General features: G+C 40.1%; 100 protein-coding genes, 2 tRNA genes and 1 CRISPR repeat array (1 of these 103 running past the window's edge). Of the genes, 44 read left to right on the top strand and 58 right to left on the bottom strand.

Going from position 1 to position 115,343, the window contains the following annotated elements:
- A protein-coding gene (locus tag GR929_RS10690; RefSeq protein WP_159519601.1) for a hybrid sensor histidine kinase/response regulator transcription factor crosses the window boundary here: on the top strand, window positions 1-193 show its 3' portion. 4,040 nt of this gene lie to the left of the window's left edge; 193 of the gene's 4,233 nt are visible here — the last part of the coding sequence; the start codon falls outside the window, past its left edge; the stop codon is at window positions 191-193.
- Between the two features lie 43 nt (window positions 194-236).
- Here the strand turns inward: GR929_RS10690 and GR929_RS10685 are convergent, their stop codons facing one another.
- Entirely contained in the window at window positions 237-743 is a 507-nt protein-coding gene (locus GR929_RS10685) for a response regulator (protein ID WP_159519599.1), read from the bottom strand.
- Window positions 744-1,153: 410 nt separating this feature from the next.
- On the opposite strand from GR929_RS10685, the gene GR929_RS10680 reads away from it, so the two are divergent.
- The 4 genes from GR929_RS10680 to GR929_RS10665 all read left to right on the top strand — a co-directional run bounded on the left by GR929_RS10680 (window position 1,154) and on the right by GR929_RS10665 (window position 4,171).
- Complete coding sequence (locus GR929_RS10680) at window positions 1,154-1,918, top strand: type III pantothenate kinase (RefSeq protein ID WP_159519597.1); 765 nt, start codon at window positions 1,154-1,156, stop codon at window positions 1,916-1,918.
- 89 nt (window positions 1,919-2,007) lie between these two features.
- Window positions 2,008-2,478: a Spy/CpxP family protein refolding chaperone gene (locus GR929_RS10675; RefSeq protein WP_159519595.1), complete on the top strand. Its 471-nt coding sequence runs from the start codon at window positions 2,008-2,010 to the stop codon at window positions 2,476-2,478.
- A 244-nt stretch (window positions 2,479-2,722) separates the two neighbouring features.
- Window positions 2,723-3,442, top strand: a complete 720-nt coding sequence (locus tag GR929_RS10670) for a head GIN domain-containing protein (RefSeq protein ID WP_159519593.1) — start codon at window positions 2,723-2,725, stop codon at window positions 3,440-3,442.
- Between the two features lie 15 nt (window positions 3,443-3,457).
- Window positions 3,458-4,171: a head GIN domain-containing protein gene (locus GR929_RS10665; RefSeq protein ID WP_159519591.1), complete on the top strand. Its 714-nt coding sequence runs from the start codon at window positions 3,458-3,460 to the stop codon at window positions 4,169-4,171.
- Between the two features lie 78 nt (window positions 4,172-4,249).
- Here the strand turns inward: GR929_RS10665 and GR929_RS10660 are convergent, their stop codons facing one another.
- From GR929_RS10660 to GR929_RS10650, 3 genes are read right to left on the bottom strand one after another with little or no spacing between them, the layout of a single operon-like run.
- A complete protein-coding gene (locus tag GR929_RS10660; protein ID WP_159519589.1) occupies window positions 4,250-5,005 on the bottom strand; it encodes a succinate dehydrogenase/fumarate reductase iron-sulfur subunit in 756 nt (251 codons plus the stop codon).
- A gap of 23 nt (window positions 5,006-5,028) precedes the next feature.
- Entirely contained in the window at window positions 5,029-6,966 is a 1,938-nt protein-coding gene (locus tag GR929_RS10655) for a fumarate reductase/succinate dehydrogenase flavoprotein subunit (protein ID WP_159519587.1), read from the bottom strand.
- Between the two features lie 20 nt (window positions 6,967-6,986).
- Window positions 6,987-7,661, bottom strand: a complete 675-nt coding sequence (locus tag GR929_RS10650; RefSeq protein ID WP_159519585.1) for a succinate dehydrogenase cytochrome b subunit — start codon at window positions 7,659-7,661, stop codon at window positions 6,987-6,989.
- Window positions 7,662-7,981: 320 nt separating this feature from the next.
- On the opposite strand from GR929_RS10650, the gene GR929_RS10645 reads away from it, so the two are divergent.
- A tRNA-Arg gene (locus GR929_RS10645) sits at window positions 7,982-8,053 on the top strand.
- 1,216 nt (window positions 8,054-9,269) lie between these two features.
- Here GR929_RS10645 and GR929_RS10640 read toward each other — a convergent pair.
- Complete coding sequence (locus tag GR929_RS10640; RefSeq protein ID WP_159519583.1) at window positions 9,270-9,698, bottom strand: hypothetical protein; 429 nt, start codon at window positions 9,696-9,698, stop codon at window positions 9,270-9,272.
- Window positions 9,699-10,188: 490 nt separating this feature from the next.
- The gene (locus tag GR929_RS10635; RefSeq protein ID WP_159519581.1) at window positions 10,189-11,214 is read right to left on the bottom strand and encodes a LacI family DNA-binding transcriptional regulator; all 1,026 of its coding nucleotides are present in this window, start codon (window positions 11,212-11,214) and stop codon (window positions 10,189-10,191) included.
- Between the two features lie 324 nt (window positions 11,215-11,538).
- On the opposite strand from GR929_RS10635, the gene GR929_RS10630 reads away from it, so the two are divergent.
- The 12 genes from GR929_RS10630 (at window position 11,539) to GR929_RS10575 (ending at window position 29,177) form a co-directional block, all read left to right on the top strand.
- On the top strand, window positions 11,539-12,693 hold the full coding sequence (locus tag GR929_RS10630; protein WP_159519580.1) for an IPT/TIG domain-containing protein: 1,155 nt from the start codon (window positions 11,539-11,541) through the stop codon (window positions 12,691-12,693).
- Window positions 12,694-12,718: 25 nt separating this feature from the next.
- Window positions 12,719-15,652, top strand: a complete 2,934-nt coding sequence (locus GR929_RS10625) for a SusC/RagA family TonB-linked outer membrane protein (protein ID WP_159519578.1) — start codon at window positions 12,719-12,721, stop codon at window positions 15,650-15,652.
- Between the two features lie 23 nt (window positions 15,653-15,675).
- Window positions 15,676-17,121, top strand: a complete 1,446-nt coding sequence (locus GR929_RS10620) for a RagB/SusD family nutrient uptake outer membrane protein (protein WP_159519576.1) — start codon at window positions 15,676-15,678, stop codon at window positions 17,119-17,121.
- Between the two features lie 87 nt (window positions 17,122-17,208).
- Entirely contained in the window at window positions 17,209-18,816 is a 1,608-nt protein-coding gene (locus GR929_RS10615) for a DUF4832 domain-containing protein (RefSeq protein ID WP_159519574.1), read from the top strand.
- Window positions 18,817-18,871: 55 nt separating this feature from the next.
- Entirely contained in the window at window positions 18,872-20,467 is a 1,596-nt protein-coding gene (locus GR929_RS10610; protein ID WP_201300969.1) for a DUF4832 domain-containing protein, read from the top strand.
- 5 nt (window positions 20,468-20,472) lie between these two features.
- A complete protein-coding gene (locus GR929_RS10605; RefSeq protein ID WP_159519572.1) occupies window positions 20,473-21,495 on the top strand; it encodes a nucleoside hydrolase in 1,023 nt (340 codons plus the stop codon).
- 9 nt (window positions 21,496-21,504) lie between these two features.
- A complete protein-coding gene (locus tag GR929_RS10600) occupies window positions 21,505-22,728 on the top strand; it encodes a nucleoside hydrolase (RefSeq protein WP_394366234.1) in 1,224 nt (407 codons plus the stop codon).
- A 25-nt stretch (window positions 22,729-22,753) separates the two neighbouring features.
- Window positions 22,754-24,376: a sulfatase family protein gene (locus GR929_RS10595; protein ID WP_159519568.1), complete on the top strand. Its 1,623-nt coding sequence runs from the start codon at window positions 22,754-22,756 to the stop codon at window positions 24,374-24,376.
- Window positions 24,377-24,382: 6 nt separating this feature from the next.
- Window positions 24,383-25,228 (top strand): alpha/beta hydrolase, encoded by an 846-nt coding sequence (locus GR929_RS10590; protein ID WP_159519566.1) that lies wholly within the window; start codon window positions 24,383-24,385, stop codon window positions 25,226-25,228.
- Window positions 25,229-25,264: 36 nt separating this feature from the next.
- Window positions 25,265-27,208 carry a glycoside hydrolase family 97 protein gene (locus GR929_RS10585; protein WP_159519564.1) on the top strand — a complete coding sequence of 648 codons (1,944 nt, stop codon included), beginning with the start codon at window positions 25,265-25,267 and terminating at the stop codon, window positions 27,206-27,208.
- A gap of 27 nt (window positions 27,209-27,235) precedes the next feature.
- The gene (gene rbsK / locus GR929_RS10580; RefSeq protein WP_159519562.1) at window positions 27,236-28,159 is read left to right on the top strand and encodes a ribokinase; all 924 of its coding nucleotides are present in this window, start codon (window positions 27,236-27,238) and stop codon (window positions 28,157-28,159) included.
- A 19-nt stretch (window positions 28,160-28,178) separates the two neighbouring features.
- A complete protein-coding gene (locus GR929_RS10575) occupies window positions 28,179-29,177 on the top strand; it encodes a GRP family sugar transporter (protein ID WP_159519560.1) in 999 nt (332 codons plus the stop codon).
- Between the two features lie 45 nt (window positions 29,178-29,222).
- Window positions 29,223-31,995: a CRISPR direct-repeat array (repeat unit 30 nt; unit sequence CTTTCAATTCCAATATGGTGCGATTGGTAG).
- A gap of 225 nt (window positions 31,996-32,220) precedes the next feature.
- Here the strand turns inward: GR929_RS10575 and cas2 are convergent.
- From cas2 to GR929_RS10515, 12 genes are all read right to left on the bottom strand, one after another.
- Complete coding sequence (cas2, locus tag GR929_RS10570) at window positions 32,221-32,484, bottom strand: CRISPR-associated endonuclease Cas2 (RefSeq protein WP_159519558.1); 264 nt, start codon at window positions 32,482-32,484, stop codon at window positions 32,221-32,223.
- Complete coding sequence (gene cas1b / locus GR929_RS10565; RefSeq protein ID WP_159519556.1) at window positions 32,484-33,488, bottom strand: type I-B CRISPR-associated endonuclease Cas1b; 1,005 nt, start codon at window positions 33,486-33,488, stop codon at window positions 32,484-32,486. The genes cas2 and cas1b overlap by 1 nt, the downstream gene beginning before the upstream one ends.
- The gene (gene cas4, locus GR929_RS10560) at window positions 33,485-33,997 is read right to left on the bottom strand and encodes a CRISPR-associated protein Cas4 (protein WP_159519554.1); all 513 of its coding nucleotides are present in this window, start codon (window positions 33,995-33,997) and stop codon (window positions 33,485-33,487) included. The genes cas1b and cas4 overlap by 4 nt, the downstream gene beginning before the upstream one ends.
- A 65-nt stretch (window positions 33,998-34,062) precedes the next feature.
- Window positions 34,063-35,118: a CRISPR-associated protein Cas7 gene (locus GR929_RS10555; RefSeq protein WP_159519552.1), complete on the bottom strand. Its 1,056-nt coding sequence runs from the start codon at window positions 35,116-35,118 to the stop codon at window positions 34,063-34,065.
- A 20-nt stretch (window positions 35,119-35,138) separates the two neighbouring features.
- On the bottom strand, window positions 35,139-36,701 hold the full coding sequence (locus GR929_RS10550) for a hypothetical protein (protein ID WP_201300968.1): 1,563 nt from the start codon (window positions 36,699-36,701) through the stop codon (window positions 35,139-35,141).
- Between the two features lie 10 nt (window positions 36,702-36,711).
- Window positions 36,712-38,877 (bottom strand): CRISPR-associated helicase Cas3', encoded by a 2,166-nt coding sequence (gene cas3, locus GR929_RS10545; protein ID WP_159519550.1) that lies wholly within the window; start codon window positions 38,875-38,877, stop codon window positions 36,712-36,714.
- On the bottom strand, window positions 38,877-39,473 hold the full coding sequence (locus GR929_RS10540) for a hypothetical protein (RefSeq protein ID WP_159519548.1): 597 nt from the start codon (window positions 39,471-39,473) through the stop codon (window positions 38,877-38,879). Before GR929_RS10540 ends, cas3 begins: the two co-directional genes overlap by 1 nt.
- A 32-nt stretch (window positions 39,474-39,505) precedes the next feature.
- Complete coding sequence (cas6, locus tag GR929_RS10535; RefSeq protein WP_159519546.1) at window positions 39,506-40,102, bottom strand: CRISPR-associated endoribonuclease Cas6; 597 nt, start codon at window positions 40,100-40,102, stop codon at window positions 39,506-39,508.
- A gap of 149 nt (window positions 40,103-40,251) precedes the next feature.
- Window positions 40,252-41,136, bottom strand: a complete 885-nt coding sequence (locus tag GR929_RS10530) for a helix-turn-helix transcriptional regulator (protein WP_159519544.1) — start codon at window positions 41,134-41,136, stop codon at window positions 40,252-40,254.
- 948 nt (window positions 41,137-42,084) lie between these two features.
- Entirely contained in the window at window positions 42,085-43,386 is a 1,302-nt protein-coding gene (locus GR929_RS10525; protein ID WP_159519542.1) for a primase-helicase family protein, read from the bottom strand.
- Between the two features lie 228 nt (window positions 43,387-43,614).
- Window positions 43,615-43,935: a hypothetical protein gene (locus GR929_RS10520; RefSeq protein WP_159519540.1), complete on the bottom strand. Its 321-nt coding sequence runs from the start codon at window positions 43,933-43,935 to the stop codon at window positions 43,615-43,617.
- 458 nt (window positions 43,936-44,393) lie between these two features.
- Window positions 44,394-45,602 carry a site-specific integrase gene (locus GR929_RS10515; RefSeq protein WP_159519538.1) on the bottom strand — a complete coding sequence of 403 codons (1,209 nt, stop codon included), beginning with the start codon at window positions 45,600-45,602 and terminating at the stop codon, window positions 44,394-44,396.
- Window positions 45,603-46,234: 632 nt separating this feature from the next.
- Here GR929_RS10515 and GR929_RS10510 point away from each other — a divergent pair.
- Window positions 46,235-47,578: a serine hydrolase domain-containing protein gene (locus GR929_RS10510; protein WP_159519536.1), complete on the top strand. Its 1,344-nt coding sequence runs from the start codon at window positions 46,235-46,237 to the stop codon at window positions 47,576-47,578.
- Between the two features lie 55 nt (window positions 47,579-47,633).
- Here the strand turns inward: GR929_RS10510 and GR929_RS10505 are convergent, their stop codons facing one another.
- The 14 genes from GR929_RS10505 to GR929_RS21765 all read right to left on the bottom strand — a co-directional run bounded on the left by GR929_RS10505 (window position 47,634) and on the right by GR929_RS21765 (window position 58,757).
- A complete protein-coding gene (locus GR929_RS10505) occupies window positions 47,634-47,828 on the bottom strand; it encodes a hypothetical protein (protein ID WP_159519534.1) in 195 nt (64 codons plus the stop codon).
- A gap of 213 nt (window positions 47,829-48,041) precedes the next feature.
- Window positions 48,042-48,827, bottom strand: a complete 786-nt coding sequence (gene trpA, locus GR929_RS10500; RefSeq protein WP_235934266.1) for a tryptophan synthase subunit alpha — start codon at window positions 48,825-48,827, stop codon at window positions 48,042-48,044.
- 18 nt (window positions 48,828-48,845) lie between these two features.
- Entirely contained in the window at window positions 48,846-50,027 is a 1,182-nt protein-coding gene (gene trpB, locus GR929_RS10495; protein ID WP_159519532.1) for a tryptophan synthase subunit beta, read from the bottom strand.
- 12 nt (window positions 50,028-50,039) lie between these two features.
- Window positions 50,040-50,675, bottom strand: a complete 636-nt coding sequence (locus GR929_RS10490; RefSeq protein ID WP_159519530.1) for a phosphoribosylanthranilate isomerase — start codon at window positions 50,673-50,675, stop codon at window positions 50,040-50,042.
- Between the two features lies 1 nt (window position 50,676).
- Window positions 50,677-51,459, bottom strand: coding sequence for an indole-3-glycerol phosphate synthase TrpC (gene trpC, locus GR929_RS10485; protein WP_159519512.1), 783 nt, complete (start codon window positions 51,457-51,459; stop codon window positions 50,677-50,679).
- A 19-nt stretch (window positions 51,460-51,478) separates the two neighbouring features.
- Window positions 51,479-52,468, bottom strand: coding sequence for an anthranilate phosphoribosyltransferase (trpD, locus tag GR929_RS10480; RefSeq protein WP_159519510.1), 990 nt, complete (start codon window positions 52,466-52,468; stop codon window positions 51,479-51,481).
- Between the two features lie 35 nt (window positions 52,469-52,503).
- Window positions 52,504-53,073, bottom strand: coding sequence for an anthranilate synthase component II (locus tag GR929_RS10475; RefSeq protein WP_159519509.1), 570 nt, complete (start codon window positions 53,071-53,073; stop codon window positions 52,504-52,506).
- Between the two features lie 2 nt (window positions 53,074-53,075).
- Window positions 53,076-54,482, bottom strand: a complete 1,407-nt coding sequence (locus GR929_RS10470; protein WP_159519507.1) for an anthranilate synthase component I family protein — start codon at window positions 54,480-54,482, stop codon at window positions 53,076-53,078.
- Between the two features lie 403 nt (window positions 54,483-54,885).
- A complete protein-coding gene (locus GR929_RS10465; RefSeq protein ID WP_159519505.1) occupies window positions 54,886-55,698 on the bottom strand; it encodes a mechanosensitive ion channel family protein in 813 nt (270 codons plus the stop codon).
- Between the two features lie 378 nt (window positions 55,699-56,076).
- Window positions 56,077-57,189: an Sb-PDE family phosphodiesterase gene (locus tag GR929_RS10460; RefSeq protein WP_159519503.1), complete on the bottom strand. Its 1,113-nt coding sequence runs from the start codon at window positions 57,187-57,189 to the stop codon at window positions 56,077-56,079.
- A gap of 221 nt (window positions 57,190-57,410) precedes the next feature.
- Window positions 57,411-57,908 carry a Pycsar system effector family protein gene (locus GR929_RS10455; RefSeq protein WP_159519501.1) on the bottom strand — a complete coding sequence of 166 codons (498 nt, stop codon included), beginning with the start codon at window positions 57,906-57,908 and terminating at the stop codon, window positions 57,411-57,413.
- 225 nt (window positions 57,909-58,133) lie between these two features.
- Window positions 58,134-58,217: transfer RNA gene (locus tag GR929_RS10450), tRNA-Leu, on the bottom strand.
- 111 nt (window positions 58,218-58,328) lie between these two features.
- Window positions 58,329-58,562, bottom strand: coding sequence for a hypothetical protein (locus tag GR929_RS21770; protein WP_201300967.1), 234 nt, complete (start codon window positions 58,560-58,562; stop codon window positions 58,329-58,331).
- 21 nt (window positions 58,563-58,583) lie between these two features.
- Window positions 58,584-58,757, bottom strand: a complete 174-nt coding sequence (locus GR929_RS21765) for a hypothetical protein (RefSeq protein ID WP_201300966.1) — start codon at window positions 58,755-58,757, stop codon at window positions 58,584-58,586.
- A 237-nt stretch (window positions 58,758-58,994) separates the two neighbouring features.
- Between GR929_RS21765 and GR929_RS10440 the strand changes: the two genes are divergently transcribed.
- The 5 genes from GR929_RS10440 to GR929_RS10420 are packed head-to-tail and all read left to right on the top strand — an operon-like array spanning window position 58,995 to window position 66,339.
- Window positions 58,995-59,579, top strand: a complete 585-nt coding sequence (locus tag GR929_RS10440) for an RNA polymerase sigma-70 factor (protein ID WP_159519499.1) — start codon at window positions 58,995-58,997, stop codon at window positions 59,577-59,579.
- A 33-nt stretch (window positions 59,580-59,612) separates the two neighbouring features.
- Entirely contained in the window at window positions 59,613-60,623 is a 1,011-nt protein-coding gene (locus GR929_RS10435; protein WP_159519497.1) for a FecR family protein, read from the top strand.
- Window positions 60,624-60,644: 21 nt separating this feature from the next.
- Window positions 60,645-62,213 (top strand): aspartyl protease family protein, encoded by a 1,569-nt coding sequence (locus GR929_RS10430; protein WP_159519495.1) that lies wholly within the window; start codon window positions 60,645-60,647, stop codon window positions 62,211-62,213.
- On the top strand, window positions 62,213-63,790 hold the full coding sequence (locus GR929_RS10425; RefSeq protein WP_159519493.1) for an STN and carboxypeptidase regulatory-like domain-containing protein: 1,578 nt from the start codon (window positions 62,213-62,215) through the stop codon (window positions 63,788-63,790). The genes GR929_RS10430 and GR929_RS10425 overlap by 1 nt, the downstream gene beginning before the upstream one ends.
- Window positions 63,787-66,339: a carboxypeptidase-like regulatory domain-containing protein gene (locus tag GR929_RS10420; RefSeq protein WP_159519491.1), complete on the top strand. Its 2,553-nt coding sequence runs from the start codon at window positions 63,787-63,789 to the stop codon at window positions 66,337-66,339. The genes GR929_RS10425 and GR929_RS10420 overlap by 4 nt, the downstream gene beginning before the upstream one ends.
- A 199-nt stretch (window positions 66,340-66,538) precedes the next feature.
- On the opposite strand, the gene GR929_RS10415 is transcribed toward GR929_RS10420, so the two are convergent.
- A complete protein-coding gene (locus GR929_RS10415; RefSeq protein WP_159519489.1) occupies window positions 66,539-67,564 on the bottom strand; it encodes a bile acid:sodium symporter family protein in 1,026 nt (341 codons plus the stop codon).
- Between the two features lie 140 nt (window positions 67,565-67,704).
- Between GR929_RS10415 and GR929_RS10410 the strand changes: the two genes are divergently transcribed.
- Window positions 67,705-68,892, top strand: a complete 1,188-nt coding sequence (locus GR929_RS10410; RefSeq protein ID WP_159519487.1) for an aldo/keto reductase — start codon at window positions 67,705-67,707, stop codon at window positions 68,890-68,892.
- Between the two features lie 46 nt (window positions 68,893-68,938).
- On the opposite strand, the gene GR929_RS10405 is transcribed toward GR929_RS10410, so the two are convergent.
- A complete protein-coding gene (locus GR929_RS10405; RefSeq protein WP_159519485.1) occupies window positions 68,939-70,108 on the bottom strand; it encodes a M14 family metallopeptidase in 1,170 nt (389 codons plus the stop codon).
- Between the two features lie 554 nt (window positions 70,109-70,662).
- On the opposite strand from GR929_RS10405, the gene GR929_RS10400 reads away from it, so the two are divergent.
- Both GR929_RS10400 and GR929_RS10395 read left to right on the top strand, forming a co-directional pair.
- Window positions 70,663-71,064: a hypothetical protein gene (locus tag GR929_RS10400; protein WP_159519484.1), complete on the top strand. Its 402-nt coding sequence runs from the start codon at window positions 70,663-70,665 to the stop codon at window positions 71,062-71,064.
- Between the two features lie 389 nt (window positions 71,065-71,453).
- Entirely contained in the window at window positions 71,454-72,164 is a 711-nt protein-coding gene (locus GR929_RS10395) for an SIMPL domain-containing protein (protein WP_159519482.1), read from the top strand.
- Window positions 72,165-72,215: 51 nt separating this feature from the next.
- On the opposite strand, the gene GR929_RS10390 is transcribed toward GR929_RS10395, so the two are convergent.
- The 6 genes from GR929_RS10390 to GR929_RS10365 form a co-directional block, all read right to left on the bottom strand.
- The gene (locus GR929_RS10390) at window positions 72,216-73,421 is read right to left on the bottom strand and encodes a porin family protein (protein ID WP_159519480.1); all 1,206 of its coding nucleotides are present in this window, start codon (window positions 73,419-73,421) and stop codon (window positions 72,216-72,218) included.
- Between the two features lie 2 nt (window positions 73,422-73,423).
- A complete protein-coding gene (locus tag GR929_RS10385; protein ID WP_159519478.1) occupies window positions 73,424-74,044 on the bottom strand; it encodes an RNA polymerase sigma factor in 621 nt (206 codons plus the stop codon).
- A gap of 135 nt (window positions 74,045-74,179) precedes the next feature.
- Window positions 74,180-75,154, bottom strand: coding sequence for a DUF5777 family beta-barrel protein (locus tag GR929_RS10380; RefSeq protein ID WP_159519476.1), 975 nt, complete (start codon window positions 75,152-75,154; stop codon window positions 74,180-74,182).
- A gap of 7 nt (window positions 75,155-75,161) precedes the next feature.
- A complete protein-coding gene (locus GR929_RS10375) occupies window positions 75,162-75,710 on the bottom strand; it encodes a YceI family protein (protein ID WP_159519474.1) in 549 nt (182 codons plus the stop codon).
- A gap of 6 nt (window positions 75,711-75,716) precedes the next feature.
- The gene (locus GR929_RS10370; protein ID WP_159519473.1) at window positions 75,717-76,094 is read right to left on the bottom strand and encodes a hypothetical protein; all 378 of its coding nucleotides are present in this window, start codon (window positions 76,092-76,094) and stop codon (window positions 75,717-75,719) included.
- Window positions 76,095-76,186: 92 nt separating this feature from the next.
- On the bottom strand, window positions 76,187-76,690 hold the full coding sequence (locus tag GR929_RS10365; RefSeq protein WP_159519471.1) for a CHRD domain-containing protein: 504 nt from the start codon (window positions 76,688-76,690) through the stop codon (window positions 76,187-76,189).
- Between the two features lie 441 nt (window positions 76,691-77,131).
- On the opposite strand from GR929_RS10365, the gene GR929_RS10360 reads away from it, so the two are divergent.
- From GR929_RS10360 to GR929_RS10310, 11 genes are all read left to right on the top strand, one after another.
- Complete coding sequence (locus GR929_RS10360; protein ID WP_159519469.1) at window positions 77,132-78,112, top strand: porin; 981 nt, start codon at window positions 77,132-77,134, stop codon at window positions 78,110-78,112.
- 18 nt (window positions 78,113-78,130) lie between these two features.
- Entirely contained in the window at window positions 78,131-79,192 is a 1,062-nt protein-coding gene (pstS, locus tag GR929_RS10355; protein WP_159519467.1) for a phosphate ABC transporter substrate-binding protein PstS, read from the top strand.
- A 24-nt stretch (window positions 79,193-79,216) separates the two neighbouring features.
- A complete protein-coding gene (pstC, locus tag GR929_RS10350; RefSeq protein WP_159519465.1) occupies window positions 79,217-80,068 on the top strand; it encodes a phosphate ABC transporter permease subunit PstC in 852 nt (283 codons plus the stop codon).
- Window positions 80,069-80,074: 6 nt separating this feature from the next.
- Window positions 80,075-80,956, top strand: coding sequence for a phosphate ABC transporter permease PstA (pstA, locus tag GR929_RS10345; protein WP_159519463.1), 882 nt, complete (start codon window positions 80,075-80,077; stop codon window positions 80,954-80,956).
- A gap of 3 nt (window positions 80,957-80,959) precedes the next feature.
- Window positions 80,960-81,739: a phosphate ABC transporter ATP-binding protein PstB gene (gene pstB, locus GR929_RS10340; protein ID WP_201300965.1), complete on the top strand. Its 780-nt coding sequence runs from the start codon at window positions 80,960-80,962 to the stop codon at window positions 81,737-81,739.
- Window positions 81,740-81,772: 33 nt separating this feature from the next.
- Complete coding sequence (locus tag GR929_RS10335; protein ID WP_159519462.1) at window positions 81,773-82,459, top strand: phosphate signaling complex PhoU family protein; 687 nt, start codon at window positions 81,773-81,775, stop codon at window positions 82,457-82,459.
- A gap of 3 nt (window positions 82,460-82,462) precedes the next feature.
- On the top strand, window positions 82,463-83,149 hold the full coding sequence (locus tag GR929_RS10330; protein ID WP_159519460.1) for a response regulator transcription factor: 687 nt from the start codon (window positions 82,463-82,465) through the stop codon (window positions 83,147-83,149).
- Between the two features lie 49 nt (window positions 83,150-83,198).
- The gene (locus tag GR929_RS10325; protein ID WP_159519458.1) at window positions 83,199-84,971 is read left to right on the top strand and encodes a sensor histidine kinase; all 1,773 of its coding nucleotides are present in this window, start codon (window positions 83,199-83,201) and stop codon (window positions 84,969-84,971) included.
- Between the two features lie 348 nt (window positions 84,972-85,319).
- A complete protein-coding gene (locus GR929_RS10320) occupies window positions 85,320-88,070 on the top strand; it encodes a TonB-dependent receptor (protein WP_159519456.1) in 2,751 nt (916 codons plus the stop codon).
- Between the two features lie 17 nt (window positions 88,071-88,087).
- Entirely contained in the window at window positions 88,088-90,034 is a 1,947-nt protein-coding gene (locus GR929_RS10315; protein ID WP_159519454.1) for a hypothetical protein, read from the top strand.
- 180 nt (window positions 90,035-90,214) lie between these two features.
- On the top strand, window positions 90,215-90,565 hold the full coding sequence (locus tag GR929_RS10310) for a carboxypeptidase-like regulatory domain-containing protein (protein WP_159519452.1): 351 nt from the start codon (window positions 90,215-90,217) through the stop codon (window positions 90,563-90,565).
- A gap of 229 nt (window positions 90,566-90,794) precedes the next feature.
- On the opposite strand, the gene GR929_RS10305 is transcribed toward GR929_RS10310, so the two are convergent.
- The 6 genes from GR929_RS10305 to GR929_RS10280 all read right to left on the bottom strand — a co-directional run bounded on the left by GR929_RS10305 (window position 90,795) and on the right by GR929_RS10280 (window position 97,683).
- The gene (locus GR929_RS10305) at window positions 90,795-91,259 is read right to left on the bottom strand and encodes a heme-binding domain-containing protein (protein ID WP_159519450.1); all 465 of its coding nucleotides are present in this window, start codon (window positions 91,257-91,259) and stop codon (window positions 90,795-90,797) included.
- 34 nt (window positions 91,260-91,293) lie between these two features.
- Window positions 91,294-91,686: a heme-binding domain-containing protein gene (locus GR929_RS10300; protein WP_159519448.1), complete on the bottom strand. Its 393-nt coding sequence runs from the start codon at window positions 91,684-91,686 to the stop codon at window positions 91,294-91,296.
- 148 nt (window positions 91,687-91,834) lie between these two features.
- A complete protein-coding gene (locus GR929_RS10295) occupies window positions 91,835-93,940 on the bottom strand; it encodes a M3 family metallopeptidase (protein WP_159519446.1) in 2,106 nt (701 codons plus the stop codon).
- A 92-nt stretch (window positions 93,941-94,032) separates the two neighbouring features.
- Window positions 94,033-94,629, bottom strand: a complete 597-nt coding sequence (locus tag GR929_RS10290) for a flavin reductase family protein (protein WP_159519444.1) — start codon at window positions 94,627-94,629, stop codon at window positions 94,033-94,035.
- Between the two features lie 179 nt (window positions 94,630-94,808).
- Window positions 94,809-96,698 carry an oligoendopeptidase F gene (gene pepF, locus GR929_RS10285; protein WP_159519442.1) on the bottom strand — a complete coding sequence of 630 codons (1,890 nt, stop codon included), beginning with the start codon at window positions 96,696-96,698 and terminating at the stop codon, window positions 94,809-94,811.
- A 205-nt stretch (window positions 96,699-96,903) separates the two neighbouring features.
- Window positions 96,904-97,683: a radical SAM protein gene (locus GR929_RS10280; RefSeq protein WP_159519440.1), complete on the bottom strand. Its 780-nt coding sequence runs from the start codon at window positions 97,681-97,683 to the stop codon at window positions 96,904-96,906.
- A gap of 544 nt (window positions 97,684-98,227) precedes the next feature.
- Between GR929_RS10280 and GR929_RS10275 the strand changes: the two genes are divergently transcribed.
- Both GR929_RS10275 and GR929_RS10270 read left to right on the top strand, forming a co-directional pair.
- The gene (locus tag GR929_RS10275; RefSeq protein ID WP_159519438.1) at window positions 98,228-99,334 is read left to right on the top strand and encodes a dolichyl-phosphate-mannose--protein mannosyltransferase; all 1,107 of its coding nucleotides are present in this window, start codon (window positions 98,228-98,230) and stop codon (window positions 99,332-99,334) included.
- Between the two features lie 324 nt (window positions 99,335-99,658).
- Window positions 99,659-100,087 (top strand): MORN repeat-containing protein, encoded by a 429-nt coding sequence (locus tag GR929_RS10270; RefSeq protein WP_159519436.1) that lies wholly within the window; start codon window positions 99,659-99,661, stop codon window positions 100,085-100,087.
- A 102-nt stretch (window positions 100,088-100,189) separates the two neighbouring features.
- Here GR929_RS10270 and metK read toward each other — a convergent pair whose 3' ends face one another.
- A complete protein-coding gene (gene metK / locus GR929_RS10265) occupies window positions 100,190-101,443 on the bottom strand; it encodes a methionine adenosyltransferase (protein ID WP_159519434.1) in 1,254 nt (417 codons plus the stop codon).
- Between the two features lie 478 nt (window positions 101,444-101,921).
- Between metK and GR929_RS10260 the strand changes: the two genes are divergently transcribed.
- Both GR929_RS10260 and GR929_RS10255 read left to right on the top strand, forming a co-directional pair.
- Window positions 101,922-102,599 (top strand): hypothetical protein, encoded by a 678-nt coding sequence (locus GR929_RS10260; RefSeq protein WP_159519433.1) that lies wholly within the window; start codon window positions 101,922-101,924, stop codon window positions 102,597-102,599.
- A 386-nt stretch (window positions 102,600-102,985) separates the two neighbouring features.
- The gene (locus GR929_RS10255) at window positions 102,986-103,516 is read left to right on the top strand and encodes a CIA30 family protein (protein ID WP_201300964.1); all 531 of its coding nucleotides are present in this window, start codon (window positions 102,986-102,988) and stop codon (window positions 103,514-103,516) included.
- A 63-nt stretch (window positions 103,517-103,579) separates the two neighbouring features.
- Here the strand turns inward: GR929_RS10255 and GR929_RS10250 are convergent, their stop codons facing one another.
- Together GR929_RS10250 and GR929_RS10245 are read right to left on the bottom strand one after the other, a co-directional pair.
- Window positions 103,580-105,031, bottom strand: a complete 1,452-nt coding sequence (locus GR929_RS10250) for a YncE family protein (RefSeq protein WP_159519431.1) — start codon at window positions 105,029-105,031, stop codon at window positions 103,580-103,582.
- 11 nt (window positions 105,032-105,042) lie between these two features.
- Entirely contained in the window at window positions 105,043-105,939 is an 897-nt protein-coding gene (locus tag GR929_RS10245; RefSeq protein ID WP_159519429.1) for a hypothetical protein, read from the bottom strand.
- Between the two features lie 423 nt (window positions 105,940-106,362).
- Between GR929_RS10245 and GR929_RS10240 the strand changes: the two genes are divergently transcribed.
- Complete coding sequence (locus GR929_RS10240; RefSeq protein ID WP_159519427.1) at window positions 106,363-108,549, top strand: DNA cytosine methyltransferase; 2,187 nt, start codon at window positions 106,363-106,365, stop codon at window positions 108,547-108,549.
- Here GR929_RS10240 and GR929_RS10235 read toward each other — a convergent pair.
- Both GR929_RS10235 and GR929_RS10230 read right to left on the bottom strand, forming a co-directional pair.
- The gene (locus GR929_RS10235) at window positions 108,542-109,483 is read right to left on the bottom strand and encodes a hypothetical protein (protein WP_159519425.1); all 942 of its coding nucleotides are present in this window, start codon (window positions 109,481-109,483) and stop codon (window positions 108,542-108,544) included. The genes GR929_RS10240 and GR929_RS10235 overlap by 8 nt on opposite strands.
- Window positions 109,476-110,138 (bottom strand): HhH-GPD family protein, encoded by a 663-nt coding sequence (locus tag GR929_RS10230; RefSeq protein WP_159519423.1) that lies wholly within the window; start codon window positions 110,136-110,138, stop codon window positions 109,476-109,478. The genes GR929_RS10235 and GR929_RS10230 overlap by 8 nt, the downstream gene beginning before the upstream one ends.
- A 425-nt stretch (window positions 110,139-110,563) precedes the next feature.
- Between GR929_RS10230 and GR929_RS10225 the strand changes: the two genes are divergently transcribed.
- Window positions 110,564-111,265 carry a hypothetical protein gene (locus tag GR929_RS10225; protein WP_159519421.1) on the top strand — a complete coding sequence of 234 codons (702 nt, stop codon included), beginning with the start codon at window positions 110,564-110,566 and terminating at the stop codon, window positions 111,263-111,265.
- A 30-nt stretch (window positions 111,266-111,295) separates the two neighbouring features.
- On the opposite strand, the gene GR929_RS10220 is transcribed toward GR929_RS10225, so the two are convergent.
- The 7 genes from GR929_RS10220 to GR929_RS21895 form a co-directional block, all read right to left on the bottom strand.
- Window positions 111,296-111,433, bottom strand: a complete 138-nt coding sequence (locus GR929_RS10220; protein WP_159519419.1) for a hypothetical protein — start codon at window positions 111,431-111,433, stop codon at window positions 111,296-111,298.
- Window positions 111,434-111,439: 6 nt separating this feature from the next.
- Complete coding sequence (locus GR929_RS10215) at window positions 111,440-111,670, bottom strand: hypothetical protein (protein ID WP_159519417.1); 231 nt, start codon at window positions 111,668-111,670, stop codon at window positions 111,440-111,442.
- 347 nt (window positions 111,671-112,017) lie between these two features.
- Complete coding sequence (locus tag GR929_RS10210) at window positions 112,018-112,227, bottom strand: hypothetical protein (protein ID WP_159519415.1); 210 nt, start codon at window positions 112,225-112,227, stop codon at window positions 112,018-112,020.
- A gap of 531 nt (window positions 112,228-112,758) precedes the next feature.
- Window positions 112,759-113,136, bottom strand: a complete 378-nt coding sequence (locus tag GR929_RS10205; RefSeq protein WP_159519413.1) for an endonuclease domain-containing protein — start codon at window positions 113,134-113,136, stop codon at window positions 112,759-112,761.
- A 334-nt stretch (window positions 113,137-113,470) separates the two neighbouring features.
- The gene (locus GR929_RS10200) at window positions 113,471-114,214 is read right to left on the bottom strand and encodes a hypothetical protein (protein ID WP_159519411.1); all 744 of its coding nucleotides are present in this window, start codon (window positions 114,212-114,214) and stop codon (window positions 113,471-113,473) included.
- A gap of 81 nt (window positions 114,215-114,295) precedes the next feature.
- Window positions 114,296-114,436 (bottom strand): hypothetical protein, encoded by a 141-nt coding sequence (locus GR929_RS10195; RefSeq protein ID WP_159519409.1) that lies wholly within the window; start codon window positions 114,434-114,436, stop codon window positions 114,296-114,298.
- Window positions 114,437-115,099: 663 nt separating this feature from the next.
- The coding region (locus tag GR929_RS21895; protein ID WP_235934264.1) for a hypothetical protein at window positions 115,100-115,343 on the bottom strand (244 nt) is incomplete at its 5' end.

Genomic DNA, 115,343 nt, shown 5'->3' with positions numbered 1-115,343 from the left:
GATTATCAGGCTTCGAAGAGCTGCTGATTTTATGGAGAACAGTGAGTTGACTGTTTCCGAAATTGCCTATGCATGCGGATTTAACAGTCCAAGATATTTTTCGAAATATTTTAAAGCCGAGTATAAGGAGCTGCCTTCGGAATACATCAACAACCATCGAAAAAAACAAAACAGCTTTCAAATGAAACTTTGAAAGCTGTTCAGCAAAATATTTTTAATAGCCGACGAGATACTGACTAGAAATTTAATCCAAATGTTTCAGGGTACAGTAACGCGATAGCAATGATTACAATGATAAAAAGTGAAAGGAAAACGAAAAACAATATTACACCGGTTTTATAGCGCTTATTTGTTTTTTCTAAGCTGCTAATCGACAGTATTTTATTCATTTTGCTCACCATCTTTTTTAGTGCCATCTGATCTTTTACGATATAATCGTAAGCACCATATTTCATGGTATTAATAGCAACATCAATACTGTCCTGCCCCGAAAGGAAAATAAACTCCACCTCAGGAGCAATTTTCTTTGCTTTCTTTAATACTTCAATCCCATTCATCCCATCTAATAAATAATCCTGAATGATGATCTTCGGTTGACGTTCCATCGCCTTCAAAGCTTCTTCACCGGATAAAAAGGCTTCTACGTTGGTAAACTTATTGGTTTTGAGATAACTTACAACGAGTTTGTTATAGACAGGATTATCTTCAACTACAAAAATTAACGGACCTTTATTATTTTGCATCTTTAAAGAATAATAAGTTAGTTATGCTCTTATGCAGAATTTTCATTCTTAATTTTGTTAAAATTAGTAAAAAATTAAACACAATACCTTGTATATACAAGAATAGGACATAAAAGTGTGAAAATTCGCGAATTAATTTTCGATACAATATAAACGTTCACTGTTGTCCGGGAAAAATAAAATCTTGGGTGATGCGAGAAACAAATGAAAATAGAACAGTTGATATTCCTCAAGATGGAGTCATGGGCTAAAGCTCGGATGCTCTAGTGCGATGACTAACCCCGGGATTAATCCCGGGGTTAGTGAGTGCCAGATATGGAGCGGGCTTTAGCCCATCATTTGAAATTTTAACCGGACACTAATGATAAACTTTATTTATTACAACTTCATCTCAAATAACAACGAAACAGATGCGTTTAGCAATCGATATTGGAAATACAAATATTGTTTTTGGAATCCGGAAACAAGAAAATTGGAAGAATATTTGGAGGATTCGGACAGATAAGTTAAAAACGGCAGACGAATACGAAGTCATATTTCGATCTCTGTTTGAAAGTGGAGGCGTTGAGCCTGAAAAAATAAGCAAAGTGATTATTAGCAGTGTTGTCCCTTCGTTAAACGACGATTTTAAAGAATTAATCAGCCGTTTACTAAGTGTTGTCCCTCTGTTTGTAGTGCCGGAAACTTATTCAAAGCTACCGATAAAGATCTTAAATCCGTATCAGATTGGAACCGATCTGGTTGCCAATGCAATGGCAGCATTTGTAAAGTACGACAAGCCCTGTATGGTTATCGATTTTGGAACTGCTCTTACTTTTTTGACACTTGCCGAAAACGGGGAAATATTGGGAGTTGCCATTGCTCCGGGAATGGGGACTGCGGTAACGGCTTTGGCAGGAAACACATCGCAGTTGCCTCATGTTCAGTTGTCAATGCCGCCGTCAGTATTGGGACTTAATACGGTAAACGCAATTCAGGCAGGTGTTGTGTATGGTTATCTGGGATTAGTCAGCCGCATTATTGAGCAAACCGAAGCCGAATTAAATAAAGAGCTCCACGTCATAGCGACAGGCGGTTTATCAGGTATTTTTCGTGAGGAGAAGACTAAAATAGATCATTTTGAGGCGAATTTAACGCTCGACGGATTGATTGCAATAGCTGAATACGTTGATTAATATACTGTTAAGAAATGTGAAGTGTGGGAGCTGGATTAAACGAATGTTATCGCTGATAGTCCAAAAGGAGAATTTAAAAATTTTAAGCGATGAAAAGTAAAATTACAGCATGGGTATTTATGTTTGCCGTATTATTGTCGTTGACAACGATGGCACAGGGGCAAAAGCAACGATTCGAACGTCAGCAAAAGTTAGAACAATATGCAGACAATGACCATCACAGATTTCCTGCAGCGAAACTATTAACTGAAGATCAAAAAGAAGTGATTAAATCAATTCGGATGGAGAGCATGAAAGAAGCAAAAACATTTCGTGATCAGCTGAGGGAACTGAAAGCACATCATCAAACACTAATGACTGCCGAAACCCCCGACATGAAGGCGATTTATAAAAGTTTGGATCAGCAGGGTGAATTGCGAACTGAATTGTCTAAAATTCGGGCAAAGTCACGTATCGAAATTCAGTCGTTACTTACTGAGGATCAAAAATTGGAAATGCAAAGCTTAAAAGAAAAACACCGACATCTCATGCGTGATCGACGTATGAAAGATAAGAGCTAACGAAATATTGCCGGTTTAAACCGGCATTTTTTTTGTCCTTTTACCGATAAATAACCTTGTTTCGGCGAATTTGTGGCAATAAAATTGCGTGATGATTTCTAAATTGTGTAACGAAAATTGAAAATTAGCGTCAATAACAACAAACACTTACAGATGAAACGATCATGATAAACTGTTCTCCTATCGAATCGTGATTATCAAGTGAGTTCCATGTAACACCTTAAAACCCTAAAACGATCACCATATGAAAAAGCGTTTGTCTATAGCAATTTCCTTTTCTGTACTCCTGACTATTTTTTCAGCTTGCATCTTTTTAGGTCCATCCATAAAGGGTAATGGCCATGTCACAACCGAATATCGTGAAGTAGGAGACTTCGATGAGATTAAAGTTTCCACCGGAATGAAGGTGGTCTTGGTTCAGTCGGATAAAAACCTGATCACGGTAGAAGCCGATGAGAATTTGCATGAAGTTATCAAAACTGAGATGAAGAGAGATGAGCTAAATATTTTCTCAGAAGAACGAATAAAAAAGGCCAAGAAATTACTAATTACAGTCGAATTTACCCGCATTGAAAAACTGACAAGCAGTTCAGGAGCAATGGTTAGCACGGGTGATCTGATTCACTTGAAAGATTTTAGCACAAAAGCCAGTTCTGGTAGCCAGCAAAATCTGGATGTTAATGCACAGGACCTGCAGGCGCGAGCATCTTCGGGCTCACACATAAAACTCAACGGGAAAGCTGAAAAAGTCGATTTAAAAGCGTCTTCGGGCGCTCATATTAAAGGGAGTGGTTTGGTCAGTGAAGATTGTTTCGCCGATGTTTCAAGTGGGGCGCATATCTATATTGACGTAACCAACGAATTTGAAGGGGAAGCCTCAAGCGGCGGTCATATTTATTATTCAGGTAGCCCTTCCACAGTTAGCATTAATGAATCTTCAGGTGGTAATATCAGAAAACAATAACTAAGAGCAACACTGATGAAAACAAAGAGGAAAAGGTTTTATTTTGCCAGCATTTTATTACTTGCAATGGTATTGCAAGCTCAGGCAACAAACGAAAGAGTTGGAAAACAGACTCGGCAAACCCCCAATTTTCATGGTATTTCGGTTGGTAGCGGAATCGATTTATTCTTAACGCAGGGAAACTCGGAAAAAGTTGTGATAGAGGCCGATCCTGACATTATTGATGATATCATAACCGAAGTGAAAGATGGTGTTCTGCATATTTACATGAAGAAGAAATTGAACTGGAGCTGGAATGAAGATCGCACGGCTCATGTCACTTTTGATGATCTGACCCGGCTTGATGTTTCATCGGGTGCTGATGTGGAATCAGAAAACAGCTTCAAGCTGGATGAACTGAAAATATCGGTGAGCAGTGGAGCCGATTTGGAGATTGAAGATATAACAGCAGAAACGATTTGGCTGGATACATCAAGTGGATCGGATGCTGAAATCACCGGACGGGTTATCAATTTTGATGCGTCCAGTTCCAGCGGTTCTGACCTTTCGTGTGGAGATTTAGTGGCCGAACATTGTCAAGTGAAAACTTCCAGTGGAGCAGATGCCGTTGTGCATGCAACCAAATCGATTAAAGCCAGTGCGAGTAGTGGTGGCGACATTCGGTATAAAGGAAATCCGGCCCAAAAAGATATTAATGAATCCAGTGGCGGCGATGTCCGTCGGGATTAATGTTGATTTTGTGAAAAAACAAAACGGCCGTTTCTATCCCAATAGAAACGGCCGCTCTTTTATCTTATACCCTCTGATTTATTCTGACAAGCGTGATCTTAAGAATTCACGGTTTAAACGAGAGATGTGTGCAATAGAAATACTTTTCGGGCATTCTACTTCACAAGCTCCAGTGTTGGTACATCCGCCAAATCCAAGTTCGTCCATTGTTGCAACCATTGCTTTCGCCCGGCGTTTCGCTTCAACTTTACCCTGCGGAAGCAAGGCCAGCTGACTAACTTTTGCCGACACAAACAACATTGCCGACGAGTTTTTACAAGCCGCAACGCAAGCTCCACAACCGATGCAAGAAGCAGCATCCATCGCTTCGTCGGCAGCAGGTTTTGCAATCGGAATGGCATTTGCATCAGGAACACCACCGGTGTTTACAGAAACATAACCGCCCGAAGCAATGATTTTGTCGAACGCCTGACGATCGACAATCAAATCTTTGATGATTGGAAATGCAGCCGCGCGCCATGGTTCGATGGTTATTGTTTCTCCATCTTTAAATTTACGCATGTGCAACTGGCAGGTTGTAATTTCCTCATCCGGTCCGTGTGGACGTCCGTTGATGAATAGTGAACACATTCCGCAGATTCCTTCACGACAATCGTGATCGAAAGCGATGGGTTCTTTATTTTCGTTAACCAACTGTTCGTTCAAGATATCCATCATTTCGAGGAATGAACTGTCAGTTGAAATATCTGAAACTTGATAGGTTTCGAAACGGCCTTTTTCTTTGGGACCGTTCTGACGCCAAATCTTAAGCGTGAGATTTATTGTTTTATCCATGATTGATCTCCTTTTTATAGCCGTTATTTGTAATTACGTTGAAGCATTTGAACATTCTCGTAAACCAATTCCTCTTTATTCAGTTTTGGTTCTTCTTTTTCACCTCTATATTCCCAGCAAGAAACATAGGCAAACTTATCATCCTGACGCAGTGCTTCGCCTTCTCCGGTTTGGTATTCTTCACGGAAGTGACCACCGCAGGATTCCTCACGGTTCAATCCATCACGTGCCATCAGATCAGCAATTTCAAGGAAATCAGCCAAACGGCTGGCTTTTTCCAATTCGACATTCATTCCTTCTTTATTTCCGGGAATGCGGACATTGGTCCAGAACTCTTTTTTAACTGCTTCAATCTTTTTGATAGCTTCTTTAAGACCTTTTTCATTACGGGCCATTCCAACAAAGTCCCACATGATTAAACCAAGTTCTTTGTGAATGCTATCTACTGAACGATTACCTTTAATGTTCAACAGTTTTTCAAATCGATCTTTTACCGATTTTTCAGCTTCAACAAATTCCTTTGCATTCGTATCCATGCGAGGAGTACGAATTTCATCAGCCAGGTAATTCTGAATGGTGTATGGTAACACAAAATAACCATCTGCCAATCCTTGCATCAAAGCCGAAGCTCCCAAGCGGTTGGCGCCGTGGTCGGAGAAGTTAGCCTCACCGGCAGCAAATAAGCCCGGAATATTGGTTTGCAATTCGTAATCAACCCAAATACCACCCATGGTGTAGTGGATTGCAGGGTAAATCATCATTGGAGTTTCGTATGGATTGTCGTCAACAATTTTCTCGTACATCTGGAACAAGTTACCGTAGCGTGCTTCAATCACATCTTTGCCTAAGCGCTCGATAGATGATTTGAAATCCAGGTAAACAGCCAGCCCGGTTCCAACACCGAAGCCTGCATCGCAACGTTCTTTTGCTGCGCGCGATGCAACATCACGAGGTACCAGGTTTCCGAAGGCAGGATAACGACGCTCCAAATAGTAATCGCGATCTTCTTCCTTAATATCGGTTGGTTTCAGTTTTCCTTCGCGAATAGCTTGAGCGTCCTCTTTTTTAGCGGGTACCCAAATACGTCCATCATTCCGAAGTGATTCGGACATCAAGGTTAGTTTACTTTGGAATTCGCCATGAACAGGAATACAAGTTGGGTGAATTTGTGCCATACATGGATTAGCAAACATGGCTCCTTTGTGGAATGCTTTTACAGCTGCCGATCCGTTTGATCCCATCGCGTTGGTTGACAGGAAAAATGTGTTTCCGTAACCGCCGGTAGCTAGCACGACAGCATGCCCAAAATGACGTTGCAATTCTCCGGTAACCAAGTCGCGGGTGATAATTCCGCGTGCTTTCCCGTCAACAATTACAATATCGACCAACTCGGTACGTGTATGCATCGTAACCGAACCTTTGTTTACCTGACGCATTAACGCCTGGTAAGCTCCCAATAATAGCTGCTGTCCGGTTTGTCCGCGTGCGTAAAATGTACGACTAACCTGTGCTCCTCCAAACGAACGGTTATCTAACAAACCGCCATATTCGCGGGCAAAAGGAACACCTTGTGCAACACACTGGTCGATAATACTATTACTAACTTCAGCTAAGCGGTGAACATTGGCCTCGCGGGCACGGTAGTCACCACCTTTTATGGTATCGTAAAACAAACGGTAAACCGAGTCACCGTCGTTAGGATAGTTTTTGGCAGCATTAATACCACCCTGTGCAGCAATAGAGTGCGCACGGCGTGGTGAATCCTGAATGGTAAAGTTTTTTACATTGAAACCCATTTCTCCAAGCGATGCTGCGGCAGCACCTCCAGCCAACCCCGTTCCTACAACAATAACATCGAGTTTTCGCTTGTTGGCAGGGTTCACCAGTTTTTGGTGATTCTTATAATTTGTCCATTTCTGAGCCAATGGCCCTTCTGGTATCTTTGAATTTAGTATGCTCATAATTCTATACTTCTTTTCGGTTAAAATTTAATCAGGAAATACAATGGGATGATTGCAAAACCGACAGTAACGACAATCGCGTAAATTTGTCCGATTACCTGTAATCTTTTCAACCATAATTTATTCGCAAATCCAATGGTTTGAAACGAAGACCAAAAACCATGTCCAAGATGCAGTCCCAACAGAATTGCGCCAACAACGTAAAGAATACAATACGTTACGCTTGTTTTAAATAGGCCTGCAACCAATGAATAGGAATCATGCATGATTTCTCCGTCAATATCGACTTCCAGTAGATTTTGGTATTCAAATTTAATAATGTAGAAGAAGTTATAAATGTGCATAACCAGGAATACAAAAATTAAACAGCCAAGAACAAGCATATTGCGAGATGCCCAGTTACTTGAATTTTTAGATTGGTTGTATCCGGTAGGGCGAGCTTTCATGTTTTGAAAACTAACAATGAGAGACCATAAAATATGTACGATAAAGCCCAACGCCAGTAACGGTTCCATTATACGGATAGCCGGGTTGGTAGCCATAAAATTTGCCCCCAGGTTAAAAAGCTCACCACTGTCGTCAAAAATCAAAAGTAAATTGATCCCCAAGTGAACGACAATGAACATCATCAGGAAAAGGCCCGAGATGCTCATGATAAACTTTTTCCCAATAGAAGAAGTCAGAAAATTGCTCATAGGATAATAGTTTTATTTAAAAATTTAATGTTTCTGATAAAGTCCCACAAAAGTAGATTTTAGTGGTTTTACCCGCAATAATTGGAAGGTCAAAAATAGCTAATTTAAAACGTTTCTAAGAAAGATTCGATAAATATGTGCTAAAGAGCAGTGAGTCAACAGGGTATGAATAGTTGCCTTGTAAATTTTCTGTTAACAAAACCAGATTGGTAATTCGGCCCGGAAAATGAGTTGGCATCGATTTCTTTGTTTTGAATCCTGTCGCTTTTTCCTATTTTTGCAAAGCCTTTTTGTAATGACGTGTTTTTTACGAAAATGATGGTTCCATAGTTCAACGGATAGAATAGCAGTTTCCTAAACTGTAGATCCGGGTTCGATTCCCGGTGGGACTACTAAGCCTACTGACAATCAGTAGGTTTTTTGCTTTTCATACCCGAAATCATACCCTGATGTTGAAATTCGGCTTTATTTTGAACCTTACAACCTGAAATAATCAATTAAAGATATCAATTACTTTAGATACAGAAAAGTATACCTTAAGTTTTCGGATGGTTTAATCGCAATTAACCACATAGAGCTGAAATGGAGCCGAGAGCATTGAGGCTGGGCTTGGAACATGTTCTGAAGCGTTCTTACTTTTGTGGGGCATATAATTTTGTGAAAATATTTGAAGGGTTTTGAAATATTCCGGCTTGATGGGTGGGGGGGTATTTTCCCCTTTGCAAAATTTCTTTATTTTGATGGTATACCTTAGACGTTCGTATAGAATATCCTAAAATACAATTTATAATTAGTGTGTCAAGATTTGGTAAAAATCGTGTTTTTTCAACCAATTTTCAGCTTTCTTGTGTTAAAAACTTCCAGATCAGTCGCAATTTGTCGACGTTTTAAAATAGCAAAATCAACATCGTATTATAAGTAGTGCATAATTTTAGGATGGGGTAATATTAGTATAAAAATGGGGTGTGTATGCAGTGAGCACACTCGCATGAAATAATTGGTTATCGTATTTAATAGGCTCATAAACACATAAAATTTAAATGATCGTGTAAGGTGTATAAATATAGGTGCTTATGAGAGTTTTTGAATGTTGGAAATTGGCGGATATTTGCAACTGATAAATATTGCGACACAGAGATAACATTGCTAATATTAAATGTTTTTTTTATACGTAGAAGTTAGGTGCGTTTTACAATCTTTAGACCTTTTCTGGAGTGAAAATATTACAAAATCAACATCGCATTATGTGTATGTGTGTTTTCTGTGATCGTCAAGAAAATTTAAATTCAGACTTTGAGAAAATGAAACTATAGAATTTCTTTAAATGGCCGGAATATCTTTTAAAATGTGAAGCATTGGAGAACTTATAATTCTGTTGAGCAATCACATACTGTAATTGTTGATTCTGTGAAATAATTGATTTCATAACTTGATATAAATAATTTCACAATTTCGTTAATTAATGATGTTCATGCACTTGTAATTCCAGTATGGTGCGATTGACACCATGCTAAAGCTAACAGTCTGATAATCAGCAAAACGGGAATTCCCGTTTTGCTGATTATCAGGGCTTTACAAGGTCCGGTGGCATTTTCTGTAGAGCAACTTTTAATCATAGATTTTAACAATCCTGAATAGGAAATATTTTACATTGCTCACCCCTTTAAACGCGGCTCTAAAAGCTTTTTGTTTAGCATTGAAAGATTTTGGGTATGAATTTCTACTTCGATTGTCAAAGAAGTCGATTATCTCCTTGTTATGAAGTTTCAAATTTAAATTCCAGTATGGTGCGATTGGAAGGGGGTCCCAGGTTCGAGTCCTGGTATTATCGAACCAAGCCATCAGCTCATCGTACCAGTTGGTGATAAGTGTAGTGTGTGCGGTAAAGAGTTCATCAAGTTGGCCAGGAGTCATTGCCAGCAATTCCCCGATACTGTAATCGCTGGCTTTTGCCAGTTTGATGTAAGTGTTGACTGTATTGCGCGAGATACTCAAAAGACCGCCAATCTGCCGGTTGCTTACCCCGTCGTTGTTCAAGGATAAAATCTGTTTTTAATCCATCGGATCAAGTCTATTTGCCATATCCAGAAAAAAATCTGCGATATAGCTGTTTTTACCTGATCTCCCAAAGTGGCATAAAAGGAACCGTTAGGGTAATCGGCCCGGCACTGCCTGACACAAAACGAACCGAAAGATATCCGGTTTTTAGCTACCCCGTGGCACAGTTTGAACCGAAATCACTGGCACAAACCACCCCGAAATCGGTGGCACAAAACGAACCAGAATAGCCATTAAAAGGAAATATAGAAGATAATGCTTTTAATAAGCGTATTTTTTATGACATTCAAAAGGGAAGTAGAAATTAAAGTAAATAATACAGATTGTAATGTAACAATCTGAAAGAATACTAAAAAAATCCTAAAAAAGCGAAAGAGGAAGACGAAAAAGGAAACTGTTCTTATATGTTGAATTTTATGTATGCCAATTATATCTTCCTTGGATTATGGATTTGGAACTGTGATTTGTATTAATATCTTGAATTTAGACGTTTTACAGATTCCTTTATATTTAAGTTGGGTTTTAAAAGGATTTTTGGTAAAGGCATCTTGTTCCTATTAATTTCAGAGAATAAGAATTTAGTAGCAATTTTGCTAATGTCTGTTACGGGTTGGGCGACGCAAGATAATGGAGTCGCAAGGTAGTCGAGGTAAGGATGGTCGTCAAAAGTAATTAACGAAATGTCATCTGGTATTTTTATTCTTTCTTCTTTTAATGCCTTCATTGCTCCCATTGCGATAGTATTGCTTAAAGTAAAAATCGCTGTTGGTTTGTTTTTTTGTTGTAATAGAAGCTTTGTTTCTATATAACCACAGTGAAAACTAAACTCATCTCCTGTAATTAAGATGTCTTTAATGCCTGATTCTGACAGTGCATCAAGATATCCCTTTATCCTCAACTTATTTGGGGTTGACTCTTTTACACCTTGGATGCATGCTATGATAGTATGTCCCTGTTCTATCAGATGTCTAGTAGCCAAGTAGGCTCCATGGTGGTTATCTGTTGAGACAAATGGAATGTCAAGATTGTCAAAATATCGGTCAATACAAACAATGGGCAAACCTTGATCATGCAATTCTTTTATATGTGCCCATTTGTTTCCACAGGGGACTATTATAATTCCTTCTATATTTCTAGATGAAAGTTGTTGGAGAATCAACTTCTCTGTTGCTACATCCTCGTCACTGTCTCCCACTATGGTAACGTATCCTTTGTCTCGTACTTCATTGTTAATATTGCTGGCGATATTTGCAAAAAAGGGATTATTTAAGGAAGGAACGATTAATGCAATAGTGTTACTTCTTCCTGTTCTAAGATTTGCTGCATTTTGGTTCGGGATATAATTAAGTTCTTTGGCTATCTTTTTTATTTTTTCTTGAGATTCTTTTCCTATGCGATATTGCTTTGCTTTCCCATTCAATACTCTGGAGACAGTAGTAGTTGATAACCCAGTTAGTTGGGCAATATCGTTAATCTTAATTCTATTATGTGTCATAATTTAATGCTTATACAAACGATTGTACAAATATAAATAATAATGTAATTATATATAGATTACTTTATTATGGTTTTAAGTAACATGAAATTAATTTATTTGCTATTTGTGATTTATATTATTGAAAATGAGATGAATGAAATATGTTTAGTTTTAAGTTGTTATCGAAATGTTTAGTTGCTTGTGTTATAAAGCATAGAACAAACGATTGTGCAATATGATATTCTTCTATAGTTTTGAATCGTGAAAAAAATATTTGCTTGAGTTTATTACCGAGTTTTTTTCAACTAGATGATTCAAACATCAAACCTAAATTTTATGAGAATGAATAAATTTTTATTGATTTTATTGGTGCTTCCTTTTTTTATTGGTTGTGAAAAAGAGGATGAAGTCACTATTGTAACTGGTGATGTTGTTGCCCCCATTCTGAAGGATGTTAGTATGCCTTCTCAGAGTAGTACAGTCCCCGGGGCAGAAGTTTATGTCAGTGGTGTCGGTTTTTCTGAGGAAGATGTGATTAGTTGTACATCTCTTGAAGGCGAAGCTAATTTTATAGCATCAGTTGTTTCAGCCGACGACTATGGGATAACAATTGAAATCCCAGATGAAGCGGGGGGGGAGTACGAAGTTTCTGTCACAAGGGCTAATTTAACAACAATCCTTGACGAGCACTTAAAAGTAGCTTTCGTTTTTAGTGTCGATAATCTTTCTGTTCCTGCTTCGGTTTTGGGAGGCGAAACAATTGCTATATCCGGTGATGGATTTGAAAGTGGAGACCAGCTTGTATTTAAAGCAGACCATTATCCCGACGGATTGTCATTTACGGTAAATACCACCTTAACATCCGATGGTCTTTCGGTAACTGTCCCTGCCGGATGTTATGGAGTGAATAATCTCTCTTTTATCCGTGGAAAAAGAATTTGTGTAGCTGGCAGTACTGCTGTGCCTGTTGATGTAGGCGACCAACTGGGAGGAGGGACAGTGTTTTATACATCCGATGATGGAGCACATGGTTTAATTGTAGCAACAGAAAATGTAGCAGAGAAACTTCCTTTTGGAGTAAGTGTAAAAATTGATCCGTATGCTTCTGGTACTACCCAAGATATTTATGCAGGAAAAACCAATACCGAGAACTTGGTGCAAGGAATAATATCTTATCGCAGTGATGGCAATGCGGCAGAAACGTCTGTTGCTGAATTGTGTGATAATTATTCATTTGATGTTGATGGATATGTATATGAAGATTGGTTCCTAGGTTCTCTTCAGGAAATGGTCGAATTATTTAACTATCGGGCTACTCTGGTTGATCCTATAGCTTTGGTCTCAAAAAATAATTACTGGACATCAACGGTGAACTCAACGACAGTATGGGCATGGGCTTATTACTATGTTAATTTCTACGAAATAACAAATCTTGTTACAGGCAGGGCTAATGCAACTAATTGGTCAATTGCAGCAAGGCCAATTCGTCAATTCTAATAAAATATTAATCTGAAAAAAAACTATGAAAAAATATATTTTCTTAATCGTATTGTTTTTAGGGATCGTTTTTGAAGGATTTGCCCAAAATACGGTTTCTGGTGTTGTAACGAATTATGAATCAGAGCCTTTGGTCGGAGTTACAGTAGTTATTGACGGTACGCTTACGGGTGTGACAACTGATGCAGATGGCCGCTATTCATTAGATGTAAATCAAAATGATGTTCTGGTATTTTCTTTTGTTGGTATGATTACACAAAAGGTTGTATATAAGGGGCAAAAGGAAATCAATGTTAATATGATATCTGATAATTATAACCTCGACGATGTTGTTGTGGTTGGCTATGGTACTTCGAAAAGAAGCGACCTAACTGGATCAGTCTCTTCAGTAAAAGTTAACGACCTTAAAAATACAAAAGTTGGTTTGTTGGGGAATGCGTTACAAGGCATGGCTTCGGGTGTACAGGTAACACAAACCAACTTAAAACCGGGAGGGAGTGTTTCAGTGGTTATCCGGGGGAAAGGTTCGGTAAATGCAGGGAATGGTCCTTTAGTTATTATTGATGGCGTGCCCGGCGGATTTGATCAAATTGCAACAGCTGACATTGAATCAATTGAAATTTTGAAAGATGCTTCGGCAGCATCTATTTATGGTAATAGGGGATCAAATGGTGTAATACTTATTACCAGTAAAAAAGGTGTGGCAGGAAAAACCAAGGTTTCGTTTACTGCGCAAGGCGGTGTTATGAATATGGTAAATAAAATGGACATGATGAGCGCCCAACAATATTATGACCTGATTAATTCAGAAGGAATTGAATATACGTGGAAACGTGATGAATTGCTCCAGCTTAGCCGTGGAGAAACCACCGATTGGCAGGCAGCTATTTCGGAACAAGGTAAATTCCAAAATTATAATGCCTCAGTTTCTGGGGGTAGCGAAAAGTCCAGTAATTATCTCGGCCTTGACTATTACGATATGGACGGGATTATAAAAAATTCAAATTATAATAGGATAACACTCCGTTTTAACAACGACAGCAAGCTTAACGATTGGGCTCATATGGGATTTCGTTTGAATGTTTTGGAGTCGAAAATCAAAAATATAAATGAAGAAACCCACGAGTTATACGGTACCATATTTAGTGCTGTTTCTGCACAGCCGACTGCACCAATTTATGGATCAGATGGAGAGTATTTTGATGGTTTCTTAAATACAAAGGCAAACCCGGTGGCTATGGTTGATTTGCTCGATAAATCAACAAAAGTAACTCATATTACCGGTTCGTTTTTTGTCGAATTTACACCTGTAAAACATTTAAGTATTAAAACCAATAATGCAGCAACACTGCATTTTGCAATAACTGATATATATGAAAATCCCCGGATGGGGCAGCATTATGCTACCGAAGGAGTTGCAAATATAACAAGTAGCAAATCCAGATATTGGCAATCGGAAAATACCATAACTTATGATAATAAATTTGGCGACCATAAGATAAAAGCCATGGTCGGTGTATCCGCTTCCAAATCAGAAGCAGAATCTTCATTTGCACAAGCCAAAGGAGTTGATTCGGTCACAAAATATTATAATCTGGGAGGAGGAAGCGAGTTCGGTCCAAATAGTTCTTCTGCTTCAGCATCGACACTCACTTCAACTTATATGCGTGCTAATTATAATTATAAGGATCGTTACCTGGCTACATTTACAATGCGTGCCGATGGTTCATCTAGATTTGCACCTGGGCATCGTTGGGGATATTTCCCTTCACTTGCTTTAGCATGGAGGATTACGGAAGAAGATTTTATGAAATCGGCTGATTATATTGATAATTTAAAGTTAAGAGTCAGCGCCGGAATGCTCGGTAACCAGAATATTGGTAATTACCTTTATCAGGCACTTGTATCTGAGGGAGGGCAGCATTTTAATTATGTTTTGAATGGTGTTTTATATACCGGTGCTGCATATTCTTCTATCGGAAATACAAATTTAACCTGGGAAAAATCTAAACAATTGGATATAGCTTTAGATTATGGATTTTTTGGAAATAGAGTAGCCGGTAGTATCGATTATTATTATAAGCAATCAACCGACCTTCTTTGGAACGTTACCTTGCCGTTGGAATCGGGATATCAATCGTCTTACACCAATGTTGGAGTGCTTGAAAACAAGGGGATTGAGTTTTCTTTAAATACAATCAATATAAATAAATATAATTTCCAGTGGACAAGTACATTAAACTTTACATATAACCGTAACGAAGTTATTGAACTCTATGATGGTAAAACTGATTACAATAAGCAAATATTTGTAGGGCACTCGTTAAATGAGTTTTATATGCTGGAATCAGATGGAATTTGGCAATTGGAAGAAGCGGCGGAAGCTGCTGTTTATGGAGCGTTGCCAGGTGACAGGAAAATTGTTGACAATTACGAAGATAATCAGATAAATAGTGATGATAGAGTCTTTTGCGGGCAAAGTAATCCGTCTTACTATGGCGGATTAACCAATACATTTAAATATAAAGATTTTGATTTGGTCGTTTTTGTAACTTATGCAGGAGGATATAAGGTTAGGAATTCGTTGCTTCGTTTTACAAACAGTTACAATACCAAAGGAAATTCAAGTGTGGATTATTATAATAACTATTGGCGTGCCGACCGTCCAAGTAATAAATATCCGGCTCCACGTATTGGTAGTTCTTATTTAAATGGCGATGGTACTGATGCCATTCTGGAAGATGGTACTTATGCCCGTATTAAAAATCTGGAATTGGGTTATACGCTACCAAAACGCTGGACAAAATTGTTAAAAGCAACCAGCCTACGAGCTTATTTTTCTGTTCAGAATGTCTATACTTTTACCAAGTACACAGGCTATGATATAGAAGCTTCAGCCCAATCAAATCCTTATCCAGGGTCAAGGGCTTTTATCGGTGGTATTTCAATTAATTTCTAAGAATACTTTTACAATTAATTATCATGAAAAAAATAATATATGTCTTAACAATTGTGATTCTTCTGTTTTCGAGTACTTCTTGTGAAGATTTTCTGACAGAGGTTTCAAAAAGCAGCATCACCGCAGAAAATTCTTTTATTACTGCCGAAGACTGGGATGCAGCTCTGATTTGTTCTTATGCAATGCTCCAAAAAGTAACAGGCCAGAAATTGACAATAGTATTGGGGGAATTTGGTACCGATGAAGTTCGCCCTTTTAATACAAGCTGGGCAGCCTATACAGAACTGATGTATTATACTTATACGGCAAGCCATTCATTCTTGTATAATCATTATGTGTATAGTTACGAAGGAGTTAAGTCTGCTAATACAGTTATTGATATGCCTTCCAATTCAAACATGAGCGATGAAGACAGGACTATGCTGATTGCACAAGCCCGTTTTCTGAGGGGATTATTTTATTTTGAATTGGTACGAATGTATGGCCGTATTCCGTTATGGACAACATCCACCGTTGATCCGGATGAGATTTCAAAACCTCGCTGCGAATCAATCGATGATGCTTATGAGTTAATAACCGGCGATTTAGAGTATGCCGCAGGCATTCTTCCTGAAACATGGTCGAATAGCAATGATAAAGGGAGGGCAACAAGTTATGCCGCTTATGCTTTCCTTGGGCGTGTTTATTTGCAATGGGGTAAGTCAGCCGAAGCCCTGGAAGCTTTAAATAATGTCATAGGGCATTTTAACCTGTACGATAATTATGCTGATATATATTCAGCAAGCCATAAAAACGAAGAATACGAAAATATCTTTGAAGTTCAGTGGAGTCATTCCGGCTATTGGGGGCTTGAAGGAAGTTTGCAAAGTTCTTATTGGGGAGCCCGGGGTACTGGTGGCCCTACTGCCGGTGGTTTTGGTTGGGGAGGGTTTGGCCCAACTCAATACCTTTATGGTCAGTACGAAGATGACGATAAGCGTAAAACAGAATTTTTTTGGACAGAATTTAACGGGGTTGTACAATCACCTCCTGCAATAAAAAAATATTATGACGAGAATTATCAGGATCAGATTGAAGACGATGACTTGAATTATGTTTACATGCGCTATGCCGATGTATTGTTGATGGCTTCAGAGGCTTTAAATAATATTGATGATTCATCGGGTAAAAAGTATGAGTACCTGAACCAGGTTCGAACACGGGCAGGCATTAGTAGCATTACCGAAAATGATGGCCTTTCAAAATCAGAATTTGCCGATGTGTTACTAAAAGAACGTTTGCTTGAACTTTGCTGCGAGCGCCACCGACGTTTCGACTTGATCCGCTTTGGGAAACTTAACGAACAGGTACAAGCGGCATATGCTGGCTACGGGATAACCGTTGGTGAAAATCAGGCAACTGTATATCCAATCCCTCAGGTAGCCATGGATGCGAACGATGCTATGAATGAGAATAATCCTGGATATTAGAGGGGTAAAGAACAAGGAAGGATTATATCCCTCCTTGTTGTGATTTTAGATATAAATTTAGCTGTAAACAAAATTATGCAATTGAACATGGGTGTACATAGGAATTATTGTGTTGTAATAATGCTTGCCATTTTTACATTTTGTAGCGATGCTGATCCGGAAATTCCGGATGACGATGATCAGGTTATAAGTGTTAAAAACGGGCTTGTTACTGTTAAACCAATAGAATATTATACAGCCATACGTAATCCTATGAAAGGGCTTCGGGAGTATTTTAATCCGGCATTACATTTAAAACGCGACGAGTACCCTTATCCATACGGAACCATAATTAAGGAATATATGCAATGGGATAACCTTGAAAATGTGGAAAGCGATGAAGTTGATAAGGTTATAGCTTATAGTAACCACAGGTGGGAAGGAGTTGAAGACATTAATATGAAAGTTATCCCGAGGCCATATATTGTTTGGCGCGAACCCTGGCTGGGTGGATTGACAACTGAACCGGAAAATCCGGATGATTTGAGAGGGTCACATTGGCCTGCCGATATTCCCGGTGAAACATATTCCGAAGATCCTGATACGCCTATTACAGGAGGATATTTCGATTCTTCTTTTCAGGAAAGAGTTAAAAAACTGGTGAAAAAATTAGGCGAAGCTTGGGATAACGACCCCAGGGTTGCATATATCGAAATGGGTATAATAGGATGTTGGGGCGAACACCATGACCCAAATATATCTACCTACTGGCCGCCCCATACGCAGGAATACCATGTGGCAAACCGTACATGGATACCCGGTATTGAAAAAACACTTGGCGACGCATTTACCGAAGCATTCAAAAACAAAAAAGTTATGGTTCGGTATGCGTATGATTTTACTGAATATGATTTTGGAGTTTTCTGGGATTCGTTTGCCTTGCCACAAGAAGAAAACAGAGGGTATAACGAAATGATGAAATTAGATGATAGGTGGAAAACACAGCCTATGGGAGGTGAAATTTCCTGGGCAAGAGGAGATCATGCTCAGTTTGATAGCTTTGAAGAACTAATTTCCGATAATGCAACACAAGCCCGGGTTATAAAACATATTCGTAATTTGCATATCAACCATATTGGCGGTGTTACCTGGGCTGATTTTAGTAACACGGAATTTCTTTCTAATGCAGCCATCATTCAGAAAAATCTGGGCTACCGTTTTGTTATTGAAAAATTTAGCTATCCTACAAGAATTAAACCGAACACTTCCTTTTCCTTATCACTCGATGTTGTGAATACCGGCTCATCGCCTTTTTACTATAATTGGCCACTTGAAGTCAGCCTTTTAGATCCGGAAACAAAAGAACAGGTTTGGTCAACAGTACTAAACAATGTAAATATTTCGGAGTGGATGCCGGGCGATGTATGGGATAGTTCGAAAAAGGCATACACAATTGACGCAGAAACAAATAATGTTGAAGCCAATGTTACGGTGGATGAAGATGTTCCTGATGGGAAATATATTATCTCCTTAGCAGTCCTCGACCCTGCGGGTATGCTCCCTTCCCTGCGTTTTGCTGCAATTAACTATTTTGAAGGGGGGAGGCACCCAATGGGATATATTGGTGTAAATGCAGAAATTGAAGAATTTGAGATACCTGTGACCGAATTTGATAACCTCGGAAGTGAAACTACTTTGCATTATGAATTGGATTAAAAAGCTACTAAAATTAAGTTGTGTAGAAAATAGTTTGCGAAGAAATATGTATTTAATGAATTATATATTGGCTTGTTTGCTTTTATTTTCCTCATGTGGCGATGGGGGTGTAGAAGATATTATCGATGATAATGAGAATTTTAAAATAATTGATGGCCGTGTTGTAATTAGCCCTATAGAATACTACAATGCTATTCGAAATCCGATGAAAGGATTCCGAGAATATTTTAATCCTGCCAAGGATAAAAAACGCAGTCAATATCCGTATCCATATGGAACCATGATAAAGGAATATATGCAATGGGACAATATGGAAGATGTTGCAAGTGACGGTGTTGAAAAGGTGATAGAATACAGTAACCATCGTTGGGAAGGGGTAGAAGATATAAATATGAAAGTTATTCCCCGTGCATACATTATATGGAAAGAACCATGGCTGGGAGGAATGACAACGAATCCTGAAGATCCGGATGATTTAAGAGGGTCACATTGGCCCAGCGATATCCCCGGGGAGGTTTATTCTGAAGATCCGGATACACCAATTACCGGTGGATATTTTGTGCCTACTTTTCAGGACAGGGTAAAGAAATTTGTAAAGAAATTGGGAGAAGCATGGAACAACGATCCCCGGGTAGCTTATGTGGAAATGGGGATTATTGGTTGCTGGGGCGAACAGCACGATCCGAATATTACGACTTACTGGCTGCCACATACTCAGGATTACCATGTAGCCAACCGTACCTGGATTCCCGGTATTGAAAAAACACTTGGCGACGCTTTTACCGAAGCTTTCCCTAATAAGAAAGTAATGGTTCGCTATGCTTATGATTTTAAAGATTACGAATTTGGTATTTTTTGGGATTCCTGGGCTATGCAACAGGAACAGGTTAGGGGTTATGCCGAAATGAAAAAACTCGGCGACAGATGGAAAATGCAACCCATTGGAGGAGAAATAACCTGGAACTGGGGAAACCTTTCAAAGTTCAATTCTTTGGAAGAAGTGGTTGCCGATGGAGACACGCGTGATTTAATAATCGACCAAATTCGCGATTTACATTGCAATCACCTGGGAGGAGTGACCTGGGCCGATTTTTCAGATGCCGAATTTATTTCAAATGCTATAACCATTCAAAAAGCAATGGGATACAGGTTTATTATAAACGAGTTTAATTATCCAACAAAAATTGAATCGAATTCACCCTTTAGTATTTCGTTTGAAATTAAGAATACAGGTTCTTCGCCCTTTTATTATAACTGGCCTGTGGAAATTAGCCTGCTCGATCCTGATAGCAGGGAAAAAGTTTGGTCAACACAATTAGATGATGTTGAAATATCGACCTGGATGCCGGGTAATGGCTGGGATTTTGATGAAAATGAATATACGATTGAAGCCGAAAATTATTTAATTGAAGAAGAATTAACTATAGATGAAGATATTCCGGATGGTAAATATATTATTTCAATTGCAATTCTCGATCCGGCAGGCATGCTTCCGTCTGTACGTTTTGCGGCCTACAATTATTTTAACGGTGGAAACCATCCCATGGGGTATATCGGGCTAAACCAGGATTTAGATGAATTTGAAATCCCCATTACAAATTTTGATGATTTGCAAAAAGATACTTCGCTTAAATACATTATCGAAAATTGAATTTTATGAAAAATATATTTTTATTGCTATTGCTTTGTCTTGGTTTATTTTCCTGTGTCGATAATAAAAAGGAAAAGAATCATCAAGCACCAAAAAATGAACCGGTTAAAATTATTTTCGATACCGACCTTGGCAACGACATCGATGATGTACTAGCCCTGCAAATGTTGTTAAATTACCATAAGCAGGGAAAGGTCGATTTATTAGGTGTAACCATCAGCAAAGCAAATCCTATGGCTGTTGAATATGTCGATGGGTTCTGTAACTTCAATAACATAGAAAACCTGCCATTGGGGTATGTTTTTAATGGTGTAAAACCCGACGAAGGGAAATATCTCAAACAAACACTCTCAAAAGTAGTTGGCGGGAAAAAAATACTTGAACCCAAACGCACGGTAGAAGATAATATTCCAGAGGCGTATAAATTAATAAGGAAATTATTGGCATCGCAACCCAATCAATCTGTTGTTTTGGTAGCGGTTGGCCCGGAAACAAATATTGGCAGGTTGCTACAGTCGGAAGGCGATGAATATAGCAGCTTAAATGGGATCGAACTCGTAAAACAAAAAGTTAAGTTGCTTTCAATTATGGGTGGGCATTATGGAGTCGAGCCATTTCCCGAATGGAATATTGTAAACGACCTGGAAGCCTCACAAGATGTTTTTTCTTTGTGTCCGGTTCCAATTATAGCCAGTGGCTGGGAAGTTGGCAAAGCTTTGCTTTATCCACACCAAAGCGTCGAAAACGATTTTTCTGACCCGGAGAAGAATCCATTGTGTGTTTCGTACAGGGCGTGGGAGCAGATGCCTTACGATAGGCCTACCTGGGATTTAACTTCGGTTTTGATTGCCGCAGAACCTCAAAAAGATTTTTTCGAATTATCGCCCTGGGGTACCATCCAAATCGATGATGAGGGGAATAGTATCTTTTCGGAAAATGAAAATGGGATGCACCGCTATTTAATACACAATGTTTCGAATACTCAGGACGTATTGGATGCCTTAGTAAATGCTGTAACCGGAAAATAAAAACCTTTTATGAAAACTTTACCGAAGGTTGGCCTGATATCTATAATAATTACTATCTGTTTTTTACAAACAACTATTGCACAAACGTTTGTAAAGAAGAATTCAACCCCGGTAATTGTAATTTCCGACTTATATGTTCCTGCTCAGGATGTCGGCGATAATATCGACCTTGTAAATGCTTATCTATTACCCGAGATCGATCTAAAAGCAGTATTGCTCGATTGCCACAATACATTTCGGAATAAAGTGGCTGTAAATGCCGGAGTAGGTTTACATCAGGATAAACGTGGTCCAAGAGAGCCGGGCTATTCAGCAGTTGAACAACTCAATTATATTTTCGATAAGAATGTGCCTTATGGCGTTGGCCCTTTTTCTGCTATGAAAAGTACGGATGATAAAATGGAATATATTTCCGCATACGAGAACAAGGGGCTCAATTTATTGAAAAGAATATTAGAAGAATCAGAGGAAGCAGTAACTGTTGTTTCATTTGGCTCACTGCGGATTCTTGCTGTGGCTAATAACAGGTTTCCTGATTTACTAAAAGAAAAAGTCAAAGAAGTTCATATTTCCGCCGGGACAAGTTTTAACCATCCTACATTTTTAGAATGGAATGTTGCTTTAGATACAAACGCATTTGTTTCAGTTCTAAAATCCGGGTTGCCATTATACTTGTACCCTTGTGCCGCTGGCGATGAAACAAGAGCAGGCAAGGCAAAGTTTAAGGCATTTATAAAAGATGGGAACAATACATTTTACAGAATCTCAAGTTTGAATTTTATTAACAACCTGCCCGATAAATTAAAGCAATACTATCATTATGCTTTATTGCGGGAGACAAAGCCAGGCTATCTGGCTATGCTCGACAGTACCTTCCAGTCTGATCCTTCCGTTTTTAATAAGCCCCACAGGACATGGGAAACTGCAATTTGGATGCAAGTTGCGGAACTTAAGTTGGTTAAACATGAAAACGAGGTTTTTGAAATAGTGCCTGAAAATGAAGTATTAAACAGCGATGAAATTTTTATGGAAAAGCTTCGCCCTTGTACTATCGAGGTAAAAGAGTCAGGTATTTTTTCGTATGAATTTGATAAAAGCGGAGATGCGCATATTTATGAAAGGGAAGATCCTGAACAGTATGAAATATGGATGAATAAAGCGTTACCTGATTTTTATCTAAATCTATCAGAAAAAAGGTTTCCAAAAGCGAAGGCTTTTCAGAAAAATAAATGAATTGAAAAACATAATGATCATAATAATGAAGCGCAATAATACATACCAAAACCTGAAATTAATTTTACTGGGCATTGCCTTAATTAGTGCGACTTTAGCTTGTAGTAAAAAAAATGAAGGCTCATTACAAAAAGAAAAGAAACCAAATTTTTTGTTCTGTATTGCGGACGATGCCTCGTGGCAGCATTTTGGAGCTTATGGCTGCAATTGGGTTGAAACTCCCGGATTCGACCGCGTAGCAAACAGTGGTATTTTATTTACGCGTGCTTATACTCCAAATGCTAAATGTGCCCCTTCACGGGCTTGTATTTTAACCGGGCGTAATAGTTGGCAATTAGAGGAAGCAGCCAACCATTCACCAAATTTCCCGGCAAAATTTAAAACCTATGTTGAAGCATTGGGAGCGCAGGGATATTGGGTTGGAAGTACAGGAAAAGGATGGGCTCCAGGCAATCCTGGTAAGGTTGACGGAAAAAGGCGTGAGTTGGCCGGAAAGAAATTCAATACTCATAAATTAGAAGCTCCTACAAATGGGATTTCTCCCAACGATTACGCCCAGAATTTTTCTCAGTTTCTTAAAGAACGTCCCGAAGGAGAACCCTTTTGCTTTTGGTATGGAGGGTTTGAACCACACCGTCCTTACGATTTTGAATCGGGTGAAGAATTAGGCGGAATGTCAAAGTCAGGCGTGGATAAAATTCCTGAATTCTGGCCCGATGTAGATACAATACGATCCGATATGCTCGATTATGCATTCGAGATTGAATACTTCGACAGCCATTTAAAAAGAATGCTTGAAAAACTTGATGAAATCGGGGAATTGGAAAATACAATTGTTTTTGTAACAGCCGACAATGGTATGCCTTTCCCTCGAATTAAAGGCCAGGTTTATGAATATTCCAACCACCTTCCCCTGGCTGTTATGTGGCCTAAAGGGATAAAAAATCCAGGCAGGCGGGTTGATGATTTTGTGAATTTTATCGATTTTGCACCAACCATCCTGGAATTGGCAGGAGTTAAAGAAGAACAATCGGGGATGCAGCCTATAACAGGTAAAAGCCTGAGTGAACTATTTTATTCAGAGAAAGAAGGCTCGGTTTCTACTAAGCGCGATTTTGTTTTAGTTGGAAAAGAACGGCATGATGTTGGCCGGCCCGATGACCAGGGTTATCCGGTTCGTGGAATAATAAAGGGCGATTATTTGTACCTGCGTAATTTTAAAACCGGTAGGTGGCCGGCAGGTAATCCTGAAACAGGTTATCTGAACTGCGACGGCAGCCCGACTAAAACATATATTCTGGACACACGGAGGAAAAAAGGCCAACTGGAATTTTGGGAAATGAATTTTGGGAAACGCCCTTCCGAAGAACTTTATAATATTACCAACGATCCTTTTTGTATGGATAACTTGGCTGAAAATGAAGAATTTCAGGAACTGAAATCAGGACTTGAAATCGAAATGAAGCAAAGGCTCACAGAACAGGGTGATCCTCGTATCCTGGGCAATGGCGATGTGTTTGATAATTACCCTTATGCAGGTGCTGTCCATAATTTTTATAACCGCTATATGAATGGTGAAAAAATCCCAGCTGATTGGGTAAATGATTCGGATTTTGACACTTACCTGTTAACTCCTCAAAATAAATAGTTTGTTATGTTGAGATTTAATTTTATAACCATTTTATTTTGTTTACCTGCTTTGTTGGGATTCAGCCAGAAATCGGAGCTTTTTATTTATAAAAAAGTAGATACGGTTAAATTGTATTTAGAAGTTAAATATCCCGATAATTTCAACAAGGCAAATCAATATCCGGCTATGGTATTCTTTTTTGGGGGAGGATGGAAAACCGGTGACAGAAGCCATTTTAAAAATCATGCTGAATATTTCGCAAAACGTGGCATCGTTTGTTTTCTTGCCGATTACAGAACCGAAAGCAAAAATAGTACAACTCCTTTCGAGGCACTGAAAGATGCCAAGTCGGCAATTCGCTATATCCGAAAAAATGCTTCTGAATTCAGCCTCAATCCTTCAAAAATAATTGCATCGGGAGGTTCGGCCGGAGGACAGCTAGCAGCTGCCACGGCCTTAATTAAAAAATATAATGATAAAAACGACGACTTATCGGTTGATTGTGAGCCGGATGCCCTTGTGCTTTATAGTCCGGTTATCGATAACGGTCCAGGGGGCTACGGATATGAACGAGTAGCTGATGATTATAAAGATTTTTCGCCCCTGCATAATATAAAACAGGGAGCACCTCCTACCATTATTTTCCTTGGCACAGAAGACCAGTTGATTCCTGTTGAAACAGCAAGATATTACCAAAAGGTAATGGGAAAAGTGGGGAGTACCTGTGTGCTGAAATTATATAATGGGGAAGGACACGGTTTTTTCAATTATAATAATCCAGAGAATTACAAAAGCACAGTTCGTGAAACCGATGATTTTTTGCAAGTGCTTGGCTACCTTGAAAAAAACGCTGAAATAAATGCCGAATAGTTTTGAAATATTATTAACGAATAAGAATATAATTGTATGAAAAGAAAGTATTTATATTTAATTGCCATCTTTGTTTTTATCATAGCAGGTTCTGCTTTTTCGCAGGAGAAATGTGTTAGTTCCCCGGATGGTAAAAATACAATCAGTATAACAACCCATAATGAAATCAGTTACGAAGTAAAAAGAAACGGGAAAGTAGTAGTTACAAAATCTCCCATTTTAATGAAAGTCGGAGAGAAGGAGTGGGGGAAGGATTCCCGTCCAAGGAAGGTTTCAACAGAAAGTATTCAAAAGGAAGTAAATTTAACTGTTCCCCGAAAATTAAAAGTAATCAATGAAGAATACAATAAGATTTTATTGGCTTACCGTGATTATATGGTCGAATTCAGGGCATATAACGATGGTGTTGCTTACCGGTTTATTGGTAAAAAAGACGAAGAAAAACCAATAATTTCCGAATCAGTAGTTTTCAATCTTCCGGATGATTACGAAACATATACATTGTTAACTGATAAATTACAAAATTGGTTTGAAGAGGAATATACAATTAAAAATATTTCATCCTTGCCTCAAGATAGCTTTTCAATTTCTCCGGTAATGGTTAATGCAGGAAACTGTAAATTACTGATTGCCGAGGCTAATCTGGTAAATTATCCGGGCTTTTACCTGCAACCATCCGGAAAATCGTTTAAAGGTATTTTTGCTTATTATCCGCATACCGAAGAAATCAGGAATAACGGGAATAAATTATATGCTATTGAGCGGGAAGAATATCTTGTTAAAACAAATACAAAAAGAACTTTCCCGTGGCGGGTAGTAGGTATATTCGAAAATGATGCCGATATGCTGAGTAGCGATTTAACCTACCTTCTTTCAGATGAAGAAGCCCCGGAGTATGATTTTTCGTGGGTAAAACCCGGAAAAGTATTATGGGACTGGTGGAACGGACGGAATATATACAATGTCGATTTTGTTTCGGGTATAAATACTGCTACCTATTTGTATATGATAGATTATGCTGCTAAACACGGATTGGAATATGTATTACTCGATGAAGGATGGTCTGCAAAAAATGATTTAATGGAGTTAAACCCGGATGTGGATATAGCATCAATTTGTAAACATGCCGCTGCTAAAAAAGTGGGGGTTATGCTTTGGGCAAAATGGATCAATGTTGACAGGCAGATGGATGTTGCATTCGACCAGTTTTCCAAATGGGGAGTGAAGGGTGTTAAAATTGATTTTATGGATCGCAACGATGCCAGGATGGTAAACTTTTTTTATGATGTAGCAGATAATGCTGCCAGGCATAAATTATTGCTTGATTTTCATGGCTCGTATATCTGCAAAGGACTTAGGCGAAAATATCCGAATGTAATGACACGAGAAGGAGTTGTTGGCCTGGAATATAATAGGATGAAAGATATAGCGACTGTTACACACGACCTGATTATTCCATATCTAAGAATGTGGGCAGGCCCTATGGATTATACACCTGGGGCAATGTTAAATGCCCACGATGATAATTATTTTCTTAGCCGGACTGAACCTATGAGCCATGGTACGCGCAGCCATCAGGTCGCCATGTATGTGGTATATGAAAGCCCCTTACAAATGGTTTCAGACAGCCCAACAAAATACGATGAAAATCCGGTGAGTTTTAATTTTATAAAAGAAATTCCAACTGTTTGGGATGAAACAATTCCCTTGGCCGGGGAAATTGGTAAATATATAGTTGTTGCAAGAAGGGCTGGAGATACCTGGTACATTGGAGCTATGAATGGAGCTGAGCCACGTGAACTACAAATTGATTTATCATTTTTAGAAGGAGGGGAAAAGCAATTAAGAGCCCATGCCGATGGGGTAAATTCTTTCAAGCAGGCAAAAGATTTCCGTATAATTTCTGAAAAAATCCAGGCAGGTCAGAAACTTAAAATAGAAATGTCAAAAGGCGGTGGTTATACTGCAATAATTAAATAAAGATATAGGCTACTTAATATATTTTTTATGGGTAAAATACTTGTAATAGGAAGTTCGAATTTAGATTTAATTGCAAAGATGGAACGTTTCCCCAAGGATGGCGAAACCATAAAGGGGCAGACTTTTTTGCAGGCAATGGGAGGGAAAGGTGCAAATCAGGCAGTTGCAGCAAATAAAACAGGCAGCAATGTGAAATTTGTAACCAGCCTTGGAAATGATATTTACGGAAAGAGTATCCTGAAAACATTTAATGACCAAGGGATTAATATGTCTTCTTCATTGTTGGTTGATAATGTTCCTACAGGAACGGCTATGATCTGGGTTGATAGCAAAGGCGAAAACAGCATTGTAATAATTCCCGGGGCAAATGACATGCTCACTTCAGACTATATTGTAGCCTTGGAAGATGAAATTGAAAAGTCCGATTTAATCATGCTGCAAATGGAAATACCTTATAATACAGTCCAAACAATATGCAAGATTGCCCACAAAAAAGGGTCAAAAGTCATGTTAAATGTGGCACCGGCAACTAAACTGGATAAATCTGTATTAGAGGCAGTTCACGTTCTCGTGGTAAACGAAACAGAAGCTGAAGTTGTGGCTTCTGCAAAAATAGCTGACATCGGAGAAGAAGCCGTTGCGGAAAAGCTTAACTCCCTGGGCGTAAAAAATGTTGTGCTTACAATGGGGGTTAAAGGCTGCTTGTTTAAAAATGAGGAAAAATATTTTCATATCCCCGCCTTTGAAGTTGAGTCGGTTGATACAACGGCCGCAGGCGATACGTTTTGCGGGGCACTTGCAGCTGGTATCAGCAATAATAAAAGTTGGGAGGATGCTTTGAGGTTTGCAACAGCCGCCGCCGCATTGTGTGTAACCAAGATGGGGGCACAGCCTGCAATACCTTCCGAAAAGGAAATTACTGAATTTATTAAAGAAAATATATCAGTATAAATCTAAAAAATTAACATCCATGTTTATAGTCAACAGCTATCCATTAGCCATTATTTTATGCTTCATTACCATGTTGTGCTGGGGCTCGTGGGGGAATACCCAGAAACTTGCCGGGAAAACTTGGCGCTATGAATTGTTTTATTGGGATTACGTAATCGGAGTCCTGTTGTTAGCCCTGATTTTTGCCTTTACTTTAGGAAGTACTGGCGAAGGAGGACGCAGTTTCCTTGTCGATATTAAACAAGCTGATTGGAGCAATATTGGCAGTGCATTCCTGGGAGGGATAATATTTAATGCCTCTAACATCCTTCTTTCAACAGCCATTGCCATTGCCGGGATGTCGGTAGCTTTTCCTGTTGGTGTTGGGCTTGCCCTTGTCCTTGGCGTTATTATCAACTACATTGGTTCGCAAAAAGGAGACCCCGTGTTTCTCTTTCTCGGAGTGGGATTGGTAACTGTTGCTATCATCCTAAATGCCCTGGCATATAAAAAAGCTTCTTCGAGCAAGCAAAAAGTAACTACAAAAGGGATATTAGTTGCTGTTCTTGCCGGGGTACTGATGTCGTTCTTTTACCGCTTTGTAGCTGCCTCTATGGATCTGGACAATTTTGTATCGCCGGCTGCCGGAAAGATGACACCTTATACGGCGGTTGTAGTTTTTTCAATTGGTGTGTTTGCCAGTAATTTTGTTTTCAATACCATTTTAATGAAAAAGCCGATAAATGGGGAGCCGGTAAAATACAAAGAATACTTCAAAGGAAAATTCTCCATTCATTTGGTGGGAATCCTGGGAGGTATAATATGGGGTATTGGCAATTCATTGAACCTGATTGCCGCAGGAAAGGCCGGAGCTGCTATCTCTTACGGGCTGGGTCAGGGTGCAACCCTTGTTGCTGCACTCTGGGGCGTTTTTATATGGAAAGAATTTAAACAGGTTAAGGGTGTTTCCGGATTATTGGCGGCTATGTTTGTATTGTTTGCTTTAGGGATTGCCTTTATTATTTATGCTGGTAGTTAATAGGTTTAATTATTTATGATCGTGAATCGGAATATCCCGACTCATATTTCAATTCCAGCATGGTGCGATTAAAAGGAAATTTCAGAAAGCAGAAAATAAAATAATAGCAAATTTCAATTCCAGTATGGTGCGATTAAAAGGCGGTACTACATTGACAAATGGATTAGTTTCAGTTATTTCAATTCCAGTATGGTGCGATTAAAAGGTTGTTTATAGATATCTCAGCGGCAGACTTCCATATTTCAATTCCAGTATGGTGCGATTAAAAGAAAATCAATATACGCCTGTGTGTCGTTCTCGCTATCATTTCAATTCCAGTATGGTGCGATTAAAAGCCGGGATCGACTATGCAGCAACCAGGAGGTACTAAATTTCAATTCCAGTATGGTGCGATTAAAAGAAATCAATCGCTTTTCCTTTCTTGTGAAATGAATTATTTCAATTCCAGTATGGTGCGATTGGAAGCATCATCCGGATGAAGCACCAACATTAAACGATTTTATTTCAATTCCAATATGGTGCGATTGGTAGTTGTGATGTTGATATTTCTGAAAATGATATCCTCCATTTCAATTCCAATATGGTGCGATTGGTAGCGCATAGCTGTCTTTATCAGCCGGATCGGAAACGATATTTCAATTCCAATATGGTGCGATTGGTAGTCAACGACTTAGCAAGTGAATTACAAATTAATAAAATTTCAATTCCAATATGGTGCGATTGGTAGGTATTTTTCTAGGTGCAGATGTTCCCGCTTATGGATTTCAATTCCAATATGGTGCGATTGGTAGTGCGCCCAACCGTACTGGCATACTCAAGCCGATTGTATTTCAATTCCAATATGGTGCGATTGGTAGTTTAAGCAGTTGGGGATAGATAATTCACATTATTGATTTCAATTCCAATATGGTGCGATTGGTAGTCTTTTGCTGCGGTATTGCCGGCATGATTTACCGTATTTCAATTCCAATATGGTGCGATTGGTAGTACAATATCTTCCATTGTAGCCCATATTGACCGCTATTTCAATTCCAATATGGTGCGATTGGTAGTGTAAATATTCCTAAAGTACGCAGAGGAGAATTAGTCATTTCAATTCCAATATGGTGCGATTGGTAGCGTGTTTTGATATAATGTCCACACTGACAATTCTCTTTCAATTCCAATATGGTGCGATTGGTAGAGAGTAGTGAGAAATTGCCTGCCAGCAGGCTTCCGACTTTCAATTCCAATATGGTGCGATTGGTAGCTTAGCCGTGAATGAAGCTTCAAACACTTCTTCTTTCTTTCAATTCCAATATGGTGCGATTGGTAGTGTTTACCGTTTTTGTTTCTCCGCTCATCCTTAATCTTTCAATTCCAATATGGTGCGATTGGTAGCAATTGTCGTTAATCACTCGGTTCTGGGAAATCTCTTTCAATTCCAATATGGTGCGATTGGTAGATCATACCTAACATAGACGTATAGCTTGCCATTACTTTCAATTCCAATATGGTGCGATTGGTAGCGGTAGCTCTTACGGTTCTGGTGCTTCAATTTACCTTTCAATTCCAATATGGTGCGATTGGTAGATTTTTGGACATTGTTAAAAAATATAGATCCCGACTTTCAATTCCAATATGGTGCGATTGGTAGCACGGTGGCGATCGTAAGGATCAACCACGTTGTTCTTTCAATTCCAATATGGTGCGATTGGTAGTTCAAGACAGGGAGGTAATTCAGCACTAAGAAATCACTTTCAATTCCAATATGGTGCGATTGGTAGCTTTACGATGCTAAAGGCATTTTAGAGGCTGTTGACTTTCAATTCCAATATGGTGCGATTGGTAGATCATCGTCCGAAGGTGTCAACTCTTGAGATACGTTCTTTCAATTCCAATATGGTGCGATTGGTAGCGTTAAGAAAGGATTACAATGTAATTGACAAGCTCGCTTTCAATTCCAATATGGTGCGATTGGTAGCTGACATGAGAAGGGTAATATAATCAAGCACTTCGCTTTCAATTCCAATATGGTGCGATTGGTAGCTTGTGGGTCGAAGCTTACGCCCGTTTGCCCTGCGACTTTCAATTCCAATATGGTGCGATTGGTAGACCAGTGCTGGAATCATTTCATCAAATGTACGCACCTTTCAATTCCAATATGGTGCGATTGGTAGCTTAACCATTTAGCCATTTCTTCCAACACTTCATCACTTTCAATTCCAATATGGTGCGATTGGTAGCGTATTTTTATCGAGCCTAAAGCATCCGGCTTACCATCTTTCAATTCCAATATGGTGCGATTGGTAGTTACCAGAAAGAATACTGGAATCAGAAACCCCCTTCTTTCAATTCCAATATGGTGCGATTGGTAGATCAAGGCGCTGTTGATGCTATTAGCTCTTTTGCCTCCTTTCAATTCCAATATGGTGCGATTGGTAGTTCTTTACGGCACACTGGTTGTAAAAGACGTTTCCGACTTTCAATTCCAATATGGTGCGATTGGTAGAATATGAATCAGCTTAACAAACCATCCGATAACACTTTCAATTCCAATATGGTGCGATTGGTAGAACATTTTGGGTGTAGACACCAAAATAAGCAATGCACCTTTCAATTCCAATATGGTGCGATTGGTAGCCCAAACCCGTAGATCACTTTCATATACCATTGTTCTTTCAATTCCAATATGGTGCGATTGGTAGTTAATTCGCTCAAAAATTAATTCTTGGTTTATTGCTTTCAATTCCAATATGGTGCGATTGGTAGCAGAGTATTTAACCCGGCGTTCAAGCTCGGAAATTCGCTTTCAATTCCAATATGGTGCGATTGGTAGCTGTTCGACGACTTAAAAAAATAAGTTCATCTTCAATAGATTAACTTTTACAAATATCTAATTTTTTAATAAGAATGTTGTCGATCCCCCAGAAGGTATTTTCCCCAGGGGATCGACAATTATATATAAATCGCTTATTTTCAATATGTCAAAGAACTTAACTCTCTTTATCATTGTCAAATTCTCTTAAAATAGAACAACGGGAAAGGGAATCGACAACAACGGTTAAAGAAAAGTATCCAGGTTTTGTCGCTCATGTCCAACGATTTCCTTGTCCAGCCACCTTTCCTGACGAGCCTTAAAAATAATCAGACTGTCGGTTTCCTCATCCATAAGCAGCATGGCTTCCTGTTTCAACTCCAAGAGTTTGACTTCCGAAATTTCACCTTCAAAAACCGAATTCTGTATCCAGTTCAAATATCTCCGGCAAAGTTTCAACATTTTACCCACACGTTTTTCCCCAATATCATAAACTGCTATTACATACATTACCACCACATTTTAAATGGTTTGTATTCTTCGATACCCAGTAGATGCTTCTGTATTTTGTAGCATTCCAATTTGATCAGGTGTTTGTAGCTCACCGAGCGGTTTAGCGAGCGGTGTTTAATGGATTCACCCAGGCGGTCTTCAAAGGCCTGGACAACTGCTTTTTTCCCATTTGGCTTCAGCGTCACCCGGTTTAGCCGCTCTTCAAAATGATAGGGTTGAACCATCTTTTTGTTCATCACTTTAAAAATAACCCGGTCGACCAGCAATGGCTTGAAAACCTCGGCCAAATCAAGCGACAAAGAAAACCGACGATCACCCGGCTCATGTAAAAAGCTGATGGTCGGGTTCAACTGGGTTTGATGGATGGCACGCAAACACTGGCTGTAGCACATCATATTACCAAATGAAATCAATGCATTCACTTCATTCTGCGGAGGACGGTAACTCCGACCGTTCATGCTAAAATCATTGATGATCAGTTCGAAGGCTTCATAATAGTTCTTACGGATATTCCCTTCAATGCCCATGAGCTCATCGATGGCAGTGGTCGACGAAATTTTACCGGTCAGCTTTTCAATTATTTCAATAATTGGTTCCAGGTCTTTTCCCCTGTTGTTATAGTATTTTAGGTTTTTCACCATATTGAAACTGGCACCATCCAAAATCCGTTGTGCCAAATCGATCCGTGCTTTTTTGTTTTGCTGGCATTTAACTTGCGCGATCAGCATTTTCCCCGAAATCAGAGCTTCGCGAGGCATAAACGAACCGGTGTAGTTTTCGTAATAATCGAAAAAGTGAATGGGGATTTGCTCATGCCCAAGAAAATTATAGGTCGCCGAATTGGCATCCAGGTTTCCAAAACAATACAGCTCACCCACATTTTCCACCGGAAGGAAACGGGGTCTCTGTTCGTTACCTTCCTCATCGTAAGGCGTAAATTTCAGGGTGTTGTCGCGGCGTTGCAACCGCCCCGGATTGAATAGGTAATACGTTTTTTTCATAGTTCAACCTCCCCGCTCCAGCAGAAATCAAAATAGCTGCAATTTTTACATTTCCATTTCTGAATTCGACTCGGGCACTGATCTCCATGAATCACCTTCTCAATCTTTTCGAGCATTTCCCCAATCGCTTCCCTGTCGGGGATGGTCAGCAATACTTGATCGGTTTTGTGCAGGCGCGGATACTCCAACAACCCTGTGGCGTCGGTTACACCATTCTGCTCTAGTACATAGAGGTAATATTTCACCTGCCATTCGTGCGCCTCCTCGTGCTTGTCCGATTTTTTGATTTCGTGAACCACCTTGTTTTTCGCGTCGAAATAGTCGATTTTGATCCCATCAATCGCAATCTCCTGGTATTTCTCGCTCCGGCGGGAATACGAAGTTTCGTGCAACAGCTTGCCTTCGTAAACCAAATCGGAGGTCGATTCCATATTAATGCCATTGGCAAACAACCACAGTTTACGGTGACAGATCAGGTAATAGTTGAAATGGGTGCCGGTGACTTGCATTTTACTAAAAAAATAAAACCTGACCACACAATTCCATGATCAGGTTTATTAATCAAAAATGAATTCTAATTAAGTTGATTTTCGTAATCGAATGCCAACATTTGATTAATCAGGGCTTGTTCTGCTTTGTCGAGGGCATCGGCAGATTCTGTTTTTGTACGTACGTATCCACCTGCCGATAATGTGACAAATGATTCAACACCTGGCATATTTTCTTCAATAATGGGTTCTGCTTTGTTCTCTTCTTCCTCTTTGAGTTTTGCCCGTATGCTGCCCGCTATTCTATTGGCATTATCAGAAATTGATACAGCCAGTGTTTCCATTAAACTGAATGTGCGTGATTGGTTTGAAGTAATTGTCCAATTAATAACAGCATGTGCTAAAGCAGGAATTAATTTTTCGCGGATAGTTTTTGGCGCAACTAAACAAGCACCAAAAACGGTTTGTGTTTCTTGCCAACCTGCTTCACGTAATTTGGCTTCAGTTTCATCAGTAATTTCAGGTTCCAGCTTATTCAATAACACACAAAAAATACGGCGCAAATCAATCGCCATGTCTTGAACAAAAAGGCCTGTTGCCCTGCGATTATCGGATATCCATTTTCGACTTAAACTTCTGTCTTTACCTAAAAGGAGTTCCGCGATTTGATCTTCGGTCAATTCATCTCCTTTTTCATTCCTGATAATTACAGCATTGTTAGGCCTGTCACTTCTGTCGAAGGATATATTTTCTGAATCGACTCCTGCTAATAGAGGATGTAGCCCTCTCATTGAAGATATGGAGAGGGGACTTCTTCTTTTTATTGTTCTGTCCTTGCCTCCCTTAGAAGCCTTCATCCAGCCACCTAAAAGCTGATCTGCATAAGTAGGATCGCAAGTTGCATAAACTTCACCTTCTTTCATCTCACCATCTTTATTAACATCAAATAAAAAGGTGGTAGGTGATGGGATTTCATTCAGTGCTTTTGACAAGGAATCAATAAATGATCGTTTTACCTGTTGTCCACTTGAATAGGGAATACGTCTTGAAAATTGTGGATCGTAATAAGTTTTTTGACCATCGGCCACACAAAAAACTGTATGTTCTGCTCTCTTTAATGTTCTAATATAAATTGTACTCATTATTTATAGATTTTATTGGTTTATAGATTTCTTTCGACATAAGCATAATCAAATTTCAACAGTACAACAAAGTAGCCAAAGTCTTCGGCTGACATCAGATGGACTCTGTCTCGCAATTCTTTAAACAGCTCAAGTGACGTTGCATCAACGTCCTTTATCACTGTGGTAAGGGCATCTAAAAAAGTTTTTTTAGATTTTGCAACCAGCAACTCCGACTGAATTAGATTCTTTCTATCCATTTTCGTTGCTTTCATTCTATACGCGTGAAGTGCATTGGCTACTTCGGCAGTATACTCTAACGATTCTTCTTTGTTTTTATTAATCATAGCTAATAACCAGGTTTTATAAGTTCTGTATGTAATTATATTATCGTAATCTTTTTTTTCTGCTTTTTCTTTTCGGGTTTGAAAATCTTCTTCCAATTCGCCATTCTTGATTACTAAAGACGGTTTTATCAATTTCAAATTGGCATCATTACCAAAGTACTTTCGCAAATCTTTAGGTTCCAGAGCTTGTAAGCCAATTGAACCCAACTCGCATGCTCTTTTGATATGGATTCCGAAAAGTGATTCGTAATCTTTGGCTTCACTTATGGCTGCCTGATCTCCAAATAGAATTCGATAATATTTAATAAGTGTTTTGGCTTCTGAAAAATGAAAGGGGTAAAATCCTAATGTTTTATTCGTTTGGCCAAGTGTATAAACATAACCGGTGAAGGTTTGATTTGGAAAATGATTTGAAATATTGAAAAAAAGTTCACTCCATTTTATTGTATTTACTTCAATCACTTTTTCATTAACTGAAAAAACGCCGGATGAATGGAGCTGTGCAAAGTCAAAATCAACTCGAAAATGTTTGTTAAAAGCATAACTGAGCCATTGACCATTCCATGTGTTGATTTGATTTCCTCTTAATCGGTTAAGGGTATTATCATTCAAATAAGCTCGATACGTTTCCCAGCCGTCATATAATTTCATGAGTATTTCCGGTTCGTCGAAAAAAATAGAATACCCTCCGGCAATGCCAATTCCTAATCCTCCACCAATCCACGAGAAATAAACATCCTCAATGTCAATGTTGAAATCAATATCGGTTACAGCCCCCGAGGTTGTCGCGTATTCTTTCAGCTCAGATGCCGGAAAACCAATGGCAATACTTGCTTCGATATTGTTGTTGCTTTTGGCCTCATCTATTTTATTCACAAACTCTTTTAAAATCTCCTGCCTTTTTTGAGCGTTGAGCTTTTGAATAATCTTGACTTGTTTTTTTGTTTTTGTTTTGAATCCACCAAAAGAAGGCTCTTTTTGTAATTGCAAACAAAAATCTTCAAGTTCTTCGTCATTAGTGAACTGTTTTGTGTTACCATTTTTATCTTTTAAAACGGTCATTAATCCAAGTGTTCCGTTATTCAAAGTAGTAATCCCTTGCACAAAGGGTGAATTTTGAGGCCAGAAGAAATATTTGGGATGATTGAAAAATTGATCAAAGTAAACATCTTCAAAGAATTCTTTTGCTTTGAAATTAGTTCCTTCTCTTTCGTTATATGCTTTTAAAAATGTACGCCCAATGGTTGATGCTATCATAGTTAGGTTTTTATAAAAATAAATATGTTGAATTGTAATTGCAGGCCTTTGCTAAGGTCACATCGAAGCCGGTTTCTGAATTGTATGATGTATCAGGTACAATGAAAGGTTTTGACCCCCAATCTAATTGACGCAAGTCTTTCACTACATAATAGCGTGTACTGATTTCCATTCTGGTACGCTCCTCGTAAGTACTTTCCATATAAGCTTCTTCATCGGCTTCGCAAATGCAGTTTACACTGTCAATCTCCAATAAATCGAGTAAGATAGCTTTTGGGTTGTGTGTTAATTTATCGATGCCCCACTTCCCACTTTCCTTAAATACCGAATGTTGTTCAATTTTCAGAAAATCGATTTCAGTAAATACCTGATCAATTTTGGCTTGTAATTCAGTTTCATCCAAAAGCTCACTATTGGGTAAGGCCTCATAACTACGTTGAATTATTTCAAGTGAATAGGGTAAAGCTTCCTTTTCATCTTCAGGCGGGGTCAACACATAAATTGGTTTATATTGACCAATGGTCTCCGATGATCTTTTTCTATTAACACGCCCAAAACGTTGTGCCATCGAATCGAGTGGTGCAGCTTCAGTAATCATACAATCGAAACTAATATCAATGCTCACTTCAACAACCTGCGTTGATATGACCAAACAAGCTTCTTTTGAGGTGTTAAAATTTCCGTTTTCTTTGCCCGTTTCATCTAACCCTAGCAACAATCGCTCTTTCTCATTTCGATCCGATTTTTTGAACCGACTATGGAGTAAAAGAATTGGAATTCCAGGGAATTGAGATTTGTATTGGGCATATTGTTCTTGCGCTGTTTTGACGCGGTTGCAAACCACTAAAACTTTTTTCTGATCAGTAAGTGCATTTTCAATGATTAAACCAGCCTTTTCCCAATTATCAATTTTGTGTATGATGTGTCGGTTAAAAAGTCTTAGTTCTTCATTCGTTAAAGCCACTTCAAAAACATTCTCTTTCCCTAAAATGGCAATTATTTTATCGTACAGTATGCCAGGCATCGTAGCCGTTCCTATGTGTATATTGCAATCAAGATAATTTAAAACTTCAATGATTTTCAACACGATCGAACGGGTTACATCAGTATAAGTGTGAATTTCATCCAGAATAACATCACAACCTTTAATATCCATAATCATGGCTTCATAACCATTGGTGCCAAAAGCTATGGCAGCAATTTGATGCGGGGTTAATACTTTTATGGATGCACCCACATGTCCCTGAATAATCTTTTCTTCTTTTTTATTTCCTTCCAATGCAATGCTTGATGCAGCATGCAACAATCGAATGTCAAGTTCAGGATTATCGTGTTTTAAATCTTTTTTTACCCGTTTGTACATGGCATTGATGGAAGCTTGGAATGGTAGGGTGTAAAAAACGCGTCCTTTACAGCGGCGAAAAAGGTAATCGGTTTTGCCCGCGCCGGTACAAGCCACCACCATGGTGTGCTTCTTATTTGAATTGGTGTCTTTTAACGAAAGAGGATACAGCGAATGTTGCCGATTAAAAAACTGCAGATTAGGAATGGCAAAAGTTTTATTCAGGTATTCATCGGTATTATCCGACAAGGCAGAAGCAAAATGATCGGCAGCCATTAAAAGTCCCCGCCATTGCGAAAAGCCACGTTCCCGAACTGTCTTTTCGCAAAATTCAACAACGAGATTGAAATTATCTTCAGCTTCCTCCTTACTGATGTCTCTGGTTTTAATTCCAAATGATTGTAGTATTGTTAAGGCATCATCTTTCCATGCCTCCCAATCTTTGATGTGCAGTTCAAAAGTATCGCCACGATTTTCTTCAAGGTCTAGAATTCCTTTATCTCTGGTATCGTGTAATACAGATTTGTGATGTGCAATAACCATTTCAATAAGCAGAGGATGCATCGCTTCATCAAATAATGAAAGAAAGAAACAAGAGGCTATTTCATGTCGAAAAGGGGTAGTTGGAATCTTTGTATCATCCAGACGTTTTTGAAATACAGTACTTGCTTTTCCAATGTCGTGTAAAATAGCACCAAGCCTTGCAGTTTCCGAATCGAGGTTTGAATAGTCCGCAATTTTTACAGCGACCTTACTGACAAAAAGCAAGTGTTCATAAAGGCTGGTCTCTTCAGGCGATCCTTTGGCTTTGATATGTGGACAAATTATTTCCATTAATAATTTGTTTTTACAGGATTACCAACAACTTTTAAATGGCCATACATTGCCTCTTTCTTTTTAAGTCGATTATAACCTACTAAAAATGACTTTTCATTTCGTTCAAAAATCAATTCAAAGCCTGTAAACAGCTCATCATTTGTTTCAAATTCAGTTTCCGAAACTTCCATTATTTCTTCATCAGGATAAAGCAGGTCTTCATTTCGGGCTAAACAGATGTGTTGTTTTGAAGCATTAATTGCATCGGCTTCATTTAAAAAGGCAAGGAAAAGAACGGGTTCAATTAATACCCCCCGCACCAAAATGGCATAAGGTCGCTCATAGGTTTTGTTATTTCTGGTTCCTTTTTCGTTCCACCCTCGGGGTTGAATTTGTTCTTGCTGTTGTGAAATCTGCTTGTAGCTCAACCTGTGCCTTGCAATCTTTTTAATTTCACCATCATCATCTTTCAATAATTCAGGGAAAAGCTTCCTTTCAATACCTGCAACTATCGAAGGTGTAAGAAATTGCTGACTATAGGTTTCGCTATCGCGTACCGCTGTCCAGGGTTTAATAAACCCGAAGGGACCTGAATATTTTACTATGTATAGCATATCTGTTTTGTCTTTTTAATCTTGACAAGTTTTTATTTAATTGCCCCAAACCCTATTCCGGTTGAATTCCCCAATCCAACATTCCAGGCAAACAGCTTCGTTTCGGGTTTGCCTTCAATAATTACCGGGCACCAATTTGCCCGATTTTGGATTCCATTATAAGTGATTTTTTTCGTCCCTGCCTTTGGGTATGTTGTTTCAAACCGGATATCAAAAGATTCATCGGCTATTCCGGCTTCCTCCATTTTTGTTAGAAGAGTTTCTTTCAAGCAGGTATTTGCACGGGGGTCATCAAATAGGATGTGATCTACTTTTTCTTCAACTCTCCTTTTAATGAAAATTGGACTGGCAGTGAAGAACAGGTCACGATCTGATAAATCAGGATCTTCCTGAAGGATAATTTCTGAAACGGTCATGCCATGAAACATGGTTGAATCAAGCTGAATCCCTGCAATCAACTTTTTGATCAGATTGGAATCATGAGAGCTGAAGAAAAAGGAGATACTTCTTTCAAAGCGTAATCCATTGGGAGTCGCTTTGCCTCCTTCCAATTGAGAAAAGGAATACAAGGATACCTTTCCATGTTCTTCATTCCACCCCAACCATTTATGAATAGTGCCTGTTAACAATGGCTGATGATCAAATGGAATGATTTTTTTTTTGTGTTTGAATTTTTAAATGTATTCTCATATCATTTTATATATTTTTGAATCTTGCATTGCTGCGATTTATATTCGTTGCTATTACTTTTCGAAGAGCAATTTCGAACATAAAACTGTCAACGAATGTCAGTTAAACTATTTTTTACTTTTTCTTTTAAAAAATCGGTGAATTCTTTCGGCTCAACAACCTGCACCTCGTTGCAGAGCCCCAGTGCAAAACGGCCAACCCCTTCGAAACTGCAAACTGGTGCGTCGAACAGGAACTGATTGTCGTTTACCGCTTCAATGTATTCTTCGGCCAATGGGTATTCTTCTTTCAGCAACTCACAGGCGCGGATAGAAAGCAGCATTTTCACCGGGATTTGCTGGTTTGAGCTGATCCTGAAAACGTCGATCGGGAGCATGTTGTGTTTGTCTCCGTTCTCCCAGGGCTCATCCAATACTTGTACCGAACCAATCCGCGTATTTTTAAACGTTTTGCATGTTTGGTCTTCTGTATCAAACGCCCAGGTAGCAATATAATTCGTAGTGAAGTTAAACGGCTCAACCACCCGGTCCTTCATCTCGTTGCTGTTGGCCGAAAAGTACCCATGAAGAACAACCTTATTTTTGTTTTTTATCGCACGCATAAGCTGATGAATGTTTTCCGAATTTTCGCGCTTGACAATGGTATTAGCCACCCGGTCAAAATCATAAAGAGCGTACAGCTTTTTGATCAAGTTCTGTTTAAGTAGGTTTTCGTCGCTGATGGAATGGATGGCTTTTTTAAGAACGACCGCTTCCTCTTTTGAGAAGTGTAATAATTCACTGATTTCTCTAAAGTAAGGAGAATCCTTATCCACATAATAATAACCATCTTTGGGCTTAGGAATAATAAAACCAGCTTCCCTGAAACTTTGAATATATCGAAAAGCTGTTCGCTCTGAAATTTCAAACCGATAGGCTAACTCTGAAAGCTGGTGCCGAATTCCACTGGAAAGGAAAATCATTATTTCCAGCATCCGTTGTAGTTTTTGTTGACCGTTCATTAGCGTTCTTAGGGTGTTTAACGTCTACACTTATTGGACAGATTTTACTATAAAGCTAAGTGTTCTTTTTTACAATTTAAAATTATTGATAACAATAATGCTCCGGTTTAGTCACATTTTTAAATGAACAATGGTAGTATTCAAATTTTCATTTTAAATGAGAGTGAGATGAAGCATCCCATAGGTGTCCCATTTGTTGAAATAAATTAATGGTTCATTGGAAAAGTAACAGGGACCGTTGTTGGATAAAATAACGGTGCAATTATTTTCATGCAAATCTGTCTTTCGCAAGGAAATTTCAATGCTCCTCTATGCAATCGCTGATTCCATATTTTACATTGCTCGCGGGATATCAGGTTACAAGCTGACTATTTTTCTTATTATTATTTTAGTCCATATTGATTGCCATTTTTTAATAATGACAAATATAGGAGTTGTATATTGATAAAACAAGTGTAAGTTGTTGATAATAAATCGTATGCTATGATTTAATCAGCAAATTAATAAAACGTAACGACCTGTTACGAACAACTTTACTTCATTAAGAATATTAAAATTGATGTACTGTTTTTTTTGAAAAGTTTATAACAATCACTTTGGTGAAAAGGAGTGAGAAACAGCTGATAGAGTAATTGGGTTTCAAAAATGGTCCAGTGGTCCAATCTATTTCAGCTTATTTATTTGGAATATTTAGAGTATCTGTATTCTATAATAAATATGTTCTATTATGCCTATATTGCTGGTAATTATACAATATAGAGAAGTTTAGAAGGTTCAATTGAAATGTTTAGTATAGACCTGTCTGAAAAAGGTAAGTTTACACAAATAAAGCTTTTAACATTAGATTGGACCATCGGACCAAGGCATAAAAAAAGGAAGGGAGTAACCCCTTCCTCAAAATTGTCAAACGAATTAGGATGTTTAATTTACGTCCATAATCTCAGGGAAGAATATAGTTCTAAGTGTGCCTAGTGGGCAATAATATCTAATTGCGTGAGTCTCTTGATTATGGAATAGGCAAAGATATCTCTCTTTCACAGTGCTGATTTGGAATCCCAGCTTAGAAAGTGTCATCTTTATTGTTTGGTCGGCACTTTTTGTGAAGCCCAAAAAATCTCTAATTCCGGAAATAGAAAATTCTACTACCGTGTTATTTGGGCAGTTCTGCCAGGATTTTTCAATTGATTCTTTAAAAAGTTCTTCAACTTTTAAAGTAACTTGGTCATTTTTGCTGCCAGATATAACCTTTTCCAGTGCTGGAGTTTTATAATCTTCATAGTCAAACCAAAATCGAGTTTTATTTTCCGACGAAAAAATATGATGTTTTGCCAAATAATCTAAGAATTGAGGCAATTCCGCTATCACTAGTTCTAAGTAATCCCTTTTTTCCTGGTTTGTTGTAAAAGGTTCGACCTCAATCATAAAATATCTGTTCTCCTCATCTTCTATTTTTGCGAAGTTAGTAATATTGTTAGTGGCCATTGCAAACTTGGAGTAATTTGGAACTTCGTATGATTGCATAAATTTTGTATTTATATTTCTGCTCTTACTGGTAGATTCATTCCTAATTTTCATCAATAATTTGTCCGGTATTTTGGCTTCATCTACCAAAACGAAGTTAGCTAATCCCCAATTATTATTAAATGCAGATTCTAACTCGAATACAGAAACCATTTTCGCATTGGACTGAAACATTAATTCTAAAAATTGGAGGAATGTTGTTTTGCCAGTACTTCTTTCCGACGACACTAATACCAAAATAGGTAGTCGCTGCTTGGGATGGCGCCAAGCAATAGCCAGATAATCAAGTAATAGCTCGATATAAGTAAACCTGGATTTTGGGAAGGGCTTTTTGTGTGGCGCAATGTGTAGGAGCAATTCGAGAATATTCGGCCAATTAGTGTGTTTCCCATCATTTAACTCATGCTTGCCAGCAGGATGAAAGGGAAGTTCATACAGGTTAAAATTTTTCAATCCATCGCCAAGATTAATTTCCCTCTTATAATTTTCAGGATTATTTTCTGGTACCAAGGCAAAGTTTGCAAATCTCGGGATATTCGATTTGGTCTCATCATTCATCTTGTAGTTTGTTTCTAATACAGATTCTTTCACTTTTGACAATGTAGGTCTGACAGATACTCCATCATCCTTGAGATGAGAAACAAGATAATCCCCGTTAACATTGTAAAATTCAGGCTTAAAGCAGATCGATTTTTTTGACATTATTTTTATTTTAGATTATTACTAGTTGTTTTAGGATTAAATTCTAAAGCAACAGTTATTAGAATATTCATATCTGAACTATTTAAAATCGGATATACACAAGTGGGAGAGTATATGAAATTTCGCGTTTCTAATAAATAATTTAAAATTCTTCAGACGATTGCTTCGTTCTCCCAAATTAATTTCGCAGCCGTCTTGTTCTTAGTTGTTCTTCATCGTTATTTGATTTTAATTTGATTCCCTGTGAAACTCAGCAACAGCGGCAAGTACGTCTTGCTTTTTGTAAAAAATTCGGCTTCCTACTCGATGGGGTTGGAGATAGCCTTTTTCTTCCCATCGAAGCATTGTCAACGTCGTTTTAACATTAAGCATCTCCATCGCTATTTTCCTTGGTATGAAATCATTTGATTGCTCTTGTTGCCGATCTTTTAAAATCGCATCTGCCGTTTCACGTGCCACATTTTGCACAACAGACACTAAATCAGCTGCCGTAATTTCGAGCTTTACAACTCCTTTTTGGCCCAAGTTTATTAATTGTTCTATGTTCATTGTATGTTATTAATTTTATTGTAACCATTATTTTATATTTTTTTTAATAATTAATAATTCAATTGTCTCATTCAAAGTCAAGCTTAACTTGTATGAAGAATGTTTCTATCACCATTTTTTTTTCAACTGCTATCGTACGCCATATTTAAGTCCTTAAATTGTTAATACTGTTTAGTCAAGTGTATAATTATCAATATTATAATTTCATGATCCAATCCTGGGTTTCACCAAAAAAAATAACAAAATGCGTTTAAGTTGCCAGTTGATTAACTGTTCAACTTTTTCAGGAAACACTAAGCTTCCCGATCCATTAAAAATTATGATTTAAAAATTCGAATACGCAGAATTAAATTCTTGAACAGTATTTATTCTGCGTTAAGGAAAGCACAAAACTAGCGACTATTTTACAAAATCCAAAATAAATTTATGCTTTTTTTTATTAGTGTAATTCTGTGATTCTAGGAATCTACAATGCTACTAGACCAATGCTTTAATAACATCTCTGCATGTTCTTCTTCTTTTACTTTTATGTAGCTGTAAAAAGCTTTCTCGGTTTTGTGACCTGTAATGGCCATGATGCTGATGGATGGAAAGCCAGATTTATAGAGGTTAGTTGCGAAGGATCTTCGTGCTGTATGGCTCCTGACCATCTGCCACTTCTCAAGGGTTTCTGCTGTTCGTTCCCCTCCTTTTGTGATATTTTTTGAGACTTTTCCTTTGAGCTCGGCCATCTTGCAAACCTCTTTGATATAAGAATTAAACTTTTGATTACTTATCATTTCAGGAAGTTTTCCGTTGTATTTATCCAATATCGTTTTAACAACAAGATGAAGGGGTATGATGACCCGTTTTTGAGTTTTTTGTTGTTCCAGATGGATAAACTCTCCACTTATATTTTCTTTGTTTACTTTAAAGAGGTCACTAAAACGACATCCAGTCCAGCAGCCGACTAAAAAGATGTCGCGAACACGCTCCAAATGCGGTTTATCTGAAAGATCAAGCTTGAAAATTGAAGCCAACTCTTCCTCATTCAAATAAATATTGAAGCTATCTTCTGTTTGTTTCTTAAAACTCTGATAAGCAATATTCTGATGTAAGTTTCTTTCATACGATGCATTGCAAAATACTTTTAAGTTCTTGATTCTTGAAGCGATAGTGTTCTTGGAGTACCCGAGTTTTGTCAAGTATCTCACAAAATCATAATAAAATTCCACATCTATCTTATTCCAATCAAGATCTGGGCGGAAATCCCTGATATTCTTTAATGCTGAATGGTATGGGCGTATGGCATGATATGTATTTGGGGACACATCGATCCAAGCCTCAATCCATTCAAACATCGACTGGTCGCTTTTCTGTATGTATTTTTGGGGATGTAGATATTGATCAACCACTAAAAGCAGCCATCCCTTTTTAATCGAATCTGACTGAGCTGCTTTTTCGAGCACATGATATTCTAACTTTTTAAGTCTTGAAGTTAATTGATCTTTGCCTTTGAAGTGTGTTCTCCTAAAACATTGTTTGTCTAAATCCCAATATCGAAGCCTTACGGATTCACCTGTGATTGTTGATTGATCAATTTTGCCTTCCTTAAATCGTATCCGTATGTTGACATCCTTATGAGGATCCTGAATTTTCGTCAGAACCTTAAAATATACTTTTGCCATATTTAAATATTAAGCGCCCCCGAAAATACTTCTAGGGTATGACTAATGAAAGTCATACCCTAAAAATGTGAATAACTTTATATTTATATATTATCTTCATTTCACTATACCTTGCGAAATCCCCGTTTAATAAGGTTTTTTGTGTATGGTAGTGTTTTTTTCTATTCATTTAGGATTACATAAATTATTCCCGGTGGGACTACTTGGTTTTTTATTTAAGGCGCTGTAATATAGGTGACTACGGCGCTTTTGTTTTTTTAGTGGTGTCAATAATTTCAAAGCGACTGCATTTAACGATTTCGACCTAGCCAATAAGATTAAATAACGTATTTATTGGACGGCACTTGATGATCTGTTCAAAATTATCTTCAACTCTTCCATGGTTTTTATACAAGTTCCTTCGCTTCCTCAATATCAGCTTCCGTAACTTGGATTAATTGGTAGTCATTTTTGCTTTTCGTAATATTGAAAACCTATTTTTGAATGGCTGATATTTTTGTAAATTGAGGGTCAATTCAATAGAAATTCGCTATTTGCCTGATTATGAAATGAGCATGAAATTAACATCAACCGATCTCGTTATTGCCATGCGAATTCCATAAGAAGCCTTTAAAAAACACAATTTTGATCGTATGAGAAAACGACTTCTTCTAACCATTCTGATTGCTGTTATAATTGGAGCTATTTATTATTTAAACTTGCTAATGCCTGTTGTTACTGGTTATACGGCAAAGAACCTGGCTTCAGGAGTTTTTGTCGCTGGAAGAAGTCAGGAAGCGATGGAAAATGAAGACCTGAATTTCTCAGTAGTCGCCCTCACAAATAACACAGTCGATTTTGAAAAGAGGGAAGTCGTCAGTCGTTTTTTATGGAGCGAATCCAAAGCGGTTTATATAGACGGTTATGGATGTACATTGGTGGAAGCGTATTCTGAAAAGGAAATTAAAGACAGGAATTCTCCGATCATCGAAAGTCGTCCGGCAAATCCGGATACCATAGCGTGGCCAGTGGGGAATTTAATTGCAGACTCCATTCCAATTGACCTTGACACGGTTAAACTGAAGCTGGCTTTAAGTCAGGCTATGGCAGACACCATTCCCTACAAAGGCACCTTTGCTTTGATGGTTATCTACAAAGGTCAGCCGGTAGCCGAAATCTATCGGGATGATTTCAACAGAAACAATCGCTTTTTGAGTTGGTCGATGGCCAAAAGCTTTACCAATGCCCTTGTGGGCTTGCGGGTTAAAGATGGAAAGATGGACATCCAGCAGCCCCTGAAGATTGATGATTGGCAGGATGATAAGCGGCAAGGGATTACTCTGAATAACTTGATGCACATGAACAGCGGATTGAAATGGAATGAAGGTTATGGAAATTTATCAGACGTGACCATCATGCTTCATAAAAAAGGGGATATGGGACTGTACGCACAGCAAAAGCCTTATGAATATCCAGCTGATTCGGTTTGGTTGTATTCTTCAGGAACGACTAATATAGTCTGTCGGGAATTACGCAAGACATTTGAATCTGATGAAGAGTACTTTGCTTTTCCACGCAAAGCTTTATTCAATAAAATTGGAATGACCAGTGCCGTATTTGAAGTGGATGCGTCCGGAACTTTTGTGGGATCTTCCTATTTGTATGCGACCATGCGCGATTATGCACGCTTTGCTCTGCTGTATTTGAACGATGGAAACTGGCAGGGTGAGCAATTGTTACCCGAAGGGTGGGTTGAGTATACAACTCAGGTTGCCAACGGTTCAAACGGTCGTTATGGTTCGTTTTTCTGGCTCAATCAATCTGCTGAATATCCTGATGCACCCAGAGATATGTTGATGTGCAAAGGACATGATGGCCAATTTATTTGCATAATCCCATCGAAAGAGCTGATTGTGATTCGAACCGGTTATTCTAAAAAAGGAGAGTTTGACCTGAATGGAGTTTTGGATGGAGTATTGAAAAGTATTGGAGAATAATCCAGCAAATTTGGAATGAAAAAAGGCCCCGAAAAAGGCCTTTTTATTTTTTTAGTTATGCTGCAATTATTGAAAAAACATCATTTAAAATATCGGGATACATTTCCCCAAAATTGTCATCACACCAAATACGCAGTTCATTGACGTCTTTGGTGTTCTCAGACCATTTCACACATTTGATTAATTCTTTCCGGAATAAATCCCGGCTAAAACTAACCTTTGGTAAAATTACTTGTGCATATTCAATCATAGTATTAAGAACGTTTAATTAATTTCCTTATTAAGATAACAAAACTAGCCCTTTTTTGGTATGTTGAAGAATAGAAATTAACACGATTTAACTTCCCTTAACCCCAACATGAAGGATAAAAAACTGACATTCAGCCAGTAAAAAACAACAGCGTTTTTACTTGTTATATAACATTTGTAAATGTGATCTCAGTACAAATAAACGACCCTCAGATTAAACTGGCTTTACAATACGATTAACAAATGCTGAAATCTTTTCTTCCAGTGTTTTGTCTTGCTCAAGTGCTTTTACAAATGCACTTCCTATGATTGCTCCCGAAGCATACTTACAGGCATTCTCAAAGGTCTCCTGATTTGAAATCCCAAAGCCGATCAGTCGGGGATTATTCAATTTCAACTGGTTCACCCGATTAAAATAGTCCTCATGAAAATCAGAAACTTTATCTTTTGCGCCGGTGGTTGATGAACTGGATACCATATAAATAAAGCCACCGGAAGCTTCATCAATCTCTTGTATCCGTGCATCGGATGTTTGAGGTGTAATCAATAAAATATTATGAAGACCATACTGTTCAAACAGTTCTTTGTATTCTTCCTGGTAAACAGAAACCGGTAAATCGGGTAAGATGAGTCCGTCGATACCAACTTCCTGGCATTTCTTGCAAAAAGCCTCAAGACCGAACTGGATAACGGGGTTTAAGTATCCCATAAGGATTAGTGGAATGTTGACTGTTTGCCGAATTGACTTTAATTGCTCGAAAAGCTGCTTGATGCTCATTCCATTTTTCAACGCAACAGTACTGCTATTCTGAATGACAGGCCCATCGGCAACGGGGTCGGAGAATGGCATGCCGATTTCAATCAGGTCAACACCATTTTTCTCCAGCGTTTTGATAATTTGAACCGTGTCATTCACTTGTGGATAACCGGCCGTAAAGTAAACAGAAAGGATGTTTTCTTTTTTATCTTGAAATAGTTGATTGATTCTATTCTTCATCATTAATAATTTTAGAGTCAGTTAATAGCCAAAATGATCCAGGTAAGTTTCCATGTCTTTATCACCTCTTCCTGAAAGATTGACGACCGTGACATCATCGGGTTTCATCTTGATTTTTTTGAGGGCTGCCAATGCATGCGCTGATTCTAAAGCAGGAATAATTCCTTCCAATTGGGTCAGTTCCAGAGCAGCTTCAAAAACTTCCTCATCTGTAGCCCACAGGTATTTGGCCCGGCCGGTTTTAAACAGGTGTGAATGCAATGGCCCGATTCCCGGGTAATCCAAGCCGGCAGAAATAGAATACGGTTCAATAATCTGTCCATCGTCAGTTTGCATCAGCATGGACTTAGCACTGTGCAGCACTCCCACTTTGCCGAGCGTTAACGTAGCGGCTGTTTCCTGAGTGTCAATTCCTTTGCCGGCAGCTTCAACACCAATTAATTCAACTTCTTCATTTTCCAGAAAATGATAGAAAGCACCTGCGGCATTACTTCCACCACCAACGCAAGCAATCACCCGTGTGGGGAACTCGCGGCCAATGTGCTCGTCCAATTGCATTTTAATTTCCTCGCTAACAACGGCCTGAAACTGAGTAACCATATCCGGGAACGGATGTGGGCCAACGACCGAGCCAATGATGTAATGGGTATCAACCGGATTGTTAATCCAGTCTCGCATGGCCTCGTTAGTCGCGTCTTTCAAGGTTTGATTTCCCGATATAGCAGGGACAACTTCGGCCCCCAGCATCTTCATTTTTTTTACGTTCGGAGCCTGTCGTTGCACGTCTAAAGTTCCCATATAAACGATACACTTCATTCCCATTAAAGCACAAACGGTAGCTGTTGCCACGCCGTGTTGTCCGGCTCCGGTTTCAGCAATAATCCGTTTTTTGCCCAACGCTTTCGCCAACAAAATTTGCCCAATGGTATTGTTGATTTTGTGCGATCCTGTGTGATTCAGATCTTCCCGTTTCAGGTAAATATTTGTCCCGTATTTTTCAGATAACCGTTGTGCCGGATACAGCGGAGATGGCCGCCCCACATAATGTTTTAGCAGGTGAATAAAATCCTGCCTGAAATTATAGGAGCCAATAATCTCCATATATTTTTGCTGAAGCTCTTCAATGTTCGGGTGCATCATTTCAGGAATGAATGCACCTCCAAATTCGCCGTAATAACCTTTTTTATTAACCTGATATTTCATGTGATTATAATTTTATTTTCTGATTTTTTGAATAAAATCCTGCACTTTGTTAATTGATTTCAAAGCCGGACTGACCTCAAATCCACTATTAATGTCTAACGCATAAAGTTGCTCATGGTTGAATTTTTGGAGTGCTTCCACATCATCCGGTTTTATACCACCACTTAAAAAGAAAGGAACCGAAAGCTGATAGCTTTGTAAGATGTCCCAGTCGAACTTCAAGCCCGTTCCTCCGGGTAGTTTTCCTTTGGTGTCGAATAAAAAATAATCGACTGCTCCGCTGTAAGTTTCCAATAAAGAAAAGTCAAACTCCTCATCTATCGAAAAAGCTTTGAGGACGGTTAGGCCGGTTGACCGAATCAGACTGCAATAATCGGGATCTTCGTTGCCATGCAATTGAGCCACTTCTAGTTTAAAATCACGGCAGGCTGTAATCACGTTATCCAAAGGTTCGTTCACAAATACTCCTACTTTTCGGGTTGACTTGGAAACGATTTCAAAAATCTCTGGGCCGGGATTCTTTCCCACGTACCGTTTTGATTTTGAATAGAAAATATAGCCCAAATAATCAGGCTCAGCACTTAAAATACCCTGGATATTCTCAGGATCCCGCATGCCACAGACTTTAATTTTAACCTGATTTTTCATTTTATATAGAAGCTATAAATTCTTTACACGCTTTTCCCGGATCTTCTGTTTTCATAAAATTCTCACCCATCAGGAAGCCATTAAATCCGGCTTTCCGCAAGTAATGAATATTATCAACTGATGACAATCCACTCTCTGAGATCCGAATCATATCTGTTGGTAATAATTTGCTTAGTCTGACTGAATTCTCAATATCCACTTCAAACGTTTTCAGGTTGCGGTTATTCACGCCAACCAAATCAATTAACGGGTTGAGCTTTTCAATTTCTTCCTCCGTGTGAACTTCAACCAGAATCTCCAAATCCAATTCCCTTGCTGTCTCCGAAAGGCGCAACATTTCATCTTTGCTCAGGCTGGCGGCGATCAGTAATATCAAATCGGCACCGTGTGCTTTAGCTTCGTATACCTGATATGGGTCAAGCATAAAGTCTTTGCGCAAAATTGGTGTTGCTGGGTTAGTCATTCTTGCTTTCGCCAGGTTTTCAAATGAGCCGCCAAAATAGTTGCGATCAGTTAATACCGACAAGCCAGAAACTCCGGCAGCAACGTAGCCTGCTGTCACCTCCGTTACTTCAGCTGTTTCATTTATCATTCCTTTTGATGGTGATTTTGTCTTGAATTCAGCGATAATTCCGGAGGCCCTTTTCTCTTTTAGAGCTGCTTTCAACGAATTGGTTTTTCGCTTGAAGTAGGGAGATAATTTTAACTCCTCCACGCTAATTCTGGACTTTGCTTCAGCTACCTCACGTCGCTTATTATTGTTTATTTCGTCTAATATGGTCATTTCGATTTTTCGTTTATTGTCAATTCGTCATCAGTTTGGTAAAAACCTCCAACGCTTTTTTGTTTTCCAGTGCTTCAGTTGCTTCGGCAACACAGTCAGTAAGTGACTTCTCGGGACACATGCACTTGATACCAAGTGCAGCATTAGCAATTCCAACATGTTTTTGTGCCGGTGTTCCTGTGCCTTCCAAAATACTTTTAAAAATTCGTGCGGCATCTTCCACCGATTCGCCGCCGGATAATTCCTCCTGGGCATAAGTGTCAAAACCAAAGTCAGCGGGCGCAAGGATCTTATTATCTTCTGAGGAGATAACCTGAGCATCGCTGGTTAGAGAGATTTCATCGTAGCCATCCAAGCTATGAACAATCATGAAGTTTTGATCACTGCTTTTAAAAACCTCGTGATACAGTTTCATGATCTCCAGATCAGAAACCCCAACCAGTTGATTTTTTGGAAACGATGGATTTAACAGTGGCCCCATAATATTGAATAAGGTTCTTACTTTCAATGCTCTTCGAACCGGGCCAACATGCTTCATCGCCGGGTGGAAAAGTGGAGCATGAAAAAAGCAAATACCAATTTCATCCACCTCGCGACGCAGCTTTTCAGGATCGTTGGTAAATTGGTAGCCAAAATGCTCAAACATATTGGAAGAGCCACTTACCGACGATAAGCCATAGTTGCCATGTTTGGTCACCTTATAACCCGCTCCGGCAATAATAAAGCAACTTAAAGTTGAAATGTTAAACGTGTTTTTACCGTCGCCACCGGTGCCCACCACGTCAATCGTATTGAAATCTGAAAAGTCGACCGGAATGCACAAGTTCAACATCGCCTGACGAAAGCCGGCCATCTCTTCACCTTTCACTTTTCGCATGCGGAAAACCGTTAAAAAAGAAGCAATCTCAGATTCTGAAAACTGCCCTTCGCCAATTCTTGTCAGAATCGCTTCTGCTTCTGCAGCAGTCAGCGTATTTCCTTCAAATAAATAGTTTAAAGTATCTTTCATGTCAATTAGTTTCGAGTTCAACGTTTCGAGTTTTTTTAGTTATTCAACCAGTTTTCGATCATCTTTTCGCCCAGCGGAGTTAATACCGACTCGGGATGAAACTGCACGCCTCGCACATCATATTCTTTGTGCTTCATCGACATGATCTGTCCATTTTTGTCTGTGCTGGTTACTTCAAAACAGTCGGGTAGTCCTTCCGCATCAACAATCCAGCTATGGTAGCGGCCCGCGTCAAATTGCTCAGGAAGTCCATCAAATAAAATCGGGTCGGCTGCCACCTGGCTCACCGGAGTAGCGATACCATGCAGCACTCGGTTCATATTAGTTAGTGTTCCACCAAACGCTTCACCAATGGCCTGATGTCCTAAACAAACCCCGAACAGGCTTTTGCGTGGGGCAAATTCGCGAATAATATCCAATAGCAAACCAGCTTCTTCAGGTATTCCCGGTCCGGGAGAAAGTACAATTTTATCGTATTTTTCCAAATCACTCAGTACCAACTCATCGTTACGAATGACATCAACCGGCTGTCCGGATATCTTTTTAATAGCATGCACCAAATTGTAGGTGAATGAATCGTAATTATCTATGACTACTATTTTCATGATTAAATCTCCTTAGCAATTTCGATGGCTTTTTTCAAGGCGGCCAATTTGTTATTTACTTCCTGCAATTCGTTTTCTTCCTGCGAATCTGCTACAATTCCGGCACCGGCCTGGTAATAAAGTGTTTTTCCTTTACTCAAAAATGAACGGATCATAATGGCATGATTCAGGCTATTGTCGAATCCCATAAAGCCAATGGCACCGCCGTAATAACTCCTGCGCTGATTTTCGTATCGGTCGATTAACTGCATGGCCATGTGCTTGGGTGCTCCTGACAACGTTCCTGCAGGAAAAGAATCGCCTAGCACAGTCACCATATTCGCATCTTCCGGCAACTTACCAGAAACTTCTGAAACCAGGTGAATCACATGCGAGAAGTATTGCACCTCACGATAGCTGTCCACCACTACATCTTCTGCGTTGCGGCTAAGGTCGTTTCGTGCCAGATCAACCAGCATCACATGCTCGGCATTCTCTTTTGGGTCAGCGCATAATTTCTCGGCTAAAATACGATCCTGCTCATCGTTGCCTGTTCTGCGGAAAGTCCCGGCAATAGGATTAATTATCGCACGACCTTTTTTAATACGCAGTTCTGCTTCGGGGCTCGATCCGAATATCCGGAAATCGCCATAGTCGAAGAAAAATAAATAAGGCGATGGATTAACTGACCGCAGTGCCCGGTACACGTTAAATTCATCGCCTACATATTGTTGTGAAAACTGGCGCGAAAGTACAATTTGAAAAACGTCGCCCCGATAGCAGTGCTCTTTGCCTTTGCTCACCATTTGTCGGTAATCCTCATCTGTTATATTCGACTTCTCATCGCCTAACAGATTGAAATGTGTATCGGGGAATGATAGGTTTTTCAATAAGGACTCAATTTGTACCATCTCTGCTGTTTCACCTTCCGGAAGGTTTTCGATCAGCGAGATCATGTCTTTGTTATGATCGATCGCAATGATGTATTTGTAAAAGCAATACTTTACTTCAGGCACAGCATATTCATCTTTTCGCTCGGCAGTAATATCAATCTTTTCAAAATATTTGATCGAATCGAAGCTGAGATAGCCAAATAACCCGTTGGCCGGCATTTCAGCCACATCGCCACTCAACTTAAACGACTTAAAAAAAGCATCCAAATCGACAGCTACCGTTTTATGATCTGTAACTTTCTTTTGCATCAGCTGCTTCCCTAAATGGTCGATAGTAATTACCCCCTGATCGGCAGTAAAGCAATACATCGGCTTTATACAGATGAATGAATAGGCATTTTCGTTTCCGTGATAATCGGAACTTTCAAGCAAAATAGAGTTGGGGAATAACTCCCTGAACTTAAGATAAACACTGACCGGCGTTAGCGTGTCGGCCAGAATTTTCTTGACGTTTACTTGCACATTAATTGGGTTCATGGTATGTTGTATTATTTAATTTTCGACATAAAAAAAGCGGCTTACCGTGTTCCGATAAGCCGCTCCTTTGATCATGTCTTGACATGAAAGCTACCTCTCTCCACGGTATTGTGAAAAGTTGTTGCGCCACCACCAAGATGTTAACATGATCTGATTCATTTGAAATATTTTTTAAAATACCAATATGGCTATTACCTTCTTACCAAAAGAAGACCCCACCACGGAAGCCATATTGTATTTATATCATTATCTTTTTTGAACTTGTGACAACAAAAAAATGAATTTTTATTTGAACTGCCAAATAAAAACTCACTGACCTTCTAAAAATGTTATTTTTTTAATGCATGAAGAAGGAGGATTAAATGACTTTTTCATCGCGTAGTCAGGAGAGCCAGTCGGAAACCTATTTATCCATATGAACATCTACTTGAGGGAATGGGATCGTAATTTTAGCTTCATCCAGCGCAATTTTTCCATTTTCATACACATCAAAATAAACGGCCCAATAATCTTGGGGCTTCGCATGTGGACGAACAGCAAGATTCACCGAACTATCGGCCAACTCGCTGACTCCAACAAAAGGTGCCGGTTCTTTCAATACCTTTGGATGAGCTGTTAAGATACCCATCAAAACATCTTTCGCGTTTTTTATATTGGATTCGTAAGAAATTCCGAAAGTCATGTCAACACGGATTTTTCCTTCGGTGGTGTAGTTGGTAATATCACCATTTGAAATAGCTCCGTTTGGAATGATGATCGTTTTACTCTCTGGCGACAACAAAATAGTTACGAAGATGTGGATTTCCTTCACTACGCCCAGATGCCCCTGAGCTTTAATCAAGTCCCCCACATTGTAGGGCTTAAAAATCAGGATCATAACTCCACCAGCAAAATTTGCTAAAGTACCTTGAAGAGCTAAGCCAATTGCCAGCCCCGCAGCACCCAGAATCGCGATGAAAGAGGTTGTTTGGATGCCGATCATGCCAGCCACGCTGACCAGCAGAAGAGCTTTAAGTCCCAGATTGGCCAAGCTGGATACAAATCCAATCAGCGAAACGTTGACACTACGAACAGTCATCATTCGTCTGGTAGCCTTCGTAAATCGGTTGATGATCCACATGCCGATAACAAGGACCAGAATGGCCAGTACGACCTTGGGAGCATAGACAAGCATCAGCTCGTAGGCTTTGTCAATTAAATCTCGATAATCTTCCATTATTTATGAATTTAGGTTTAATTATTTTGATTGAATAAGTTACGGGAATTCTTGTAATAATTCAATAAGAAAAAAAATCAAAACATTTTCACCAGAGGCTGGCACAAAGTGAAACATCTATTGACAATAGGTATTGCATGACGTATTCCTATGGTTAAAGAAGAATGTAATCGCACTAAAAGAACCAGTTTAGCAGCAAATGAAACTTATTGTATGAAACATCGTATCATATAATCCTTTGCAATCACATAGTCTTTGTTTTGTTATTAGGGACTTTTTTAGGGTTGATTGGTTGATCTGATTGCAAAGAAATAAGGTAATTTTAGTTGTTTGTTTAAAGGAAGAGCGGTAAACAGATGTTTATCGCTCTTCCTTTCTTTAGTTCACCACTTCAAGATTAACCGGCAATGGTTTTCCTGATAACATGTTCAGGTTTGTAACCTCATAAAAAAGTTGAAGGCGCTCCATTGTTTTTACCTCGTCGGATGTGCCTGTTAGATCCAAAAAAACCGTACGATGCGCCTCAAGTATAATTTCGTCAGGGTACGAAAAGCCGATAGAGGGTTGCCGTTGTTTCAAATGAAAATCGATATCGCTTGAATTGTGGATCATGATCTTTTTGAGCTGATGGTTCTCCAGGCCAGCTTGCTTCGTTTTGATTGTAATAGAGCCTAAAAACAAAGGTGTTAGGAATTGTCGGCTACCAACCAGCTGGTTGTCGAAATATGCTACTGTTCGCCGATCTTTCAAGGCTTGTTTTATGGCACCTTTCGATTTCTCTGTTGCAAAAACCAGTGTCATTGGGCGGTGTGTTCCGGGGTAGGCCATAGCAATGGGTGCATGAACATCAGAATTACAGAGCAAGGTTAACTGTTTGCTTTTTGCCCATTGCAGAGCTTCCGGGTAGAATTCTTTTTCATTGTAAACTTCAATGCCATTTAAAATTCCCTTTTCCTGTAATTGTGTATGTTCCGTCCACCAAAGGGTGCTATCAGGCTGTTGTGCTTTCCATCCGGGATGATTCCAAAACACAAATGCTCCCTGTTCTTTCGCTTCCAGGCAAGCATCCATCCAATCTTCGCGCTCCAACAAGTTGGCATTGGTTACAAACAAAGCATTCAGATGCCCGGGTGGCATTTTGCGGGTAATCTCACTTCCTGGGATAAGCACCACACCCATTTGATTGGCCAATGGTTCGGCAATTTCGTACGCTCGGTTATGATCTATTTCAGCCAAGTCCTGCGAATGGGGCAGATATTCAATATGGTCCGTAATGGCGATGGCGTCCAGTCCTTCTTGCCAGGCTTCCTGTACTCGGATGGTTGGCCACACATCACCATCAGAAAAAATGGTGTGCATATGAAAATCGCATTTCAGGGTTTTGTATCCTGGTATATCAGGAATGGCAATTTCGGTGCGGCTTTGCGCTGAAACAGAAAGGACTGAAATGAAAAACAGGAAACTTGTTACGTTGGACTTTAGGTTGCTCATGATTTTCAAAAATTTAGCGCAATTTACATAAATCCTTTTAAATGATGGTATTGGAAAGGTTAAAGAATTGTTTTGTTGAAATCGAAAGAGGGATCATGAATAAAATCTAATTGTTATTATTAAAAGAGGGAAAAATCTGACACGGAGAGCAGTTTCTTGTCAACGGAGGTTCAAGTTGGCCGGCGTATGTCAGAAATGTATGCCTATCGTTAACTAATTATTTAGGCAACAACATCTTTAAGCAATGAAGCTACCAGCCCTAAAAACCATCCAACTAATGATACTCGGATAGCCCATTTGAGCCAACAATATTTCTTTTTATTTATTGAACTTCTGTCAAAGACTAATTCAAGCAGGTCATCCATTAAGTTTTCAGGATTTGATTCTTTAAATCCTTCTTTATATTTTCTTATATTTTCCCAGCGTGAAATCCTCACAGGGTTTGAAAAACCTGCCCCTGAATTCTTGTTTTCACCTCTTGGCCAGATAGCGAATATTGAAAATAAAATACCAAATGCTAAACATAAAAAACTAATAAATGCTGACAGCAACAAAAGTGAATAGGAGTAATCTAAAATACCAATTTTGTATAGTCCACTAATCAGTCCTGTATTGATAATTATAACAACTAGAGATTTTTGGTCAGCAAACTTTATATTCTCATGGATATGTGCTTGTGTCCCTAACAGAAAAGAAATTTTATTCCAGGGTTTTTCCATCGTTCGTATTTTAAGCTAGCTTGAAAATGTCACCACCTTCGATAATTTGCTGAATGAGCAGTATGCCGTTGGTGTTTCAAGTCAATAATGTATTCTAGTATTTGATAAACGATTTTCATTCTTAAAAGATTAGTGAAGAGACTAATTTATTTAAGAATTGGATAGGAGCTATGCGATAGTAGAAATAAAAACCCTCTCAAATAAAGTATTTGAGAGGGTTTTCTGTACCCGGGGCGGGAATCGAACCCGCACGATATTGCTATCACTGGATTTTGAATCCAGCGCGTCTACCAATTCCGCCACCCGGGCTTGAATTAGCGATGCAAAAGTAACACATTTTTTTTCTGCTCAAAAAAAATCGGAATAATATTTCTCTAAAAAGTATATCGGATCGAAATGGCTCCTCCACCTCCCCAAAAGTCAGAATTCCCGATCACGTTGAAGGTTGGCTTCCAATCGACACTGATACAGATGGGGGGCTCTGGCAAAATGATACTCCAGTCCTAAAATACCATCAATTCCAATGACGGTGTAGGCATTATTGTCGTCAGCCCAATTGACCCGATTGCCATCCCAAAACCCAATGTGTCCGCCAAATCCATAATACCAGTTAAGTTCTTCAACGGTAGCTGTTTCGTTGAGAGTTTCGTACAACCCTGTTAAATTTATTCCTTTTCATCGAGTTGTAACGATTCCTTCAATTGCAGTATTATGAGCGAAAAAGTTTTTGATAGTGAATCCATTAGTAAATCCACCTCGCAAACCAATCCGGGTATCATAGTCCTGGGCTGCTGCAATTCTAAAAAGAAAAAAAGTAACGCTAAAGCCGATAAGTAATTTCTTCATCATGTTCTCATTTTTTCCAACTCGAATTAGAAAACGGTAAACACATACCAAGATAAGGGAAATGACACAAGTAATGAGCACTGATGTTGGATAAACACGAACAATTCCCACGTAGCAGCCATCTTTGTATGTGATTTTGTTGCACAAAATCAATTGCCGGATTTAGGGTTTTTTCTTCCACAAGCATCTTATTTTTTGATAACTTAGCATTTGGTTATCCCATGGCTGACGGACTAAATAATGAATAAACAGGAAGAAAAGAGACTATTTGATCAAATTCGGCAAAGCGATGAAAAAGCCTTTGAAACAATTTTCAATACCTATTATGCGTCGCTATGTTTATTTGCAAATCAATTTTTTAAGGATAACGAGAAATCCGAAGAAATTGTCCAGGATTTTTTTGTGAAATTCTGGAGCAAAAGGCAAAAATTGTCGATCGACTCATCGGTTAAGAACTATTTGTTTAGATCCGTTAAAAATCACTGTCTAAATCAACTTCAGCACGAAAAAATTAAAGATAAGCATGTTCAATCTGTCCTGGAAAACTTCAATCAAGAGATCAATGAATCAGATTATTTTTTAGAAGTAGGTCTGTCTGAAAAGATCGCCGAAAGCATCGAATCCTTGCCCGATAAAAGACGTAACATTTTTAAACTAAGTCGGGAAGAAGGTTTAAAGTATCAGGAAATTGCAGATCAACTGGGCATTTCAATTAAAACGGTGGAAGCTCAAATGGGGCTGGCTTTAAAGCAATTGCGGGCAAAACTCGATGATTATAAAGACTATTGGATTGGCTTAGCCATTTTTAGAATTAACCAAAAGTAATTAAGGGTAATTCGGTGCAGCCTTGTCTTGTAAATGATGGGAACAAACAAAAACATATCGCAGAAGGATTGGGAGCAGCTTGCCCGACAACTTTATGAGGATCCGGCAAGTCCGGGAAAGGAAGATGTTGAATCCATTTTCGTTGACGAAGCAGAGAAAAAGCGAATCTCTGAATTGTCTGAAAAAGTTGATCTTTATTTTAAAATCAAGCAATACAATACACCAAAGGCTTACGCAAAGGTGAACACACAAATTCATAGGAGAAAAGCCGGATCAGGGTCTAGAATAGTAACACTTCGAACTCTGAAGATCGCTGCTGCCATAGTGCTTGCATTGTTGGTTGTTTCCGCCGCCTATTTCGTTGGCAAGCAGCAGCTTTCCGGGCAAACCTTAGCCGAAATTAAAGTGGACGACAGCGGACTTTCACAAGTTGAATTGGCTGATGGAACGATTGTGACGCTAAATCGAGATTCAAAAATAAATTATCCTGATCAGTTTGGAAGTAACAAAAGAGAAGTTTTTATTGAAGGAGAAGCTTTTTTTGAAGTAACGCCTGATCCCAACAAGCCCTTTATTATTCGTGCCGGTGAAGCAACCATAAAAGTTCTTGGAACGAGCTTTACGGTTAACGCTTACCCGGGCAGTGATAGGATTGAAGTTATTGTTGCTACCGGGAAGGTGCAGTTTTCAAAAAATGATATTGGTCAGTCTATGAACCGGCTACTTCTTAATCCCGGAGAAAAGGGAATTTTCGAGAGTGTCAGTAAACAGCTCGTTAAGAGCTTAAATGCCGATCCAAACTACCTGGCGTGGAAAACACGGTCGTTCGTTTTTAGTGAAACTTCATTGAAGGAAGTCATCAGCCAGCTGAATAAAGTGTACCGTGTTCAAATTGAATTGAACGATCTCAGTCTAAACGACCTGCTCTTAAATGCTCATTTTGAAAACGAACCATTGGATTTCATTCTAAAAGTTATCTCAGAGACCCATGGATTGTCGGTTTCCAGAACTGGTGAGCATTATTTATTGAAGAAAGAAGCCTAATCGTTAAAAACAAATTAAGCCATGAATACAACACGAATAAAAGTCGGTGCTTCAATTTTCATATTGATTCTACTGATCATCTATTTTCCTTTACGAGTATCCGCTCAGGAAGAAAAGCAAGGAGATCCGATCCTGGATCAAAATATCAGTCTTTATGCTGAAAATGAATCACTGTCTAAGGTGATCGAGCAGATATGCGATTACTTCGATCTGGACTACTCATATAACTCTGAATTACTTGAGGGAAAGAACATTACCTTGAATGTTTCGAACAAGCCGATTCGTGATGTTCTGGAAAAGCTCATGAAAGATTTCTATCTCATTTTCGAGATAGAAAACAATCTTCTGGTTGTACGCGATTATGTTCCGCTTCGGGAATCTGTCGATTATGAGAAAAGGATAAAATTTCAACCAAGCAAAAACCGTTTTGAATTTGCAGACCGGGGACGCAAATCAGTCACGTTCGAGTTTAAATCTGCCAGCAATCTGATTATTATTCCAGTCAGCATCAACGATTCGGACACTCTGAACTTTATTCTGGATACCGGCGTTCGGTTGCCGATTATTACAGAGCTACCGTATGTGAATAAGCTTAACCTGAATATGCTGAAGCCCATTAAAATAAGGGGGCTTGGAGAAGGAGAAGGCCTCACCGCATATCGATCAGGAAATAATACGATGAAAATAGGTGGGCTGGTGGCCTGGAATCAGGAAGTGCAAATGGTGATTAATGACAATTTCCAGATCTCTCAAATACTGGGTATTCCGGTACACGGACTCATTGGCTTCGACTTGTTCAAGGACTTTGTTGTTGAAATAGATTATGACGACCAGAAAATTACCGTGATCCAACCGGAGCATTATCGTGATCGGGTTCGAAATAAAGATATTGTGATGCCCTTACATTTTGAGCACAATAAACCTTTTGTGAGGACAACTATTATGACGGACGACAATGAGGAAGTACCGGTTAAGCTACTCGTTGATACCGGGGCCAGTGATGCCATCTGGCTTTCAACCAAATCTGATGATCGGATTGATATTCCCAGTAAACATATTGAGACTTTTCTTGGCAGAGGATTAAGCGGTGATTTATATGGAACGAAAGGACGGATTGGCGGAATCTGGGTTGGTCCACTGGTACTGACTGCGCCAATCGTATCTTTCCCGCAAAATGATATGATTGAAGAGTTAATTGTGGCAAACGATAGAAATGGCACACTTGGAGCTGAAATCTTACGGCGGTTTTTTGTGACGCTGGATTACCCGAACCATCAACTGAAATTACGACCGACAAGTAAGGTGAAGTCTGACTTTAACTACAATATGAGTGGCTTAGATGTTTCAAGCCCCATGCCCGGATTACCTATTTATACGATTGATAATATCCGCAACGGATCGCCGGGCTATCGTGCAGGCTTGAAAGAAAACGATCAGATTATATCGTTGAATAATACAAGCCATAAATCTTTGTCTTTAAATGATATAAATCTTATCTTTCAAAGCAAAGAAGATCGGAAGATTAAGATGAAGGTGTTGAGGGAGGGGGCTGAAATACAAACCAGTTTTCATTTAGAAAAAATATTTTAGTGAGAAATAGTATCCTGTTTGTTTCCTTACTTTTCGTGTTGCTGCCATTTGCATTGAATGCGCAGGAGAAGCAAGATTACAGGCCGGATACCAACGTCTCGATTCAGATTAAAGACGGAAAATTAATCGATTTGTTTGATCAAATTTCTGCTTTAACAGGAATCTACTTTTCCTATGATCCCAGTTTGGTTGATACCGATCAGCCAATCTCAATTGAGGCGAAGAATCAAACGATTGATCAAGTCCTGAAAGCTGTTTTTTCGGAGCGATTTTCATTTCGACTTCTCAAAAATCAACTCATCATTACTGTTAATCGACAAGAAGATGAAAGTGGAGATTCAGCAGCAACCTTCGAGTCGGTTTTCAAGCTAAGCGGAAAACTAACCGATCGGCAAACACATCAATCAATTCCATACGCCAGTATTTCGGTGTCCGGACATCCGTTTGGAACCATTTCGAATGGCGATGGGGAATTTCGAATAACAATTCCCAGCGAGTATAAGTCTGAAGATCTGGTTTTTTCCTGCCTGGGATACAGTCAGCACCTGATTTCGCTGGACACGCTTATGCAAAGTGAATTGGATATTCAACTAACACCGATAAATGTTCAGTTAAAAGAAGTAAAAGTAACAGCGATTGATCCGGTGGAAGTGATGGATCAGTTAGTCGAAAATATTGAAACAAATTATTCCACTTCGCAGCAACTAATGACCTCGTTTTATCGTGAGGTGTTGAAGCAAAATAATGACTACATCAATGTTTCGGAAGCGGTGATGGATATTTTAAAATCGTCTTACGGCAACACCTTTCGACAAGACAATATTCGCTACCTGAAAGGGCGAAAAACGAAGGAAGCCAGACCTTCAGTACTTATGGTAGATTTTAAAATGCAAGGAGGCCCGTATTACATTACTAAACTTGATGTTGTGAAAACCAGAGATTCGTTCATCGATCCGGAGTTCAGAGAATACTATAAATACAAAGTCGACCGGGTAATTCTGTATCGTGGGCGACCAACTGTAGTGATTCAGTTTGAACCAGATGGTAGATTTGACTACCTGACCTATGAGGGCGAACTTTATATTGATCGGGAAAGCTATGCACTTGTTTACGCTTCGTTTAGTTTGAGTAGAAATGGTAAGAAAGTAGCCCGGAAATCCTTAATTCGTAAAAAGCCGAGGGGGTTCAACGTTCGCCCTATTGAACTGAATTACACGGTTTCTTATAAAAACCATAATGATCGCTGGTATTTTAATGCCGCTCAGGCATCTGTCAAGTTTCATGTAAAAAGCCGTCGCGATAAAATCAATTCGGTCTTTCACAGTATCTCCGATTTGTTAGTGACCGATTATCGGGAAACCAACCTGAAGCGTTTTAGCCGGCATGAAAATTTTAACTCCTCTGAAATTTTCAGTGAGATTATTACTGATTACGATGAAGATTTTTGGGGTGACTACAATATTATAAAACCAACAGAAGATCTTCGGAAGGCCTTGAAAAAGGAATCCGCAAAAGAAAGTTCTTTTCATCCTAGTCAACAAACCAATCAATTAACGTCACAAAAAAGCATGCCATGAGAACCAGATTATTAGCCATATGTTTTTTCTTATTTTCATTATCAGCATTTTCGCAAAGCCCTTTGATCAACGAGATTGCACAAAAGCTGAATGACTATTATCAATTCTATCCGAAGGAAAAGATTGAGTTAACCACTGATAAGGAAGTGTATGCTCCGGAGGAAATTATTTGGTTTTCAACCATGATTACCAATAGCGCGGGGCAATTAGCTAAACCCGAGAGTCCGAAATACCATGTCGCGTTGTATTCCAGAAATGGAGTGCTGATTAGTAGTGATACCTACCAGACTAAAGCCGGGGTAATGAAAGGTGATTTGCGAATTCCCAATGGTTTGGCAGAAGGCAACTACGCTTTGGTGGCATACACCGACCTGATTTCGAAAGCTAATGAGGCCTTTTGTAAATTGATATTCATTAACCCAAGAGACAAAGCCGCTGTTCGTCTCGTTGAAACAGAACGACCACCGTTTTTTGTTCCAGGCAAGTCAGTTAATTATTCATTTTTGGTTGAAGAAATGGACGGCTCACCCTTTAAAAAGGAAAAGTTAGAATATGAGCTGTTTGATGGCGATAAGTTAATTTTAGATGATAAAGTAAAGTCGGATGAATTTGGCAAAGTAAGTCTGGAAATAGCAATTCCTCAGAAAAATTATTCATCGCCATTAAGCATGAAAATATTCAGCAAAAGGAATGAGCTGAATTATTCGACTATTCTGCCTGTCAAAAATCAAAAAATGGCTGTTCAGTTTTTCCCCGAAGCAGGAGCGCTAGTTGCCGGAACACAGCAAAAAATAGGGTTCGCGGTATTCGATGAAATGGGAAATCCGCAATCAGTTACAGGTAATATTTTAGATCAGGCTGGGAACAAAGTACAGACGATAAAAACCTTGCTCCCGGGCTATGGAATTTTTTCAATAACTGCAGAAAAGGGGAAAAAGTACAGTCTGAAGTTGACAAGTGCCTTGGGCGAAAATCAATTGTTTCCGCTACCTGACTCACAAGATGGGCTGCTGATGATGATTACAAAAACTGATCAGGAGTTTATTTACGCTAATCTCATGCTAACTGGAGATCAATCCAACATGCTGTATCTGGTTGCCAATCAGAGAGAGTCTGTTGTTTGGGCCTCCGAGCTTGAAATGAGTGGGCCGGCACGCCTAAGAATTCCCAAAGAGCAATTTCCTGAAGGGATCAGCCTGATTTCTGTATTTGATGAAAATCAGCAGGTGCTTGCTCGCCGAATGATTTTTATTGATCGGGAGGATGACACCCATATTGAGCTTTCGGCTCCGAATCAGCTAAAGGTCGGGGAGGTTTTCAAATTTGGCCTGAAAGCAGATGTCCCCGAAGATACTGATTTGCCGATCGTAAACCTGTCGATTAGTTCGATGCAGGAGAAGCTGGATTGGCCTTATAAATGGGACAACTGGCTATTGGTCAACTCCGATTTGGAGAAGGTAATTCCTAATTTGGAGAGCCTGATGTCGAAGGAAAACATTGAATCGACCATGAATCATATTTTAGTAGCCAACCAGCTCAAAAATTTCGACTGGGATGAAGTGTTGAATTTCGAGCCGGAGCGGGAACAAACGAAGTATCATCAATCCGGACTTTCCGGGCAGGTTGTGAATCAGGAAAATGAACCTGTTCCAAATGCAAAGGTTAGCTTTCTGAATTCACAAAACATGAAGATCCTTCACTTATCAACAGATGAGAACGGTGGATTTTATCAGCAAGCGATTGAGCCGGATCAACTGGACAACTTTGTGATAAAAGCAATGGGGCCGGATGGAAACGAGAACTTAATGGTGAGGTTTGAAAAGTCTTTATCTGAAGAAATTAAAGCATACGTAATCAATTTTATTCAATCGAATGCTGATCTGGAACCTGCACAATACAGCAGTGATTTTTATCGTGACAATACGTTTCTATTTTCAGAAAGGACAAAGGCTCCCAAGCAAAAAACAGAGCCGGCTTATAAAAAATACTTACAATCAGCAACCTCATTGTTGGACGTAATAAAAATGATTAAATCGTTTCGGCTTGATGGTGATTTGATTATTTTCCCGGGTGGAACTAATTCCCTCATGGCGCAGGATGGGGCGTTGATTGTTATTGATGGACAAAAGGTGGGAACCAGCGCAAGCGTACTTAATAGCATCAGTCCGTTGGATGTAGAGTCAATTAATATTTCTACCAATCCAGTTGATATTCAACGCCACACAGGACTGAATTCCGTCGGCGTAATTGAGATTGAAACCAAAAGAGGTAAAAGTATAGAAGTTATTGAACAGGAAGATGTTGAGGATATTCATCAAGATGGTTATCGTGTTGCACGGGATTTTTGGTTAAAAAAGTCTGAAAAACCAGCCATGCAACCAACCACCCTGTTTTGGAGCCCGGCAGTTCGGATCAACCCTTCCGGCCAATCGGAATTTGAAGTAATGGCTAGCGAGGTAGCTGGGAAATTTATTATTCAGGCCGACCTGATTGATTTGGATGGAAAGGTGACCAGTGTTTCCAAGGTGATTGAAATTATGCCAAAATAAAGGCGGAGATAGATGATAGATCCCGTTTTCGGGGGGGGGTAAGATCACATCAGGAAATAGCTTGCCCCTGAGCGCATAGTAGGGGAGGAGAGATTTTGGAAGGTCAACAAGAAAGAAATTTTCAGGAGGGTTAGGGAAGCAGATTCTTCTTTCATCGCTTGCGTTTTAATTTCAGTTAGACTCAGCCCCTGAGTTCATCTCAATCCTGCTGATTACTCTGACTTTTATTATCCATAATCTTTTCTTTCCCATACCGTCTGGCGACAACACTAATGTAAAAAAGTTGAAACGCGTGATAGATCATTACCGGAACTAAAAACAAGCTACCAAATGACGATCCGGCAAACAGTACCGCAGCCATGACCGAGCCATGAACCAGTGATTTTTTCGACCCACAAAACAGCACCGTAATTTGATCTTCTCTGCTAAAATGAAAAGCTTTCATCAACAACTTCGTTCCTTCAAAAACAAAAAAGAACAGGGCGACGACACTAGCACCTAAAATCAATAACTCGTGCACTTTTATGCTGGTAAAAACGCCATTCAAAAAAGAATCGCTAAAGCTCCGATACACAATGGTTAGGATAACCGACTTATCGAACAAGCTAAAATAACGTTTATTGCGGATGCCCCAATTCCCCCACCAGCGATGTAAGAATAGTCCGATGCAGACCGGAATAAGGATTTGCATGACCAGATCACTAATCACTTCGGCAAAAGCAAAGGCATCGCTTTGCTTCTCCATAAATAAGCCAACCCACAGGGGGGTGATGATAATACCAATAATGCCGGAGATACTGGCATTGAATATAGCACTCGGTATGTTTCCTTCGGCCAGAGACACCATGACCACTGAAGACGACACTGTAGAAGGCAAAGCAGCCAGAAAGAAAACAGCCAACCACAGAATTTCGTTTTCAGTACCTGCCAATAGCGGACGAAAAGCAAGCACCACCAAAGGAAATATGATAAAGGTAATGGATTGAATTAGCAAATGTAAACGCCAGTTACTGAGGTCCTTTTTCAGTTTCTCGGGACTCAATCGTAAGCCATAAAAGAAAAACAAGAGTGAAATGCCATATCGGATCAATACCTTCAACTCAATAGTACTTCCCTTGCTTCCAATTCCGGGAATCAGCCAGGCGAGCAGAATCATCAAAATAATGCCTGCGATAAATCCATCGGGTAAAAAGCGTTTGAAGTTTTGAAAGCGACTGTTTGCCATAAAATGTCCATTCGTTCGAGCAAAACAAAGATGGCTAATTTCCGCAAGAAGCAGCAAAACATTAAGAAATATTAATAAACATCACAATGGGTTTCGCTGTTGTTTCAATACTTTTGTGTCCCTTACATCAGATCAATTTTATGGATTTTACGAAGATGACCCGATACCAGCCCAAAATGGAATACCGCCGTTTTGGCAAAACCGAGAAGGAAATAAGTGTGATCACCCTGGGAGGTATGCGCTTTAAACATGGCTGGAACGATCCGCGCCATGAGATTCCTGCCGATACGCTTGCTCAGGTGACCAAAACAGTGGAGTTAGCTCTGGAACAAGGCATCAACCTGATTGAGACTGCATATGGGTATAAAAAAAGTGAGACTGCTTTTGGGATTGTATTGAATGAAAAACTGAAGGTAAAACGTGACTCCTATTACCTGATGACCAAAGGAAACGCAAATACCGCAGAGGAGATGCGCACACTGGTGAATGAGCAATTGGAAACTCTGCAAACGGATTATTTCGACTTTTATGGCTGGCATGGCATCAATACCATGGATCTGCAGGAAACCGCCTGTGCTCCTGGTGGACCGGTTGAGGAACTGCTGAAAATGAAGGAAGAAGGCATAATCGGCCATGTTGGCTTTAGCACGCACGGACCTTTGGATGTCATAATGAAAGCCATTGAAACTGATCTGTTCGATTTTGTTAACCTGCATTATTATTACTTTCTCCAACGCAATAAGCCGGCAATCGATTTGGCCGCAGCAAAAGATATGGGAGTATTTATCATTTCCCCCAACGACAAAGGAGGTCAACTGTTTAATCCACCGCAAAAGCTGACTGATCTCACCGCTCCATTACACCCCATTCAGTGGAATGCCCGGTTTTGTTTGAGCAATCCGAACGTGCACACCCTTTCGTTTGGCATTACCGAACCTGAGCACTTCTACCCGATCAATGGAATCTTTCCGGCGTCGGTTCCACTATCTGAAACTGATGCGAACATCAAACAAAAGCTGGATGAGCAAGTGCAGTCTGATCCGTATGCTTACTACGAAGGCTACGAAATGCTAGGCGATCCGTCTGGCCTCAACATTCCAGAAATATTACGCTTTCGGAAGCTGTGGAAATGCTATGACATGAAAGACTTTGGATTTTATCGGTACAACATGTTTCAGGAAAAAGATCATTGGTTTCCGGGAAATTTCCCTACCTCAGAAAACCTAAAGCAAATTGATAACAGCAAGTGCCCGGATGAAATTCCGCTTGTTGAGTTAATTGAGGAAACACATGCCGGCTTGTATAAACCGAAAGAAAAGAAAGCGTAAAAATCTGACTTTTACCTTGCGGTTTTTAAATGGTGGGTGGATTCGCTTATTTCTGAGTTGTTATTGAGGCGATAGCTTTACGCTGATCAGCTCCGGCCACCTCATATTCGAGGAATCGATTCATTATTTTACTCATTTTTATGGAGGAGTCAGTCAGGACTTTCGAACGCCATGCAACTGTACTTGGATAGTACATATCCAGAAAATCTTGCATCACCCGGTCTTTTGACTTTTGATCCTTAAAGCCGAATTGAGCTCCCTGATTTTCGCTAATCATGATTTGAATCGACTTTAGTGCTCCTAACGTTTTTTGGCTATCGAGCGTGCCATATTCAAACCGAATGGGGATACACAACTTCTCATTGGCAAGCTGCCCCATCCACTCTAAATATTCTCCGTTGATGGTATAAAAATCCGCATCGCTTCCCCAGTTAATTTTTTCTCCATCTAACACGTAGTCTAATCCTGCCAAAACTTTTTCATCATTAATTGGATTGAGAAACAGGTGCATTTTTCCACGTTTGCCATAGCCTGTATGTAAGTCTACACTCAATATCGATTGGTAGTCTTCAAAAAGAGTTCTCAGTAATGGTTCAAGTGCAGCGAGTTGAGGCTCCAATCTTTTGCCTCCGTAATAAATCCCTCGTTCGTATTCGTATTGCCCTTGCAATGCTGCCTGACGCAGAATTGGGAGCGACTCTTTAATTATTTTATAGATGGCATTCAAGTGAAAAAAGCGGTATTGCAGTTTATCGATTGACAACTCTCCTTTTGGGATTAGCAGATTCGACATTTTAGAATAACCCGCATTAATGCTTTGATACAGCCTTGGATTAATAACACAGTTTCGATTCAAATCAACATTATTCTCGGTTACTTTCCGGAAGTACTTAAATCCATAAGGATTTAGACCGTGAATAAATACAACTCCCAGCTCCTCGAGCGATAATCTGCTCAGTATTCTATCAATAAACATGAGTTGAATAGCGCTACCGGTAAACCCTTCAATTCCGTGAAGCCCTGAAGTAAGAACCAGTAATTTCCGGGGTTGCTGTTGTGCGGGGATATAGAGCCAATCAACTGTTAGGTCAGGGTCAATCATACTGTCGACCTTGATTTTCCCAACCCGGGCGTTGTTATAGTTGGAGCTTAATTCATTGGCCACATTCCGAAAGCGATTGCGGCACTCTTCATAGGTTTTGTAAAAGTACTCCATATTGCCAGCCTATAAATTAGATTTATAAATTCTTCGGCCAATCATATTGAAATCAAACTATTGATTCAATATCACTAGCATCAATATACGTAATTTTGGCAAAATCCAATATCCGAGATAAAGAATATTCTGTCTGAATATATCTAAGTCCGTTTAAAATAATCTCCGATTAACATGCGAATTGAGTTTGGCTCTTGTTAATCTGAAATTTACTCGTTTTGTAAACAAAAACCTCGATTCACACGCTGAAGACTATTCAAAATCATTATAAATTACAAAAATGATTTGCATAAGCGAAGCCCGTTTTACTTGCAAATTCCAGCTGAAAGCCATGCTCTTTTTAGCAATTGTGAAAATCGAGCTATAAATCATGAATACAACAACTTGCCATTGTTTTCGTTTGTTAGTAAATTCGCCTCCCGATTAGATAGGCACATTGCTTAAAAGCTACAATATGTTCGTTCTCCGATGTGAAAAAGGGATCCATCAGCTGAATCACCGGCAGCCAGTGCGAAGTACAGATTGTGAACATTACAGTTACTATTAAATAAATTATGAAATCGATTTTAGTTATCGTTATTTCCTTATTCTGTCTTTCATTTACGAAAACTGAGGGAAATGAAGACGCGAATGACGCGAGTGATCGCAAAAACGGATATTACATCCTTGTTGAGGATTATACCGACCGGACAAACCACAAGTACCTGGTTGAATCGAAAGACTCAGTAGATGTCATCTTTAATAACTTTTTTGAATCTCAGCTTGCCCTTGGAAAGATCAACTATCCGATTTCAATTGATAATGGACAAACTAGTTTTTTTGTGGCTCGCGTGACGCTTTTCGAATCGAGAAATGGGAAAACAAAGTTTAAGCATCTGAAGTATCCAAAGATTTATAACAAAAGTAAACACGAGGATTCGAACAAACGGGAACAACAGGATCCAACCGAGTTTTAATGTTTTTTGTTGTTTCGAAGTTCTATTTCAACCTGCCATTCAGCTAAATAAAATCGTATTTAAGCTTTGAAAGCCATTTTCATTTGCTGTGAAACGTTGACCTCATTCTTGGTCTGTATATAAGCAACCAGGAAGGCTTGGCTAAGTACTTATTTTTCAATTCGACTGATCATATTGTTTTTAACAGATTTTGGCTCAGATATTGTTGATTTTAGAATCTCGTGCTGAACTTGTCACAATTAAAAAATATTTCATATTGATTTTGGAAATAGTTGCGGATGCATCAGTTTTATACTGTTTTGGTAGCAGGTGTTTTAAGTGTTAGTTTGGCAGCGAAATTATTAGCTTTTAAAAAGGACAAACTTAATTCATTTCAAATTAATTTTATTATGGAAAAACTGAGTATATCGAAGATAATAGTTCTTGCTATTGCCATTATTTTGGGCGGGTATTTTATTGGCAACATGCATAAAAATGGGATTCAATCGAACAGGCATGTCGAGGTGAAAGGCTTATCGGAACGCGAGGTTGAAGCTGATCTTGCTGTTTGGCCAATTCAGATTACACTCACCGGCAATGATTTAAAGCTGTTGAAAACTGAAATCGAAGATCAGAAAAAACAGGTGCAACAGTTTTTTGTCGATCATGGCTTTACGGCTGAAGAGCTGAGCATGGGATCGACCAATATTGATGATGCCCGTGCGCAAATGTATGGAAGCAACATGCAAAACCGCCAATATCGATATATTGTGAAAACCGAATTTACAGTGCGAACTGACGATGTTAGTCGCTTGCAGGCAGCATTAAGTGAATCTCTCTCATTGATATCGAAAGGAATTGTTATTGGATCGAAAAATACCTGGAGACCAGTGGAGTTTATTTTCACTAAATTGAATGAAATTAAACCGTCAATGATCGAGGAAGCCACAAAGAATGCCCGCGAAGTAGCCGAGAAATTTGCCATGGACTCGAACTCTAAAGTTGGTAAAATTAAAACTGCTCGTCAGGGTTTATTTACGATTTCAGACCGCGATCAAAACACACCGCATATTAAAATCGTTCGAGTCGTTTCTACCATCGATTATTTTTTGGAAGACTAGCTTTATCGTAACATGGAAGAGGATCGTTCATTTTTACCTTCCAAAAAAACACTAAATATTCCAATTCGCGCTGAGTGCCATTCCTACTGACTGTAGCCTGACTTTTGCGTAGCCAATATCCTGAAAAGGCAGTTTTAAGTAGGGTTGCAAACTGATGCTGATTTTTGAGCTCAGCTGTTGTTGAATGTTTGCCTGAAAATTGAGAACGCTCAGCCAGTGCTGATTCTCATTAACCAAATGAACATCATCTTGATTTGAACCGTATGGATTAGTATTGGCAAAGTAATATTCTTCGCGAAGCATAAGGTATGAAGAAACTCCTGTGCCCAGACTAACCGTTGTTTTGCCACGATTGAGAATGGCATAGTTGATATTGAGCGGAATATCCAAAACTCGACAGTCAGCATCTACTGTTTCGCTGTTACTGCCAGATCCGTAATTACTATAAGTGTTCAAATCTGTAGCATATACTTTTTTGGCGTACACTGCTCCGGTGCTGATGCTCCATTTTTCAGATAATCCCAGTGAGATTAGCAGACCAAAGTCACCCCCAACTGAACCCTCACTTAAGGAATTTACACTATTGTAAGCCGGAGCAACCAATAAGCTAAGAGCAACTGATCGGAATGTACTAGCCTTTTTTGCAGATTCCAGCTCATGGGTAGCAAGTAATGGTTCATCGGTTGGTTCTGTCATTTCTTCGTAACGAACGGTATCAGTCTGCGTGAAACTTGGTGGATTTTCTTCGGGTGAAACGACCTCTGGTGTTTCATTGGAATCGGATGGTGTTTCGGAAATAACCTGAGCTGGGGCATCAATGGCTTTTTCAGACTCCTGAACAGGAGTTATAGTTTCTTCTTGTTTCGAATTCTTAGTTTCTTTGGTTGTTTGTGTTGAAGCTATAAGCTTTTCACTTCGTAGAGAAGAATTGGGGTCTTCTGTCGCTAATTTCGAAGTCGTATTTTCTTTTTCAATTTCGGCAGGGGCACTCTCTTTCTGTTGTTCCGTGACTAATGGCTGATTGAAAGATTCCAGACTGGTTGGCCACAGGGTCCATATTGAAAAAGCGATTAATAATAGGGCTGCGATTCCGGCAAGAGGTCGCAACCAGATAATGGCTTTTTGTCTTCTCTCAAACCAAATCAGCCGTTTTTCAAGTTCTGTCCAGTTGCTTTCTTCATAAACTACGGGATCAAAATCAGGATTTAATCCTGTTCTGAAAAGTTCATCTATGTTTTTCTGATCTCTGGATTTCATGGTTATTTTGCGTTGGAATAAAAATTACTTCTATATGCAGAAACCCGAATGGGTTTCCTCCACAATGTCCATAGCAGAAGCGCAATAATGGACTGTGGTCGTGCCAACATCTGCTGTAATTTCTGCCTTGCTTTGTAAAGATTCGATCGCGATGTTCCTGCAGTGATGCCCGTCATATTGGCAATTTCTTCGTGTGTGTATCCGTCAATAGCATAAAGGTTAAATACCATTCGATAAGCTGGTGGAAGTTGGCGTATCGTTTCCAGCAAATCCTCGTAGCCCAGTTTTCGCTCTACGCTGGCTTCGTGTCTGAAAAATTCAGACTGATCAAGTGTTTCCATTTGTGACCATTTCAAATTTGCCCTGTAATAATCAATTGATGCGTTATGCATTATTCTGCTCAACCAAGTCTTAAACGACCAGTTCTCATCATACTTATCAATGTTTGTAAATGCTTTAAAAAAGCCATCGTTAACAATTTCAGCCGCTTCTACTTGTTTTTTGGCAAAGCGCAAACAAATCTTCATCGAAAAGCCATAAAGCTTTTGATACACCATTTTTTGGCTCTGCCGATCCCGCTTCCGACAGCCATTAATCAGGGGTTTTAAGTCTTCTTCTACCATAACGAGACTATGATATTCGCAATCGACCAGGACATAATGACTTCGTTTTATCCGTACTTTACAAATCAGTCGAAAGCATTTGTACTATATATACAACAAAACAAATTCTCATTTGATTTTGGTTTTATAAGTTGACTACCAATCATAGTCCTCATAATTCTCTTTGAGGGTAAACGTGCGGGAGATGCTGAAACCCCAACGAAATTCACCATCGCCCCAATTGCTGCTCGTGCTTGGAATAAATTGATTTTCGAGAATGGCAGTTGAGTTGGTAAAATCTAAGCTAAATACGTGTCCTCCTGTTTCAATTTCGAGGCCAACACTTAAGGGGTTGTAAAACTCAAATTTCTTACTTCTCAAAAAGTAATCTTCACTCTCCTGACTTCTGAAACTGTGGAAATAGTCAAAAACTACAGCCATCCGCCTACTAACTTTTAAGCGGCCACCAATACCCAATGCAAATAGGTTATTCATATCCTGATAAGTCACCAAATTCCGGTGAATATAAGTTGGCAAAAGCACCAGCGATAATTGATCGCTGAATTTTCGTGAAAGAATAAGCTGCGACGTATAACTCATTCGATCGCCAAACTTGTCAAAACTTGTATCGGATGTGACAAGATCAGATTCTTCGGTTGCTGAAACTACGCTATTTCCAAAGAGCGTTAGCGAAACGGGAATATGATTGTCTTTGGTTTGCTGGAGGATGCGCAATTTTCCATCCAGGAAAAATAGTTCACTTTGAAAGGTACTGGTTCCGTTGGGTGCGCCCTTTGTTCGGCCAATACCAACACTCAATTGATCTGAAATACCGTACTCAAAACCAATTAAAATATCAGTTGAATTGTCCAATCCGTAAAAAGAAGATAGCCCACCGAAGTCTCCAGCAATGTCTCCAAATCGGTGTATAACCATAAATTGAAGATCGTATTTGTGAAGCGTTTCATTGGTTCGTGCATTAATAATACGGGGAGACTTAAATGTTGATATGACCGGATTTGATTTTTCACTCTGCAATGAATCTTTAAACAATTCGCTCATATCGGTTTGTGAAAAAACAGGTGTAAAACAGCTGATCAGTAAAAAAATGGTAAACGTGTTTCGCATCATCTTAATTCTATTTTATTTTGTACTTAGCTGAAACAGTAACTTCTACAACTTCAGCAATATTTTTGATAACAAGTCTGGGGATCTTAATGTTGTGGTCTGCCAGACTCACTCGAAAAGTTGAATGAGTTGTAACCGTTCCCTTGTTGATCTTTATTTCACCGGAAACCGAGTAGTTTTTGGTTACTCCATGAATGTTCAGGTCGCCAGAAACATTGACCGAATAGGTTCCTTCCTTTGAAAAATCGATCGAATCGACTATTTCCCCGTTGAATTCGGCATGAGGGAATTGATCGCTTTCCAGGTAATTTTCGTTAAAGTGTTCCTGCATCAGGCCTTTTTTGAAATCGAACGACTGGATGGCAATCTTAAAATAAACCTCTTTGGTCTTCGGATTTATCGCGGATAAGCCTTGCTCACTTTTAGCATAAATATCTTCCAGCGGAGCTTCCGAAAAAAAACTAATCATGACATCCCTCGAAGTAATCACTTGTGCCTGACTAACCACACAAGACATCGTGAGGAGTAATGTTGCGATGCCGTATTTTAATGCATACATGATGATTTAGTTTTTGGGAGCACAGTTCTGAATCCAAACATTTAATGAGTCTCTCACGGCTTGAGGTAATGGGGCATTTCCTTGCGGCATGTCGGCGTTGTCGCCAATTACTCTGGTGGCGAAGAAATCAGAATATGCTGCAACTCCACTATAGCTGGTAAAGTTCCCCGGACCGGGTGAGTTGCCTGCATAATGACATGAAATACAGTACTTGTCAACGATTCCCTTCACGTAATTGTCGTAGGTCACATCCATTTCAGGAAATTGTGGTGTACAATCGGGTGTTTCTTCATTTTCGTCCGGCATTTCAAGAGCCGTTTCATTCGAACATCCGAAATAAATAAGATTAAAACCAAGCATAAGAATTAAAGCTGTTCTTTTCATAGCAGTGTGTTTTGATGAGATCATAATTTTAGTCATTTGTATTCAAGCAGGGCGACACTTATTTTACTAAGTGCTGAGCCTCTAATTTCTGTTTAATACCCAGTTCCACCTCCGCCATTTGATGGATTTGAACTACCCTTTAATAAAGTCGCTAATATTTCGCCGCCGGGATAAGTGCTTGTATGAATCTGCACATATATTTTCCCGGAAGCTAAATCATTGACTTGGCTTGCTGAAAAAGTCGCTACTCCTGAGGTCGTTCCACTGTCAGAGTCTGGGAATCCTGTAATATCAACAATCACGGGCCCATCATCATGAAAATGCATGGCAACAGCATCAGAGCTTAAATCGGACCATGTAACTGTATAGGCAAATTCTCTGGATTCAGAATCAAGCACCCCTGTGACAGTTCCGCTTCCTGAGGTTGAAACATCATTGTTAGACTTGACAAAGCTGCCTGAATATGTAACTTTAGTCTCTGTCTCAATATCCGATGATTCATCATCATTACAGGAAATAGTAAAAGTAAAAAGTAAGAGAATAATGAAAATGCCCGGAGTCGCATTTCTTCTTAGCATATGATTTCGTGTTTTCATAATTGTAAATTTTAATTTTTATTTAATTTTCAATTGTCTAAATAGTTCTCGCAAACAGTAAAAAATCCTTTTCATTAATTGGATACGTTGGATTATTGCAAAGTGCTGCCTGATAAAATACTTTTTTGTCTTTTTTTTGTTATCGATTTGACTTGGGCTTGAGTTGGAAAAAATTTACAGTTAGGGCAGGAAGAAGGAGATCGTTTTTACGCGTTGTAGTCATTTGTTACAAAAAGAACAGTTTGTAATAGTTCTTTAATCAATCTTCAATTATCAGTATAGCAGCAGGTTAGTAGGCGTATCCAAGAATTATTACAAACCTGTAATTGTTAATTTAATCGTTTTGTAATATTTTATTAACCCAGCTGTAATGCAATAGGTATTCATTTGCCATCGAATTCCGCTGTTAAAGGAGTTTAAAGTTTTATCAATCTTAAGTATATGAAAAAAGTCAATCTTTTGTTATTGGCATTGCTCAGCTTTGCTGTAACAGGAATGTCCCAAACGGACGAGTTTAAACCAGGTGGAAAACCATTTATGAAAATTTTCAGTAATTATCACAGTACATTTTCTGATGGCAAATCAGCTTCCGCCTTTGAACTAACCCGGCTGTACCTAGGCTACGAGTACAATTTCAGCGAAAACTTTTCAGCAAAAGCAAATCTGGATATCGGTGATCCCGGTGCTGGTAGTTTGGAAATGACCGCCTACGTGAAAAACGCCTATTTAAGATATAAGGCAGATAATTTCACGGTAAATTTTGGTTTGATTTCAACTACGGCTTTTAAAACTCAGGAAAATGCCTGGGGGTACCGTTACATTGCGAAATCATTTCAAGATGCCTATAAATACAGCTCGAGTGCTGACTTAGGAGTGAGTGTAGCTTATAAATTTAGCGACTACTTGAGTGCCGATGTTATTGTTACCAATGGCGAAGGATACAAAAAATTACAGTCCGACAGTACTTTCCGCACAGGTTTTGGTCTTACTGCCAATCCGGTTGAAAAGCTAACTGCACGCATTTATTACGACTTTATTACCGACAACAATATGCAATCTTCATTGGCAACTTTTGTTGGCTATGCCGGCGACAATTTTTCATTGGGAGCCGAGTATAATCAACAGTTTAATGTTAAGTATGTTGAGGATCGTGATTTGAGCGGTACCTCGTTTTACGGAACAGTAAAAGCTTCTTCAAAAGTGAAGGTTTTTGCACGTTACGATAATCTATTTTCCAATACTGTTTCTGGTGGTTCTGCCGACTGGAACCTTTCGAAAGATGGTCAGCTGTACATTGCTGGTTTGGAGTATGCTCCAGTGAAAGGAATAAAGCTTTCACCTAACTTTCAGGGATGGAGTCCAGCCGATGACAGTGAGGAATTTAGTGCTTCAATATTTTTGAATTGTGAAATCAAATTTTAATCAATAAATGATTTAATCATGAGAGTATTTTTATCTTTTATCTTGGCGGTTGTGCTTTTTAGTGCTTGCCAAAACTCAGCAAAAAAATCAAATTCAAGCGGTGAAAATGTTAGTTTAACTGCTGCTGGTGCAACTTTCCCATTGCCATATTACAATCTGGCATTCAAAGACTATACAAAAAAATCAGGAACCTTGGTTACCTATGGTGGTATTGGTTCCGGAGGTGGTATTCGTAGTTTGAAAGACAAAGTAGTTGACTTTGGAGCTACCGATGCTTATTTGAGCGATGACAAATTAGCGGAGATGCCTGGCGAAGTCGTTCACATTCCTACTTGTATGGGAGCTGTGGTAATTGCCTATAATTTACCTGGAGTTGATGAGCTAAAACTATCGGATGCCTTGTTGGAGAAAATTTTCATGGGTGAAATTACGAACTGGAACGATGCCGAATTGAAAGCAAACAACCCGGGAGTAGCTCTTCCAGACCTGGAAATTACTTTTGTACACCGTTCGGATGGTAGTGGAACAACCTACATCTTTAGCGATTACATGACTAAGGTCAGCAAAAAATGGGCTGACGAAGTAGGGACTGGAAAATCGTTGAAATGGCCTGTTGGAATGGGAGCAAAAGGGAACCCCGGAGTTGCCGGAACAATCAGCCAAGCTGAAGGTGCTGTTGGTTACATCGGTTCTGAATTTGCTTTTGCACAAAAAATTCAAACCGCTAAAGTACAAAACAGCAGCGGCGAATATATTTTGCCAAGCATCGAAAGTATCAGTGCAGCAGCGCAAGGAGAGATTCCTGCTGATACTCGTGTGATGTTGACCAATTCATCTGATCCTGATTCATACCCAATCAGTGGTTTTACCTGGATTATTTTATACAAAGATCAGGCGTACGATGGTCGCTCAATGGAGCAAGCCAAAGCAACGGTTGAATTCCTTGATTGGATGGTGAGCGAAGAAGCACAAGCACAGGCGGCAAAAGTGAACTATGCTCCGCTTCCTGAAACAGCAGTTCAAAAAGCAAAAGCAATTCTTCGTAGTGTTACTTACGAGGGCAAAACTATTTTGGAGTAGAAATACACCTCTCAAAACTGGAAAATGAATAGTGATAAAATCACAAAAACCGTATTATTTTCAGTTTCAATATTAATCTTAATGTTGGCTGCAGGTATGCTATACTCCCTGGTAGGAGGTGCCATACCTGCATTCAAGGAATTTGGGCTGAAGTTTATCTTTTCCGGCGAATGGAACCCAACTGAAGGTGAAGAAAAATATGGCGCTTTGCCATTTATTGTTGGAACACTGATGACTTCCTTTGGCGCCCTGATTCTTTGTTTACCATTATCATTTTCCACCTCACTGTTTTTGGGGGAATATTTTCGTGGCACTCGCGTTGCTCGAATCCTGGGACTTTTAGTTGATTTATTGGCCGGGATCCCGTCTATCGTTTACGGACTTTGGGGCTTTTATGTACTGCGCCCGGCCTTGATAGAAATTGGATTTGGAGGTCGCGGATTCGGGATTTTCACAGCGGCCCTGATTTTGGCTGTTATGATTATTCCTTACGCAACATCGCTGAGCAACGAAATTATCAGCATGGTGCCCAACGATTTAAAGGAAGCGGCCTATTCTCTCGGTGCAACACGTCTGGAGGTGATTACCTCAGTTACTATTCCAAATGCACGGTCGGGAATTGTGGCCGGGTATATTTTGGCTTTTGGTCGCGCATTGGGCGAAACAATGGCTGTAACCATGCTCATTGGTAACACCAATCAAATACCAACAAGCTTTTTCGGAACAGGGAATACCATGGCCAGTGTGATCGCCAATCAATTTGGCGAAGCTGATGGACTAAAACTGAGTTCGTTGATAGCTATTGGTCTGCTTTTATTCCTGATTACCGGAATAATCAATGCTGCCGGGAAACTGATTATTAAAAAGATGAATTAAGCTGCTATGAAATCGACTTTTGCATGGAAGGATCATACCTCGCGACGATTGCTGAAAGACAAAGCAGTTCTTGTTGGTGTTGTTGTTCTTTCACTCATCACCATATCGCCTATTGTTCTCATCATATCGAAATTGGTTGTGGAGGGATATCAGCAGATTAGCCTTGACTTTCTGATTGAAAACACTCCGGACACCTTCGAAGCGATGACTGCGGTAGCCAATGGCGAGAATATCCCGGGTGGAATAGCCAACGGTATTGTCGGTACACTTTTAATGGTCGTCTTAGCATCGGCGATTGCCATTCCAATTGGCGTGTTAACCGGTATTTATTTGTATGAAAATCAGGGAAAGTTTATGGCCAACCTCACCCGAAATATTTCAGATATTTTGCAAGGGGTACCTTCAATTGTCCTTGGTTTAATTTCATACTTATGGGTGGTAAAGCATATTACTAACGGCTTTTCGGCTTTAGCAGGTAGTGTTTCTTTGGCAATTATGATGTTGCCAATGATTGTGCGCTCTACCGAGGAAACGCTGAAAATGATTCCGCAAACATTAAAAGAAGCTGCTCTGGCACTGGGAGTTCCCTACCATAAAGTGATTTTAAAAGTGTTGGTTCCAACTGGATTTAGTGGGTTGTCAACCGGAATATTACTTGGGATTTCCCGTATTTTGGGTGAAACAGCTCCCTTGTTGCTCACAGCTTTGGGCAGCTCCATCATCAATCTCGATATTACACAGCCAACCAGTGCTGTTCCCTTGCTGATCTGGGAATTTTACAACGATCCGAATATGATTGGACTAATTTGGAGTTCGTCGCTGTTGTTAATGGCTATTGTATTAATTTTGAACATTGTGTCGAAGCAGATTGCAGGCAAAAGAAACTAGAAAATGACAAACACTATAGCTGAAGTTAAAAAACCGATTCTCTCACTAAAAGATTTATCAATCGCCTATGATAAAAAATACGCGGTGAAGAATGTGTCGGTTGAAATAAAAAAGAATACCGTTACTGCAATCATGGGACCATCGGGCTGTGGTAAAAGTACTTTGCTACGGGCATTAAACCGGATGCACGAACTGTACGAAAATATCAGCACTGAAGGGGAAGCTTTTCTGAATGGGAAAAACATTTACGATATGTCACCCATCAAGTTGAGAAGGCACATGGGGATGGTGTTTCAACGCCCAAATCCGTTCCCAACCATGAGCATTTATGATAATGTAATTGCCGGGTACAAGCTGAATGGTATTCGCACCAAAAAGAAGGAGCGAGACGAGATTGTTGAACGTTCTTTACGCGATGTGGCACTTTGGGATGAAGTGAAAGATTCGCTTTTCAAAAAAGGCACTTTCCTGTCGGGAGGACAGCAGCAACGCTTATGTATTGCGAGGGCTTTGGCATTTAGTCCTGAAGTAATTTTAATGGATGAGCCAACTTCGGCTCTGGATCCGGTAGCAACTTCAAAGGTTGAAGACTTACTGGTAAAGCTAAAGGAGAATTACACCATTGTGTTGGTTACTCACAATATGTCACAGGCCGCCCGCATCTCTGATTATTCATTATTTATGTATCTTGGAGAGTTGGTGGAGTATGGTAAAACAAAAAACATGTTCACCAATCCGATTGACCCTCGCACAGAAGAATACTTAACAGGTAAATTTGGTTGATAACCAGTTTCGAAAAATTTTAAAATTCGGATTATGACGATTAGAAAAGATGATGCACTAAATAATATTGTTGCCGACTTTGAAACACTTTCAAATATTGTTTTAGAGCAACTCGATCAAATAGAGCAAGTGATAACTGCCGGAGATATCGTGGTTCCTGAAGACGTTCTGAAAAAGATTCGTCAAAATGAAAACGACATTGATAAGAAGGAAGTTAAACTTAGCGATAAGATTGTAAATACAATCGTTCTTTATCAACCTGTTGCTTCGGAGCTACGACGAATTATTGCCTGTTACCGAATTGTTTTAAGCTTGGAACGAATCGGAGATCTGGTGGTTAATATTTCTAATTTTATTGAGAAAATTAAAACCCCGGAGGTCTATTCCCGTTTGCAGGAGGTTTTGTCAAACATGACTATTTTGAGCATCAAAATGGTTCGGAAGTCTTTGCTTTCGTTTATCAACGATGATAAGGAGTTTGCCATCTGGACGATTAAGAATGACGTTGTATTTGATGAAATCAATCACAAGCTTTTAAAGAAGATGTTGGCAAAAGCAGACACCGCAGAAAGCAGCAAACATTTACTCATGAGCATTATTACCATTAAGGAAATGATGTCGAACATTGAGCGAATTGCGGATCATGCCACCAACATTGCCGAGGCTGCAATTTATTCCATCGAGGGGAAAGATATCAGACATCATAAAATAGATAAATAAATCATGGATTACACTCCTAAAATATTGGTAGTTGACGATGAAAAGGACCTTCGGGAAATCCTTCAATTTAATTTGTCGAGTGAAGGCTTTGACATTGATGTAGCCGCCTCGGCCGAAGAGGCGTTGACGATGCCGCTGGAAGAATATCACCTGATATTACTGGATGTGATGATGGGAGGAATCTCAGGGTATAAAATGGCCGATATCCTTCGGAAAGAAAGAGAACTGGATGTCCCGATTATTTTTCTGACTGCTAAGGGATCGGAGAATGACCTGCTTACGGGATTTAATGTTGGAGGTGATGATTACATTGTCAAACCCTTTTCAATCAAAGAAGTTGTTGTTCGCATAAAAGCAATTTTGAAACGCGGCAAAAAGACCGAAAAGCCCTCAAGCTTGATTGAATGTGATGGGTTGATGATAGACCTGAACCGAAAGTCAGTCTCAATAGATGACAACCAGATAAGATTAACCCGCAAAGAGTTTGAGATCCTGTCTCTACTCGTTAAAAGCAAAGGGAAATTTATTGCCCGACACGAAATACTGAATCGGATTTGGAGCGACGATGTTATTGTTACCGAGCGGAATGTGGATGTCAATATAGCCCGATTGAGAAAAAAAATTGGCAATTATGGTGCAGCCATTAAAGGGCGATCGGGTTATGGATATTGTTTTGATTATCAGAATTAACCTGACCAATAAAGACAACTGATTTTGTTTCATTCTAAAAATTAAAACCGTGGTATTTCGACACAGAACATATAAACAACGCATTTTCATTTACTTTTTTGCGGCATTCTCGTTTTTCATGATTGCCATTTTGGCGTTCCAGTATAATCGGGAAAAGAGATACCGAATTGACGAACTGGAAACATCGCTGGATAACTATGCAGGTTTTACACATCGTTACATTGAGCATTACGATATCTTGAGCCACCAGAATTTTGAGCGCCTTGATACGATTAAGCACCTGATTCCGGAAAGCAACATCCGGATTACAGTGATTGGGCAGAAAGGGAATGTGATGTACGATAGTTTTGTACCCGAATATTCAACGATGGAAAACCACTTACACCGCCCCGAAGTACAAAAGGCTTTGTATTCCGATACCGGGGGAAACATCAGGCATTCTGAAACAACCGGGCAGGACTTTTACTATTATGCCCGCTACTATGATGGCTATTTTGTACGATGTGCGGTGGTTTATAATATCGCCATTGAAAACTTTCTGAAAGCCGAGCGGGTATTTATCTTTTTTATGCTTGCCCTTTTTGTTATTATGTGGATACTCCTTTCGTTGGTTACAAAACGGCTGGGTGAGATTATTAACCGACTGCGTGACTTTGCAGTCCGCGCCGGGAAAGATGAAGATATTGATCCGCATTTGGAGTTTGTGGATTCGGAGTTTGGCGATATCCGACGGCAAATTGTACAAATTTACAATGGCTTGCGTAAAACCAAGCAAGACTTAACTGCCGAGAAAGAACGCCTGTTCAACCACCTAAATGCACTGAACGAAGGGATTGCATTTTTTCTTCCAACCAAAGAAAAGATATTGGCCAACAGCCACTTTATCCAATACATCAATCTAATTTCTGAACGTTCATCCATTTCAGCTGAAATGCTGTTCGAAATAGAAGATTTCAAACCGCTGGTTTTTCAAATTGAAAAATACCTGAGTGATGATATTGTGATTAATCCGAAGGATTTACCTCAATTTTCGGTTACGATATCCAAAGGCGAAAAATATTATAATGTTCAAAGCATTGTGTTCCCCGATAAGAGTTTTGAGATTTTAATTAGTGATGTAACAAGACCCGAAAAACGCCGATTACTGAAACAACAATTGACATCGAATATTGCACACGAATTGAAAACTCCTTTGGCTTCGATTAAAGGATACCTGGAAACAATTATAAACAACAAAAATTTGCCAAAGGAAAAACAGGTGTACTTTGTGCAGCGGGCTTTCTTTCAAAGTGAGCGACTCAATTCGCTGCTCAACGATATCTCACTATTGAATAATATTGAAGATGCCGGCGATTTGTTTGAGTTTAAGCATGTGCATTTGCGACCCCTGATTAACGATGTGATTGAGAACCTGGAATCGCGCATGAATGAAAAAAACATCGTGATTCAGCTCGCTGTTGATGAAAAAGTGACTGTTTTCGGAAATGATAGTTTGCTGTCCTCCATTTTCCAAAACTTCATAGAGAACTCCATTAATTATGCAGGTGAGAATGCTTCGATTAAGATAAAACAGTACCTGGAAGATGAGAAGTTCTATTACCTGAGCTATTCTGATTCCGGAAAGGGAATTGCAGAGACACACCTTCCAAGAATATTCGAACGTTTTTATCGTGCCGATGAAGGACGAACAAGAGAAAACGGGGGAACCGGATTAGGTTTGTCGATTGTGAAAAATGCTGTGCAACTCCATCGGGGAGAAATTTCGGTTCGAAACAAACCCGAAGGCGGTCTGGAATTCTTATTTTCATTGGCAAAAGCATAACAACGACTTTAATAGAATTGCAATTCAAAATATAAGCCCCGACCATTTTTTGGTCGGGGCTTTTTGCGTTGTATTTCAGCCGATTATTAAATGCTTTGTTATCCAGATGTAATTTAAGCGTATACAATCTTTAATCAAGGTGTAACATAATAACTCGTATTTAGCACCCGAAAACAAGAGCGATCTGTGACAAAAAGGACGATTCTTTAAATGTGATCGAATGATCTGATTCGGGATTCTGCTAAACCGAATGCCAATGGCAGCATTTTTCAAAATCGGAGTTCTTTGTAGTGGTCGTTAAAATTCAACTCAGGAGGTTGATTTTAATTGATAATTGATAACAAATTTATGGGACTTAGGAGATTATTTTTGCTGACCATTCTGGGCAGCATTTCACTCATTGCAACTGCTCAAACAGGAAAGCTAACAGGAGCGGTAACTGATGCGAAAACAAACGAAACACTGATTGGTGCCACCATCTTTCTCGAAGGCACAACCATTGGCACAATCACTGATTTTGATGGAAACTACATCGTGGATAAAATACCGGCAGGTACTTATACGGTGCGCTGTTCATTTATTTCGTACGAAACAAAATCGGTTGAACAGGTCGAAATTACAGCCGGCGAAACGGTGAAGATTGATTTCATTTTAGGAGAATCAACAGTAGAAATTGGCGATGTAAAAGTGGTTGCAAAAGCAAACCGCGAATCGGAAACCATGCTGCTAATGGATCAGAAAGAAGCTTCGGGAATTAAAGAGAGTATTGGCTCAAGACGGTTGTCCGCCCTGGGTGTTTCTGATGCCGCTTCGGCCACTTCCAAAATCTCGGGAGTCACAAAAAACGAGGGCTCCGGTGATGTTTACATTCGTGGACTGGGCGACAGGTATTTATCAACTACGATGAATGGCTTGCCAATACCTTCGGACGATGTCGAGAAAAAGAATATCGATTTAAACTTATTTTCAACCGACATCATCAAGAATGTAGGCATCAATAAGACCTTTTCGGCGGACACCTATGGTGATCAAGCTTCAGGTACTGTTGATGTTAGTTCAAAAACATTCAGCGAAAAGATGACACTGGGACTTTCAGCCAAAGCTAATTCTAATGTGATAAAAGACGGTATTTGGAGTGATTTCAGAACAACTCAAAATATGAATGATGTGAGCTTGGGGATCTATCAACGTACTTATACAACTGAGGCCGCTATCAAACAGCAATCCTGGAATCCGGAACAGCGAACGATGCCACTCGGATTTGATTTTTCGCTTACCGCCGGAAAGAGATTAAAGTTATTCGATCGTGATTTTACTGTTTTTGCAACGATTGGTCACGAAAATGAATACGAGCACCAACAGGGGCTTTATAAAAAATATAGATCCAATATTTTGAACAATTCGTTTAATGATGCCGAAACCTTCAATACAAAAATAACCACTACCGGACTGGTTAATCTGGCCTATGAATTTAATAGCAACCACAATCTAAATTTCAACAGTTTGGTAGTTATTAAAACAAATGATGAGCTCTATGAAGCAGGTCGCAATGGCGAAGGATATATCTATGACCAGCTCCCAAAAGACTCCATGGCATTTGTTCGCGATCAAAACCTGAAACAAACAACGATGCTTGTTAATCAGTTAATGGGGTCGCATAAATTGGACGATAAAAATTTGCTGAAGTGGGCTGTTGGCTACAATTCGGTGAGTGCTGAAGAACCCAATCGAATTCGGAACCAAGTTCATGGCATGGGCGATAATACGTTTCAATTTGCTTATGTCGGGGACTATCAACAGAAAAAATCGTTACAGGATATCAACGATTGGGAGGTTAATGGTTATTTGAATGATGAATTAAAGTTTATTGACCAGGAAGATAGAAAGCTGAAACTGGATTTTGGAGGAAATTTCCGAAAGAAAGAAAGAGATTTTAACTCGATCTCAGTTGGAGTCAGGGGAAAAGGTGTTGACTTTGCATCAATCGATAATATAGATGAAGTATTGCTTGATGAGAGTTTATATTCCGATGGCAGTCTTCGATTGCGGGAAGGAACACCGGATATCTATGCAGCCAATTTAAATGTGTATGCTGCTTATCTGAATGCCAATTTCAAACTGAATAAGTTGAGTGGAATTGTAGGCTTGAGATATGAGAAGGACGAAATCGATGCGAACTGGGATGTTGCCAACTATGTCGGTAGAAAAGGAAGTCTTTCAAATAGCTACGACAATTTATTTCCGGGTGTAAATTTCAAATACCTGTTAACTGAAAAAAGCTCGTTACGTTTAGCAGCCAGTAAAACGACCACACTACCTGAGTTTAAAGAATTATCTCCGTTTGAATATGTTTCACCAACAGGGCGTGTCACGAAAGGGAATCCTGATCTGAAAAATTCGGTCAACTACAATCTTGATTTAAAGTGGGAAATGTTCCCAACTGCAAAAGAATTGGTTTCAGTTACCGGCTTTTATAAACGAATACAAGATCCGATCAATCTGGCACAAACGCGAGGATCATCTGGTAATTTCGTCTTTGAGAATACCGGCGAACAGGCTGATGTTTATGGTTTCGAGGTAGAAACAAGGCTTGACTTAATAGCCGCAGAAGGAACAGGAACGCCAAACCTAAACCTGAGTTTGAATGCCACAAAGATGTGGTTCAATCAGGATTTATTGGAAGAGTTTCAGTACAACAGCAAAACGGAAACTGAATTACAGGGTGCTGCCGGTTTTATTGCGAACGGCACCTTAAGCTACTCTGATAATAAAGAAAATGAATTTGTCGCGACCCTTAGCGGCAACTACTCATCGGATAAAATATTGGCCTTGGGTGCGCCTGAAGATTTTGCAAACAGCGCCACCTATTTCAATAATGAGATCGTCGAAAAAGGATTTGCCACTGTCGATCTTGTACTTAGCAAAAAAATATCAAAAACTGTTTCGTTGAAATTTTCAGGCAAGAATCTGCTAAATCCTAAAATTGAACAGACGCAGGAAATAGTGCCCTTGTCGGGAAGTGCTTCCAACGAAGTGGTAAGCTCATATAAAAAAGGGATAGCCCTTAGTTTAGGTGTAAAAATAGATTTGAACAAATAACTAGAAAATTGACAAAAATGAAAAAGTTAGTATTTAAAATTTTAGGACTTGCGATTTTAGCAACTGTAGGATTTACAAGTTGTGATAACGGTGATGATCCAATTCCACCGGTAGATGAAGTACTTGAAGCTTTATCAAACGGAGAAATGAATGGTACACTTCCTGAGAGTGTGACTCTTAATTCGGCTATAAGTTATGACTTGTCCGGATCGTTTATTGTTCCTGACGGAATGACTTTGACCATTCCTGCCGGAACGAACATTGTTGCCGACAATGGTGGAACTGATGTTTACATTGCTGTATTAAAAGGTGGTAAAATTGATATCCAGGGAACAACAAGTAGTCCTGTAGTGATGTCGTCGTCAACTGGTAATCCGGGAGACTGGGGAGGTTTAACCATTTGTGGGAAAGCGACAACAACAGCAGGAGTTGATGCTGAAGCAGAAGTAGGTGGTTTCATTTACGGTGGGACTGAAGATGCTGATAATTCAGGTTCAATTAAAAACCTGGTAATTATTGGAACTGGTGCTCAGATTAATGAGGAATCTCAATACAACGGTGTTTCTTTTTACGCTGTTGGTTCAGGTACAACTGTTGAAAATGTTGCCGTTATCAATGGTTCTGATGATGGTGTTGAATTCTTCGGAGGAACCGTTTCTGTAAAAAACCTATTCTTGCAAAACAACGAAGACGATGCAATCGACTGGACTGAAGGTTGGAGCGGAACAATAGACAATGCCTATGTTGAGCATACCATTGCTGGATTCTCTACAGTTATTGAAGGAGACAAAGTAAATAATAACCCCAAAATTAATAACCTGACTGCAGTATCGACTGTTGGGGGAACAGCTCTTCAATTCAAATTGGAGTCAGGTATGACAATTACCGGTTTGTCTTTAACAGGATACACAAAAAGTATCGACATGAAAGATGACGGTTCGTTGGCAAATGTTATTATTGATGGAGAAACAGCTGATCCTGCAAAAAGTTACAATGCTGCTGCAACTGTAGATCCAACAGCTTGGGGATGGGTTGATGCGGAATTAGCGGAAATTGTAGAACTGAATGGAAGCGTTGACTCTGATGTTACTCTTGATTCAGATAAAACTTACCGTTTAACTGGTTCTTACATTGTTCAGGATGGAGCATCTCTTACGATCCCTGCAGGAACAAAAATTCATGCTGATAACGGTGGTACTGATGTTTATATCGCGGTATTGATGGGAGGCCAGATTTTTATCAACGGAACTGCAGAGGAGCCTGTTGTAATTGCTTCAGACTTAAGTCTTCCTGGCGACTGGGGAGGTTTAACCATTTGTGGTAAAGCAACAACAACTGCCGGTGTAAATGCAACAGCTGAAGTTGGTGACTTTACGTACGGCGGTGCCGAAGATACAGATGATTCAGGAGACATTACCTACTTGGTAATTAAAGGAACCGGTGCTCAGATCAACCCTGAGTCTCAATACAATGGCGTTTCATTGTATTCTGTAGGGTCTGGTACAAAGATCGAGAACGTTGCAGTGATCAACGGCTCTGATGATGGTATTGAATTTTTCGGAGGAACAGCTTCTGTTACCAATATCTACTTAGAAAATAACGAAGACGACGCTGTAGACTGGACAGAAGGCTGGAGCGGAGGTATCACGAATACTTATATCTCTCATACCATTGCCGGATTCTCTACCGCTTTTGAAGGTGATAAAGTGAACAACAACCCACAATTCACCAATGTAACAGCTATCTCAACAGTAGGTGGTACTGCGTTACAATTCAAATTGGAGTCTGGAGCAACCATTACGAACCTTTACCTGGAAGGTTACGATAAAAATATCGATATGAAAGATAATGGTGCTTTGACGAACGTTCAAATCGATGGCGCTGATGCAACCACAACTGCAGCGTATGACGCTGGTACTAAAGTTGACATTTCTGGTTGGAACTGGATCGACGCAACACTGTAAACAAACACAATAGATAACAATATTGAAGTGTAAGCAGACTTCAATTCCCGTAAATTTGTGAAGTTCCGAGTCAACCGACTCGGAACTTTTTTCTGTTTAATTAAACTTTAATCTTTCTGTAATTCTGTCTTAATCAGTATCCGCTACATTTGATGTGAACAAAAACAAAAACAAAATAAGATGAAAGCTTTATTATTTACGGTATTATTTTCAGTTCTGGTATCTTTCTCGTTTGCTGCACAAAAGGAGACAAAGGAAGAAAGTAAAACAGAAATAGCTGCACTAAGTTTAAGCGGGCAGGTTGTGGATAAAGTAAGCCATGAAGCTTTAGTGGGAGTTAAAGTTTGTTTAGAAGGAACGGATAAAGTTGCTTACACTGATTTTGATGGAAATTACCAATTTAAAGGAGTTGAAGCCGGACAATACAATTTAACCGCTTCTTATATTTCCTACGAAGAATCAAAAATTGAAAATATTCAACTAAGTCTCAAAAAAAGTGAGTTAAATATTAGTTTAGAAGTAGTCAACTAATTGTTTACTTGCTAATTATATACTTAAGATTGACACCGCTTCTGAGAGCAGAAGCGGTTTTTTCCATTCGACAAATTACATAATTACCTTTCTTCCCAATTACGTAAAAAGCATCGTGTTTATCCAAAAACAAGGTGCTTTTTAAATTGAAAGCTTTGACAATAAATTGGTGTTGTTGACTCAAATGAATGGCTTGCGATGTGAGCTTGAAAACGACCTTTCGACTCAACTACTCTCCGGTCAATAGCCGTTCACTCATCGATTCAGTCCAATCAATCAAGGTTTTTCGTTCTTGATCTGAAAGTCTTGCTTTGGGATGAATCAAGGTGTATGATTTCAATGGCATTTTCCCTTCTTCGACTTCCTTTGCGATGTCTTCCATCGTTCCAATCTTATCCAGAATGTCCATTGTTCCCCAGTCTGAAAGATTTAACTCACTTTTCCCTTCATGAATATGATTGTTTATAAAAAATGAAACGGGTGCCACCTGATGATACCAGAGATAAGTAGTTTGATTTGAATGGCAGTCCAGACAAGCATTGGTCAATATCGCTGAAATTTCTGCCGGTACTTGCTCTTGCTTTAGTAGATGATTCGTCTCAATTCCACCTTCATTTTTTTCGGGCTGAATGAACTGGATAACAATTAAAGCAACAACAACTACGACAAGGAGAACTTTCAGTATTTTACGCATGATAAATGAGTTTTCAAGAGTGAATTTACCAATTTTATCGACTCAATAAGGATTTACTTTGTTCTTTGACCCACGCGATTAGAAGCTCTTTTTGATCGTCTGAGAGCGCCTTATCCGGTTTGTGTTCTAAAAATTTTTTAGGTGGCATTTCATTTTTAATAAGAACCTCCTTAATGTCTTTCAGAGCACCTAGTTGCTTTACAGTCGAGAGCTCATGCCAGGTTTTAAAGTCCAAATCTTTTTTGGCATCATCATTCCTCGAGTCGGTATTGTGGCACCCAAAGCACGAATTATTAACGACAGCTTTTACTTCTTCTGACATCTGGATGGTCTTCTCATTCGGCTCTTCTTTTTCGGAAGCGGAAGAAGTAAATGCGAAAGATAATGCGATTAAAAGCAGGCTTAGAGATAAATTCATTTTCTTCATAATTGATTATTTCGATGATTTATAAGTCGAAAACAGCGGACAGGCCATAATGGTTGAAAAATTTGCCTAAATAATTGTTAAGCTGGTATTGAGCAAAAAAAAACCGGACAAATCAATGCCCGGTTCTAATCAAGTTCGTATTTTGGTTTTAATTTTTCAATCCACTTCGTTCCAACAGGGCATCAACAGTTGGTTTCTGTCCTTTAAACCGAACGTATAAATCCATAGGATTTTCGCTTCCTCCTTTTTCGAGGATATTTGTACGGAATGCATCAGCCGTTTCCTTGTCGAAGATTCCATTCGCCTTAAATGCTGCGAAAGCATCAGCATCGAGCACTTCGGCCCATTTGTAGCTGTAATAGCCAGCTGAGTAACCACCGGCAAAAATATGCGAAAATGATGTGCTCATCAGGCTTCCGTCAACCGGAGGAAATAGTTCGGTTGGTGTCATGGCTTTTGTTTCAATTTCGGCAACTGGTTGACTCAAAGGTTCGGTTGCATTATAATAAGCCATATCCAACAAACCGAAGCTCAACTGGCGCTCCGACATATAACCCGACTGGAAGTTTTTAGCGGCAACAATTTTCTCAATCAATTCAGCAGGGATCTTTTCTCCTGTTTCGTAATGTACAGCAAAGCGATCGAGCCACTCTTTTTCGTAAGCCCAGTTTTCGTGCATCTGCGAGGGAAGTTCTACAAAATCCCAGAATACGTTGGTTCCCGACGTACTTTCGTATTGGCATTTGCTCAGCATGCCGTGCAAGCCATGGCCAAACTCGTGTAAAAAGGTTGTTAGTTCATCAAAGGTAAGCAGCGATGGTTTGGTCTCTGTTGGCTTGGTAAAGTTGGTTACAATGCTTACATGTGGGCGAATATCTTCGTCTCCTTCAATCCACTGCCCACGAAAATCGGTCATCCAGGCTCCGGAACGTTTGCCGTCGCGCGGAAAAAAGTCCATGTACAGCACTGACACAAAGTTTCCTGTAGCATCAAACACTTCGTAGGCTTTCACGTCAGGATGATAAACCGGTATTTCTTTGTTTTCCTTCAGTTCTAAGCCGTACAAGGTATTCGCCAAATTAAATACACCATCAATCACATTTTCAAGCTTGAAATAAGGTTTTACTTCTTCCTCATTAAACCCATAGCGAGCTTTTTTCAGTTTTTCTGAATAGTAGCCCCAGTCCCAACGTTGTAGCTCCCCAGTAAAACCTTCAGATCTGGCAAACTCCACCACTTCATCGAAATCCTTTTCAGCAGCAGGACGTGAAGCCTGATGTAGTTCATCGATAAACGTTAACACACGATCAGGCGTTTCGGCCATGCGGCGTTGTAGCGTGTAATCGGCGTGCGATTCGTAACCTAACAATTTGGCCTTCTCCAACTTCAGATCAACAATTTTTTGAATGATTTCCTTGTTGTCGAATTTGTTGCCCTTATTAGCCTTTGTTGAAAATGCCCGAAACATTTCTTCGCGTAACTCGCGGTTGTCAGCATATTTCATAAACGGTATGTAGCTCGGATATTGAAGTGTAAAAATCCAGCCTTCCTTATCTTTTGATTTGGCAGTATGAGCTGCTGCTTCTTTTGCAAATTCAGGTAAGCCGGTCAATTCATTTTCATCGGTAATGTGCAATTCAAAGGCGTTGGTTTCGGCCAGTACATTTTCAGAAAATGTTAAGCCTAGCTTTGATAATTCGCCGGTGATTTCGCGGTAGCGGGCTTTATCATCATCATTTAAATTAGCCCCACTGCGAACAAATCCGAGGTATGAATTTTCCAACAAGGTTTCCTGTTCCGGATTTAATTCCAATTCATCTTTTTGCTCGTAAACGACTTTTACACGGGCAAACAAATCAGGGTTCAGCGAAATGTCATTGCCAAATTCCGAAAGCATGGGAGCGACCTCCTGTGCGATTTTTTGAATCTCATCATTGGTTTCGGCTGAATTCAGATTAAAGAAGATTTTCCGAATAGTTGATAACCGATCGCCTGTTTTTGACATCGCCACCACAGTATTCTCGAAAGTTGGAGGCTCCGGGTTGTCGATAATTTCTTGTACTTCGGCGCGGGCTTCCTCAATGGCTACTTTAAAAGCCGGTAAAAAGTGCTCGTTTTCAATTTTATCAAATGGAGCTGTTTGATGAATATTCTCAAATGTTTTCAATAGCGGATTTTCAGTTGTTTCTGCTTTTGTTGTCATCATAATTACTAAGACTAAAAGGGTCGTTAAAACCCCATAATTTGTTTTCATTTTTTATTGCGTTAAAGTTTTCAGTAAATAAAAAGTTGTAAAGGATCTGTTGTAAGTTGTAACAAAATATTACAGAAAACTTTAAGAATAGTTCAATTCCCTGGTTTTTTCTTTTTGCGTTTCTTCTTTTTTTGCACCGACCAGCCAAATTTGCCAATGGCTTTACCCAGTTCAAAATAGTGACCATGCGAATAACAAATGGGACTGGCCTTTTTTAAGCTGAAAGCCCCGGTTTTTGGGTCGATGTATTGTTCGTCAGCAATCACATTCACTACCTCGGAGATAAACATGTCGTGGGTCCCCAGTGCAATAATGTCTTTAACTTTGCATTCGATGCTGATGGGTGCCTCTTCAATGATGGGAACCTGAACCACACTTGCGGGAGCACGCGTTAAGCCCATTTCCTTCCACTTGTCAAACTTTTTGCCCGACCTCACCCCACACCAGTCAGTAGCACGGGCAAGTTCCGCCGTCGTTAGGTTGATCACATATTCGCCAGTTCGTTTAATAATTTCGTACGAATGGCGACTTGGCCTCACAGAGATGTAGCACATTGGCGGATCGCTACAGATAGTGCCGGTCCAGGCAATGGTAATTAGGTTTTGTTCCTCCGGCGTAACACCGCAGCTCACCAAAACGGCAGGCAATGGGTACACCATTGTTCCGGGTTTCCAATTCACTTTTGCCATGTATTCAGTTTTTAGTTTCGGGTTCCGAGTTTGTGCGAATGGCAAAGGTAAGAAAGTAGGGGGGATCGCGAAAGTGAAAAGTTGATCGATAAACCCCATTTGCTTTCTCTGATGGGGAGAAAATTAAAAAGCCGGCTTTCCATTGGAAAGCCGGCTTAAGTGGACAGTCAGTAACTAGGTTACTCTTTCTCCTTCTTGTCCAGTATTTTTTCAATCTCATCCATCGCTTTGTTCATGGCAGCAATGGCTTTATCGAATGGTTCGTTGCTGGTCATGTCAACTCCGGCATTTTTTAACAATTGGATTGGATAGTCCGATCCTCCGGCTGACAAGAAATCCATGTAATTTTTCAGGGCTTGCTTGTCGCCACTCATTACTTTTTCAGCCAACGAAATTGAAGCCGTAAATGAGGTGCTATATTGGTAAACGTAAAAGTTATAGTAGAAATGAGGGATAAATGCCCATTCCATATTGATATAGTCGTTTACATAGCAAACTTCATCTTCGTGCCCATAATATCGATTCACAATATCGGTATAAATTTCCGAAAACGTTTCTCCGGTTAGTGGTTTCCCTTTTTCACCTTCTTCGTGTATCTTCAATTCAAATTCAGCAAATTGAGTTTGACGGAATAAGGTCCCTTTAAAACGGTCGAGCCAATTCATCAATAAAGACAGTTTAACATCATCATCATCAACTTTGTTCATCATGTAGTTGAACAGCAGAACTTCGTTGAAGGTAGAAGCTACTTCGGCAACAAAAGTGGTGTAGCCGGCCGTAGGATATGGCTGTGTTTTATTCGAAAAGTAGCTTTGCATGGTGTGTCCCAGCTCATGCGCCAGGGTACTCACATCTTCATAAAGATCGTTGTAGTTTAGTAATATAAAAGGATGCCCTTCGTAAAAAGCCCCATTTGAATAAGCTCCTGATCGCTTTCCGGGAGTCGGATAAACATCAATCCAGCGCTCGTCGATCGCCTTTTTGACGGTATTGGTGTATTCGTCACCCATTGGTTTTAAGGCATCCAAAATAATAGCAGTTCCTTCGTCGTAGCTGTAGTTTAAATCGACGTCCTTGACAACCGGCGCATATAAGTCCAGGTACTTCAGCGTATCCACATCCATCATGCGTTTTTTGATTTTCAGGTAACGGTGAAAAGCCGGCAGGTTTTTATTCACATTGTCAACCAGCGAATGATAAACATCGACCGAAATGTTGTTGGGATAAAGCGACGCTTCAAGCGACGAATCGTAATGGCGTGCACGGGCATTGAAAATGTGAGCTTTGACATTACCGTTGAGAATCTCGCCGTAGGTACCTTGAAATCGGGCAAAGTTGTTCCAGTAGGCATCAAATACGATTTCGCGGTCAGCTCGGTTGTCCGAAGCCCGGTAACGACTGTATTCTGCACTTCCAATTTCCAACTGTGTACCGTCCGAAAGTGTTACTTCAGGCTTTGGCATTTCGGCATTCGAAAAGGTTCCGAAAACAGCTTGTGGCACCGAGGTCACTGTTCCTGAAAGTGCCATGATGCGCTCTTCCTTTTCACTCAGCGAGTGTGCTTTGGTGCGAAACATATTTTCTAAGGGCATGCGATATATTTCCAGCTTGGGCTCCGATTTAATATAAGCATCAATGGTTTCCCAATCGGTTTCTAAAATCTCCGGTTCGATAAAGGCCGCTTTTGCACCAAAGGAGGAAAATAACGACTGCAATTCCTGTTTCATGCCGTTGTACTTCATGTCGCGCATATCCAGGTCTGAGTTCATCCCGGCATAGAGGTAAATTTTTGAAGCCTCTTTTGACAGCTCGCTGTTAAAAGTCAGAACGTTTAACAGGTTTTCGGGCGACTGCGTAATTGTTCCTTTAAATTTCTCGACCTCATCCAGTTTTTTGGTCAAATCTGCAACGGCAGAGCGCCATGCATCATCTGAACGAAACAGGTCGGTTAAGTCCCATTTATACTGGTCGGCAATTTCATCGCGGGTTTTCTGTGCGTAGCTGGCGGTATTTATTACAAACACCAATAAGGCTGCAAGAAACAGTGTTTCCAAGTTAATTCTCTTCATATGGCTAAAAGTTGTAAAGTCTCTAACACAATAAGTATTTATCTGACGAAATTATTACAAATAGAAAGCTTAAACAAAGACGAAATTCATGTTTTGACGTTGCATCAAATCGTTCCAAAATAATCTTTCCCTATTCTGAATTAGACGAATGTGGTTGGTATCGAGCTATTCGAGGTGAAGTAGCGGAACGATATCATCTTACATCTTAACCCGAAACTTGCACATCCAGTCCGGCTGCTTTCACACGGCTGGCAATTTGATTCAGTTGTTCCAACGATACTTTTTCCAATCCTTCAGCGGGCGTATCGCGGGCAACGGTATAAATCATAACCTGTTTGGGTTGAATGTCTTTCAGAGCTTTTAGCCAGGCTGACAATTCTTCCTCGGTGGTGTTGTCTACGGTTTGCCCTTTGAATGTTCCTCGCAAGAACATGGTTTGAATGATGGCATGCTGCCCAAATCGCTTCAGCTGTTCGATGGTTCGCCCAAGATCAAAGGAGCCAACCGGGCAGTCGAGTAATTCAACGGTTTCCGGAATCGCCGAATCCAGTTTCAGGATGTTGTCTTTTATTTTCAGGAGCGCTTGAAACACGGGCTCCCGATGAATCATGGTGGAGTTGGAAAGCACGGCAATACGACAGTTGGGAGCAAACCGGTCGCGCAGTGTAATGGTGTCGTCAATAATCTCCGGGAACCTGGGGTGAAGTGTGGGCTCGCCATTTCCGGCAAAAGTAATTACATCGGGCAGTTGGCCTTCCTCGAGCATGCTTTTCAGCTTTTGTTCCAAACGGTCGGCCACTAACCCGCGACTTGGCAAATCGGCTTTCTTTCCACGCTTTTCGGGGTTCCAGCCACATTCGCAGTAAATACAATCGAACGAGCACACTTTGCTGTCGGTAGGTAGCAGGTTTATGCCAAGCGAAACGCCCAACCGACGACTTTTTACCGGACCAAAGATAACTTCATCAAACAGAAAGGTTGCCATGCTGTAATTTTTCAGCGAAAATACGGATTTAAAGTTTGGGTTTGAAATCCTGCCTAAAGAATTGAACTCAAACAATGGTCATGTTGGATCAGCTAATTAAAATAATTTTGGCATTCTTGTTTCTTGCATAATAATCGTCCTTTGTAACCCGTCAGTTTTGCTTTACAATGCTCGTTTTTTGCTAAACTCGAATATGAAAAAGCTACTGTTATATTAGAATAAACTAAGTGCTTGTAGTTATAAATTTTCACTGTTGTCTGGGAAAAATAAAAACTTGGGTGATGCGAGAAACGAATGAAAATAGAACATTTGATATTCAACAAGATGGAGTTATGGGCTAAAGCCCGTACGCTCTAGTGCGATGACTAACCCCGGGATTAATCCCGGGGTTAGTGAATGCCAGATATGACGCGGGCTTTAGCCCATCATTTGAAATTTTAACCGGACACTAATGATAAATTTTATATTCACCATGAAATGTTTTTTTATAACTTGCAGCAAGTTTAGCATAAGACGCTCGAATCAACAACATTTAACCCGAATCATGTCAAAGTCAGTTAAAACCAAAAAGAACGATAAGATTGATAAAAAAGGATGGAACAAAATCTTCGTAATTGTCTACATTTTGATACTCGTAGTATCTTTTTTCAAAACCTACGATCGTGTTTTTGATGAAAAAATTAATCTTGGGGGAGATAATGCTGCCTATTATATTTTAGGAAATGCAATCGAAAGCGGACAAGGTTTTACCAACATTCATACAAAAGAAAAAGTAGCACACAACCATTTTCCTCCGGGTTATCCAGCAGTTATTGCAGCGGTATCAACCATTTTCACCAACGATATTCTATTTATTAAAAAAGTAAACGGTTTCTTTCTCCTTGCATCAATCGGACTGCTGTTTTTAATACTGTATCAGCTTTCAGGCAGCATTCATGTTGCTTTTATCACCAGTTTGATTTCCTTATTGAATTATCACCTGTTGAGCTATTCGGTTATCATGATGAGTGAGATTCCCTTTCTATTCTTTTCACTACTTTCAATTTGGCTGGTTACAAAACTCAATCTGGATAAAGTATTTTATAAGAATCCGCTATTTCTGCTGCTTCTGGTCACTATTCCTATCACGTATTATATTCGGTCAACTGGTTTAGCTTTAGTAATTGGTACTGTTGCATATATGGCTTTCAAAAAGAAATGGGCCTATATTGCCACGCTGGTTCTTGGTTTTTTACTGTCTATTCTACCCTGGTATCTGAGGAGCATGCAGCTAGGCGGCAATGCTTATGCGAAACAATTAATTCGGAAAAATCCTTATCGCCCGGAGCTAGGACAGATGGAATTTGGAGATTGGTTTACAAGATTCTGGCACAATCTGGAGCGCTATATCACACGTGAAATTCCATCAGGGGTGTTCAATTTTATACCAAATGCAAACTACAAAGAGGCCATTTCAAGTACCGAATGGATAATCGGGCTTGTTCTGGTCGCCTTCATGTTATTTGGACTTTTTCGAACGAAGAAGTACTTCAACCTCATTTTCTTCTATCTTGCTTCCTATTTCGGGATTTTACTTTTGTGGCCGGAAGTCTGGTACGGGGTTCGATTTTATGCTTCCACTAATTCCTCTGTTTACCTTTTTATTTGTTAATGGCATCATTGAACTGCTGATGCTAACCACTCAAAAATTCTTAAAACTGAAAAAGCCTGCCGTAGTTCAAATAGCGGTTGTTGTTCTTGTTCTGATCAGTAGTAGTTCATATGCTTCAAAAGCTGTTGATTTATTGAAAAGAAAGCCAAAAGCAAATATCCGGACAAGTATAGAAACTATTTCGAACTTGCCGAATGGGTTAAAGCAAATGCACCCGATAGTTCAGTAACCTGCTGCCGCAAAGGACAGTTGTTTTTTCTTTTTTCGAACAAATATGTTACCGGCTACAAAAACACGCTGAACACCGAGGAACAAATTGAGTTTTTGAAAAGTAAAGGCACCGACTATGTCGTTTTAGACCAACTTGGCTATTCTTCAACAGGACGCTACCTGCTTCCGGCGATAAAAAAATACCCGTTGAAATTCAAAGTGATAAAGCAAGTCAAAAACCCGGATACCTACTTAATGAAATTTCAACCGGAACTGGGTTATTGGGGCGAATGGAAAGATGACAAACGAGAGGGAAAAGGAACTTTCGTTTGGGAAAACGAACAACGATTTGTTGGAGAATTTAAAAACAATTTGAGAAATGGCAAGGGCATACTTTTCTACCCAAATGGCAATCAACTTGAAGGAACGTGGGTGAATGACACACTTCAAGGGGCAGTTACTTTAAAGTCGCAAGATGGTAAAATAATCGAAGAGAGTATCTTTGAGGACAATCAGAAAATACGGGATCTCAACCAGAAATAAGACAAATTCGTTTTTCTTCGTCTAAAATGACATGGGGTCCATTAAATAACTAAAAAAATCCGGGCTGATATCAGCCCGGATTTTATTTTATCCTTCGATTTGCTAGATACCAAAACTAGCTTTTATCTGATCAATATAGTCGAGTTTCTCCCAGGTAAATAGTTCCACTTCCTTCTCGATTTTTCCTAAATACGGAGACTCAAATGTTTTTACTTTAACCTCAGGAGTACGTCCCATATGTCCATACGCTGCTGTTTCCTGGTAAATCGGGTTACGCAATTTCAAACGTTCCTCGATGGCGGCCGGCCGCAGGTCAAAGATTTCCTTTACCTTTTGGGCAATGGTACCATCATCTAATTTCACATTGGCTGTTCCGTAGGTATTCACAAAAATCCCTACCGGATGAGCCACTCCAATCGCATAGGCCAGCTGAACCAAAATCTCATCGGCAACCCCGGCTGCCACCAAGTTTTTAGCTATATGGCGCGAAGCATAAGCTGCCGAACGGTCAACTTTTGAGGGATCTTTACCAGAGAAAGCACCACCACCGTGTGCTCCTTTACCTCCATAAGTATCCACTATGATTTTGCGTCCGGTTAGTCCGGTATCACCATGAGGACCTCCAATTACAAACTTACCGGTTGGGTTGACATGGTATATAATGTCGTCGCCAAACAGCGCTTTCACCCGCTCGGGTAATTGAGCAATTACACGTGGCATCAGGATATTGATCACATCTTCCTTGATTTTTGCCAACATCGGTTCGTCATCGTCAAACTCATCGTGCTGGGTTGAAACGACGATGGTATCCACTCGTTTTGGTGAGTTGTCATCGTTGTATTCGATGGTGACCTGCGATTTTGAATCGGGACGCAAATAGGTCATGTCCTTTCCATTGCGACGGACAGCAGCCAATTCCTTCAAAATGCGGTGTGATAGCTCCAATGCGAGCGGCATGTAATCGTCTGTTTCTTTGCTGGCGTAACCAAACATCATGCCCTGGTCGCCAGCTCCCTGATCCATCTTGTCTGTTTTGTCAACTCCCCGGTTAATATCCGGGCTTTGCTCATGTATTGCAGTTAACACCCCACATGAATCCCCGTCGAAGCGATAGGCTGCCTTGGTGTAACCAATCTGGTTGATTACTTTTCGGGCAGTTTCCTGTACGTCAACATAGGTTTTCGATTTTACCTCGCCGGCCAATACAACCTGTCCGGTAGTTACCAGGGTTTCGATGGCCACTTTCGAATCCGGATCAAAAGCCAGGAATTCATCCAGCAAGGCATCTGAAATCTGGTCAGAAACTTTATCCGGGTGTCCCTCGGATACCGATTCACTCGTAAATAAATAACTCATATCTTTAAGTCTATTAAATAAACAATTGTAAGCTCAGACAAAAACTGCCGGGCTAATAGTTACCTGTGAAATAAGATGGAGATTGAATGAATGCGGTCGTGTTAAAGCGATTGCTTTAGCATTTTTTTAACGTGGTTGCAATCAATCTCAAATCTTTCCACTAGGCTGGCTACAAATGTACAATCTTTTTTTCGGATACAAAACAAGCCGGACTCAACAGGTTGCGCTCAGGGGAGAGTCCGACATGCAGCATCGGCCCGGCTTTTCGCCTGTTAAAATCCCGCAACCCATGGATCGAAGATTAAGACCTCATGCAGATAGGTTGCCGTTAAAATGGGATGATGAATCCATGCTAATTAAGTCAGGATTGTAAGTACGAATCAGCGACTTGATCTGTTCAGGAGTTCTCGGAGTCAATAAAAATGAACTAATCATCCATGCCGGGAGTTAGTAGTATTGAAACCAACATGCAAGTTGAATGAAGTATTTAGTAAAAATAAACGATGTAAAATCGACCGGGGAGCTGGAAGGGGTCTGGAATAATGACGACTATAAGGAATTGCTGACACGGTTTGAGTATCCTGATTCGGATCAATTAAAACCAGCAGAATTGGAGGAATTCCTTTTTATGGCCATTTCCGACTTTGAACCAAACGAAGCAGCTGCCATTCTGCTTGACTACAAGCTTTCGGATGTCCTCGCCGAAGGACAGATTGATAATCTTTCGCACGAAATGTTACGGGTAAAAGTCTTTGAGAATTATTCGGAGATCGACCTTCACCACGATTTATTCAACATTAATCAGTTGCTTTACAAGGCCTACAACGGAAAATTTCCACAGGGCAAGGTAAATATCATCCAGTTCGAAATTACGGGACAAAACAATGATCCGGAGGAGATCACAAAAGAAAACGCATTGAAAGCACTAAGTTATGGTCTTTCAGAAAGCAATTTACTTAACCGCTTACTAAGCGATCAACTGGAGGGGCGGACATCCTTTCCGGAGGCTGACGGAATTGTGTGGGACTTGCAAAATAAGGGAGACCATATTTATTCGATGACGATTTCAGAGAAATGGCTGACCAAAAATGATGTCACAAAAACAGAATATGAATGCACTGTGCGGCCGTTTGTAGACCCCGACGAAGAAGAATAAACTGCAATAAGAACAAGACGATAGATATTAGAATAAAGAATAAAGAACCAAGACGGTGAGATAGCAGTAATCAGCTGAAAAGCGCGAAGGCCTGTCAAAGTAGCCCGGGCCGGTGGTGGAGGGAAGGATTTTTGGCGGGTATCCCGGGTAGTGCGCCGGAAAGAAAAAATCCTGACGCGCGTGGAAGGATAACGTTGACTTGATCTTTTTTGAATACTTTTTGGTATCAAGACAAAAAAGTAATTGGGGCTTGGGGCAACGCCCCAACACCCCAACACCTGCCAAAAGAAATGGTGCCAGCCTCCTTTTGAACTTTAGCTTTCTGGAATGGTTTAAACGACTATCGGGTTGAAATTCAAGTTCGAATGATTTAAACGATTGGCTGTATGCTACAAATTGCAACGTTTGTTTTGCTCACTTTAACAATGAATCCTATGATACTAGTCGACTTTTCGGAAAACAGTGATTTACAAGCGTGGTTTGTGGTAAACGATGGCGTCATGGGTGGGCGGTCAACATCAACCTTCGACTTAAACGCCGATGGAAACGGACTGTTTAAAGGAAAGGTTTCGCTGGAGAACAACGGTGGGTTTGCATCGGTGCATTACCGTTTCGACCCACTGGAAATAGCGAATGCAAAAACGCTGACCTTGTATTTAAAAGGCGATGGCAAAAGATACCAGGCACGAATTTATGCCAATACCAGCGATCGATATTCTTACATCGCCTATTTCGAAACATCGGGAGAATGGCAAACCATCGAAATTCCGTTGGCAAGTATGTATCCTTCGTTTAGAGGGCGCAAGTTGGATCAGCCCAATTTTTCGGCTACACATATCGAAGAAATTGCCTTGTTAATCGGCAACAAAAAAGCCGAAGACTTCCAATTGGAAATTCATAAGATCCTTCTGAAGTAAGCGACATCGAATTGCAAGCAAAAAAGAAAACGGATTGGCACTCCACCTCATCCGGAATATCGGTTATTCTACCTCAAACACTTCGAGCGACCAACGATCCCGATACGCCTCATTGGCATTGCGCCTGAGTGCATACAATTCTTTTCCCTGGCTGTTGACAAACACATACCATACTTCGAGCTTTGCTTCGCTGAGGTTGCCGAACTCATCCACTTCATAGGGCGAGAGAGGATAGGTGTTTAACCGGTTCAGGTTGGTCGCATCAAATTGCTCAATAAGCCCCGTTTCCTGCTGACTGTAGTTTTTATAGACTGTCGTTCCTTCTGCGACAAACAAACTGTTGGTTGGTTCCGATTCGTCGAACGAACTGATGAAATTCATTCGCGTGTTCAGCTCGCCGTAAAGGTCGAACGTTGCAATCGGCTCCCATTTTGTAGTATAGGCCGGTATAAAATAAACTTTCCCCCGGGTGGTCAGCATATGTTGGCCGTTTTGCATGGGCCAGAAACGTTGCAGGTCTTCATGCCAATACGCGATGGTGTCCTTCGGCAAGCCCTGGCTGATATCAAAGAGCAAGACACCGCTGGGCGACACCGATGTGCGGCTCGCTAACAGATAGGGCTGATCCTTAACCTTCATGAGCCACGTTCCGCCGTGAAAATGGTGCGACGGATGACTACTTGACTGCGTTATTTCACCCGTTTCCAGGTTTAGGTTGCGAAGGTTATCGAAGTCGCTGCCCGATGGCGAAATGTAACACCAGCCATTGTCACCTGCTGCCAGGTCGAAGGGAACACAGTTTAGCGTGTAGGTTTTTTCAATGGACAACGCCTGTATGTTAACCACTGAAAGATAGGCGACCGTGTAGCCTACCAATAGTTTTCCATCCGGTGTCAGCTCCAGGCATTGGGGGCTTTTATCCAGTTCGATGGTTGAAGGAAGGTCGAGTTGGGTATTGCGTATGAGCAACTGGTTCGGGTTTTTCGTTGCAATCACCAGTAGATCGCCGCTTTTATCATACAAGGCATCTGTAACGATTCCCTTTATTGGCGAAACCCGCCCATTATTGGTAATGGGAGGTTCCTGTCCGCCATGACCATTTCCCCCGTTACCGATGGTATCGGTAGATTGATCAAAATGGCCATACCACACCTGAACCTGGTAGTAGCCAATATCCTCCACCATGATCTCCAGCCACCCGGAATAGTAGTCGTCGCCGGTTTGGTAATCCGGCTGGCTCATCGTGTAGAGGAAGGGAATGGCTCCACCCGAAAAGCGACCCTGCGTGGGCTCAATATTCATCCACTTAGGGTGAGTCCGAATGTAATAGTGACGATCGCCTGCTTCGGGAAGGTGGAACGAGATCGATCCTTGTGGCTGTTGCGAGGAAATAACCAGTGGTTCCTCAATCGTATAGAAGGTTGTCGGTTCGGTGTTATTCAGAAAATCGTTGTTGCAACTTCCGGCCAACAAAGCCAGGATAACAATTAAAAAGAAATGGATCAATGATTTCATGCCCGGGTAGTTTAAAAGTAATAACGAAGGCCGGCCGACAGATCGAACGACGCGATGCTTTGAATTTCTTCATCTTCCAGCTTGTAAGTGCCGGAACTGGTGCCGTTGTCGTATTTGAGCTTGCCAAGACTTGACAAAAAGGTACTCAGGCTGATACCCACCGACAGGCGGGGAGCCATAAAGTATTCCAGCCCCAGTTCCGAAAAGCCGCCAAAAGCCTTACCGGTCATCAGCACATTGGTCTCCAGCAGGGTGGCTTCATCGCGGTAAAAGGCTATTCCCATAGCGATGGATCCTGAGAAACGCAGCTGGTGATTGCGCGACAACGAATACTCGGTGTATAGCGAAGGCCCCACAAAATTGACGTACATGGTTTCCTTCAGCGGACCATGATACAGGTTCACGCCATCCTGCGGATCAAAGGTAGCCCAAACATCCGCTGTCGATTTGAAGAAGCGATACTGCAAGCCCACTGCCAGGTCCTGCTGCAGGAAGTAGTGAACCGAGGCCGACGACTGCCATCCCCACAGGATCTGGTCGAAATAATCGTCAATCTCCGCCTGCCGGAGTCCCTGCATCCTGAAGCTTTCCCGCCCGGGATCGGTGTCGCCCAGCAAATAGCCTAAGCCACCCGATGCAGCTACCCGCCAGTGGTAGGGCTCCCCATTTACGAGTTCAGCGAGCTTGCTCCCTTCGTCATAAATAACCTCTCTGGTTTCCGAACGGTTAATTTTCCCTTTTGTTTTTACCCCGTTTTGTTCAACGGTGAAACGGATATAATGTGCCCCCTGGTTGGTAATGGTACAGGAAATGGTGTCCTTTTTCCAGGTAATAATGCGATCCTGGGCTTGCCCCGGAAGCGCAAGCAGTAGCAATAAAACCGGGAAGAGCAGGTAGATGTATTTCATCTCATCAGTTGTTGTTGGTTAAACATTTGTGCGTTCAAATATAGGAAAAGCCAGATCGTTTGATGCGGCCTCTTGTATTTTTTTATGTTATTCGGAATTAGTCTGAATTAACTGAGAGCAAGAGCACTAGCATCAGACGCAAGCCGGTGCGGAAAGGCAGGCCAAGCCAACGAATAACAGCATCCTGCAACCCGCCCGTAAAAAACTTCGCTATCTTTATAAGCATGGATGTGCACGATGCCAAAACGAGAAGCATTGTTGCAGATTAGATATTTCTTGGGATAAATCATTTGATACTATGGGAACTAATTGAGTTTAATGTTTGATTGTTGAAAACTTCCTTTGAAAAAATAGATATGATTAGCAATGTTCTCATTTCTTGTCCGTAAATTTGTCCGTATTCGTAATTTTATCCGTAATAAAATGGCAACAGTTAATTACTATCTCGATGACAAAGCCGATAAGAGTGGGGCTTGTAACATTCACTTAAAAATATATTGCAAGAAAAATACCATTAAAGTTGGTACAGGTTACAAAGTTGATCCAAAACACTGGAATAAGCAAAAACAAGCTGTGGTTTACGACAAAGACTCTGTGCGAAAAAATGCTTTTCTTTCGTCGCTTCGATATCGGGCAGAGGAATTGATTGAGCAGCATGAGTTTTCATCGGTAACGAAAGAGCATATCCAGCAAGATTTAAAGAGCTTTGTTAATAAGCACAAGGATGATAAAGAACTGGACATTGTTGAATCAGATCCAAAGCTATATAAAACCTTTTTTACCTTTATTGATCTTTTTGCAGGTGCTGGAGGATTTAGTGAGGGTTTTTTACAGGCAGATTATCACAATAATGTGTTTGATTTTTTGTTGGCTAGTGATATTAATGAGAACTGTGATTTAACACATCGTGTTCGCTATAATTATCAATTAGGGTTAGGTACTGAGTTTATAAGGCAAGATATTACAGAGCCTGATTTTATTGAAAACCTGTTGGCCAAGTTAAAAGATAAAAGAGTTGATGTCGTTTGTGGGGGGCCACCATGCCAAAGTTTTAGCCTTGCGGGGAAGCGTAAGAAGTTCGATAAAAAGGATGATTTATTCTCTCATTACTTGAAAGTTATTACACAATTGAAGCCCAAGTATTTTGTAATGGAAAATGTTAAAGGGATTCTCACGAAAGAAGGAGGTAAAGTCAAGGACATGATTTTGAAAGAAATTAGATCGATAATTGATCATAGAGAGTATCCCAAGTTGGTTAGTTTCGTGAATAAACTGAAGAATAAATTACCCAATAACATTTTTGAACTTGAATGTTTGTTGTGGATAACGAAAATAGAGAGTAAAAGCCTTGATGACCAAGCAATAGAACTTTCTAATTATTTAAATTTTCTAGAGCAATTATTTGTTAAGTCAACTAGCACTTATTTTGACTATCAGAAGAACAAGACAGATAAAAGGATTCTGACTGTGAAGCATGGAATATATTTGCTTCAGAAGCGGAATGAACTAGAAAAGGCCAAGCGAGATATTGTTAAGATCAAAGATGCTTGTTATGTCGATAATGATAGGTTTGCTGAGAAATTTAATTCCTTTTTGGATTTTATTAGTGTTGATTCAATAATTGCTGAAATTAAAGACGCAATACGTGAATTGGCTGAAAATCACAAGTTTGAAGAGATCGACAAATTGACTTTTGGTTTTGATGTTCTTTCGTATTCACTAGATGATTGTTTTGAAAAAATTAGAGATGAAGCAAAATTGATTGGATTGGGCGATGAGTTCGATTCACTGCTGAATAAGCTTAGATTGTATCAGATTGATGAACCTTATGTTGCAAACTCTTCCAATTATGGGGTGCCACAGAATAGGGAGCGTGTCTTGTTTATTGGATGTCGAAACGATCAAAAGCTAATTCGTGAAATTCCGTATTCAGTTGGCAAAGATGTGAAAGTTGGTGTAGGCGAAGCCTTATATGATTTGGATTTTCTTAATGCAGGAGATAAGGCAATAAAGTATAACTCAAAATCAAAGAGACTGAATGGTTTTCCCATTTTCAAAAGAGAGATTGGAGGAAGAAAAAGTGAGGAAGAAGGTAAAACATTTTATGAATGGAGTAAAGAAGGTCGAATAAGACCAGATATTAAAGTAAAACAACCTGTGTATGTTGGTAATTTCAATGAATTCAAAAATGGGAATTTTCAGTTCGCAGAACTCCATAATCACCAGGCAAGTAAACAGTCGGATTTAGTAGTGACTCGATTGGATGTGATTAGAAAAGCTGGAGATTACGATTTAGCAAAAATGGAGCTAAACGAAAAAAAGTTAACATCAAAGAAGAGAAATTATAATGTACTTGATCCAACGAAACAAAGTCCTACAATCATGACTATGCCAGACGATTACATTCATTATTCAAATCCCAGAGCACTTACTGTTCGGGAAATGGCAAGACTTCAATCTTTTGATGATAGTTTTGTTTTCCAAGGAAAGCGCTCAACAGGAGGAAATAAAAGAAAAGACGAAGTACCACAATATACTCTCGTAGGAAATGCCGTACCTCCATTGATGGCAAGAGCCATCGCAATGGAAATTCTAAAGAAAATTAACTAATGTCGAAATAACTTAGTTCGCTTGCTATTTCAGACAACGAGTTTCTCAGTGTAGTTCGTTGATTAGGAGAAAACGCACTTTTGAAATTATTATTGAATATTTCTTTAACGGAGGAGGCTATTCCATTACTGGATATGTTCCCCCAGTAATTTCCTCCAGTCAAATTTCTTACTCTATTTACTGAGGTTGAGTTCTGCGTGTAGTTATCTAGACTGTTTGTTGGAACTGTACAAAAAGAGTATGTGAAGTGTCTTAAATCACTTATGCTATATCCATTTCTTCCAACCGAAATTGCACGGTTACTAAATGAGTTCGCTTCATATATCATGCTCCATAGCATTGGTATCTGCGCGTTGTCGTTCCAGTTAGTTTTGCATTGTATTATCCCCAGCTCAAAACGATCAAAATGAATTTCTGCGAGTCTTTCCAAGATGGGTTTTATGTTGTACTTATTACGAACTGTTAAGGGGATTGATCTCCCTCCTCTATTGGTTATGGTTAGATTGTTTTTATCCGAGGTGAATTCGTTCACAGCTGGGAAAATTACAACAGTAATATCAGACTCTGTGTTGCTTCGGAAGTTTCCATAATTTACAGAAATAGAATCTCTCAGAGAGCTAGGTAACGCTGATATTTTTCGTACTGCAACTGCTCGACTTCCGATCATATTGAGATTTAAGTACCAGCATATCAACCCTTCCCATCCGTATCCGCCACCCGATACCTCGCTTTGACTTCTTCCTGCCTTTCCAGTCGTTCCAAAAATTGAGGACAGATGATCCCCGAGATTAATAATGTCAGACTCGTCGAAGGAAGGCCCAAGAATATTTTGGATTTCTATCTTCCATGTGCTCCACCCATTTCTAAACGCCGAAAGTTCAAAACAGCTCTCAACAGAGAGCTTTCTGAGATGTTCACAGATGTTGTCAACCATTTTGGTTATAGTATTTACATTTTTTTGATAATGAGCAAATATAGCACTTCGGCGCGATTTTCCTACAGACTAGTGCACCAAAGTCTAAAATTGCCCAGTTTATTTCTCTAGATTTCTCAGTATCCACAACCCGGTAAGCAAGTGTTTGAAGATATGGGTCATGCCGGATATCAGCCATTTTTCGCTCACCAAAGAAGCGCTCAAGTAACCGGGCCATGTTTACATCAAGCAGTGGAGCTTTCTTTTTCAATACATACAGTTCAAAGGCATTCGTAATATACTGCCCCATCATCGCTAAATCTTCCACTTGATTACGTTTTTTTGGGAATCGGCCTTTCTTTTTCTTTAACTCTTGGGCCAATTGGTATAGTCGGGTTCCGCGCTGTTTATACAATCCGATAGGTCTTAGCACTTCTTGTAGTTCTTCTTCATTTGCCTCTCCCAACTGCTTCCACGAAGGATATTTTTTTAGAAAGGATGGAAGAAAACGAGCAACGGTTTCTGCTTTTGTGCGTTGCAAAAAAACTTCAGAAATAATAAGGACATAGTTTGACGCCGATTTATTCCTCCAAGGAAAGCTCCGTCCATTTTCAGCATACCAGTGAAGTAGCATCTTCTGGAAAAATTCTATATCAGATTCATAAACGATGTGCATATTTACAGATTGTTTTTCATGTTCTTAAAGTTAGGAAATCACCGCTGGTGCCACAAATTTGCCCTTTCCCCTTTTCCAGACTGTTTGCTGTTTTTGAAAACCCGTAGCCCGGGGGCGTCGATTTCAGTCGAGTAATTGCCAAACGCTGGCAAGCTTGGCGAACCTTCAAGAGTTGGCAAGACAGGCAAAGCAAATTCCACCGTTATAACTTCGTTGGCCTATGAAAGGGTTTCCACGGGTAGGAAAAATTTTCCACAACTGGCCGCCCTGCTGTCGGTTCCTGGATCGTTGCCTGCTGCTGGAATCGCTAGATTTTCTGTTTTTGAGCGCCATAAGCAACTGGGCGATTCATCTTTTGGTGTTTGGCAAGCTTATTTCAGATCATCTTTTAGTGAATATTGAATAACCATTAAAAATTTTGAAAGATGATAAGCAGAATAATTTTAGCAGGGCTTTTATTGATAGCCTTGACATCGTGTAGTGACGATGAAGACGATGGGATTGGCCAAGTTGAGCTTTCGTATAGTTTTAATGCCGGGGCCGAAGGATGGGTTGGCGGCTTCGCCGATTATCCTGTGGGCGAGGAAGAGGCCTACGAGCTGACTTTTGACGAAGCCATGCTGCCGGCACCGCTGGATGAAACCGAAGGAGCCATCAAGCTTTCGGGTACGAACATGAGCGATGACTTGTTTATGTATATGAAAACCGGCGTTTCGGACCTGGAACCCAACACCACCTATTATGTGTCCTTTACGGTCGAATTTGCATCGAATGTGCCTGATGACCAGGTGGGTGTTGGCGGAAGTCCGGGCGAATCGGTCTACATTAAAGCTGGGGCTACCACCACGGAACCCCTTCCGGAAGAGGATAACATGGGCTACTACCGTATGAACATCGACAAGGGCAACCAAAGCCAGGGCGGCATGGACATGCTGGTCTTGGGCGATTTTTCGAACGATACGGATCAGGAAGTATATACCCTGAAAACAGTGAGCAACAGTGAGCCTTTTACGGTGACCTCGGACGCGGACGGCAACGTATGGCTGATCGTTGGAACCGACTCCGGCTTTGAAGCCACCACAACGATCTACTATAACGAACTGCGGGTTGTGTTCGATGCGCTGTGATTTTGTCGGGGGATTTTTTTTAATGCGTGGTTAAAAACCCCACCACCCATTTCTACCCTTGTCCGGGTTTTGGGTTCGATGCATCGCGTCTCTGTCATTTCCGCCATTACCGTGCAGGTTATAATCGTTTGCACCAATAATAACGATCGCATGAAAATGATTGGGCATAACCACCTATTCGCCCGTCGTTAAATTCATATCCCTGCGCATGTCAACTGTTTTCAACCATTCTGAATTGACCAAACGGCCTGTTTCCGACAAAACCATTTCCCTGTCCTGCACATGGCCGAAATAACATTCCCGTCCACCGGTGCAGATGGTTACAAAATAGGTAGCGTTCGAACTGTAATCCCAATTTTGCAGGCGGGCTGACGGTATGCGGTATTGATGCTGGAATTTATCCATTGATCAGATCAGGTGCTATTATTTTAAGAAATAAAAATGAACTGAATGGGCTGGTGTTGTGCGAAACTAAATAGGAACGATGCAACTCTTCGCTATCGCGCGGTTGCATGTATGGTATGTTCGGAGTGTTCGAAAGGATGAAACAGGAAAGTCTGGGAATATGATCCGGTTCAGCAGTAGTTCTGTTAATTTGCTGCAATGCTTATTGGCCTCACCCCTGGTCGGAGCTTAACATCAACGGAATAATACGCTCCCGGGTGGGTGTAAAGGGAAGATGAATCATTTAACAAATACCCCCAGAAGGGCATTTGCTGTTGGTGTACCAACGGGTTCAATCAGGTAGACTGCTAATCTTCTTTGTGGCTATTACTCATTGCCCACACGGTAATTCCTGCAAGAGTAATCAGGCTACCTACAATAACAGCCATATTCACATTGCGTTGTGTTTTTCTTACTTTTTTAAGCTGTTTCGAGCCGATTCCTTTTTTTGCAATAAGGTCTTCCACTTTTTTGATTCTTCCTTCTAATTCGGTTTTAATTTTTTCGTTAAATTCCATATTTTTAATACTTTAAGCTTGTTTTAACTGAAACGCACAGAAAATCAAATTGTTTGTTTTTTCCTTCGGTATCTTAAGCAGACACTCCTCGGACCTCGGATTTGATTGTGGTGTTGAAAAGCTTTCCTGTTTCGGTTTTGTTTTTTCCGGTTTCGACTGGAATAACCTTTAAAACGGTATTCACTCGCTATACTCGGGCACTCCTTCCGTCAAAAGCCGGACAAGCTCTTGAAAAGGAAAACCACCTCCCCCTCGCTGCGCTTGGGTACTCCTCCTATAATAGGAGGAGAAAATGGGCCTGGTGGTTCTTCGTGGGTTTGGAGCTTGAAGCAAACGTGTTGTCACGGTACTAAATTTTTCTCCCGGGAGTTTGGAGCTTGTCACTGCGGTAAATGGGGTTAGGAGATTTTTCGCTTGGGTGAAAGCTAAAGGCAAGCGGAGTGTCACTGCCGTAAATTCTCCTCCTATTCCAAGGAGGAGTACTCCCGGTTTACCGGGAGGGAGGTGGTTCAGCTCTCTTTTCAGGATGGATCAGGACTTTTGCTGTGTTCGTTTGGTCTTTACCTCCAAAATAGCCTCCACAATGTCCTGGGGATATTCAAACACCCATCGGTTTTCGAAGTGGAGAACTTCGATTCCAGGTGAGTTAAAGTAGGAATCACGATTGCGATCATCTTCTTCGGCTGCGGGACCAGCGTGGAATTCCCCATCCAGTTCAATTCCCAGTTGGATTTCCGGGCAATAGAAATCCAGGATATAGTTACCAACAGCATGCTGCCGACGGAATTTCAACCCTGCTACCTGTTTCTTCTTTAATGTCTTCCAGAGTGTTGCTTCGGCTGCTGTGGAATGGTTTCGCAGCCTCTTGCGAATATCCTTGAGGTAAGTCCGGTTGTTTAGCTTGACCATTTTTCATTTCAAGTTCGGGCAATTTTCAAAATAAATCAAATCTGATCTTTCAATCATGACATTTCAATGGGATAACAACCACCTCCCCCTCGCTGCGCTCGGGTACTCCTTGGAGTGGCTTCTTTATCTGTCCTGCACCACTTTTGTGGTTCCCTTCGGCCTCTTTTGTGATCCTGCGCCGTTTTTGGCCATTCCTGCGGCCTTTTTTCCCGCCCTGCGGCACTTTTTTGTAATCCTGCAGCGCAGGGACGCCTAAAATCGGTGCAGGGAGGGGTAAAATTAAGCAGGGCGCCCCACAGGTTCGCAGGACGCCCGGTAATGGTGCAGGACGCTATTATTCAGCAGTTTCAGTACTATTGCTGCTTTGTTTTCGGTGTAGTTTTTTCCAGTATTGGCTGGAGTACCCATTTAGGCGCTTCTGATCATTTCGGAACACATACTTTCCGGCTTCCCGAATTTCATCCACCAACGCTTTTAGGTGAGTATACGCTTTGTCGCGCATCACTTTCGATTCGTTGTTGTCGGCTTTGTCACCATTGGCTTCGGCCAGCAGGTCGGCCAGTTCATCGGCGCGGGTGGCAGCCAGGTCGAGCTGACTAAGGTCGAACCCAATGGCGAGTAGCGGCTCGGTGTTTTCGCGCCCCAAAACGGCGATGTCGTTCAGATCCTGAATCATATCGGCATGTCCGGCTCCATCGGTTATGGCGCTCACGCGGCCTAATAACGCGGGGTCGTTTCGGTAGGCAAAACGCAGCGATTGCAAGAGGTCGTTGCGCAGGTCGTACGCAATGGGCGACTGTTCGCCCCATTGTTGCTGTGCTTCTTGTTGCGAACGAAAGTCTTTGTTCCATATCGACTGAGCTTCGCGGCAGGCCCCTGCCCGAACAGGCAGTTCGTCAATCATCGCCTTGGTAATTCCAACCACTTTTAAGGAGTCGGAATCGTCGAGGCTCCAGTGATGCAGGTTTTCAGCTTCCTGCAAGAAAACGTCAACAGGAATACCGGGTTCTTTTACTTCCTCGTCGGGAATAGCCTGAATTTCGGCTAATTTGGCATTGTAGTCATCAATGTTTGCCATTTTTTTTAAATTTAAAGTGTGTTAATCTAGTTATTGACATCTGGGTCGCCCGAAAGCTTTCCACGGCAGGGCGGCCTTTTTTTAGTACCGGTTTGATTCTCCGGCATAACCACTACCGCAGCAATGGTTGAGTAGATCTGTTTTTATTTTTTGCCCGGCCATGCCGACTTGTTTGTCAATAGCGTTCTCTTTTCCGGTAGCTGTTAACCGATGATTCTGCACAGCCCTGTCCCGGTTCTTCGGTTGTTATCGGTATTCCTCTCCTGTGCTGTTGATTATGGGGTGCTGAACCTGAATCGTGAACCAAGGTAGTGCTATTGAACTAAATAAACAATAGTATTTCGAAAATAAATGAGCAAAAGGTCGATTTTGTTGTTTGTAATGAATAGCTAACGAACTGCTTGACCCGGCTGACCACAGTTATGACCCCTGCTGTTATTCAATCATAAGTATTGTGGATTTTGCTTCTGCTAAGGATAGCAAAGTCCCCCACTTTGCGAACAGGCAAAAAGGCGGTGGCCAGTCAAAGTAGCCCGGGGAGGCGATGGAGGGAAGAATTTTTGGCGGGTATCCCGGGTCGTGCGCCGGAAAGAAAAAATCCAGACGCGCGTGGAAAGACAACTTAGACTTGATTTTTTTTGAATACTTTTTGGTATCAAGACAAAAAAGTATTTGGGGTTTGGGGCAACGCCTCAACATAAGCAAGGAGAACAAGGTATTAGACTTTAGATCCAAGAATAAAGAACCAAGAGGGTGAAGACAGCAGCAATCTGTTTCGGTCAATATTGGAGCAACTCGCCAATAGATCCTGAAACGAGTCAGGATGACGAGTCTTCCATTGGGACATTTAAGTCCCCCGCTTCGCTGGCAGGCGAAAAGCCCGGCCTACGAGGGTTTTGAACTGGAAAACAAGGAAAGGAAACAGCAATGGCACTCGCTAAGAAAACCTTGTTTGACGAGTGAAAGGAGGAGTTCGGTTTTCGGGCAGTGACTGACCCGTAGTTTTTGTTCAAAAGCATCGTCAGCCTTGACTTTTTTTCCTGGTTTTTGTGTCAAGACAAAAATCAGGTCCCGTCTGGAAAGACAACTTTGACTTGATCTTTTTTGAATACTTTTTGGTATCAAGACA

This window comes from Sunxiuqinia indica (assembly GCF_009847015.1).
Taxonomy (GTDB): domain Bacteria; phylum Bacteroidota; class Bacteroidia; order Bacteroidales; family Prolixibacteraceae; genus Sunxiuqinia; species Sunxiuqinia indica.
This window is presented reverse-complemented; position numbering and strand designations above follow the sequence as displayed.

Coding starts and splice junctions, on each gene's coding strand:
- GR929_RS10435 (WP_159519497.1), top strand. CDS start 59,613: ATGATGGGAACAAACAAAAACATATCGCAGAAGGATTGGGAGCAGCTT.
- GR929_RS10400 (WP_159519484.1), top strand. CDS start 70,663: ATGAAATCGATTTTAGTTATCGTTATTTCCTTATTCTGTCTTTCATTT.
- rbsK (WP_159519562.1), top strand. CDS start 27,236: ATGGGTAAAATACTTGTAATAGGAAGTTCGAATTTAGATTTAATTGCA.
- GR929_RS10670 (WP_159519593.1), top strand. CDS start 2,723: ATGAAAAAGCGTTTGTCTATAGCAATTTCCTTTTCTGTACTCCTGACT.
- GR929_RS10520 (WP_159519540.1), bottom strand. CDS start 43,935: ATGAACATAGAACAATTAATAAACTTGGGCCAAAAAGGAGTTGTAAAG.
- GR929_RS10235 (WP_159519425.1), bottom strand. CDS start 109,483: ATGGTTGACAACATCTGTGAACATCTCAGAAAGCTCTCTGTTGAGAGC.
- GR929_RS10625 (WP_159519578.1), top strand. CDS start 12,719: ATGAAAAAATATATTTTCTTAATCGTATTGTTTTTAGGGATCGTTTTT.
- cas2 (WP_159519558.1), bottom strand. CDS start 32,484: ATGTATGTAATAGCAGTTTATGATATTGGGGAAAAACGTGTGGGTAAA.
- GR929_RS10360 (WP_159519469.1), top strand. CDS start 77,132: ATGAAAAAAGTCAATCTTTTGTTATTGGCATTGCTCAGCTTTGCTGTA.
- GR929_RS10415 (WP_159519489.1), bottom strand. CDS start 67,564: ATGGCAAACAGTCGCTTTCAAAACTTCAAACGCTTTTTACCCGATGGA.
- GR929_RS10330 (WP_159519460.1), top strand. CDS start 82,463: ATGGATTACACTCCTAAAATATTGGTAGTTGACGATGAAAAGGACCTT.
- GR929_RS10255 (WP_201300964.1), top strand. CDS start 102,986: ATGCTACAAATTGCAACGTTTGTTTTGCTCACTTTAACAATGAATCCT.
- GR929_RS10600 (WP_394366234.1), top strand. CDS start 21,505: ATGAAAACTTTACCGAAGGTTGGCCTGATATCTATAATAATTACTATC.
- GR929_RS10630 (WP_159519580.1), top strand. CDS start 11,539: ATGAATAAATTTTTATTGATTTTATTGGTGCTTCCTTTTTTTATTGGT.
- GR929_RS10475 (WP_159519509.1), bottom strand. CDS start 53,073: ATGAAAATAGTAGTCATAGATAATTACGATTCATTCACCTACAATTTG.
- GR929_RS10210 (WP_159519415.1), bottom strand. CDS start 112,227: ATGGAATTTAACGAAAAAATTAAAACCGAATTAGAAGGAAGAATCAAA.
- GR929_RS10230 (WP_159519423.1), bottom strand. CDS start 110,138: ATGCACATCGTTTATGAATCTGATATAGAATTTTTCCAGAAGATGCTA.
- trpB (WP_159519532.1), bottom strand. CDS start 50,027: ATGAAATATCAGGTTAATAAAAAAGGTTATTACGGCGAATTTGGAGGT.
- GR929_RS10455 (WP_159519501.1), bottom strand. CDS start 57,908: ATGGAAAAACCCTGGAATAAAATTTCTTTTCTGTTAGGGACACAAGCA.
- GR929_RS10200 (WP_159519411.1), bottom strand. CDS start 114,214: ATGGCAAACATTGATGACTACAATGCCAAATTAGCCGAAATTCAGGCT.
- GR929_RS10315 (WP_159519454.1), top strand. CDS start 88,088: ATGAAAAAGTTAGTATTTAAAATTTTAGGACTTGCGATTTTAGCAACT.
- GR929_RS10655 (WP_159519587.1), bottom strand. CDS start 6,966: ATGAGCATACTAAATTCAAAGATACCAGAAGGGCCATTGGCTCAGAAA.
- GR929_RS21765 (WP_201300966.1), bottom strand. CDS start 58,757: ATGATGAAGAAATTACTTATCGGCTTTAGCGTTACTTTTTTTCTTTTT.
- GR929_RS10280 (WP_159519440.1), bottom strand. CDS start 97,683: ATGGCAACCTTTCTGTTTGATGAAGTTATCTTTGGTCCGGTAAAAAGT.
- GR929_RS10595 (WP_159519568.1), top strand. CDS start 22,754: ATGAAGCGCAATAATACATACCAAAACCTGAAATTAATTTTACTGGGC.
- GR929_RS10335 (WP_159519462.1), top strand. CDS start 81,773: ATGACGATTAGAAAAGATGATGCACTAAATAATATTGTTGCCGACTTT.
- GR929_RS10505 (WP_159519534.1), bottom strand. CDS start 47,828: ATGATTGAATATGCACAAGTAATTTTACCAAAGGTTAGTTTTAGCCGG.
- GR929_RS10555 (WP_159519552.1), bottom strand. CDS start 35,118: ATGAGTACAATTTATATTAGAACATTAAAGAGAGCAGAACATACAGTT.
- GR929_RS10305 (WP_159519450.1), bottom strand. CDS start 91,259: ATGCGTAAAATACTGAAAGTTCTCCTTGTCGTAGTTGTTGTTGCTTTA.
- GR929_RS10460 (WP_159519503.1), bottom strand. CDS start 57,189: ATGAGCAACCTAAAGTCCAACGTAACAAGTTTCCTGTTTTTCATTTCA.
- GR929_RS10470 (WP_159519507.1), bottom strand. CDS start 54,482: ATGAACCCAATTAATGTGCAAGTAAACGTCAAGAAAATTCTGGCCGAC.
- cas1b (WP_159519556.1), bottom strand. CDS start 33,488: ATGAAAAAAACGTATTACCTATTCAATCCGGGGCGGTTGCAACGCCGC.
- GR929_RS10540 (WP_159519548.1), bottom strand. CDS start 39,473: ATGCTATACATAGTAAAATATTCAGGTCCCTTCGGGTTTATTAAACCC.
- pstS (WP_159519467.1), top strand. CDS start 78,131: ATGAGAGTATTTTTATCTTTTATCTTGGCGGTTGTGCTTTTTAGTGCT.
- GR929_RS10380 (WP_159519476.1), bottom strand. CDS start 75,154: ATGATGCGAAACACGTTTACCATTTTTTTACTGATCAGCTGTTTTACA.
- GR929_RS10605 (WP_159519572.1), top strand. CDS start 20,473: ATGAAAAATATATTTTTATTGCTATTGCTTTGTCTTGGTTTATTTTCC.
- GR929_RS10405 (WP_159519485.1), bottom strand. CDS start 70,108: ATGGAGTACTTTTACAAAACCTATGAAGAGTGCCGCAATCGCTTTCGG.
- GR929_RS10515 (WP_159519538.1), bottom strand. CDS start 45,602: ATGGCAAAAGTATATTTTAAGGTTCTGACGAAAATTCAGGATCCTCAT.
- GR929_RS10420 (WP_159519491.1), top strand. CDS start 63,787: ATGAGAACCAGATTATTAGCCATATGTTTTTTCTTATTTTCATTATCA.
- GR929_RS10365 (WP_159519471.1), bottom strand. CDS start 76,690: ATGAAAACACGAAATCATATGCTAAGAAGAAATGCGACTCCGGGCATT.
- GR929_RS10665 (WP_159519591.1), top strand. CDS start 3,458: ATGAAAACAAAGAGGAAAAGGTTTTATTTTGCCAGCATTTTATTACTT.
- pstB (WP_201300965.1), top strand. CDS start 80,960: ATGACAAACACTATAGCTGAAGTTAAAAAACCGATTCTCTCACTAAAA.
- GR929_RS10615 (WP_159519574.1), top strand. CDS start 17,209: ATGGGTGTACATAGGAATTATTGTGTTGTAATAATGCTTGCCATTTTT.
- GR929_RS10320 (WP_159519456.1), top strand. CDS start 85,320: ATGGGACTTAGGAGATTATTTTTGCTGACCATTCTGGGCAGCATTTCA.
- GR929_RS10635 (WP_159519581.1), bottom strand. CDS start 11,214: ATGACACATAATAGAATTAAGATTAACGATATTGCCCAACTAACTGGG.
- GR929_RS10680 (WP_159519597.1), top strand. CDS start 1,154: ATGCGTTTAGCAATCGATATTGGAAATACAAATATTGTTTTTGGAATC.
- GR929_RS10370 (WP_159519473.1), bottom strand. CDS start 76,094: ATGAAAAGAACAGCTTTAATTCTTATGCTTGGTTTTAATCTTATTTAT.
- GR929_RS10215 (WP_159519417.1), bottom strand. CDS start 111,670: ATGGATAAATTCCAGCATCAATACCGCATACCGTCAGCCCGCCTGCAA.
- metK (WP_159519434.1), bottom strand. CDS start 101,443: ATGAGTTATTTATTTACGAGTGAATCGGTATCCGAGGGACACCCGGAT.
- GR929_RS10440 (WP_159519499.1), top strand. CDS start 58,995: ATGAATAAACAGGAAGAAAAGAGACTATTTGATCAAATTCGGCAAAGC.
- GR929_RS10385 (WP_159519478.1), bottom strand. CDS start 74,044: ATGGTAGAAGAAGACTTAAAACCCCTGATTAATGGCTGTCGGAAGCGG.
- GR929_RS10290 (WP_159519444.1), bottom strand. CDS start 94,629: ATGGCAAAAGTGAATTGGAAACCCGGAACAATGGTGTACCCATTGCCT.
- GR929_RS10590 (WP_159519566.1), top strand. CDS start 24,383: ATGTTGAGATTTAATTTTATAACCATTTTATTTTGTTTACCTGCTTTG.
- GR929_RS10395 (WP_159519482.1), top strand. CDS start 71,454: ATGGAAAAACTGAGTATATCGAAGATAATAGTTCTTGCTATTGCCATT.
- pstC (WP_159519465.1), top strand. CDS start 79,217: ATGAATAGTGATAAAATCACAAAAACCGTATTATTTTCAGTTTCAATA.
- GR929_RS10490 (WP_159519530.1), bottom strand. CDS start 50,675: ATGAAAAATCAGGTTAAAATTAAAGTCTGTGGCATGCGGGATCCTGAG.
- GR929_RS10225 (WP_159519421.1), top strand. CDS start 110,564: ATGATAAGCAGAATAATTTTAGCAGGGCTTTTATTGATAGCCTTGACA.
- cas3 (WP_159519550.1), bottom strand. CDS start 38,877: ATGGAAATAATTTGTCCACATATCAAAGCCAAAGGATCGCCTGAAGAG.
- GR929_RS10410 (WP_159519487.1), top strand. CDS start 67,705: ATGGATTTTACGAAGATGACCCGATACCAGCCCAAAATGGAATACCGC.
- pepF (WP_159519442.1), bottom strand. CDS start 96,698: ATGAAGAGAATTAACTTGGAAACACTGTTTCTTGCAGCCTTATTGGTG.
- trpC (WP_159519512.1), bottom strand. CDS start 51,459: ATGACCATATTAGACGAAATAAACAATAATAAGCGACGTGAGGTAGCT.
- trpA (WP_235934266.1), bottom strand. CDS start 48,827: ATGATGAAGAATAGAATCAATCAACTATTTCAAGATAAAAAAGAAAAC.
- GR929_RS10375 (WP_159519474.1), bottom strand. CDS start 75,710: ATGTATGCATTAAAATACGGCATCGCAACATTACTCCTCACGATGTCT.
- GR929_RS10295 (WP_159519446.1), bottom strand. CDS start 93,940: ATGAAAACAAATTATGGGGTTTTAACGACCCTTTTAGTCTTAGTAATT.
- GR929_RS10220 (WP_159519419.1), bottom strand. CDS start 111,433: ATGCCCAATCATTTTCATGCGATCGTTATTATTGGTGCAAACGATTAT.
- GR929_RS10530 (WP_159519544.1), bottom strand. CDS start 41,136: ATGCTGGAAATAATGATTTTCCTTTCCAGTGGAATTCGGCACCAGCTT.
- GR929_RS10245 (WP_159519429.1), bottom strand. CDS start 105,939: ATGAAATACATCTACCTGCTCTTCCCGGTTTTATTGCTACTGCTTGCG.
- GR929_RS10660 (WP_159519589.1), bottom strand. CDS start 5,005: ATGGATAAAACAATAAATCTCACGCTTAAGATTTGGCGTCAGAACGGT.
- GR929_RS10575 (WP_159519560.1), top strand. CDS start 28,179: ATGTTTATAGTCAACAGCTATCCATTAGCCATTATTTTATGCTTCATT.
- GR929_RS10685 (WP_159519599.1), bottom strand. CDS start 743: ATGCAAAATAATAAAGGTCCGTTAATTTTTGTAGTTGAAGATAATCCT.
- pstA (WP_159519463.1), top strand. CDS start 80,075: ATGAAATCGACTTTTGCATGGAAGGATCATACCTCGCGACGATTGCTG.
- cas4 (WP_159519554.1), bottom strand. CDS start 33,997: ATGCAAGTCACCGGCACCCATTTCAACTATTACCTGATCTGTCACCGT.
- GR929_RS10275 (WP_159519438.1), top strand. CDS start 98,228: ATGTCAAAGTCAGTTAAAACCAAAAAGAACGATAAGATTGATAAAAAA.
- GR929_RS10300 (WP_159519448.1), bottom strand. CDS start 91,686: ATGAAGAAAATGAATTTATCTCTAAGCCTGCTTTTAATCGCATTATCT.
- GR929_RS10390 (WP_159519480.1), bottom strand. CDS start 73,421: ATGAAATCCAGAGATCAGAAAAACATAGATGAACTTTTCAGAACAGGA.
- trpD (WP_159519510.1), bottom strand. CDS start 52,468: ATGAAAGATACTTTAAACTATTTATTTGAAGGAAATACGCTGACTGCT.
- GR929_RS10675 (WP_159519595.1), top strand. CDS start 2,008: ATGAAAAGTAAAATTACAGCATGGGTATTTATGTTTGCCGTATTATTG.
- GR929_RS10620 (WP_159519576.1), top strand. CDS start 15,676: ATGAAAAAAATAATATATGTCTTAACAATTGTGATTCTTCTGTTTTCG.
- GR929_RS10585 (WP_159519564.1), top strand. CDS start 25,265: ATGAAAAGAAAGTATTTATATTTAATTGCCATCTTTGTTTTTATCATA.
- GR929_RS10310 (WP_159519452.1), top strand. CDS start 90,215: ATGAAAGCTTTATTATTTACGGTATTATTTTCAGTTCTGGTATCTTTC.
- GR929_RS10250 (WP_159519431.1), bottom strand. CDS start 105,031: ATGAAATCATTGATCCATTTCTTTTTAATTGTTATCCTGGCTTTGTTG.
- GR929_RS10240 (WP_159519427.1), top strand. CDS start 106,363: ATGGCAACAGTTAATTACTATCTCGATGACAAAGCCGATAAGAGTGGG.
- GR929_RS10550 (WP_201300968.1), bottom strand. CDS start 36,701: ATGATAGCATCAACCATTGGGCGTACATTTTTAAAAGCATATAACGAA.
- GR929_RS10610 (WP_201300969.1), top strand. CDS start 18,872: ATGAATTATATATTGGCTTGTTTGCTTTTATTTTCCTCATGTGGCGAT.
- GR929_RS10525 (WP_159519542.1), bottom strand. CDS start 43,386: ATGTCAAAAAAATCGATCTGCTTTAAGCCTGAATTTTACAATGTTAAC.
- GR929_RS10650 (WP_159519585.1), bottom strand. CDS start 7,661: ATGAGCAATTTTCTGACTTCTTCTATTGGGAAAAAGTTTATCATGAGC.
- GR929_RS10430 (WP_159519495.1), top strand. CDS start 60,645: ATGAATACAACACGAATAAAAGTCGGTGCTTCAATTTTCATATTGATT.
- GR929_RS10510 (WP_159519536.1), top strand. CDS start 46,235: ATGAGAAAACGACTTCTTCTAACCATTCTGATTGCTGTTATAATTGGA.
- GR929_RS10465 (WP_159519505.1), bottom strand. CDS start 55,698: ATGGAAGATTATCGAGATTTAATTGACAAAGCCTACGAGCTGATGCTT.
- GR929_RS10260 (WP_159519433.1), top strand. CDS start 101,922: ATGAAGTATTTAGTAAAAATAAACGATGTAAAATCGACCGGGGAGCTG.
- GR929_RS10205 (WP_159519413.1), bottom strand. CDS start 113,136: ATGGTCAAGCTAAACAACCGGACTTACCTCAAGGATATTCGCAAGAGG.